The organism is Variovorax sp. efr-133-TYG-130, from assembly GCF_030208835.1.
Lineage (GTDB): Bacteria > Pseudomonadota > Gammaproteobacteria > Burkholderiales > Burkholderiaceae_C > Variovorax.
Window position 1 is genome coordinate 112,718 of record NZ_JARVTD010000003.1, and the last position, 110,865, is coordinate 223,582.

Annotated in this window: 111 protein-coding genes, 1 tRNA gene and 1 pseudogene (2 of these 113 only partly in view); 76 read left to right on the top strand and 37 right to left on the bottom strand. The window is 67.7% G+C overall.

Annotated features, from left to right (window positions below; translation table 11 throughout):
• The 7 genes from QRN67_RS02625 to typA all read left to right on the top strand — a co-directional run.
• Window positions 1-711, top strand: partial view of a YbfB/YjiJ family MFS transporter gene (locus QRN67_RS02625; protein WP_285410281.1) — the 3' portion only. The gene continues 483 nt to the left of window position 1, outside the view; the window shows 711 of its 1,194 coding nt (coding positions 484-1,194); its start codon lies beyond the left edge, outside the window; the stop codon is at window positions 709-711.
• Window positions 712-899: 188 nt separating this feature from the next.
• Window positions 900-1,547 (top strand): ribosome maturation factor RimP, encoded by a 648-nt coding sequence (rimP, locus tag QRN67_RS02630; RefSeq protein WP_081270550.1) that lies wholly within the window; start codon window positions 900-902, stop codon window positions 1,545-1,547.
• Window positions 1,548-1,562: 15 nt separating this feature from the next.
• Window positions 1,563-3,056: a transcription termination factor NusA gene (nusA, locus tag QRN67_RS02635; RefSeq protein WP_081270551.1), complete on the top strand. Its 1,494-nt coding sequence runs from the start codon at window positions 1,563-1,565 to the stop codon at window positions 3,054-3,056.
• A 24-nt stretch (window positions 3,057-3,080) separates the two neighbouring features.
• Window positions 3,081-6,071, top strand: coding sequence for a translation initiation factor IF-2 (infB, locus tag QRN67_RS02640; protein ID WP_106934609.1), 2,991 nt, complete (start codon window positions 3,081-3,083; stop codon window positions 6,069-6,071).
• A 21-nt stretch (window positions 6,072-6,092) separates the two neighbouring features.
• Window positions 6,093-6,464 carry a 30S ribosome-binding factor RbfA gene (rbfA, locus tag QRN67_RS02645; protein WP_081270552.1) on the top strand — a complete coding sequence of 124 codons (372 nt, stop codon included), beginning with the start codon at window positions 6,093-6,095 and terminating at the stop codon, window positions 6,462-6,464.
• A 2-nt stretch (window positions 6,465-6,466) separates the two neighbouring features.
• Window positions 6,467-7,432, top strand: a complete 966-nt coding sequence (truB, locus tag QRN67_RS02650) for a tRNA pseudouridine(55) synthase TruB (RefSeq protein ID WP_285410286.1) — start codon at window positions 6,467-6,469, stop codon at window positions 7,430-7,432.
• Complete coding sequence (typA, locus tag QRN67_RS02655; RefSeq protein WP_081270554.1) at window positions 7,429-9,267, top strand: translational GTPase TypA; 1,839 nt, start codon at window positions 7,429-7,431, stop codon at window positions 9,265-9,267. Before truB ends, typA begins: the two co-directional genes overlap by 4 nt.
• Before the next feature lie 127 nt (window positions 9,268-9,394).
• Here typA and QRN67_RS02660 read toward each other — a convergent pair whose 3' ends face one another.
• The 6 genes from QRN67_RS02660 to smpB all read right to left on the bottom strand — a co-directional run bounded on the left by QRN67_RS02660 (window position 9,395) and on the right by smpB (window position 13,777).
• On the bottom strand, window positions 9,395-10,870 hold the full coding sequence (locus tag QRN67_RS02660) for a hypothetical protein (protein ID WP_285410288.1): 1,476 nt from the start codon (window positions 10,868-10,870) through the stop codon (window positions 9,395-9,397).
• Between the two features lie 102 nt (window positions 10,871-10,972).
• Window positions 10,973-11,359 (bottom strand): COG4315 family predicted lipoprotein, encoded by a 387-nt coding sequence (locus QRN67_RS02665; protein ID WP_081270556.1) that lies wholly within the window; start codon window positions 11,357-11,359, stop codon window positions 10,973-10,975.
• A gap of 87 nt (window positions 11,360-11,446) precedes the next feature.
• Window positions 11,447-12,277 carry an anti-sigma factor family protein gene (locus QRN67_RS02670; protein WP_285410289.1) on the bottom strand — a complete coding sequence of 277 codons (831 nt, stop codon included), beginning with the start codon at window positions 12,275-12,277 and terminating at the stop codon, window positions 11,447-11,449.
• 13 nt (window positions 12,278-12,290) lie between these two features.
• Window positions 12,291-12,806: an RNA polymerase sigma factor gene (locus QRN67_RS02675; RefSeq protein WP_285410290.1), complete on the bottom strand. Its 516-nt coding sequence runs from the start codon at window positions 12,804-12,806 to the stop codon at window positions 12,291-12,293.
• Between the two features lie 13 nt (window positions 12,807-12,819).
• Entirely contained in the window at window positions 12,820-13,200 is a 381-nt protein-coding gene (locus tag QRN67_RS02680) for a COG4315 family predicted lipoprotein (protein ID WP_081270559.1), read from the bottom strand.
• Window positions 13,201-13,300: 100 nt separating this feature from the next.
• A complete protein-coding gene (gene smpB / locus QRN67_RS02685) occupies window positions 13,301-13,777 on the bottom strand; it encodes an SsrA-binding protein SmpB (protein WP_081270560.1) in 477 nt (158 codons plus the stop codon).
• 63 nt (window positions 13,778-13,840) lie between these two features.
• Here smpB and QRN67_RS02690 point away from each other — a divergent pair, with 63 nt between their 5' ends.
• The gene (locus QRN67_RS02690; RefSeq protein ID WP_081270561.1) at window positions 13,841-14,287 is read left to right on the top strand and encodes a type II toxin-antitoxin system RatA family toxin; all 447 of its coding nucleotides are present in this window, start codon (window positions 13,841-13,843) and stop codon (window positions 14,285-14,287) included.
• Window positions 14,287-14,622, top strand: coding sequence for an RnfH family protein (locus QRN67_RS02695; RefSeq protein ID WP_285410292.1), 336 nt, complete (start codon window positions 14,287-14,289; stop codon window positions 14,620-14,622). Before QRN67_RS02690 ends, QRN67_RS02695 begins: the two co-directional genes overlap by 1 nt.
• 19 nt (window positions 14,623-14,641) lie before the next feature.
• On the opposite strand, the gene QRN67_RS02700 is transcribed toward QRN67_RS02695, so the two are convergent.
• The gene (locus QRN67_RS02700; RefSeq protein WP_106934602.1) at window positions 14,642-15,175 is read right to left on the bottom strand and encodes a DUF4124 domain-containing protein; all 534 of its coding nucleotides are present in this window, start codon (window positions 15,173-15,175) and stop codon (window positions 14,642-14,644) included.
• 128 nt (window positions 15,176-15,303) lie between these two features.
• Between QRN67_RS02700 and guaB the strand changes: the two genes are divergently transcribed.
• From guaB to guaA, 4 genes are all read left to right on the top strand, one after another.
• The gene (guaB, locus tag QRN67_RS02705; protein ID WP_081270564.1) at window positions 15,304-16,773 is read left to right on the top strand and encodes an IMP dehydrogenase; all 1,470 of its coding nucleotides are present in this window, start codon (window positions 15,304-15,306) and stop codon (window positions 16,771-16,773) included.
• Between the two features lie 77 nt (window positions 16,774-16,850).
• A complete protein-coding gene (locus QRN67_RS02710) occupies window positions 16,851-17,099 on the top strand; it encodes a type II toxin-antitoxin system Phd/YefM family antitoxin (RefSeq protein ID WP_081270565.1) in 249 nt (82 codons plus the stop codon).
• Window positions 17,096-17,530: a type II toxin-antitoxin system VapC family toxin gene (locus QRN67_RS02715; protein ID WP_172839940.1), complete on the top strand. Its 435-nt coding sequence runs from the start codon at window positions 17,096-17,098 to the stop codon at window positions 17,528-17,530. Before QRN67_RS02710 ends, QRN67_RS02715 begins: the two co-directional genes overlap by 4 nt.
• 10 nt (window positions 17,531-17,540) lie before the next feature.
• Window positions 17,541-19,160, top strand: a complete 1,620-nt coding sequence (guaA, locus tag QRN67_RS02720) for a glutamine-hydrolyzing GMP synthase (RefSeq protein WP_081270567.1) — start codon at window positions 17,541-17,543, stop codon at window positions 19,158-19,160.
• Between the two features lie 39 nt (window positions 19,161-19,199).
• On the opposite strand, the gene QRN67_RS02725 is transcribed toward guaA, so the two are convergent.
• The 6 genes from QRN67_RS02725 to QRN67_RS02750 form a co-directional block, all read right to left on the bottom strand.
• Window positions 19,200-19,502 carry an SDR family oxidoreductase gene (locus tag QRN67_RS02725; RefSeq protein ID WP_285410297.1) on the bottom strand — a complete coding sequence of 101 codons (303 nt, stop codon included), beginning with the start codon at window positions 19,500-19,502 and terminating at the stop codon, window positions 19,200-19,202.
• 282 nt (window positions 19,503-19,784) lie between these two features.
• The gene (locus QRN67_RS02730; RefSeq protein ID WP_285410299.1) at window positions 19,785-20,786 is read right to left on the bottom strand and encodes an NADP-dependent oxidoreductase; all 1,002 of its coding nucleotides are present in this window, start codon (window positions 20,784-20,786) and stop codon (window positions 19,785-19,787) included.
• Window positions 20,787-20,813: 27 nt separating this feature from the next.
• The gene (locus tag QRN67_RS02735; protein ID WP_234382602.1) at window positions 20,814-21,644 is read right to left on the bottom strand and encodes an alpha/beta fold hydrolase; all 831 of its coding nucleotides are present in this window, start codon (window positions 21,642-21,644) and stop codon (window positions 20,814-20,816) included.
• A 50-nt stretch (window positions 21,645-21,694) separates the two neighbouring features.
• Window positions 21,695-22,681, bottom strand: coding sequence for an acrylyl-CoA reductase (NADPH) (gene acuI / locus QRN67_RS02740; protein WP_285410301.1), 987 nt, complete (start codon window positions 22,679-22,681; stop codon window positions 21,695-21,697).
• A gap of 35 nt (window positions 22,682-22,716) precedes the next feature.
• Window positions 22,717-23,505: an SDR family NAD(P)-dependent oxidoreductase gene (locus tag QRN67_RS02745; RefSeq protein ID WP_285410303.1), complete on the bottom strand. Its 789-nt coding sequence runs from the start codon at window positions 23,503-23,505 to the stop codon at window positions 22,717-22,719.
• 60 nt (window positions 23,506-23,565) lie between these two features.
• Window positions 23,566-24,660, bottom strand: a complete 1,095-nt coding sequence (locus QRN67_RS02750) for an alkene reductase (RefSeq protein WP_285410304.1) — start codon at window positions 24,658-24,660, stop codon at window positions 23,566-23,568.
• Window positions 24,661-24,835: 175 nt separating this feature from the next.
• Here QRN67_RS02750 and QRN67_RS02755 point away from each other — a divergent pair, with 175 nt between their 5' ends.
• Window positions 24,836-25,420, top strand: a complete 585-nt coding sequence (locus tag QRN67_RS02755) for a TetR/AcrR family transcriptional regulator (protein WP_081270616.1) — start codon at window positions 24,836-24,838, stop codon at window positions 25,418-25,420.
• Between the two features lie 197 nt (window positions 25,421-25,617).
• On the opposite strand, the pseudogene QRN67_RS33195 reads toward QRN67_RS02755, so the two are convergent.
• Window positions 25,618-25,765: pseudogene (locus tag QRN67_RS33195) on the bottom strand (winged helix-turn-helix transcriptional regulator); the annotation flags it as partial.
• A gap of 150 nt (window positions 25,766-25,915) precedes the next feature.
• Between QRN67_RS33195 and QRN67_RS02760 the strand changes: the two are divergent.
• Complete coding sequence (locus QRN67_RS02760; protein WP_285410306.1) at window positions 25,916-26,548, top strand: class I SAM-dependent methyltransferase; 633 nt, start codon at window positions 25,916-25,918, stop codon at window positions 26,546-26,548.
• A 63-nt stretch (window positions 26,549-26,611) separates the two neighbouring features.
• Here the strand turns inward: QRN67_RS02760 and QRN67_RS02765 are convergent, their stop codons facing one another.
• Window positions 26,612-27,241: an outer membrane beta-barrel protein gene (locus tag QRN67_RS02765; protein WP_285410308.1), complete on the bottom strand. Its 630-nt coding sequence runs from the start codon at window positions 27,239-27,241 to the stop codon at window positions 26,612-26,614.
• Between the two features lie 160 nt (window positions 27,242-27,401).
• Between QRN67_RS02765 and QRN67_RS02770 the strand changes: the two genes are divergently transcribed.
• Complete coding sequence (locus QRN67_RS02770) at window positions 27,402-28,043, top strand: 2'-5' RNA ligase family protein (protein WP_285410310.1); 642 nt, start codon at window positions 27,402-27,404, stop codon at window positions 28,041-28,043.
• Window positions 28,044-28,175: 132 nt separating this feature from the next.
• On the opposite strand, the gene QRN67_RS02775 is transcribed toward QRN67_RS02770, so the two are convergent.
• The gene (locus tag QRN67_RS02775; RefSeq protein WP_285410311.1) at window positions 28,176-29,090 is read right to left on the bottom strand and encodes a LysR family transcriptional regulator; all 915 of its coding nucleotides are present in this window, start codon (window positions 29,088-29,090) and stop codon (window positions 28,176-28,178) included.
• A 127-nt stretch (window positions 29,091-29,217) separates the two neighbouring features.
• Between QRN67_RS02775 and QRN67_RS02780 the strand changes: the two genes are divergently transcribed.
• The 7 genes from QRN67_RS02780 (at window position 29,218) to QRN67_RS02810 (ending at window position 34,256) form a co-directional block, all read left to right on the top strand.
• Window positions 29,218-30,207 carry a 2Fe-2S iron-sulfur cluster-binding protein gene (locus tag QRN67_RS02780; RefSeq protein WP_285410313.1) on the top strand — a complete coding sequence of 330 codons (990 nt, stop codon included), beginning with the start codon at window positions 29,218-29,220 and terminating at the stop codon, window positions 30,205-30,207.
• A 21-nt stretch (window positions 30,208-30,228) separates the two neighbouring features.
• Complete coding sequence (locus QRN67_RS02785; RefSeq protein ID WP_285410315.1) at window positions 30,229-31,485, top strand: aromatic ring-hydroxylating dioxygenase subunit alpha; 1,257 nt, start codon at window positions 30,229-30,231, stop codon at window positions 31,483-31,485.
• Window positions 31,482-31,964 (top strand): aromatic-ring-hydroxylating dioxygenase subunit beta, encoded by a 483-nt coding sequence (locus QRN67_RS02790; RefSeq protein WP_081270577.1) that lies wholly within the window; start codon window positions 31,482-31,484, stop codon window positions 31,962-31,964. Before QRN67_RS02785 ends, QRN67_RS02790 begins: the two co-directional genes overlap by 4 nt.
• A gap of 14 nt (window positions 31,965-31,978) precedes the next feature.
• Window positions 31,979-32,347, top strand: coding sequence for a chorismate mutase (locus tag QRN67_RS02795; RefSeq protein ID WP_285410318.1), 369 nt, complete (start codon window positions 31,979-31,981; stop codon window positions 32,345-32,347).
• Complete coding sequence (locus QRN67_RS02800) at window positions 32,344-33,312, top strand: Bug family tripartite tricarboxylate transporter substrate binding protein (RefSeq protein ID WP_285410320.1); 969 nt, start codon at window positions 32,344-32,346, stop codon at window positions 33,310-33,312. The genes QRN67_RS02795 and QRN67_RS02800 overlap by 4 nt, the downstream gene beginning before the upstream one ends.
• Window positions 33,313-33,338: 26 nt before the next feature.
• Entirely contained in the window at window positions 33,339-33,659 is a 321-nt protein-coding gene (locus QRN67_RS02805) for a non-heme iron oxygenase ferredoxin subunit (protein ID WP_285410322.1), read from the top strand.
• 105 nt (window positions 33,660-33,764) lie between these two features.
• The gene (locus QRN67_RS02810; protein ID WP_285410324.1) at window positions 33,765-34,256 is read left to right on the top strand and encodes a RidA family protein; all 492 of its coding nucleotides are present in this window, start codon (window positions 33,765-33,767) and stop codon (window positions 34,254-34,256) included.
• On the opposite strand, the gene QRN67_RS02815 is transcribed toward QRN67_RS02810, so the two are convergent.
• Complete coding sequence (locus tag QRN67_RS02815; RefSeq protein ID WP_285410326.1) at window positions 34,257-35,324, bottom strand: DUF72 domain-containing protein; 1,068 nt, start codon at window positions 35,322-35,324, stop codon at window positions 34,257-34,259.
• Between the two features lie 62 nt (window positions 35,325-35,386).
• Between QRN67_RS02815 and QRN67_RS02820 the strand changes: the two genes are divergently transcribed.
• The 8 genes from QRN67_RS02820 (at window position 35,387) to QRN67_RS02855 (ending at window position 41,855) form a co-directional block, all read left to right on the top strand.
• Window positions 35,387-36,892 (top strand): sensor histidine kinase, encoded by a 1,506-nt coding sequence (locus QRN67_RS02820; protein ID WP_285410328.1) that lies wholly within the window; start codon window positions 35,387-35,389, stop codon window positions 36,890-36,892.
• A complete protein-coding gene (locus QRN67_RS02825) occupies window positions 36,889-37,530 on the top strand; it encodes a response regulator transcription factor (protein ID WP_285410329.1) in 642 nt (213 codons plus the stop codon). The genes QRN67_RS02820 and QRN67_RS02825 overlap by 4 nt, the downstream gene beginning before the upstream one ends.
• Before the next feature lie 115 nt (window positions 37,531-37,645).
• Entirely contained in the window at window positions 37,646-38,146 is a 501-nt protein-coding gene (locus QRN67_RS02830; RefSeq protein WP_285410331.1) for a GlcG/HbpS family heme-binding protein, read from the top strand.
• 2 nt (window positions 38,147-38,148) lie between these two features.
• Window positions 38,149-38,847, top strand: a complete 699-nt coding sequence (locus QRN67_RS02835) for an ankyrin repeat domain-containing protein (RefSeq protein WP_285411139.1) — start codon at window positions 38,149-38,151, stop codon at window positions 38,845-38,847.
• A gap of 43 nt (window positions 38,848-38,890) precedes the next feature.
• Window positions 38,891-39,535 (top strand): FMN-binding negative transcriptional regulator, encoded by a 645-nt coding sequence (locus tag QRN67_RS02840; protein WP_285410332.1) that lies wholly within the window; start codon window positions 38,891-38,893, stop codon window positions 39,533-39,535.
• Window position 39,536: 1 nt separating this feature from the next.
• Window positions 39,537-39,773, top strand: a complete 237-nt coding sequence (locus QRN67_RS02845) for a hypothetical protein (RefSeq protein ID WP_081270585.1) — start codon at window positions 39,537-39,539, stop codon at window positions 39,771-39,773.
• Window positions 39,763-40,887 (top strand): tRNA adenosine(34) deaminase TadA, encoded by a 1,125-nt coding sequence (tadA, locus tag QRN67_RS02850; protein WP_285410334.1) that lies wholly within the window; start codon window positions 39,763-39,765, stop codon window positions 40,885-40,887. The genes QRN67_RS02845 and tadA overlap by 11 nt, the downstream gene beginning before the upstream one ends.
• Window positions 40,884-41,855 carry an LD-carboxypeptidase gene (locus tag QRN67_RS02855; RefSeq protein WP_081270587.1) on the top strand — a complete coding sequence of 324 codons (972 nt, stop codon included), beginning with the start codon at window positions 40,884-40,886 and terminating at the stop codon, window positions 41,853-41,855. Before tadA ends, QRN67_RS02855 begins: the two co-directional genes overlap by 4 nt.
• 31 nt (window positions 41,856-41,886) lie before the next feature.
• On the opposite strand, the gene QRN67_RS02860 is transcribed toward QRN67_RS02855, so the two are convergent.
• Entirely contained in the window at window positions 41,887-42,222 is a 336-nt protein-coding gene (locus tag QRN67_RS02860; protein WP_285410336.1) for a hypothetical protein, read from the bottom strand.
• Window positions 42,223-42,559: 337 nt separating this feature from the next.
• Between QRN67_RS02860 and QRN67_RS02865 the strand changes: the two genes are divergently transcribed.
• The 5 genes from QRN67_RS02865 (at window position 42,560) to QRN67_RS02885 (ending at window position 47,826) form a co-directional block, all read left to right on the top strand.
• Window positions 42,560-43,510: an adenylate/guanylate cyclase domain-containing protein gene (locus QRN67_RS02865; RefSeq protein ID WP_081270589.1), complete on the top strand. Its 951-nt coding sequence runs from the start codon at window positions 42,560-42,562 to the stop codon at window positions 43,508-43,510.
• A 109-nt stretch (window positions 43,511-43,619) separates the two neighbouring features.
• Entirely contained in the window at window positions 43,620-43,976 is a 357-nt protein-coding gene (locus QRN67_RS02870) for a hypothetical protein (RefSeq protein WP_081270590.1), read from the top strand.
• Between the two features lie 199 nt (window positions 43,977-44,175).
• Window positions 44,176-45,999 (top strand): DUF1800 domain-containing protein, encoded by a 1,824-nt coding sequence (locus QRN67_RS02875; protein ID WP_285410338.1) that lies wholly within the window; start codon window positions 44,176-44,178, stop codon window positions 45,997-45,999.
• A gap of 22 nt (window positions 46,000-46,021) precedes the next feature.
• A complete protein-coding gene (locus tag QRN67_RS02880; protein WP_285410339.1) occupies window positions 46,022-47,473 on the top strand; it encodes a DUF1501 domain-containing protein in 1,452 nt (483 codons plus the stop codon).
• The gene (locus tag QRN67_RS02885; protein ID WP_285410341.1) at window positions 47,470-47,826 is read left to right on the top strand and encodes a hypothetical protein; all 357 of its coding nucleotides are present in this window, start codon (window positions 47,470-47,472) and stop codon (window positions 47,824-47,826) included. The genes QRN67_RS02880 and QRN67_RS02885 overlap by 4 nt, the downstream gene beginning before the upstream one ends.
• Window positions 47,827-47,833: 7 nt before the next feature.
• Here the strand turns inward: QRN67_RS02885 and QRN67_RS02890 are convergent, their stop codons facing one another.
• The 6 genes from QRN67_RS02890 to chrA form a co-directional block, all read right to left on the bottom strand.
• Window positions 47,834-48,196, bottom strand: coding sequence for a response regulator (locus tag QRN67_RS02890; protein WP_081270594.1), 363 nt, complete (start codon window positions 48,194-48,196; stop codon window positions 47,834-47,836).
• Window positions 48,197-48,269: 73 nt separating this feature from the next.
• On the bottom strand, window positions 48,270-49,493 hold the full coding sequence (locus QRN67_RS02895; RefSeq protein ID WP_285410342.1) for a hybrid sensor histidine kinase/response regulator: 1,224 nt from the start codon (window positions 49,491-49,493) through the stop codon (window positions 48,270-48,272).
• Window positions 49,483-50,085 carry a chemotaxis protein CheB gene (locus QRN67_RS02900; RefSeq protein WP_285410344.1) on the bottom strand — a complete coding sequence of 201 codons (603 nt, stop codon included), beginning with the start codon at window positions 50,083-50,085 and terminating at the stop codon, window positions 49,483-49,485. The genes QRN67_RS02895 and QRN67_RS02900 overlap by 11 nt, the downstream gene beginning before the upstream one ends.
• A complete protein-coding gene (locus QRN67_RS02905) occupies window positions 50,082-50,963 on the bottom strand; it encodes a CheR family methyltransferase (protein WP_409195452.1) in 882 nt (293 codons plus the stop codon). Before QRN67_RS02905 ends, QRN67_RS02900 begins: the two co-directional genes overlap by 4 nt.
• Window positions 50,960-54,472 (bottom strand): response regulator, encoded by a 3,513-nt coding sequence (locus tag QRN67_RS02910; RefSeq protein ID WP_285410346.1) that lies wholly within the window; start codon window positions 54,470-54,472, stop codon window positions 50,960-50,962. The genes QRN67_RS02905 and QRN67_RS02910 overlap by 4 nt, the downstream gene beginning before the upstream one ends.
• A gap of 126 nt (window positions 54,473-54,598) precedes the next feature.
• A complete protein-coding gene (chrA, locus tag QRN67_RS02915) occupies window positions 54,599-55,966 on the bottom strand; it encodes a chromate efflux transporter (protein WP_285410347.1) in 1,368 nt (455 codons plus the stop codon).
• 157 nt (window positions 55,967-56,123) lie between these two features.
• Here chrA and QRN67_RS02920 point away from each other — a divergent pair, with 157 nt between their 5' ends.
• The 12 genes from QRN67_RS02920 to bioD all read left to right on the top strand — a co-directional run bounded on the left by QRN67_RS02920 (window position 56,124) and on the right by bioD (window position 68,658).
• Window positions 56,124-58,421: an ATP-dependent DNA helicase gene (locus QRN67_RS02920; protein ID WP_285410348.1), complete on the top strand. Its 2,298-nt coding sequence runs from the start codon at window positions 56,124-56,126 to the stop codon at window positions 58,419-58,421.
• 152 nt (window positions 58,422-58,573) lie between these two features.
• Window positions 58,574-59,854 (top strand): family 16 glycosylhydrolase, encoded by a 1,281-nt coding sequence (locus tag QRN67_RS02925; RefSeq protein WP_285410350.1) that lies wholly within the window; start codon window positions 58,574-58,576, stop codon window positions 59,852-59,854.
• Window positions 59,855-59,864: 10 nt separating this feature from the next.
• Window positions 59,865-60,488, top strand: a complete 624-nt coding sequence (locus tag QRN67_RS02930; protein ID WP_285410351.1) for an alpha-ketoglutarate-dependent dioxygenase AlkB — start codon at window positions 59,865-59,867, stop codon at window positions 60,486-60,488.
• 134 nt (window positions 60,489-60,622) lie between these two features.
• Window positions 60,623-61,642, top strand: a complete 1,020-nt coding sequence (locus QRN67_RS02935) for an acyl-CoA dehydrogenase family protein (protein WP_285410353.1) — start codon at window positions 60,623-60,625, stop codon at window positions 61,640-61,642.
• Window positions 61,630-62,391, top strand: a complete 762-nt coding sequence (locus QRN67_RS02940) for a PIG-L deacetylase family protein (RefSeq protein WP_285410355.1) — start codon at window positions 61,630-61,632, stop codon at window positions 62,389-62,391. Before QRN67_RS02935 ends, QRN67_RS02940 begins: the two co-directional genes overlap by 13 nt.
• A complete protein-coding gene (locus QRN67_RS02945) occupies window positions 62,388-62,993 on the top strand; it encodes a class I SAM-dependent methyltransferase (protein ID WP_285410356.1) in 606 nt (201 codons plus the stop codon). Before QRN67_RS02940 ends, QRN67_RS02945 begins: the two co-directional genes overlap by 4 nt.
• Complete coding sequence (locus tag QRN67_RS02950; RefSeq protein ID WP_285410358.1) at window positions 62,990-63,691, top strand: glycosyltransferase family 2 protein; 702 nt, start codon at window positions 62,990-62,992, stop codon at window positions 63,689-63,691. The genes QRN67_RS02945 and QRN67_RS02950 overlap by 4 nt, the downstream gene beginning before the upstream one ends.
• Before the next feature lie 126 nt (window positions 63,692-63,817).
• Window positions 63,818-64,129, top strand: a complete 312-nt coding sequence (locus QRN67_RS02955; RefSeq protein WP_285410359.1) for a plasmid stabilization protein — start codon at window positions 63,818-63,820, stop codon at window positions 64,127-64,129.
• Window positions 64,130-64,147: 18 nt separating this feature from the next.
• On the top strand, window positions 64,148-65,011 hold the full coding sequence (locus QRN67_RS02960; protein WP_285410361.1) for an NmrA family NAD(P)-binding protein: 864 nt from the start codon (window positions 64,148-64,150) through the stop codon (window positions 65,009-65,011).
• Window positions 65,012-65,307: 296 nt separating this feature from the next.
• Window positions 65,308-66,693 (top strand): adenosylmethionine--8-amino-7-oxononanoate transaminase, encoded by a 1,386-nt coding sequence (bioA, locus tag QRN67_RS02965; protein WP_285410363.1) that lies wholly within the window; start codon window positions 65,308-65,310, stop codon window positions 66,691-66,693.
• Entirely contained in the window at window positions 66,677-67,912 is a 1,236-nt protein-coding gene (bioF, locus tag QRN67_RS02970; RefSeq protein WP_285410365.1) for an 8-amino-7-oxononanoate synthase, read from the top strand. Before bioA ends, bioF begins: the two co-directional genes overlap by 17 nt.
• A complete protein-coding gene (gene bioD / locus QRN67_RS02975) occupies window positions 67,909-68,658 on the top strand; it encodes a dethiobiotin synthase (protein WP_285410366.1) in 750 nt (249 codons plus the stop codon). Before bioF ends, bioD begins: the two co-directional genes overlap by 4 nt.
• Here the strand turns inward: bioD and QRN67_RS02980 are convergent.
• Complete coding sequence (locus tag QRN67_RS02980) at window positions 68,641-69,693, bottom strand: aldo/keto reductase (RefSeq protein WP_285410368.1); 1,053 nt, start codon at window positions 69,691-69,693, stop codon at window positions 68,641-68,643. The two genes, bioD and QRN67_RS02980, sit on opposite strands and share 18 nt — an antisense overlap.
• Window positions 69,694-69,922: 229 nt before the next feature.
• On the opposite strand from QRN67_RS02980, the gene QRN67_RS02985 reads away from it, so the two are divergent.
• The 3 genes from QRN67_RS02985 to QRN67_RS02995 all read left to right on the top strand — a co-directional run bounded on the left by QRN67_RS02985 (window position 69,923) and on the right by QRN67_RS02995 (window position 73,244).
• On the top strand, window positions 69,923-70,924 hold the full coding sequence (locus tag QRN67_RS02985; protein ID WP_285410369.1) for an AraC family transcriptional regulator: 1,002 nt from the start codon (window positions 69,923-69,925) through the stop codon (window positions 70,922-70,924).
• 21 nt (window positions 70,925-70,945) lie between these two features.
• Window positions 70,946-71,887 carry a cation diffusion facilitator family transporter gene (locus QRN67_RS02990; RefSeq protein ID WP_285410371.1) on the top strand — a complete coding sequence of 314 codons (942 nt, stop codon included), beginning with the start codon at window positions 70,946-70,948 and terminating at the stop codon, window positions 71,885-71,887.
• A 121-nt stretch (window positions 71,888-72,008) separates the two neighbouring features.
• On the top strand, window positions 72,009-73,244 hold the full coding sequence (locus QRN67_RS02995) for a class I SAM-dependent methyltransferase (protein ID WP_106934560.1): 1,236 nt from the start codon (window positions 72,009-72,011) through the stop codon (window positions 73,242-73,244).
• Here QRN67_RS02995 and QRN67_RS03000 read toward each other — a convergent pair.
• Window positions 73,208-73,621: a RidA family protein gene (locus tag QRN67_RS03000; protein WP_081271596.1), complete on the bottom strand. Its 414-nt coding sequence runs from the start codon at window positions 73,619-73,621 to the stop codon at window positions 73,208-73,210. The genes QRN67_RS02995 and QRN67_RS03000 overlap by 37 nt on opposite strands.
• Window positions 73,622-73,756: 135 nt before the next feature.
• On the opposite strand from QRN67_RS03000, the gene QRN67_RS03005 reads away from it, so the two are divergent.
• Window positions 73,757-74,680 carry a LysR family transcriptional regulator gene (locus QRN67_RS03005; RefSeq protein ID WP_285410374.1) on the top strand — a complete coding sequence of 308 codons (924 nt, stop codon included), beginning with the start codon at window positions 73,757-73,759 and terminating at the stop codon, window positions 74,678-74,680.
• Between the two features lie 50 nt (window positions 74,681-74,730).
• Window positions 74,731-76,218, top strand: coding sequence for an MDR family MFS transporter (locus tag QRN67_RS03010; RefSeq protein WP_106934557.1), 1,488 nt, complete (start codon window positions 74,731-74,733; stop codon window positions 76,216-76,218).
• 18 nt (window positions 76,219-76,236) lie between these two features.
• Here QRN67_RS03010 and QRN67_RS03015 read toward each other — a convergent pair whose 3' ends face one another.
• Window positions 76,237-76,671, bottom strand: coding sequence for a GNAT family N-acetyltransferase (locus QRN67_RS03015; RefSeq protein WP_285410376.1), 435 nt, complete (start codon window positions 76,669-76,671; stop codon window positions 76,237-76,239).
• A gap of 147 nt (window positions 76,672-76,818) precedes the next feature.
• Between QRN67_RS03015 and QRN67_RS03020 the strand changes: the two genes are divergently transcribed.
• The 7 genes from QRN67_RS03020 (at window position 76,819) to QRN67_RS03050 (ending at window position 81,902) form a co-directional block, all read left to right on the top strand.
• Entirely contained in the window at window positions 76,819-78,438 is a 1,620-nt protein-coding gene (locus tag QRN67_RS03020; RefSeq protein ID WP_285410378.1) for an FAD-dependent oxidoreductase, read from the top strand.
• Window positions 78,435-78,764, top strand: coding sequence for a 4Fe-4S dicluster domain-containing protein (locus QRN67_RS03025; protein WP_081271592.1), 330 nt, complete (start codon window positions 78,435-78,437; stop codon window positions 78,762-78,764). Before QRN67_RS03020 ends, QRN67_RS03025 begins: the two co-directional genes overlap by 4 nt.
• A 33-nt stretch (window positions 78,765-78,797) precedes the next feature.
• Complete coding sequence (locus QRN67_RS03030; RefSeq protein ID WP_285410381.1) at window positions 78,798-79,769, top strand: ABC transporter substrate-binding protein; 972 nt, start codon at window positions 78,798-78,800, stop codon at window positions 79,767-79,769.
• A gap of 119 nt (window positions 79,770-79,888) precedes the next feature.
• Complete coding sequence (gene mgrA / locus QRN67_RS03035) at window positions 79,889-80,929, top strand: L-glyceraldehyde 3-phosphate reductase (protein WP_106934553.1); 1,041 nt, start codon at window positions 79,889-79,891, stop codon at window positions 80,927-80,929.
• A 112-nt stretch (window positions 80,930-81,041) separates the two neighbouring features.
• Window positions 81,042-81,239: a hypothetical protein gene (locus tag QRN67_RS03040; protein WP_081271589.1), complete on the top strand. Its 198-nt coding sequence runs from the start codon at window positions 81,042-81,044 to the stop codon at window positions 81,237-81,239.
• 109 nt (window positions 81,240-81,348) lie between these two features.
• Window positions 81,349-81,501, top strand: a complete 153-nt coding sequence (locus QRN67_RS03045; RefSeq protein ID WP_285410382.1) for a hypothetical protein — start codon at window positions 81,349-81,351, stop codon at window positions 81,499-81,501.
• Window positions 81,502-81,641: 140 nt separating this feature from the next.
• The gene (locus QRN67_RS03050) at window positions 81,642-81,902 is read left to right on the top strand and encodes a DUF1488 family protein (RefSeq protein ID WP_285410384.1); all 261 of its coding nucleotides are present in this window, start codon (window positions 81,642-81,644) and stop codon (window positions 81,900-81,902) included.
• Between the two features lie 32 nt (window positions 81,903-81,934).
• Here QRN67_RS03050 and lhpI read toward each other — a convergent pair whose 3' ends face one another.
• From lhpI to QRN67_RS03065, 3 genes are read right to left on the bottom strand one after another with little or no spacing between them, the layout of a single operon-like run.
• Window positions 81,935-82,879, bottom strand: coding sequence for a bifunctional Delta(1)-pyrroline-2-carboxylate/Delta(1)-piperideine-2-carboxylate reductase (gene lhpI, locus QRN67_RS03055; protein WP_285410385.1), 945 nt, complete (start codon window positions 82,877-82,879; stop codon window positions 81,935-81,937).
• 40 nt (window positions 82,880-82,919) lie between these two features.
• A complete protein-coding gene (locus QRN67_RS03060; RefSeq protein ID WP_285410386.1) occupies window positions 82,920-86,387 on the bottom strand; it encodes a molybdopterin-dependent oxidoreductase in 3,468 nt (1,155 codons plus the stop codon).
• 16 nt (window positions 86,388-86,403) lie between these two features.
• Window positions 86,404-87,882, bottom strand: coding sequence for a short-chain fatty acid transporter (locus QRN67_RS03065; RefSeq protein ID WP_285410388.1), 1,479 nt, complete (start codon window positions 87,880-87,882; stop codon window positions 86,404-86,406).
• Between the two features lie 136 nt (window positions 87,883-88,018).
• On the opposite strand from QRN67_RS03065, the gene QRN67_RS03070 reads away from it, so the two are divergent.
• The gene (locus QRN67_RS03070) at window positions 88,019-88,960 is read left to right on the top strand and encodes a LysR family transcriptional regulator (protein ID WP_285410390.1); all 942 of its coding nucleotides are present in this window, start codon (window positions 88,019-88,021) and stop codon (window positions 88,958-88,960) included.
• A gap of 21 nt (window positions 88,961-88,981) precedes the next feature.
• On the opposite strand, the gene QRN67_RS03075 is transcribed toward QRN67_RS03070, so the two are convergent.
• Together QRN67_RS03075 and QRN67_RS03080 are read right to left on the bottom strand one after the other, a co-directional pair.
• A complete protein-coding gene (locus QRN67_RS03075) occupies window positions 88,982-89,695 on the bottom strand; it encodes a Crp/Fnr family transcriptional regulator (protein WP_285410392.1) in 714 nt (237 codons plus the stop codon).
• Between the two features lie 128 nt (window positions 89,696-89,823).
• Entirely contained in the window at window positions 89,824-90,564 is a 741-nt protein-coding gene (locus tag QRN67_RS03080) for a Crp/Fnr family transcriptional regulator (protein WP_285410393.1), read from the bottom strand.
• Window positions 90,565-90,821: 257 nt separating this feature from the next.
• Between QRN67_RS03080 and QRN67_RS03085 the strand changes: the two genes are divergently transcribed.
• The 12 genes from QRN67_RS03085 (at window position 90,822) to QRN67_RS03140 (ending at window position 102,764) form a co-directional block, all read left to right on the top strand.
• Window positions 90,822-91,025, top strand: a complete 204-nt coding sequence (locus QRN67_RS03085) for a hypothetical protein (RefSeq protein ID WP_285410394.1) — start codon at window positions 90,822-90,824, stop codon at window positions 91,023-91,025.
• A gap of 31 nt (window positions 91,026-91,056) precedes the next feature.
• On the top strand, window positions 91,057-92,181 hold the full coding sequence (locus QRN67_RS03090; RefSeq protein WP_285410395.1) for a sensor histidine kinase: 1,125 nt from the start codon (window positions 91,057-91,059) through the stop codon (window positions 92,179-92,181).
• 136 nt (window positions 92,182-92,317) lie between these two features.
• On the top strand, window positions 92,318-93,322 hold the full coding sequence (locus QRN67_RS03095) for an LLM class flavin-dependent oxidoreductase (RefSeq protein ID WP_285410396.1): 1,005 nt from the start codon (window positions 92,318-92,320) through the stop codon (window positions 93,320-93,322).
• Window positions 93,323-93,357: 35 nt separating this feature from the next.
• Window positions 93,358-94,695: an LLM class flavin-dependent oxidoreductase gene (locus tag QRN67_RS03100; RefSeq protein WP_503010862.1), complete on the top strand. Its 1,338-nt coding sequence runs from the start codon at window positions 93,358-93,360 to the stop codon at window positions 94,693-94,695.
• Window positions 94,695-95,243 carry a GNAT family N-acetyltransferase gene (locus QRN67_RS03105; RefSeq protein WP_285410398.1) on the top strand — a complete coding sequence of 183 codons (549 nt, stop codon included), beginning with the start codon at window positions 94,695-94,697 and terminating at the stop codon, window positions 95,241-95,243. The genes QRN67_RS03100 and QRN67_RS03105 overlap by 1 nt, the downstream gene beginning before the upstream one ends.
• A complete protein-coding gene (locus QRN67_RS03110) occupies window positions 95,240-97,060 on the top strand; it encodes an amino acid ABC transporter permease/ATP-binding protein (RefSeq protein ID WP_285410400.1) in 1,821 nt (606 codons plus the stop codon). The genes QRN67_RS03105 and QRN67_RS03110 overlap by 4 nt, the downstream gene beginning before the upstream one ends.
• Window positions 97,061-97,107: 47 nt before the next feature.
• The gene (locus QRN67_RS03115) at window positions 97,108-98,028 is read left to right on the top strand and encodes an ABC transporter substrate-binding protein (RefSeq protein ID WP_285410402.1); all 921 of its coding nucleotides are present in this window, start codon (window positions 97,108-97,110) and stop codon (window positions 98,026-98,028) included.
• Entirely contained in the window at window positions 98,028-98,972 is a 945-nt protein-coding gene (locus tag QRN67_RS03120) for an ABC transporter substrate-binding protein (RefSeq protein WP_503010863.1), read from the top strand. Before QRN67_RS03115 ends, QRN67_RS03120 begins: the two co-directional genes overlap by 1 nt.
• The gene (locus QRN67_RS03125) at window positions 98,969-99,976 is read left to right on the top strand and encodes an LLM class flavin-dependent oxidoreductase (RefSeq protein WP_285410404.1); all 1,008 of its coding nucleotides are present in this window, start codon (window positions 98,969-98,971) and stop codon (window positions 99,974-99,976) included. Before QRN67_RS03120 ends, QRN67_RS03125 begins: the two co-directional genes overlap by 4 nt.
• Before the next feature lie 168 nt (window positions 99,977-100,144).
• Window positions 100,145-100,220 (top strand) — tRNA-Ala (locus QRN67_RS03130).
• 47 nt (window positions 100,221-100,267) lie between these two features.
• Window positions 100,268-101,611 carry an SDR family NAD(P)-dependent oxidoreductase gene (locus QRN67_RS03135; protein ID WP_285410405.1) on the top strand — a complete coding sequence of 448 codons (1,344 nt, stop codon included), beginning with the start codon at window positions 100,268-100,270 and terminating at the stop codon, window positions 101,609-101,611.
• Window positions 101,601-102,764 carry a leucine-rich repeat domain-containing protein gene (locus QRN67_RS03140; RefSeq protein WP_285410406.1) on the top strand — a complete coding sequence of 388 codons (1,164 nt, stop codon included), beginning with the start codon at window positions 101,601-101,603 and terminating at the stop codon, window positions 102,762-102,764. Before QRN67_RS03135 ends, QRN67_RS03140 begins: the two co-directional genes overlap by 11 nt.
• On the opposite strand, the gene QRN67_RS03145 is transcribed toward QRN67_RS03140, so the two are convergent.
• From QRN67_RS03145 to QRN67_RS03165, 5 genes are all read right to left on the bottom strand, one after another.
• Window positions 102,755-104,407 carry an ankyrin repeat domain-containing protein gene (locus tag QRN67_RS03145; protein WP_285410408.1) on the bottom strand — a complete coding sequence of 551 codons (1,653 nt, stop codon included), beginning with the start codon at window positions 104,405-104,407 and terminating at the stop codon, window positions 102,755-102,757. The genes QRN67_RS03140 and QRN67_RS03145 overlap by 10 nt on opposite strands.
• A gap of 153 nt (window positions 104,408-104,560) precedes the next feature.
• Window positions 104,561-105,082, bottom strand: a complete 522-nt coding sequence (locus QRN67_RS03150; RefSeq protein WP_285410409.1) for a response regulator transcription factor — start codon at window positions 105,080-105,082, stop codon at window positions 104,561-104,563.
• Between the two features lie 231 nt (window positions 105,083-105,313).
• Window positions 105,314-107,239, bottom strand: a complete 1,926-nt coding sequence (locus QRN67_RS03155) for an esterase/lipase family protein (protein ID WP_285411142.1) — start codon at window positions 107,237-107,239, stop codon at window positions 105,314-105,316.
• Window positions 107,239-108,264: an Lnb N-terminal periplasmic domain-containing protein gene (locus tag QRN67_RS03160; protein ID WP_285410411.1), complete on the bottom strand. Its 1,026-nt coding sequence runs from the start codon at window positions 108,262-108,264 to the stop codon at window positions 107,239-107,241. Before QRN67_RS03160 ends, QRN67_RS03155 begins: the two co-directional genes overlap by 1 nt.
• Before the next feature lie 13 nt (window positions 108,265-108,277).
• A complete protein-coding gene (locus tag QRN67_RS03165) occupies window positions 108,278-109,039 on the bottom strand; it encodes a FadR/GntR family transcriptional regulator (protein WP_081271579.1) in 762 nt (253 codons plus the stop codon).
• A gap of 188 nt (window positions 109,040-109,227) precedes the next feature.
• Between QRN67_RS03165 and QRN67_RS03170 the strand changes: the two genes are divergently transcribed.
• The 3 genes in view from QRN67_RS03170 to QRN67_RS03180 are tightly spaced (at most 3 nt apart) and all read left to right on the top strand, a layout consistent with a single transcriptional unit that may run on beyond the window.
• The gene (locus QRN67_RS03170; protein WP_285410413.1) at window positions 109,228-109,740 is read left to right on the top strand and encodes a RidA family protein; all 513 of its coding nucleotides are present in this window, start codon (window positions 109,228-109,230) and stop codon (window positions 109,738-109,740) included.
• Window positions 109,741-109,743: 3 nt separating this feature from the next.
• A complete protein-coding gene (locus tag QRN67_RS03175) occupies window positions 109,744-110,409 on the top strand; it encodes an amino acid ABC transporter permease (RefSeq protein WP_285410415.1) in 666 nt (221 codons plus the stop codon).
• Window position 110,410: 1 nt separating this feature from the next.
• On the top strand, window positions 110,411-110,865 hold the 5' portion of the coding sequence (locus QRN67_RS03180) for an amino acid ABC transporter permease (protein ID WP_285410416.1). It continues 202 nt past the right edge of the window; the window shows 455 of its 657 coding nt (coding positions 1-455); its start codon is at window positions 110,411-110,413; the stop codon falls past the right edge of the window.

The window sequence follows — 110,865 nt, forward strand, 5'->3', positions numbered from 1 at the left end:
TGGGGCTCCGAGGCCGGGTGGATCGGGCTGGGCCTTCTGGCTTTCGCGCTGATTGCGGTGATCTGGCGGGTTTTCGACGACGGGCAGCTGGCGTTGTCCAAAGGCGCCGCGTCGGTTGCTGATTCGGGCGCGACAGCGACGCGTACCGATCGCAGCGACGCGATCTGGCTGGTGTCGCTCTACGGGCTGGCGGGCTTCGGCTACATCATCACGGCCACTTTCCTGCCGGTGATCGCGCGCCAGGCGCTGCCCGGTTCGTCGTGGCCGGACTATTTCTGGCCGCTGTTCGGGCTGGCCGTCATTCCAGGGGCACTGATCGGTGCCCGCGCGCCGACGCATTGGGACAACCGGCTGCTGCTGGCGGTGGCTTACGCATTGCAGGCGCTCGGCGTGGTGCTGTCGGTCGTCTGGCCAACGATCGTCGGGTTCGCCTTCGGCAGCTTGCTGCTGGGCATGCCATTCACCGCCATAACCCTTTTTGCGGTGCGGGAAGCACGGCGGTTGCGCGGAAACGCGGCGGCAGGGCTGATCGGCTATGCCACGGCGTCTTATGGGGTGGGGCAGATCGTCGGGCCGCTCTTTGCGGCGCCGCTCGCGCAGCGCACCGGGTCTTTCGAGCTGCCATTGCTGGTCGCGGCGGCTGCCCTGGCGCTCGGATCGGTCTTATTTGCGGTGGTCTGGTCCAAATCTCGGCGTCTGGTGGCAGTTTGAGTGGTCGAGGCCCTTCATTTATCACGTGAATAGCATATAATTCGAGGCTCACGACCAAACGGGCGGGTACCAACCGCCCGTTTTTTTTGGTCTATGCATTCTCGAGCTTTTGGCTTTATTCATGCAGGTGGCACCCACGGCGGGCGGGTGACACGGAAACCGATTCTTAAAAAGGCTTTTTCGAACACGTGGCATTGCAGCAAATAGTGGAACAAACCGTAGCCGGTCTGGGCTACGACCTGGTAGAGATCGAGCGCTCCGCCGGGGGATTGCTGCGCGTGACGATTGATTTGCCCTGGACGGCCCCCACCTCCGAAGCTGTGGCTGCCGGCGTGCCCGAGCCCTTCGTGACGGTGGAAGACTGCGAGAAGGTGACCCGCCAGCTGCAGTTCGCGCTGGAGGTCGATGGTGTCGACTACAAGCGGCTCGAGGTGTCCTCGCCGGGTATCGACCGTCCGCTGCGCAATGAGCAGGATTTCGAACGTTTCGTGGGCGAGGTGATCGACATCACGCTCAAGGCGCCCATGGGCGCCGCCGCGGCGGGCCAGGTGTCGGCCAACCGCAAGAAGTTTCGCGGCACGCTGGAGCGTGCTGCAGTGGCAGAGGGCGCTGACGCAGCCCCGGGCTGGCAAATCGTCTGGAGCGAGGCGCCGGAACCCAAGCCGGGTCAAAAAGTGAGCAAGAAGCGCGCGCCTGCACCGTTGCATGCGCTGGGCTTCGTGCTGGACGAGCTGCGCGAGGCGCGGCTCGCGCCCATTGTGGATTTCAAGGGCCGCAAGGCCAAAACCCAACCGGGTTTTTCGGATATTGACGACGGAACGCAAGTTCCGGAATGACAGAGGAGTGGTGGCATGAATCGCGAAATGTTGATGTTGGTGGATGCGATCTCGCGCGAGAAGAACGTCGAGCGTGACGTCGTCTTCGGCGCGGTCGAGTCCGCGCTGGCGCAAGCCACCAAGAAGCTCCATCAGGGCGACGTGGACATCCGCGTCTCGGTCGACCGCGACAGCGGCGACTATGAAACCTTCCGCCGCTGGCACGTCGTCCCGGACGAAGCCGGCCTGCAACTGCCCGACCAGGAAATCCTGCTTTTCGAAGCCAAGGAAGAAATGTCGGACATCGAGGTCGGCGAGTACATCGAGGAAGCGGTCGAGTCGGTGCCGATCGGCCGTATCGGCGCCATGGCCGCCAAGCAGGTCATCCTGCAGAAGATCCGCGATGCCGAACGCGAGATGCTGCTCAACGATTTCATGTCGCGCGGCGACAAGATCTTCGTGGGCACCGTCAAGCGCCTGGACAAGGGCGACATCATCGTCGAGGCCGGCCGTGTCGAAGGCCGCCTGCGCCGCAGCGAGATGATCGCCAAGGAAAACCTGCGCAATGGCGACCGCGTGCGCGCCATGATCATGGAAGTCGACCTGACGCTGCGCGGCGCGCCGATCATCCTGTCGCGCTCCGCTCCCGAGTTCATGGTCGAGCTGTTCCGCCAGGAAGTGCCCGAGATCGAACAGGGCCTGCTCGAAATCAAGAGCTGCGCCCGCGACCCCGGTTCGCGCGCCAAGATCGCCGTGCTCTCGCACGACAAGCGTGTCGACCCGATCGGCACCTGCGTCGGCGTGCGCGGCACCCGCGTGAACGCCGTGACCAACGAGCTCGCCGGCGAGCGTGTCGACATCGTGCTGTGGAGCGAAGACCCGGCCCAGTTCGTGATCGGTGCGCTGGCTCCGGCCAACGTGTCGTCGATCGTGGTGGACGAAGAAAAGCACGCCATGGACGTGGTGGTCGACGAGGAAAACCTCGCCATCGCCATCGGCCGCGGCGGCCAGAACGTGCGCCTGGCTTCCGACCTCACCGGCTGGAAGATCAACATCATGGACGCCAACGAGTCGGCCCAGAAGCAGGCGACCGAGACCGATGCCAGCCGCAAGCTCTTCATGGAAAAGCTCGACGTCGACGAGGAAATCGCCGACATCCTCATTTCCGAAGGCTTCAACAGCCTCGAGGAAGTCGCGTACGTGCCGATTTCCGAAATGCTGGAGATTGAGGCATTCGACGAAGACACCATCAACGAGCTGCGCGCGCGTGCCAAGGATGCGCTGCTGACCATGGAAATCGCCAAGGAAGAGGGCGTCGAGGCCCAGTCGCAGGTGTCACAGAACCTGCACGACCTCGAAGGGCTCGACCCCGAGCTGATTCCCAAGCTGATCGCAGCGGGTGTGAACACCCGTGACGATCTTGCCGACCTCGCGGTCGATGAACTCACCGAGATCACCGGCCAAAGCGCCGATGACGCCAAAGCCCTCATCTTGAAAGCCCGCGAACATTGGTTCGCCGGCCAAGAGTGACGGTCATGGAGGCACGAAACCAATATGTCCAGTACCACTGTCGCCGAGTTCGCGAACGAGCTCAAGAAGACTCCCGAAACCCTGCTTGACCAGCTCAAGAGCGCAGGCGTGCCCAAAGCGGCCGTCACCGATGCGCTCACCGAGGCTGACAAGCAGCGCCTGCTTGGCCACCTCAAGGCCAGCCACGGCACTGTCGAGCCCGAGCGCAAGAAGATCACGCTGACCAAGAAGTCGACCAGCGAGATCAAGCAGGCCGACGCCACCGGCCGCGCCCGCACCATCCAGGTCGAGGTGCGCAAGAAGCGCACCTTCATCCAGCGCGACGACGGCCATCCGGCTTCGCCCGAGGCTGCGCCACAGGCGGCTGAAGCGCCCGCCGCGGCACCCGCCGCTCCCCGCGTCGACGAGGCTGAACTGGCCCGCCGCGAGGAAGAGGCGCGCCGCCAGGCCGAACTGATCCGCCGCCAGGAAGAAGAACTGGCCGAGAAGCGCCGCCTGCGCGAAGAAGCCGAAGCCCGCGAACGCGAACAGGCCGAGAAGGCCGAGCGCGCCGAGAAGGCCGAGCAGGAAGCTGCGCGCGCCGCCGCCGAGAAGAAGGCCGCCGCCGAGGCAGCCGCTCTCGCCGCCGCCGCCAAGAGCACCCCCGCCAAGCCGGCTGCGCCCGCACCTGCTCCCGCAGTAACGGCAGCGGCCGCCGCGGCAGCCGCCGCCGAGCAGCAGGCTGCCGACACCAAGCTCGCCGCGCAGAACGCCGCCGCGCAAGCCAAGGAAGACGCGAAGGCCAAGGCCGCCGCCGAATCGAAGGCCCGTGCCGACGAAGAAGCCGCTCGCGCCAAGGACCTCGACGAGCGCCGCCGCAAGGCCCTGGCCGAAGCCGAAGCCATTCGCGCCATGATGAACGCACCGGCCCGCGTGCTGGTGCCGCACAAGGCGCCCGAGAAGCCGCAGCCCGAAAAGGCCGCGGTCAAGGGCACGCTGCACAAGCCGGCTACGCCTGCGGCCCGCCCCGGCGCGCCTGCGGCGCCCGGCGCCGCGGCCGCACCCGGCGCAGCAGCCGGTGCCGGCAAGGAAGTCAAGTCCGCCAAGCTCTCCTCGAGCTGGGCCGGCGATCCTGCCAAGAAGAAGGAAATCAAGACCCGCGGCGACGCCAGCGGCGGTGTCGGTCGCGGCAACTGGCGCGGAGGCCCGCGTGGTCGCCGTGGCAACGACCGCGGCGGTCACGACGAGCAGCATGCACCGGCCGCACCGGTCGAGGCGCGCATTCTCGAAGTGCACGTGCCCGAAACCATCACCGTGGCGGAACTCGCCCACAAGATGGCCGTGAAGGCGCAGGAAGTCATCAAGCAGCTGATGAAGCTCGGCCAGATGGCGACCATCAACCAGTCGCTCGACCAGGACACCGCAATGATCCTGGTGGAGGAAATGGGCCACAACGCGGTGGTTGCCGCGCTGGACGATCCCGAAGCCTTCACCGACGAGGACGTGTCGGCGCAAACGGCGGAAGCCCTGCCGCGCGCACCGGTCGTGACCGTCATGGGCCACGTCGACCACGGCAAGACCTCGCTGCTGGACTACATCCGCCGCGCCAAGGTCGCCGCGGGCGAAGCCGGCGGCATCACGCAGCACATCGGCGCGTACCACGTGCAGACCGAACGCGGCATGGTGTCGTTCCTCGACACCCCGGGTCACGAGGCCTTCACGGCCATGCGTGCCCGCGGTGCGCAGGCCACCGACATCGTGATCCTGGTGGTGGCTGCCGACGACGGCGTCATGCCGCAGACCAAGGAAGCCATCAAGCACGCGAAGGCGGCGGGTGTGCCGATCGTGGTCGCGATCAACAAGATCGACAAGCCCGATGCCAACCTGGACCGCGTCAAGCAGGAACTGGTGGCAGAGGAGGTCGTGCCCGAAGAATACGGCGGCGACGTTCCGTTCGTCGGCGTGTCGGCCAAGACCGGCCAGGGCATCGACGACCTGCTCGAGCAGGTGCTGCTGCAGGCCGAAGTGCTGGAACTCAAGGCGCCGGTGGATGCCGCCGCCAAGGGCCTCGTCATCGAAGCCCAGCTCGACAAGGGCCGCGGCCCGGTCGCCACCGTGCTGGTTCAGTCCGGCACGCTCAAGACCGGCGACGTGGTGCTGGCCGGCTCTACCTATGGCCGCGTGCGCGCCATGCTGGACGAAGACGGCAAGTCGACCAAGGCCGCCGGCCCGTCGATCCCGGTCGAAATCCAGGGTCTGACCGAAGTGCCGCAGGCGGGCGACGAGTTCATGGTGATGAGCGACGAGCGCCGTGCGCGCGAAATCGCGACCTACCGTGCCGGCAAGTTCCGCAACACCAAGCTGGCGAAGGCGCAAGCCGCGAACCTGCAGAACATGTTCACCGACCTGTCGGCCGGCGAAGTGCAGACGCTGCGCATCATCATCAAGGCTGACGTGCAGGGCTCGCAGGAAGCATTGGCCCAGTCGCTGCTCAAGCTGGCGACCGACGAGGTCAAGGTGCAGATCGTGTATGCCGGCGTGGGTGGTATCAGCGAAAGCGACATCAACCTGGCCATCGCCTCGAAGGCGGTCGTCATCGGCTTCAACGTGCGCGCCGATGCCGGTGCGCGCAAGCTGGCCGAGGGCAATGGCATCCAGCTGAACTACTACAGCATCATTTACGACGCCGTGGACGAGATCAAGGTCGCGATGTCGGGCATGCTGGCACCTGAGCGCCGCGAGGAAATCATCGGCTCGGCCGAGATCCGCACGGTGTTCGTGGCCTCGAAGATCGGTACCGTCGCAGGTTCGTACATCACCTCGGGCTCGGTCAACCGCAGTGCGCATTTCCGCCTGCTGCGCGACAACGTGGTGGTCTACACCGGCGAAATCGACTCGCTCAAGCGTCTCAAGGACGATGTGCGCGAAGTCCGCGAAGGTTTTGAGTGCGGTATCAAGCTCAAGAACTACAACGACATCAAAGAGGGCGATCAGCTCGAATTCTTCGAGATCAAGGAAATCGCCCGGACGCTGTAAGCGTTCGACGCGAGAGAGTCCATGCCGAAAAGAAAAGCCGCCGCCCCCAACCGCGCGTTCAAGGTCGCCGACCAGATCCAGCGTGATCTGACGGAGCTGATCGCGCGCGAGTTGAAGGACCCGCGCGTGGGCATGGTCACGATCCAGGCGGTCGAGGTGACGCCCGACTATGCGCATGCGAAGGTCTTCTTCAGCATGCTCACGGGCGACGTGACCGAGACCACCGAAGCGCTGAACCAGGCCGCGGGCTTCCTGCGCAACGGCCTGTTCAAGCGCCTGCATATCCACACCGTGCCCACGCTGCACTTCCTGTTCGACCGCACCACCGAGCGTGCGGCCGACATGAACGCGCTCATCGCGCAGGCCGTCGCTTCGCGCTCGAAAGACGACTAGCCATGAACGCGCCACGCACACGGGTGCAGCGGCGCCCTGTGCATGGGGTGTTGTTGCTCGACAAGCCGCTGGGACTCTCCAGCAACCAGGCCTTGCAGAAGGCCAAGTGGTTGCTGCGCGCGGAAAAAGCGGGCCACACCGGCACGCTCGATCCGCTCGCGACGGGCGTCCTGCCGCTGTGCTTTGGCGCGGCCACCAAATTCAGCCAGCTCCACCTGGACGCTGACAAGACCTACGAGGCCACGGCCCGCCTGGGCGTGAAAACCGCGACCGGCGACGCCGAGGGCGAAGTCATCGCCGAGCGGCCCGTGCACGTCACGCCGGAAGACCTGGCGCGCGTCGAGGCGCAGTTCACCGGCCCGATCCGGCAGGTGCCGCCGATGCACAGCGCGCTCAAGAAAGACGGCAAGGCGCTGTACGAATACGCCCGCGAGGGCGTCGAAGTGGAGCGGGCGCCGCGCGACGTGGTGATCCACGAGCTCGACATCGGCGTGGCCGGCGCGGTGGGCGACAACCTCATCCGCATCCGTGCCACCGTCAGCAAGGGCACCTACATCCGCACCCTCGGCGAGGACATCGGCGAGGCACTGGGTTGCGGCGCGCACCTGACTTCGCTGCGCCGCGTCGCCACCGGCGATTTCGTCGAGGCGCAGTGCGTCACGCTCGAGGCGCTGGAGGCCATGGACGAAGACGAGCGGCTGGCGCGGCTCCTGCCCGCCGAGGCGCTGGTGGACGGCCACAGCCGCGTCACGCTTGGCGCGGAAGATGCTGCACGCTTTCTTTCGGGCCTGCGCCGCCGTGGCAGCTGGGCCGATGCGGGCGAGGTGGCCGTTTTCGGCGCCGAGCCTGCCGCCTTTCTCGGAACCGCCCATGTCACCGGCGGCGAACTGATTCCGGGGCGCTTGCTGAACCCCATCGAAATCCAGCAAATTCTTTTGAACGCACAACAGACCGAAGCGACACCATGAGTACCAAGCAAATTCGCAATATCGCCATCATTGCCCACGTGGACCATGGCAAGACCACCATGGTCGACCAGCTGCTGCGCCAGTCGGGCACCTTCGCCGAGCACGAGAAGGTGGTCGACACGGTGATGGACAACAACGCGATCGAAAAAGAACGCGGCATCACCATCCTGGCCAAGAACTGCGCCGTGACCTGGCAGGGCACGCACATCAACATCGTCGACACCCCGGGCCACGCGGACTTCGGCGGCGAGGTGGAACGCGCGCTGTCGATGGTCGACGGCGTGGTGCTGCTGATCGACGCCCAGGAAGGCCCGATGCCGCAGACGCGCTTCGTGACCAAGAAGGCGCTGGCCCTCGGGCTGAAGCCCATCCTGGTGGTGAACAAGGTCGACAAGCCCGGCGCCAACCCCGACAAGGTGGTCAACGCCGCCTTCGACCTGTTCGACAAGCTCGGCGCGACCGACGAGCAGCTCGACTTCCCGGTGGTGTACGCCTCGGGCATCAACGGCTGGTCGTCGCTCGAAGAAGGCGCGCCCGGCGAGCAGTGGGGCCCCGACATGTCGGCCCTGTTCGACACCATCCTGAAGCACGTGCCGTCGCAAAAGGGTGACCCCGCCGCGCCGCTGCAGCTGCAGATTTCGGCTCTCGACTTCTCGACCTTCGTCGGCCGCATCGGCGTGGGCCGCATCAGCCAAGGCACGATCAAGCCCATGACGGACGTCGTGGTCATGGAAGGCCCGGACGGAAAGTCCATCAAGGGCCGCGTCAACCAGGTGCTGACGTTCCAGGGCCTGGACCGCGTGCAGGCCACGGAAGCCGGCCCCGGCGAAATCGTGCTGATCAACGGCATTGCCGACATCGGCATCGGCGTGACCATCACCGACCCGGCCAACCCGGCACCGCTGCCGATGCTGAAGGTCGACGAGCCCACGCTGACGATGAACTTCTGCGTGAACACCAGCCCGCTGGCCGGCCGCGAAGGCAAGTACGTCACCAGCCGCCAGATCTGGGACCGCCTGCAGAAGGAACTGCAGCACAACGTGGCCCTGCGCGTGAACGAGACCGACGAGGAAGGCGTGTTCGAGGTCATGGGCCGCGGCGAACTCCACCTGACCATCCTGCTGGAGAACATGCGCCGCGAAGGCTATGAAATGGCCGTGTCGAAGCCGCGCGTGGTGTTCCGCACCATCGACGGCGAGAAGCACGAGCCGATCGAGCTGGTCACGGCCGACATCGAGGAACAGCACCAGGGCGGCGTGATGCAGGCACTGGGCGAGCGCAAGGGCGAGCTCGTCAACATGGAACCGGACGGCCGTGGCCGCGTGCGCCTGGAATACCGCATTCCGGCGCGTGGCCTGATCGGCTTCACCAACGAATTCCTGAACCTGACGCGCGGCTCGGGCCTCATCAGCAACATCTTCGACAGCTACGAGCCGCACAAGGGCGACATCGGCGGCCGCAAGAACGGCGTGCTGATCTCGATGGACGACGGTGAAATCTTCACCTACGCGCTGGGCAAGCTGGACGACCGCGGCCGCATGTTCGTGCGTGCCAACGACCCGGTGTACGAAGGCATGATCGTCGGCATCCACAGCCGCGACAACGACCTGGTGGTGAACGCCACGCGTACCAAGCAGTTGACCAACTTCCGCGTGAGCGGCAAGGAAGACGCGATCAAGATCACGCCCCCGATCGAACTCACGCTCGAATACGGCGTGGAATTCATCGAGGACGACGAACTGGTCGAAATCACGCCCAAGAGCGTTCGCCTGCGCAAGCGCTTCCTGAAGGAACACGAGCGCAAGCGCGCCGGCCGCGACACGTCGCAGGGCTGATCGACCGCGTGCGCCTTGCCGTGTGCCCTGGCGCACGGCAAGGCATGCTCCCAAAGTCACCATCCGGTGCGGCTTCTTTCGTGAAGCTGCCACCGCTGGTGATTTTTGCCGTCCGGGGCCTTGCTTCTCAGGGCGATGGCTTCATGGGCGGGGCCGGGAACGCGGGCATGGCGACATCGGTGGCGCCGATCTTGCGCATGCGGGCCTCGACCACCTTGCGCATGAACGCCTGCGTGAAATCGTCGCCCACGCGCCAGGCGCCGTTGTCCTGCACGAAGGTGAATTCGCCGGTCAGCGGCAGCGACGCGCCGCCGCTGCCGGCGAGGGCGCCCAGCAGGCTGTCGTTGTATTCGACGACCAGCGGGCAGGCCTGCCGGCCCGCGTCGCCGTCGAGCGCCCGGCACGGCCCCGTGGGCTCGATGTCGGCGATTTCGCGCGTGCGGTCCGGGTCGAGGTCCGACAGCCCCGAGGCGGCGCGCTCCTGTGCACGCATGCGTGCCAGCGCGCGAGACTGTGAACGCGCGGACAGCGACTCGGCGCCTTCGCGGAAAGCCTTTTCCATCGCATCGCGGCCGATGGGTTCGGCGTTGAAAAGCGGCTTGCCGCTGGCGTCCAGGTGGCCGAAACGTGCCTCGACGATGTCCGAATCCGCGCCGCGCACCACCATGTCGTCGCTCTTGGGCGATGTCGCGCCAATGGTGAAGGCCATCGTGTCCTTGTCGTCGCCCCGGGTCAGGGTCGCGATGCAACCGCGCACGCGCTGGTCCTTGCGGTAGCCGACTTCGCGGATGCCGCCGAGCAAGGGCGTGCGGATGTCGGCGCGCTTCTCGGCGTCGAAGGTGCGCATGCGCACGTCCAGGGTCACGCGGAACAGCATGTTGTTCAGCGTCTTGCGCGTGGAACTGGCGTCGCAGGCGGGCACGCTGTCGGGTGCGAACAGATACCAGCCCAGGCCGCCGCCGATCACGAGCACCGTGAGGATGAACTTCCAGGCGCCGATGCGGCCTTGGCGCTGCGAGCGCGATTTCCATTCCGCGATGGTCCGGTCTTCGGCTTCGATCAATGCCTGGGCCTCGGCGACGATGCGGGCGCGTTCGGCCGCCATTGCAAAAGCAGGCTCGGCGGCAACCTGCGCGCGGGTGGCGTCGAAGTGCTCCCGCTCGAGCGGGCCGTCCGTCACCAGCCAGGCGAGCGTGGCGCCCGGCGCGGCGGGAACGGTGCCCGCGACCGGCGTTTCCTGCAGTGCGATGTCGCGCGTTTGCGCGTCGATCAGGCCGTCGCGGTAGAGCGCCTGCACTGCCTCGTGCGTGATTCCGCGCTCGGCGCATTCCATGAGGTCGTCCGCGTCGAAGGCGGTGTCGGCCGCGTCTTCTGCGTTCGGGTCCGGTGGCGTTGCGGCCTCGATCCGGTCGAGTGCCGCGTCCTGTTCTTCTTCGGTGACGAGGCCTTTCACGCGCATCCACGCGAGCGCGTGGGCCGGGCTCGGAAGCGGGGGAAGGGTAGAGGTCTCGGGGTGGGCGAGCACTGCGTCGTGCTGCGAGTCGGTGATGAGGCCCCGGCTCAGCAGGGCGTGGAACGCGTCGGGATTGGCGTCAGGAATCATGCGGGGATTCTGCCGCGGGTGCCCGGTGCCTTCGCGTCGGCCGAAGCGCACAAAAAAAAGCCGGCGGGTGCCGGCGTTGTCTTGCGTCAGGTCCCGATGGAATCAGGGACGGGCGACTTTCCATGCGCCGTTGAGGGCGCCGTCGCCGGTCTTGTCGCCGGGCTTGGCGTCCTTCGCCCAGTAGTACAGCGGCCAGCCCTTGTAGGCCCATTGGCGCTTGCCGTCTTCGCGAATGATGATGGTGTAGCCGCCCATGGGCTTTGCGGTTTCGGCCACGCCGAGCGCGGGCCAGTTGGTGGCGCATTGGGCGTTGCAGGCGGAGGTGCCGGCGCCGGCCGTGTCCTTGGCGAAGGTGTACAGCGTCATGCCGTTCGGGCCGACCAGGATGCCGTCGGCGGTGCGGGTGGGCGTGTCGGGGGCGGCCGGGGACATGCTGCCGCAGCCGGCAAGCAGTGCCGCTGCGAGGATCGAGGCGCTGAGCAATTTCATGCAGTTTCTCCTTCAGTTGATGAATCGCGAAAACAAGGCCGGGTGACTGGCCGGGGTGGTTGCGCGAGCCGGCAGTTTATGCGCTGATCAAGACAGATCGCGGTAGGCCAGCGTCGCGAGTTTGAGCAAAAGGTCATGCGGCAGCTTGCCGGCAATGGCGTAGCCGAAGCCCTGGTCGACCCAGTAGAAGCTGGGTACGGGGCCTTCGGAGGCGAAGCGGAAGGCTGTCTCGCGGGCAGCGATGGCACCGGCGGCATTCGCGTCGAGGGTGCCGATGTAGAGCGTCACGCGCTCGCCGGCAGCGTCTTCGAACATGAACTGGGCGCGCGCGCCGGTCTCCCCGGGCAGCAGGCGGCCGCCGACCAGGGTGTAGCCCTGGGCCGAGAAGTCGGGCACCTTCAGCGGCCGGTCGAGGCGTTTCGACAGCCATTGCACCAGGTGCTGCTGCTCGGCGGCGGTCACTTCGACCGGGTGTCTTTTCTCTGGCGTGTAGACGGCATGCGCGATCGATGCGTCATGCACGAACTCTTTCAGCGCCGGTGCGCGAGCCAGTTGCTGCTGCAGTTGCGCACCGCCGCGCTGCGCGGACCATTGCGCATTGCCCAGCCAGCCGGCGGCAAAGGCGAGCAGCACGCCGGCCGCGATGCCGCCCAGGCGCATCCATGCGCCGCGTTGGGCGTGGCGGGGCTGGTTGCGGTTGAGCGCGCTCATCAGCGCTTCCGGGACGGGCGTGTCGAGCAGCTCGCCGTGCAGCCGGCGCAGGGCGTCGCGCTGCGTGTGCCAGGACGCGATCCTGGCGGCCACTGCGGGGTCGCGGGCGATGGCGTCTTCGACCGCGCCATGACGGTCCGGGGCCAGCTGGCCGTCGACCCAGGCGTGCAGCTCGTCGTCGGTGGGGGGCGGTACGGGGCGGTTCATGATGCGGCGGGTTTCATTTGAGGCGGCGCAGGCCGGGGCGGACCGGCGCCGAGGTGCCGTCCATCAACTCCTGGAGCCGCACGCGGGCGCGCGACAGGCGGGACATCACGGTGCCGGCGGGGATGCCCAGCACCTTGGCCACTTCGGCATACGACAGGTCTTCCAGCGTCACGAGCAGCAGCACCGCACGCTGTTCCTCGGGCAGCTGCATCAGGCAGCGCTGCAGGTCGAGGCTGGTGTCATTGCCGCGTCCGTGGTCGACGCCGCCGTGCAGTTCGTGCGGCAGGTCGTCGAGGGGCACCACGGCGTGCGGCGGCGGCGCGCGCCGCACCTGGCTCGCGAAGATGTTGTGCATGACGGTGAAGAGCCACGCGCGCAGGTCGCTGCCTACCACCCACAGCCGCCACTTGCCGCAGGCACGCTCCAGTGTGTCCTGCACCAGGTCGTCGGCCGCCCACGCATTGCCGGTCAGCGCCCGGGCGTAGCGGCGCAGGCTCGGGATGTGCTCGACCAGCAGGCGGGCGTCCATGGGGATCAGTGCGTCAGGGCTTGGCGGTCTTCCAGCTGCCGTTGACGCCGTCGCCGGTCTTGTCGCCCGGCTTGGTGTCCTTGGCCCAGTAGTACAGCGGCCAGCCCTTGGCGGCCCATTGCTTCTTGCCGTCGTCGCGCGTCACGATGGTGAAGTCGCCCGCGGGCTTGTCGCTGTCGGCGGCCATGAACGGCGGCCAGTTGGTGGCGCAGGCGCCGTTGCACACCGACTTGCCGGCGCCGGCCGTGTCCTTGTCGAAGGTGTACAGCGTCATGCCGTTGGGGCCGACCAGCGCGCCGTCGGCGGGCTTGGGCTGGGCGAGGGCCGGCAGGGCGAGCACGCCGCTCAGCAGGATGGCGGCAAGGCCGGCGGAAGAGGCACGAAAGGGCGACATGAAAGAGCTCCTGGGGTGGTTGGCTTGCCACCGGCGATCCGATGACAACCGCACAAACGCCCGCAGCCCGTCTTTTATTCCATTGCGTGCAAAAAAAGTTTCAGCGGTTGCGGCTCTTCATGGCGCGCTCCACTTCGCGCTTGCCTTCGCGGTCCTTGATGGTGTCGCGCTTGTCGTGCTCGGCCTTGCCCTTGGCCAGCGCGATTTCGCATTTCACCTTGCCGGCCTTCCAGTGCAGGTTGAGCGGCACCAGCGTGTAGCCCTTTTGCTCGACCTTGCCGATCAGGCGGCGGATCTCGTCCTTCTTCAGCAGCAGCTTCTTGGTGCGGACCGAATCGGGGTTGACGTGGGTCGACGCGCTCTTGAGCGGGTTGATCTGGCAGCCGACGACGAACAGCTCGCCGTTGCGGATCACGACGTAGCCGTCGGTGAGCTGCACCTTGCCTTCGCGCAGCGATTTGACTTCCCAGCCTTCGAGGACCATGCCGGCCTCGAAGCGCTCTTCGAAGAAATAGTTGTACGCGGCCTTCTTGTTGTCGGCGATTCGGGAAGAGGTATCTTGTTTCTTTGTGGCCATGACTCGGGAATGTTGGGGCTGCATGGCTTCAATACAATCCATCGCGCACGCTGTGCCGATTCTATGAAAACAGTCAACAAGTCCGTCCTCATCTGGTACAGCGCCGAAGAGATGTATGCGCTCGTCACCGATGTGGCCAAGTATCCGCAATTTCTTCCCTGGTGCGACAAATCGCGAGTCATCGAGCAGGACGAGGCCGGCATGACCGCCGAAGTCGGCCTTGCCTTTGCCGGACTGCACCAGAGTTTCACCACCCGCAACACGCATGTGCCGGGGCGCGAAGTCCAGCTCAAGCTGGTCGACGGGCCTTTCTCCAACCTCGACGGCAAGTGGAAATTCGTGCCCGTGGGCGAAGAGGGCGAGCGCGCCTGCCGTGTCGAGCTGCACCTGAGCTACGGCTTCAGCAACTTCGCCCTGCAGGCGCTGGTGGGGCCGGTGTTCGACACCATCGCATCGAGCCTGGTGGAGGCCTTCGTCAAGCGCGCCGAGCAGGTCTACGGCAGCCCCTGATGATCGAGGTCACGCTGAGCTGTTCACCCGCTGCGCGCGAGGTGTTCGAGCAGGTGCTGCAGCTCGCGCCTGGTGCCACGCTGGCCGAAGCGGTGAAGGCGAGCGGCCTTTCCGCGCGCTTTCCCGAACTGGACTGGCGCCACGCAATGACGCCGGGCATCTGGGGCAGGGTGGTCGAGTGGGAGCAGCCCCTGAAGGAAGGCGACCGCATCGAGCTGTGCCGGCCCCTGGCGGTCGACCCCAAGGTGGCGCGGCGGGAGCGTTTCCAGCGCCAGGGCGCGAAGGGCACAGGCCTTTTTGCGAACCGCCGCAAGGGCGGCAAGGCCGGCTACTGAAGCCGGCAGTGCCGGCGCCTTACTTGCAGTCGGCGTCGATCACCGATTGCACGCGCTTCTGCTCGGCAGCGCGTGCGGTGTCATCCATGATTTCTCGCTCGCCCTGCGCGTTGACCCGCGCAATGCGCATGCCGCTGTCGACCGTGGCCTTGGCCTGACGGGCGCGGGTGCAGTTCTCGGCCTTGGCCTGGGCCACCTTGGCGGCTTCCGCGGCCTGCTTGGTCTTTGCGTCGGCCTCGGCCTTCCTGGTCTTTTCCTCGAGCTCCTTGTCGACGCCGGTCGGCTTGGGGGCGGCCGCGGCCTTTGCGGGAGCGGCTGCAGCGGCGTCGGCCGCGCCTTCGGCCGGCGCGGCGTCTACGTTCGGGTTCGCCGTGGAGCGGGCCCCCGGCGCCGGGCCGACGCGGCGCAGGATGTTCTTCTCTGGCACGTCCGGCGGCGGGGCCTGGTCGCTGAAGACCTTCTTGCCGTTCTTGTCGATCCATTGCCACTGCGCGCTCGCAGACAGCGGCATCGCAACGACACATCCCAATAGCAGCCAGTGCACGAATTTCATCCCCGAAGTTTAGCCTTGCCTTACTTTTTGCAACATCCTCATTGGGTGGTTTTGCAACGTTCGTTAATGGCCTGCGCCAGCAAACCCCTCGGGGCCCTCGTTACAATCCGTCTTTTGGAGCTTCACCCATGCGCCTTCTCGGCAAAGCGCTCACCTTCGACGACGTGTTGTTGGTGCCAGCGTTCTCCCAGGTCCTGCCCAAGGACACCTCCCTCGCCACCAAACTCTCCCGCAACATCACGCTGAACCTGCCGCTCGTCTCGGCGGCCATGGACACCGTGACGGAAGCCCGCCTTGCGATCGCCATCGCGCAGGAGGGCGGCATGGGGATCGTGCACAAGAACCTCACGGCGCAGCAGCAGGCCGCGGAAGTGGCCCGCGTGAAGCGATACGAATCGGGCGTGCTGCGCGACCCGGTCGTGATCACCCCGACGCACTCGGTGCGCCAGGTGATGGCGCTGTCCGAGCAGCTCGGCATCTCGGGCTTCCCGGTGGTCGACGCCGGCAAGGTGGTCGGCATCGTCACGGGACGCGACCTGCGCTTCGAGAACCGCTACGACGTGCCCGTCAGCGAAATCATGACGCGGCGCGAGAAGCTCATCACCGTGCCCGACGGCACCACGCTGGCCGAAGCCAAGGCATTGCTCAACAAGTACAAGCTCGAGCGCCTGCTGGTCATCAACGGCGACTGGGAGCTCAAGGGCCTGATCACCGTCAAGGACATCACCAAGCAGACCAGCTTCCCCAACGCCGCGCGCGACGCCAACGGCCGCCTGCGCGTGGGCGCTGCGGTCGGCGTGGGCGACGGCACCGAGGAGCGCGTCGAGGCGCTGGTGAAGGCCGGCGTCGACGCCATCGTGGTCGACACCGCCCACGGCCACAGCGCCGGCGTGATCGAGCGCGTGCGCTGGGTCAAGAAGAACTACCCGCAGGTCGACGTCATCGGCGGCAACATCGCCACCGGCGACGCCGCGCGCGCGCTGGCCGACGTCGGCGCCGACGCGGTCAAGGTCGGCATCGGCCCCGGCTCCATCTGCACCACCCGCATCGTGGCCGGCGTGGGCGTGCCGCAGATCATGGCGGTCGACAGCGTGGCCACCGCGCTGCAGGGCACTGGCATTCCGCTGATTTCCGACGGCGGCGTGCGTTATTCGGGCGACATCGCCAAGGCTATCGCGGCCGGCGCCAGCACCGTGATGATGGGCAGCATGTTCGCCGGCACCGAAGAGGCACCGGGCGAAATCGTGCTGTACCAGGGCCGCAGCTACAAGAGCTACCGCGGCATGGGCTCCATCGGCGCGATGCAGCAGGGCAGTGCCGACCGGTACTTCCAGGAATCGACCACCGGCAACCCCAACACCGACAAGCTGGTGCCCGAAGGCATCGAAGGCCGCGTGCCCTACAAGGGCTCGATCGTTTCCATCGTCTACCAGATGGCCGGCGGCGTGCGCGCCAGCATGGGCTACTGCGGCTGCGCGACCATCGAGGACATGCAGAACAAGGCCGAGTTCGTCGAGATCACCACGGCCGGCATTCGTGAGAGCCACGTCCACGACGTGCAGATCACCAAGGAAGCGCCGAACTACCGCGCTGAATAAGCCCAATCTGGCCAGACCTTGAAAGTCAGGCCAGATTGGATTTAGAATTTGGGCCAGATTAAAATTTTCTGGCCCAAATGCAATCCATCGGTATCGCCGAAGCCAAGAACAACTTCTCGGCCCTGATCGACTCGGTCGAAAAGGGCGAGGAGGTTCGCATCACCCGCCACGGCAAGGAAGTCGTGCGCATGTTGCCGGTGCGCCGCAAGCCGGTCATCACCGACGAGCAGATCCAGCGCGAGCTCGGCCAGATCGACGCGCTGCACGCCACCATCCAGCCCGGCGCCTCGCCGAGCGCCTTGCGCGCCGAAGGGCGCCAGCCATGACAGCCTTCGTCATGGACGCCTCGGTCACCGCAGCCTGGCTGCTGCCCGACCACGCCACCGAACACACCCGCAAGCTCTACGCCGCCATCCGCCGCGACGAGGTCGAGCCGCAGGCGCCCAACGTGTGGCAATGGGAGTGCGCCAACATCCTGGCCAACGGCGTGCGAAGCGGCCGCATTCCGTCGTCCGCGGTCGAAGGGCTGTGGAGCGTGCTCGACGCCATCCGCCACCGCGTCGAGCTGCACGAGCTGGCGCCGGCGCAGCACAAGGCCGTGCTCGCCGTGGCCATCGACGCGGGCGTGTCCCAGTACGACGCGGGCTATCTCTGGCTCGCAAAATCGCTCAATCTTCCGCTCGCCACCTTCGACGAGCGCCTCATCCAGGCCGCGCCGCAAGCGGGCGTCCGGCTGTTCGACATTTCAACGCTCTGAGTCCTTCGCCATGCAACACGACAAGATCCTCATCCTCGATTTCGGCTCGCAAGTCACCCAGCTGATCGCACGCCGCGTGCGCGAAGCCCACGTGCTGAGCGAAGTGCATCCCTGCGACGTCACCGACGAATGGGTGCGCGAATACGCCGCCGACGGCCACCTCAAGGGCGTGATCCTTTCGGGCAGCCACGCCAGCGTGTACGAGGAAACCACCGACAAGGCGCCGCAAGCCGTGTTCGACCTCGGCGTGCCGGTGCTCGGGATCTGCTACGGCATGCAGACCATGGCGCACCAGCTCGGCGGCAAGGTCGAGGGCGGCCACAAGCGCGAATTCGGCTTCGCAGCCGTGCGCGCCCACGGCCACACCGCGCTGCTGAAGGACATCGCCGACTTCACCACGCCCGAAGGCCACGGCATGCTCAACGTGTGGATGAGCCACGGCGACAAGGTCACCGAACTGCCGCCGGGCTTCAAGCTCATGGCCAGCACCGACAGCTGCCCCATCGCCGGCATGGCCGACGAGGCGCGCCGCTACTATGCGCTGCAGTTCCACCCCGAAGTGACGCACACCGTGCAGGGCAAGGCGATCATCGAGCGCTTCGTGCTCGGCATCTGCGACGCCAAGCCAGACTGGGTCATGCGCGACCACATCGCGGAAGCCGTGCAGAAAATCCGCGAGCAGGTGGGCGACGAAGAAGTCATCCTCGGCCTGTCTGGCGGTGTCGATTCGAGCGTGGCCGCCGCGCTCATCCACCGCGCCATCGGCGACCAGCTGACCTGCGTGTTCGTCGACCACGGCCTGCTGCGCCTGAACGAAGGCGACATGGTCATGGAAATGTTCGAAGGCAAGCTGCACGCGAAGGTGATCCGCGTGGACGCCAGCGAGCTGTTCCTCGGCAAGCTCGCCGGCGTGAGCGACCCCGAAGCCAAGCGCAAGATCATCGGCGGCGAATTCGTCACCGTGTTCAAGCAGGAAGCCGCGAAACTGAAGGCTGGCGACGGGGGCCACAAGGGCGCGACCTTCCTGGCGCAAGGCACCATCTACCCCGACGTCATCGAGTCGGGCGGCGCCAAGAGCAAGAAGGCCGTCACCATCAAGAGCCACCACAACGTGGGCGGCCTGCCCGAGCAACTCGGCCTGAAGCTGCTGGAGCCGCTGCGCGACCTGTTCAAGGACGAAGTGCGCGAGCTGGGCGTGGCGCTCGGCCTGCCGCCGGAGATGGTGTATCGCCATCCGTTCCCCGGCCCCGGCCTGGGCGTGCGCATCCTCGGCGAAGTGAAGAAGGAATACGCCGACCTGCTGCGCCGCGCCGACGCGATCTTCATCGAGGAACTGCGCAACTTCACCGACGCCGAAACCGGCAAGACCTGGTACGACCTCACGAGCCAGGCCTTCACCGTGTTCCTGCCGGTGAAGAGCGTGGGCGTGATGGGCGACGGCCGCACCTACGACTACGTGGTCGCGCTGCGTGCGGTGCAGACCAGCGACTTCATGACGGCGGACTGGGCGGAGCTGCCGTATGCGCTGCTCAAGAAGGTGTCGGGGCGCATCATCAATGAAGTGCGCGGGATCAACCGGGTGACTTACGACGTTTCGAGCAAGCCGCCGGCGACGATCGAGTGGGAGTGAGGGCGCCCCTGCAGTTGTCTGCAATGGTTGCCCGCGGTCTCAAGTCCCTTGTCGCGCCGGCAGTGCCAACCGCGGCTTGCCGAGCACTTGAGTCGCCACACGCGACGCGAATCGCCGCGTCAAGAAACGCACGCCGAAGCACGACAGCTTGTTGAACAGCCCGGGCACCACCGTGCGCTCGCCGCGCAGCATCGCGCGGATCACGGCGTGCGCCACGAACTCCGCGCTTTTCGTCGACGCGTTCGCGATCCACGAGCAGTCGCCCCCGCCGGACGCAGCGTGGAACGCGGTTTCGGTGCCGCCAGGGCAGATGCAGGTCACCGGCGCGACCAGCGAGGTCATGTTGAGTTGGATGAGTTCCGCGTCGCGCGCCCAGTCGACCTCGTCGAACCGGCGGAAATAGCCGAACCCGGCGTTGTCGATCAGGATCTCGATCGGGCCGCCGGCGAGCCCGGCGTCCCACAGCGCGCCCGCGGCATCGGGCTTGCCGAGCCGAGCGCCGCGAGCTCACGCGCGATGGCCGCGCCAATGCCGTTGGATGCGCCGGTTACCAGCGCGCTTGCCGATGTTGAAGGTTGTGTGGGTACTCCTGTCGTTCTCCGTGTCCTGCCGCATGCGCGTCAGCTACAGCATTTGCACCACGACCTTGCCCTTGGCGCGCCCACTGTCGACATAGGCCAAAGCTTTGTGGGTGTCCTGAAATGGGAATACCTTGTCGACGACCGGGCGGATGGCGCCTGACTCGATGAGGGCCGTGATCTCGCGCAACTGCGCCCCATCGGCCCGCATGAAGACGAAGGTGTATTGGCCCCCGTTCTTCTTTGCCTTGTTCCTGATGCTGAAACTCAGCAGGCGCAGCGCCAGTCGGAGCGGCCAGGCCAGTCCTCGCGCGGCGGCGAACGCCGGGGTCGGCGGCCCGGAGATGGAGATGAGGTGCCCGCCCGGCTTGAGAACCTGGAGGGACTTGTTCAGCTCGCTGTTTCCGAGGCTGTTCAGCACCACGTCGTAGTCGCGAAGCACCGCGGCGAAGTCCTGCTGTTTGTAGTCGATGACGACGTCCGCTCCCAAGTCCTTCACCCAGGCGATGTTGGCCGTACTGGTGGTCGTGGCCACGAACGCCCCGAGATGCTTGGCCAGCTGGATGGCGATGGTGCCGACGCCGCCGGAGCCGGCATGGATCAGAACCTTCTGCCCCCTTTTCAGCTTGGCGGTTTCGACCAGCACCTGCCAGGCCGTCAGGGCCGCCAGAGGAACGGATGCGGCCTCGACCATGCTGAGATTCGCGGGCTTCAGTGCCAGCGATGACGCCTTGACGGCAATGAACTCGGCGAAGGTGCCGATGCGATCGTCGTCGGGGCGTGCATAGATCTCATCGCCGGGCTTGAAGTTGCGAACGCGAGCGCCGACCCGCACGACCGTTCCGGCCATGTCGTTGCCCAGGATCAGGGGGAGGCGGTAGGGAAGAATCAACTTGAATTCACCGCTCTTGGTCTTCGAGTCCAAGGGATTGATGCTCGCCGCGTGGATCCGGATCAGGACGTCATCGTCCCGGACCTCTGGGTCGGGCATGTCGGCAATGCGGCCGACTTCTTTCTTTCCGTACCGGTCGATGATGAAAGCTTTCATGGGGGCTTTTTCAGGGTTTTTTATTGTTCAGTCATTGAGGAAGGCCAGCGCCCTGGGCACGAACTCGCCGTGGTACTGGAAGATCCCGCCATGCCCGGCGTCCTTGTAGATGACCAGTTGCGAGCCGGGAATGCGACGCGCGATGTCATGGCTGTTCACGGTGGGCACCATGATGTCGTTGTCGCCATTGGCGATCAGCACAGGGATGCGGATGCCGCCCAGATCCTGCGGCGCCTGCCGGCCCCAGGCCTTGATGGCCTTCAGCTGCCGCAGGAAAGCTCGTGGCGTCGGCTCCTTGTCCCGATCCGCCTTGCGCTCCTTCAGTCGCGCCAGGAAGGCTTTCGCGGCTCGACGGCCATTGGCCGTGGAGGTGAAGAACAGATAGGTCTTTGGATCGCGCAGCGTCAACAGGCCTTTGACGATCAGCGGCCAAGAAACCGCTCCGACCCGTTCGATGCCTTTGCCGCCCGCCGGCCCCGTGCCGGTCAGGATGAGCCGGCGCACCAACCCAGGGGCTTTCAGCGCGATGTCCTGCGCCACGAATCCTCCGAGGGAGAAGCCGAGCAGGTCGACCTTCTCGAAACCCAGTGCGTGGATCAGCGAGATCGCGTCCCGGGCCATCGCATCGATGGTCACGGGTGCTGTTCCGCCTGAAGCGCCGATCCCCCGGTAGTCGATGGCGATGATGCGATGTCTGCGGGCAAGTCCATCGACGATACGCGGGTCGAAATTGTCGAGGACCGCGCCCCAGTGATTGAGCAGAACCAGCGGCACGCCGCTGCGCGGCCCCAAGTCACGGTACGCGAATGCAGTCCCGTCGACGTCGATCGATTGGTTGGGGGTGTCGATGTAGGGCATGTGCGATCCTGGGTGCTTGTCGGTAGGGGGCATCGTCATCGCGTTGGCGGTCAGGCGTTCACATCGACGATGGTGCGCCCCTGAACCTTCCCTGCGAGGACTTGGCTGGCGACCTCAGGCACCTCCGCCAGGCCAATCACCTTGGTGGTCCGTGCAAGCTTGTCCAGGTCCAGGTCGCTGGCCAGACGCGACCACGCCTGCAGCCGCACAGGCTGCGGCGCATTGACCGAGTCGATACCGGCGAGGGTGACGTTGCGCAGGATGAACGGCAGCACGGATGCCGGCAGGTCCGCGCCCTGTGCGAGGCCGAAGGCCGCGACCACGCCGCGATACCGGGTCTGTGCCAGGACGTTCGCCAGCGTATGGCTGCCGACCGAATCGATGGCTCCGGCCCATCGCTCCTTGGCGATCGGTGCGCCCGCTTCGGACAGGGTGTGACGGTCGATGACGTCCGCCGCGCCCAGCGCACGCAGATAGGCGGCTTCGTCGAGGCGGCCGGTCGAGGCGATCACGCGGTAGCCCAGGCCCGACAGCAGTGCGATGGCCACGGAGCCGGCGCCGCCATTGGCGCCGGTCACCAGGATGTCGCCAAGCTCGGGTGTCAGGCCGCCATGCTCCAGTGCGAGTACGGACAACATGGCGGTGAACCCGGCGGTGCCAATGGCCATGGCATCACGGGTCGAAAAGACTTCCGGGACCTTGACCAGCCAATCACCGCTCACCCGCGCCTTTTGCGCGAAGCCACCATGGTGCGTCTGGCTCAGTCCCCAGCCCGTCGCCAGCACGCGGTCGCCAGCGACGAGGCCGGGATAGGCCGACGACTCGACGACACCGGCAAAGTCGATGCCAGGAATCAGCGGAAACTGGCGAATGACCGGTGACCGGCCACTGAGCGCCATCGCGTCCTTGTAGTTCACCGTCGAGTATTCGACCGCAACGGTGACGTCGCCCGGCATCAGCTCCTCGTCCTTGAAGTCGACCAGGCCGGTTGAAATGGTGTCGCCGGTCTTGCTGGCGAGCAGTGCCTTGAATGTCATGTGCCGTCCGTTGCGTTCTGGAGTCTTTTGCCGCTTCAGGCGGCGGTTCGATAGCGCTCAGCCACGTGTGCCTGCCGGATGTCCCCGATCAGGGCCTGGCGTGCCGTGTTCAGCACCTCCCAGCGCGCGGCATCGTGCAGCGGCGGGATGGTCACGAGTTCGCGGCGGTCGAATCCCACCAGCGCGGCATCTACCAGTTCTTCCACTCCCATCAGATCGGGCATCGAACTGCTGTCGATGCCCGCGCGTTCCCAGATCTCAGTACGGGTTCCGGCAGGCAACACCGCCTGCACGTAGACACCCCTGGGCGTGAGCTCCAGGCTCAGCCCCTGGGACAGGAACAGCACGAAGGCCTTGGTCGCACCGTAGACGGACATGCCGAACTCGGGCGCCAGGCCGACCACCGAGCCGATGTTGACGATCGCGCCTTTGCCAGCCTGCGCCAGGCGCGGGGCGATGGCGCTCGCCAGCCTGACGAGTGCGGTGGTGTTGAGGCTGACCAGGCGGGCCACATCGTCTGTCGACTGGTCGATGAACTGACCGGACAGCGCGGCCCCGGCGTTGTTGATCAGGGTGTCGATCCTGGCGTCCTCGCGCAGGCGCGCCTCGACTGCGGCCAGATCGCCAGGTCGGGTCAGGTCGGCCGCAAGGATCTCGACGGCAGTGCCGGTTTCGTCGCGCAGGCGTGCAGCGAGCGTTTCCAGCCGCGCCTGGTCGCGCGCCACCAGCACAAGGTCGTAGCCGCGGCGTGCGAAGCGGTCGGCATAAATGGCGCCAATGCCGGTCGAGGCGCCCGTGATGAGAACAGTGGTACGAGTGGTCATGTGTTTTTCCTCTTGATAGAAGGGTGAGCCCATGCCGCGGTGTGCGGCATGGGGCAATCGCTACTGGGCGCTGGAACCGGCGAGCGCCGGGTAGTCGATGTAGCCCGCCGCGCCACCCCCATAGAGCGTGGCCGGGTTCAGGGCGGCGAGGGGGGCGCCGGCCTTCAGTCTTTCGACCAGGTCGGGGTTGCTGATGAAGGGGCGTCCAAAGGCGAACAGGTCGGCCTCGCCGCCGATCAGTCGGGCGTTGGCCAGTTCGAGGTCATACCCGTTGTTGGCCAGGTAAGTGTTTTTGAAGCGGCTGCGCAACGCATCGAAGTCGAACGGTGCGACATCGCGCGGACCGCCGGTGGCGCCTTCCACCACGTGCAGATAAACGATGCCCAGTGCGCTGAGCTGTTCGGTGATGTATTCGTACTGCGGTTGCGGATCGCTGCAGGAAATGCCGTTGGCCGGCGAGACGGGAGACAGACGCACGGCAGTGCGGTCCGCACCGATTTCCTTGGCCACTGCGGCGGTGACTTCCAGCAAGAGGCGGGCACGGTTCTCGATGGAGCCGCCGTACGCGTCCGTGCGTGCGTTGGCGCCGTCCTTGATGAACTGTTCGAGCAGATAGCCGTTGGCACCGTGGATCTCGACGCCATCGAAGCCCGCGGCGATCGCGTTGGCCGCAGCCTTGCGGAAATCTTCGACGATGCCCGGAAGCTCATCCAAGGTCAGAGCACGTGGCTCGGAGACGTCGTGAAAACCATTGTTGACAAAGGTCTTGGTCGCGGCGCGGATGGCCGAAGGTGCAACCGGTAGAGCGCCACCGGGCTGCAGATCGACGTGCGAGATGCGTCCGACGTGCCACAACTGGACGAAGATCCGCCCGCCCTTGGCATGAACGGCATCGGTCACCTTGCGCCAGCCGTCGATCTGCGGCTGTGTGTAGAGGCCCGGGGTGTCCTGGTAGCCCTGAGCCTGTGCCGAGATCTGCGTGGCTTCCGTAATCAACAGGCCGGCCGAGGCGCGCTGGCTGTAGTAGGTGGCGGCATGCTCGCTGGGTACCAGGCCCGCACCGGCACGATTGCGCGTCAGCGGCGCCATCACGATGCGGTTGGAAAGTTTGAGTGAGCCAAGGGTGTAGGACTCGAAAAGCGTGTTGTCAGTCATGTTGGGTTGCTGTGTCGTCGTTGATCAGGTGGGTGCCGCTCATATTCGGAAGCCTTCCAAGGCAATTCGGCTTAATGATGTCGATCATCATCTTTGTTGTCAAGGGTTTTGATGATAGTCAACATCAATGTATATTCAAAACTTCACCAATGGCACATCTAGAGGGATCCTGGACATGAAGGTCACCAAAGCGCAGGCGCAGGCGAACCGGGCGCACATCGTCGAAACGGCCTCCACCCTGTTTCGCGAGCGTGGCTACGACGGGGTAGGGATCGCGGACTTGATGGCGGTCGCAGGCTTCACCCACGGCGGGTTCTACAAGCACTTCGGCTCCAAGGCAGACCTGCTGGCGGAGGCGGCGACCTGTGGTTTTGCGCAGTCGGCTGCCAAAGCCGAAGGGGCCGATGCGACAGCGGTCGTCAAGCAATACCTGTCCCGAGAGCATCGTGACGCTCGTGGTGAAGGTTGCACGATGGCCGCGCTATGCGGAGACGCTGCGCGTCAGCCGGCGTCGATCAAGACGACTTTCGAGGCCGGCGTTGAAGGCCTGCTGGCGACCCTGGCCAACCCGCTCGGTGCGCCGGAGGACGGCAAACGGGCAGGAGCCCAGCGCGCCAGGCGCATCGAAGTGTTCGCGCAGGCGATTGGCGCGTTGATGCTGTCGCGGGCGTGTCCTGACGACTCGCCTCTCGCCGATGAAATTCTGGATGTCTGTCGTGTGGCAGCCCTGTCGAGGCTATCGGCTCCCCTTGATGCGTAGTTGACGCACTCCATGTGCGGACGCGACCACGACGTGCCTGATTTTTGACCTTTCTGCACCCGTTTCGGGAGGACGCCATTGTCGGTTGCGCATTCGCGCACCGACGGATTCATGCGACGTGACGCGTTCGCTGCCGCACAGACGGCCAGTTCGGTTAACCGTATCTTCCGGTCAAGAGTCGTTTGGCTTGGAGGCTGTCAGGACAAGGTAACTCGCTCGGCGAAGATGCTTGCCGGTTCTGCCGCGTTCCCGGTTCCCCCAAGTGCACAGCGCCACGACCGCGTCGGCCAGACTGCGACCGAGTGGGGTCAGCGCGTAGTCGACACGCGGCGGCACTCCCTTGTAGGCCTACGACGCGATGACTCCGCTGCGGCGCATGGCCGATCGGTCCGAGCAGCGCTGCTGGTCCGGGCCAAGTTCTACTGATCGGGCCGGCGTACCGCTCGCCATTCGCCGCACGCCGCGCACTCTTCAACCACCCTAACGGAGCTCCCTATGTACGACCAATCCAAGCTATCTGAGTTGATCCGGTTTGCACGCGTAGATGCGGGTTCCACCGTCATTGACGTTTATCCAGGCGACGGCGGCTGGACCCGCCTCTTTCCCGACATCGTGGGACCCGAAGGGCGGGTCTACAGCTTCGTGCCGGCCGAGGTCGCCCACTTCAGCAACGATCCGGTCGGCCGCATGCGAGCGCTTGCGAAGGAGCCGGGCCGGGAGAACGTCGAAGTCGTCTCCGCGGAGCTCGTGGCGCTGCCGGAGGCCACGCAAGCAGCGGATGTCGTGTGGCTGCACCTGTTCTATCACGACCTCCACACGTCCCTGGCCCAGGCCCGGGGGGCGACGGCGGCCCTTTTCAATCAAGCTGTATTCGAACGACTGAAGCCCGGCGGGTTCTACGTCGTTGTAGACCACGCCGCCGCCGGCGGTACAGGCACGAACGACGCTCAGTCGCTGCATCGCATCGAGCCCGTATCCGTTCGCAACGAGGTGGAGGCGGCCGGCTTCGTCCTGGACGAGGAAAGCACCTTGCTCGAGGAAAAGAAAGACACGCACTCGATCAAGGTGTTCGATCCCTCGATCAAGAGCGAGACCGATCGCTTCGCCTACAGGTTCGTGAAGCCCTGACAGGTTCCGCGCCGACTACCGCGACTGGCGTGAGCGCGCCAGTCGCGGTCGCTACGCCAGCGCCTAGAAGCTCGCCTTCAACCCCACCGACAGCATGCCCCCCTTTGCCTGCTTCGACAGCTTGCCGAAGTAGTCGTAGTCGGCGGTGATCGCGAGGTTCTGCGTCATGCGGTATTCGGCGCCGAAGCCCGCCATGAGGCCGGTCGAGCTGCCCGAGAAGCGCTGGCCGCCGGGTTGCCACCAGTTGCCGGTATTGTTGTTGTCGCCGCCGGAGATGCGGCCGCGCGAAACACCGAGGCGGCCGTTGAGCGCGAAGGCATCGCCCAGCGGCAGGCGTGCCGTGGCGGCCGCGTAGAAGGCCTGGCCGGTGCCGCTCTGCAGGCTGGAGTAGCCCAGGCCCGCCGCCGTCCACTGGCTCACGCGGCCGAGGCGCGCGTAGCCGACTTCCACGCCGAAGTTTTCCGTCAGGCGATAGCCGCCGTACAGCTTGTAGGCCGTGCCGGCCTTGCTGGCTTTCTGGCCGCCCCACGGGGTGGGCACGGTGTTGGAAGAAGAGAGGCTGTAGCTCGAACGGCCGACGGAGCCGCCCACGTAGAGACCGGTGTCCTGTGCCGGGCCGGCGGCGCAGGCGCCCATGGATGCGGTGCCGAGCAGAAGTGCGGCGAGGGCGGTGCAGGCTTGCGTTTTCGTCAAGATGAAATTCCTGGTTGGAGTCGTTGGGATCATTGAGACCGTTGGTGGCTTGAAGCCATGCCATCAGCGCTCGGCGATTCTGGAATTCCAGCCTGAAGACGAGCTTGGCGCCTGCTGAAGAGCACCTGAAGGAGCTTGGTCGATGGGCGATGATCGAGGCATGTCTCAACAGCTTCTTCTTCCCGGCATCGATCCTCCGCCGCGGCCCTTGCCGCGCCCCCGCAGCAAGGCGCAACGCGCCGAGCCGATGCCGCATTCGCTCTTCTTCGCATTGCTTCCCGACGCGCAGGACACCACGACGATTGCAGCGCTCGGCGAGCGCATGAATTTCCAGCACGCGCTGAAGGGCACGGTGGTCGAGGCGCACCGCCTGCATGTCACGCTGTTCGACTTGGGCGACTACGCAGCGGTGCCGCGCGACAAGGTCGAGCAGGCCTTGGCCGCCGCAGCGACGCTGCCTGCGCCCGCATTCGATGTCGTCTTCGACGAAGCCATGAGCTATGCGAAGAGCCAGGCACTCGTGCTGTATGGCGACGACGCGGGCGTCGAGGCGCTCATGGCCTTCAGGCAGCGGCTGGGCGAAGCACTGGCCGACGCGGGCTTCAAGCCCAAGCGCGCCTTCACGCCGCACATGACGCTGGTGTACGCGAGGCGCAAGCTCGAGAAGCACGCGATCGAGCAACCGGTGCGCTGGCGCGCCGGCAAGCTCGCGCTGATCGACAGCCATGTGGGGCAGGGCGTGCACGAGGTGCTCGGCCGGTGGCCCGCCGCGGAGCTCGAATCGGAAGCGACGGAGGCCTGAGATGGAAGCGCCGCTGCTGGTCTGCCTTGCGTGGCGGGCGTGCTGCGCAATGTCGACCAGCTCGCGAGGCACGGCATGCCCGATCGCATCGAGCCTCCGAAGGCCGACCGATAGCCAGCATCGGCCAACCGGTCAGCCGCCGTCCGCAAAGTTGTCGAACAGCAAGCCGCGCATCCACTGGTTGCCCGGATCGCGGTGCGCCTTCGCGTGCCAGAACAGGTTGATCGCTATCTGCGGCAGCGCCACCGGGTGAGGGCGCCACACCAGCCCGAAGGGCTCCGCGATGCTCTGTGCGAGCCGCTCGGGCACCGTCGCGATCATGTGGCTCGAGCGCAGGATGTGGCCGATGGCCACGAAGTGCGGCACGCGCAGCTTGATGCGCCGCTGGATGCCCTGCGCCGCCATCACGTCGTCGGCCTTGCCGTGGCCGGTGCCGGCGGCCAGGACCTGCACGTGGTCGGCCGCGCTGAAGTCCTTCAATGACACGCTGCGTTTCTTTGCGAGCGGATGCGCTTGCGAGAACAGGCACACGTACTGCTGCAGGAACAGCCGGCGCTGGAACACGCCGGCCTTGAGCTGCGGCAGCAGGCCGATGGCGATGTCGACGTGGCCGGCCTCCAGCTCGTCGCGCAGGTTGGTCGCGGTGTTGTTGCGCAGCGTGCTCACGGTCACGCCGGGCGCGGCCACCGAGAGCGCTTCCATCAGCTTCGGGGTGAAGTAGATCTCGCCGATGTCGGTCATGGCGAGCGTGAAGTTGCGCGTGCTGGTGGCGGGGTCGAACACCACCTGCTGGTTGAGCGCCGTGTGCAGCGCGCCCATGGCGTAGGCCACCGGCTCCGCCAGCTGCAGCGCGAAGGGCGTGGGCTCCATGCCGCGCGCGGTGCGCAGGAACAGCTCGTCGCCCAGCAGCTTGCGCAGGCGCGCCAGCGCATTGCTGATGGCCGGCTGCGAGAGGCCCAGCGATTCGGCCACGGCCGACACGCGCTTCTCGGCCAGCATGCGGTCGAACACCAGCAGCAGGTTGAGGTCGATGTCCTTGAGTTGCACGGCGGACCTTTATTCAGCGCAGTGATGAGGAGGATTCACCGAATTCTATTGGTCAATCGGAAGCCCCCGCGCATCATCGCCTCCCAGAGACAGGCCGGCACCCACGCCGGCGCAAGAGAGCCCCACGATGGACCTGCACATACATCCCCTTGCCCGCACCCTCGAGGTCCGCCCCGGCGCGAACCTGCTCGAAGTGCTGCGCGAGCATCACGTGCCGGTGTCCTACAGCTGCATGTCGGGGCGCTGCGGCACCTGCCGTTGCAAGGTGGTGTCGGGCCAGGTGCTCGACGGCGGGCAGGACGCCATCCGCCCGGACGGCCAGGGCGAGCGCTATGTGCTGGCCTGCCAGAGCACCCTCACCGAAAGCTGCGCGATCGAGATCCCCGAGCCGGACGAGGTGGTCGTGCATCCTGCGCGCATCCTGAAGGCCACGGTGACAGGCATCGAAGCGCTGACCCACGACATTCGCCGGCTGCGCCTCAAGCCCAACAAGCCGCTGGAGTTTTCTCCCGGCCAGTACGCGCAGCTGCAGTTCGCCCCCGACCTCGCGCGGCCGTATTCGATGGCCGGGCTGAGCCGCGACGCGGAGCTCGAGTTCCATGTGCGCCGCGTGCCCGGCGGGCGCGTCACGGCGCACATCTTCGAGCAATTGCGCATCGGCGATCCGGTGCGCGTGAGCGGGCCGCTCGGCACGGCCTACCTGCGCACCAAACACCGCGGACCGATGCTCTGCGCGGCGGGCGGCACCGGGCTGGCGCCGATTCTTTCAATCGTGCGCGGCGCCATCGCGGCCGGGCTCACGCAGCCGATCCACCTGTACCTCGGCGTGCGTTCCGATGCCGACGTTTACGGCCTGCAGGAACTGCGGGAGCTGCAGGCGCAGCACCCGGGCCTGGACGTGCACGTGGTGGTCGTCACCGGACCGGCGAACGGAAAGCAGCGCGTGGGCCTCATCACCGACGCGATCCGCGCCGACTGGCCCGGCAGCCTCGACGGCTGGCGCGCCTACCTCTGCGGCTCGCCGCCGATGGTCGAGGCGGTGACGCAGCTGGTGCGCGGCCGTGGCCTCGCACCCGAGCAGACGCATGCCGACGCCTTCTACCTGCAAGGCACCTGAACACAACGAAGGAGACCCACGATGACCACGCAAGCCGTGTTCCCCGTCGAACTGAAATGGGAGAGCGAGCAGACCGCCCGCATTCCCTTCATGGCCTACACCGACGAGGCCTTGCACAAGAAGGAGCTGCAGCGCTTCTTCTACGAGAAACACTGGTGCTATGTCGGCCTGGAGGCCGAGATTCCGAACCCGGGCGACTTCAAGCGCACCGCCATCGGCGAGCGCTCGGTCATCATGTCGCGCGACGAGGCGGGCGAGATCCATGTGTTCGAGAACGTCTGCGCGCACCGCGGCATGCAGTTCTGCCGGGAGCGCCACGGCAACAAGAAAGAGTTCGTCTGCCCCTACCACCAGTGGAACTACACGCTCAAGGGCGACCTGCAAGGCGTGCCGTTCCGGCGCGGCGTGAAGCAGGACGGCAAGGTCAACGGCGGCATGCCCGCCGACTTCAAGACCGAGGAGAACGGCCTCACCAAGCTCAAGGTGGCTTCGCGCGGCGGCGTGGTGTTCGCTTCGTTCGACCATGCGATCGAATCGTTCGAGGACTTTCTCGGGCCCGACATCCTCCACTACTTCGACCGGCTGTTCGATGGCCGCAAGCTCAAGATCCTCGGCTACAGCCGCCAGCGCATTCCAGGCAACTGGAAGCTGATGCAGGAGAACATCAAGGACCCGTACCACCCGGGCCTGCTGCACACCTGGTTCGTGACCTTCGGCCTCTGGCGCGCCGACAACAAGTCGGAGCTGAAGATGGACGCGCGCGGCCGCCATGCCGCCATGATTTCCACGCGCGGCAGCGCCGGCAAGGCCGCGCAGGTGACGCAGGTGTCCAGCTTCAAGGAGAGCATGCAGCTCAAGGACCCGCGCTTCCTCGACATCGTGCCCGAGCCCTGGTGGGGCGGCCCGACGGCGGTGATGATGACGCTGTTCCCGAGCCTGATCCTGCAGCAGCAGGTCAACAGCGTGTCCACGCGCCACATCCAGCCCGTGGGGCACGACGCCTTCGACTTCGTCTGGACGCATTTCGGCTTCGAGGACGACACCGACGAAATGACCCAGCGCCGCCTGCGCCAGGCCAACCTGTTCGGGCCCGCGGGCTTCGTCTCGGCGGACGACGGCGAGGTCATCGAGTTCTCGCAGGAAGGCTTCGAGCAGAAGCCGTTCCACCGCACGCTTGCCGAGCTTGGCGGCCGGGAGGTCGAGAACACCGACCACATGGTGACGGAGACGCTGATTCGCGGCATGTACCGCTACTGGCGCGAGGTGATGGAGGCATGATGAAGCTCGACGCCGACACCTACCTGGAACTCTCGCGGCTCTACGCCGCCTACGCGCACGCCGTCGATTCCGGCCAATGGGGCCTGTGGCCCGGCTTCTTCACCGAGCAGTGCAGCTACCGCTTGCAGCCGCGCGAGAACCACGAACGCGGCCTGCCGCTGGCCACGCTTTCGTTCGAGAGCCGCGGCATGCTCGAAGACCGGGTCTACGGCATCCAGGAGACGCTGTTCCACGACCCGTACTACCAGCGCCACGTGGTCGGCCTGCCGCTGGTGCACGCGGTCGATGCCGACGGCACGATCCACAGCGAGGCCAACTACGCGGTGTTCCGCACCAAGCTCGACCAGCCCTCCACCGTGTTCAACGTGGGCCGCTACATCGACACCGTGGTGCCCACGCCCGAGGGCCTGAAGTTCGCGTCGCGCCTGTGCGTGTTCGACAGCGAGATGATCCCGAACTCCATCATCTATCCGATCTGAAACCCGAGTCAGTCATGCAGCAAAAAGAACCAGAGACACACGGCGCGCCGCTGCGCCGCTTCACCGACCCCGCCTACGTGCCGCTGTGCGCCGACCTCGCCGAGGTGCGCGAGAACATCGACCGGCTCGACCGCCAGATCGTCGCGCTGCTTGCCGAGCGCGGCCGCTACGTGAAGGACGCCGCGCGCTTCAAGCGCGACGCCTTCCAGGTCTCGGCGCCGCAGCGCCAGCAGGAGGTGATCGACAAGGTGAAGGCGCTGGCCGAAGAGAAGGGCGCCTATCCGGAGGTGGTCGAGGCCGCCTACCGCGCGCTCATCGCGGGCTTCATCGCGCGAGAGCAGCAGGACCACCTGGGCATGGTGCCGGTGGAGGCCAGGGCATGAAGCAAGCCCGGCTCGGCATCGCCTTCACGGCACTGGCAATGGCTGCGGCCGCCCACGCACAGGGCTGGCCGCAGCGGCCGATTCGCATCGTGGTGCCGTTCGCGGCCGGCTCGTCGCCCGACATCCTCGCGCGCATCGTCAACGACAAGCTGGCCGCGCGCATCGGCCAGCCGCTGATCGTCGACAACAAGCCCGGCGCGGGCGGCAACACCGGCACCGACCAGGCCTCCAAGGCGCAGCCCGACGGCTACACCTTCCTGCTGTCGGTGAACGCGCCGCTGGTCTACAACACCGTCCTCTACAAGAACCTGCCGTACGACCCGTTCAAGGACCTGGTGCCGGTGTCTCTCGCGGCCACCACGCCCAACGTGTGCGCGGTGTCGAATTCGATGAACGTCGATTCGGTCAAGGGCTGGCTCGACGCGATGAAGCGCAACCCGGGCAAGTTCAATTTCGCGTCGACCGGCAACGGCTCGATCTCGCACCTGGGCGTGGAACTCGTCAAGCTCAAGACGAATTCGTTCGCGGTGCACATTCCATACGCTTCGTCGGGCCAGGCGGTCACGGCCATCATCCAGGGCGACGCGCAGTTCGCCTGCCTGCCGCCGGTCTCGGTGATGCCGCAGGCCAAGGCCGGGCGGCTGAAGGCGCTGGCCGTTACCTCGGCCGAGCGCTCGGCGCTGCTGGCGGAACTGCCGACGCTTCGCGAGTCGGGCCTGCCCGACATCCAGGCGGTGCCGTGGTTTGCCTACATGGCACCCAAGGGCACGCCGAACGACGTGGTGCAGCGCATGAGCCGCGAGATAGCCGCGGTGCTGAAGGAGCCAGAGACGCTCAAGCGCCTGCAGACCGCGTACTTCGACCCCGTGGGCAGCACGCCCGAGGCGCTGAACAAGTTCATGACGGAGGAGCTGCGCCGCTGGAAACCCGTGATCGAGCGCGCCGGCCTGAAGCCCGACAACTGACCACTCCACCGAGCAAGGACACAAAAATGAGCACGATGACCTGGGTCGACGCCGCGGCGGTCGACGACGTTCCCTCCGACGACGTGGTGGGCATCGAGGTGCAGGGGCGCGACATCGCGCTGTACGGCACCGAAGATGGCATCCACGCCACCGACAACATCTGCACCCACGGCCATGCGCGGCTGTGCGACGGCTTTCTCGAAGGCCATGAGATCGAATGCCCGCTGCACCAGGGCCGCTTCGACGTGCGCACCGGCAAGGCGATGTGCGCGCCGCTGACCGAAGACCTGCGCAGCTATCCGGTGAAGATCGAGGGCGGCCGCGTCTTTCTCTCGTTCGACCAGTGAAGGCAGCCGCTTCGGGCCATCTGTTGCGGCTCGAAGCGGATCGATCTGTATCTGTTTTCCCGCAGGACGGCTGGCGACAATGAGGCTCTTTTTCATGGAACCGATATGACAGCGCAGAGCCGAGACCAGATCGCCGACCAGATTGCAGCCGAACTGGGCCACAGCTTCGACGGCGACATCATTGCCGGCGGCCACTACGTGCCGATCGTGCGCGACGGGCGCACGGTCTACCTCAGCGGGCAGGTTCCGCGTGTGGGCACCACGGTGGTGGTCACGGGCCGCGTCGGCGATGCGGTCACGCTCGACAAGGCCCGCGAGGGCGCCCAGATCTGCGCGCTGCGCAGCCTCGCGCTGCTGCGCCGTTCGCTCGGCTCGCTCGACGCGGTGGAGAAGGTGCTGCGCGTCGGCGTGTTCGTGCAGTGCACCGCCGACTTCACGCAGCAGAGCGAAGTGGCCGATGCCGCGTCCGACCTGCTGCACCGCGTGTTCGGTGACGCGGGCGTGCATGTGCGCACGGCGGTCGGTGTCTATGCGCTGCCGAAGAACGCGACCGTCGAGGTCGAGATGACCGTGGCGGCCAAGCACGACATCCGCTGACTAGCCGGCCTTCAGCGCGGCAAGGTCGCGCGCGAGCTGCGCGATCGTGAGAGGGGCGCAGCCCTCGGCGTTGTTGCTCACGGTGACGAAGGCGTTCTGCCCCGCGCGGGTGGTGCCCGCGATCACCTTGGCCAGCGCGGCGCGCGTCTCGGGGTCGGGGTCGACGATCCTGTCGAACGGGCCATAGAGTTTTTCCGCGTCTTCGTAGCCGAAGCGGCCGTGGCGGCGGTGCAGGTTCCAGCGGCACACCAGCGGCCCGGGCCACAGCGCGCGCAGCATCGGCAGTTGCTCTTCGATGGGCGGCATCTTCGCGTGCAGGCCCATGCAGAAGGTGGCGCCCACGCTGCGCAGCATGTCGGCGAAGGCGGGGGTCAGCAGCTGCGGGTCGCGCACCTCGACGGCGATCACCGCGTCGGGCGCGGTCTGCTTCAGGTCGGGCAGCGCGCCGAGCATGTCGGCAATGCGAGCCAGCAGCGCCGGCTGGTCGGCCAGCAGGTGGCCGGGGATCGGGCTCAGCTGGAACACCAGCACGCCGATGCGATGGCCCAGCCCTTCGAGCGCGGGCAGCACGAACTCCTGCCGCGCGATCTCGCTGCTGAGGAACACCGGGTTGGCCTGCATGCCGCGGCCGCTTTCGTCGCGCACGGTGGCGTCGGTCACCAGGCTGGGCGCCTTCACCATGAAGCGGAAGTCGTCAGGCACCATGGCCGCGTAGCGCGCGTACTGGCTGGCGGTGAGGGCGCGATAGAAGTTGCGGTCCAGGCTCACGGTGCGGAACAGCGGATGCTGCGCGAGCGCGGAAAGTCCGTTCTTCGACAGCACCGACTCGGCGTATTCGCCGTTCCACACGAGGCCGGCCCAGCCGGGGTAGCTCCACGACGACGTTCCGAGCCGCAGGTTGGGCGGCAGCGCCGCGGCGAGTTCGACGAGCGCCGGGTCCGTCGGCGCGGGCTCGACCGTGCCGGTGCGCGGCTTTTTTCCGGCGGCCGGTTCGGGAGGCGGCGGGGCCACCTGCACCTCCTGTGCGGGCGGCAGATCGGGGAAAAGGGAGTCCTGTACTTCAGCCATGTCTGGGGCGGCATTCTCGGCCAACACGGGGGCGGCCCGCGGCGCCGGGCACAATCCGCGCCATGAAACAGTGGTTGCGTGCGCAAGGTGGATGGTGGCTGGCATGGGTGGTGCTCACCGTGGCCGGCGCCGTCTGGATCGCGCGCGCAGAACTGGCGCAGATGCACCAGGACTTCGAGACCGACGTGCGCATCGCGCACCGGCTCATGAGCCAGCAGATGGTGCAGTACGACGCCGTGCTGGCCACACTGGCGCTGCTGGAGCCCAGCACCGGCGCCGACCATCCAGAGCAGCGCCTGCCGTCGGTGTATTCGTCGATCCTGCGGGTGCAGCGCCGCGAGCGCGACGAGCCCTGGCCGGACGCCGGTCCGGCGGCGAGCGCCACACCCGCCGCGCTGGCCGCCGCCGAGGCCCGCTCGCGCAGCCAGCATCGCGCCGACCTCGCGTCGCTGGACCTGGCGCACGGCCGCTATGTGCTGGTGATCGGCGCCACGCCGTTCAGCTACGCGCTCGACATCGACCTGGCCGGCTCGGTGCCCTGGCGCGACTGGCCCATGAACCCGCAGGTCAGCCCGGTGCGGCTGAGCCTGCAGCGTGACGGCCAGCAACTGGTGCTGCAGCCCGGCCGGCCCACCGCGGGCGGCTGGCGCTTCGGCCTGACCAAGCCGCTGGCGTCGCCGAGCCAGCCCTTCGACCTCGTGGCCGAGCGGCAGGTGGGCTGGGGCGAGCTCCCGTGGCGCGGCATCGGCGCCTGGGCCGTCGCGACGGCGCTGCTGCTGGCCGGACTGTGGATGGCGCAGCGCCAGCGCATCGCGCGGCGCCGGGCCGAAGAGCTGCTGCGGCTCGGGCAGGTCGCGCGGCTCAACGCGCTGGGCGAGCTGTCGGCCGGGCTGGCGCATGAACTCAACCAGCCGCTGACGGCGGTGCTGGCCAACGCGCAGGCCGCGCGCCGCCTGCTGGACGACGAGCCGCCGGACCTGGCCACCGCGCGCGACGCGATGGGCCAGGCGGTCGAGCAGGCGCGCCGCGCGGCGGGCGTCGTCGGGCGCCTGCGGCGGGTGATCGAGCTGCCCGAGGCTGCGGGAGACGCCCGGCCGCTGGTGCTGCAGGAGGTGGTGCGCAGTGCCATGCACCTGCTCGCGCCGGAGTTCGGCCGGCGCGGCATCGTCGCGCAGTTCGACCCCACGGCGCAGGCGCCGGTGCGGGTGCAGGCCGAAGCCGTGGCGCTGGAGCAGATCGTGCACAACCTGCTAATGAACGCATTGCAGGCGCTCGAGCTGGTGCCCGCCGGTGACCGGCGCCTGGCCATCGCGGTGGGGCGCAACGGCGCGGAGGGCGTGCTGACCGTCACCGACAACGGGCGCGGGATCGCGCCCGATGCCTTGCCGCGCCTTTTCGAGCCCTTCTTCAGCACGCGCGAAGGCGGGCTGGGCCTCGGCCTGAGCCTGAGCGAAACGCTGGCCAGCGGCATGGGCGGCAGCCTGAGCGCGGCCAATGCGTCGCCGCGCGGCGCGCGCTTCACGCTGTTGCTGCCGCTGGTCGCGCCGCCTGCGGAGCGCGCGCCATGAACGCGCCGGCAATCCACCAGCCGCAGTCGCCGCTGATCCACCTGATCGACGACGACGAGGCGGTGCGCGACGGCCTGTCGCTGCTGATCGGCACGGTCGGCCTGCGCGTGCAGGGCTGGGCCGACCCGGCGGCTTTCATCGACGGCTTCGACCGCGCGAGCGTCGGCGCCATCGTGCTCGACGTGCGCATGCCGGGCATCAGCGGGCTCACGGTGCTCGACCGACTGATGGCGCAGGGCGTGGACCAGCCCGTCATCATGCTGACCGGCCACGGCACGGTCGAGATGTGCCGGCGTGCCTTCAAGGCCGGCGCGGCCGAGTTCCTCGAGAAGCCGGTGGACGACGAGCAATTGCTCGAGGCACTGCAGCAGGCGGTGCGCCAGCATGTGCGTTCGCGCGAGCGCTCGCAGGCCGACAACGCCGCGCGTGAACGGGTGGCGCAACTGTCGGAGCGCGAGCGCGAGGTGCTGGCCTTCATCGTGCAGGGGCTCACCAACAAGGAGATCGCGCGCACGCTCGCGCTGTCGCCGCGCACGGTCGAGACGCATCGCGCCAACCTGTTCGCCAAGCTCGACTGCGATTCGCTCGCGCAATTGATCCGCCGCTACGCGCTGCTGGTCGACGGCGGCGCTCCGTAGTTCTACGGAGCACCGCGCGTAGCCGTACGAATGGCCGCGCAGGCCGGTGTTTTCTACAGTGGCGCAGCCGTCGGCAAGGGCCGGCGCAAACACCATCCACTGGAGAAAACGAACAATGCAATCCATCCTTCGCCTCGGCAGCCTCGCCGTCCTGCTCGCTGCTTCGGTCGCCCAGGCCCAGACACCGGCACCGGCCGTTCGCACCGAAAAGAACATGTCGCTCGCGCTGGCCAACCAGCTCGCGGCCGAAGCCGTGGCCGCCTGCGCCGCCAACGGCTACAACGTCGCCGCCACCGTGGTCGACCGCGCTGGCACCGTGCGTGCGGTGCAGCGAGCCGACAACGCCGGCCCTCACACGCTGGCATCGAGCGAGCGCAAGGCCTGGACTTCGGCCTCGGCCAAGAGCCCGACGCAGGCCATGATGGAAGGTTCGCAGAAGAACCCCGGCGGCGCCAACCTGGTGTACCTGCCGGGCATCCTGCTGCTGGGCGGCGGCGTGCCGGTGAAGTCGGGCAACGAAGTGATCGGCGCCGTGGGCGTGGGCGGCGCGCCTGGCGGCCACCTCGACGAGCAATGCGCCAACGCGGCCATCGAGAAGGTCAAGGGCCTGCTCTGATGATGGCGGCGCGGGGTATTTGGTCGGGCGTGCTGGCGGTCGCGCTCGGGTTGTGCGTGCCGTTGGGCGCGCTCGCCCAGGTGCCGCCGCTGGCGGCCGAGGTGCTGGCGTACGACGGGCTGCACCAGGCCGCCTGGCAGGGCGACCTGCCGAAGCTCAAGGCGCTGATCGCCTCGGGCGCGAATCCCGATGCCCGCGACACACGCGGGCGCACGCCGCTGCAGGTCGCCACGCATGCGCGGCAGCGCGAGGCGATCAAGCTGCTGGCCAAGGCGGGCGCGAACCTCGATCTGCTCGAGGACGACCGCTACGACGCAGTCACCATCGCCGCGGTGGCCGACGACAGCGCCACGCTTTCGCTGCTGCTGTCGCTCGGCGCCAAGGCCGGACAGGTCACGAGCCGCTACGACGGCACGGCGCTGATCGCCGCCGCGCACCTGGGGCATGACGAAGTCGTGCGCCGGCTGATCGCGGCCGGGGCTCCTCTGGACCATGTCAACAACCTGCACTGGACGGCGGTGATCGAATCGATCGTGCTCGGCGACGGCGGTCCGCGCCACCAGCGCACGCTGGCCGCGCTGATCGACGGGGGCGCCAACCTGGCGCTTGCCGACCGGCAGGGCAACACGCCGCTGCAGCTTGCAAAGGCGCGGGGCTACACCGCGATGGTCAAGCTGCTGGAGAGCGCACGCACGAGATAGGCGGCTCGGGGACAATCGGGCCTCGCCACGAGGAACCCGCCCCATGTACATGCCTCCGCAGTTCAATGCCAAGGACCCGGCCATCGCGCTGGACTTGATGCGCTCGCATCCGTTCGCGAGCCTGATCTCCAACGACGACGACGGCCTGCCGTTCGTCACGCACCTGCCGCTGGTAGCCGAGCCGCGAGGGGCCGGCGAACTGGTGCTGCTGGGCCATTGCGCCAAGCCCAACCCGCACTGGCGCTATCTGCAGGCACGGCCCAAGGCCGTCGCCACCTTCCTCGGGCCGCATGCGTACCTTTCGCCGTCGGTGTATCCCGACCTGGCGCGCGTGCCCACCTGGAACTACCTGAGCGTGCACTGCACGGTCGAGGCCACGCTCATCGAAGACGCGGCCGCCAAGGACGCGCTGCTCAAGAAGCTCATCGGCGACCATGAGCCGGCGTATGCGCAGCAGTGGCGCGACCTGGGCGAGGAGTTCCAGCTCAAGATGCTCGCCGGCATCGTCGGTTTCGAGCTGCGCGTGACGTCGCTTCAATGCAAGGTCAAGCTCAACCAGCATCGCCGTGAATCGCACGCCGCCATGCACGCGATGTACAGCGCCGGCACGCCGGACGAACAAGCCCTGGCCACCTGGATGGACCGCCTGGGCCTGGCTTCGGAGGCGCCCGTGGCGGAGGGACGCTGACATGCGCGGACTCGGGTTGATCGGCCTGTTGCTGGCGCTGCTGGTCGTCGGGCTGGTCGCGAAGAAGCAGATGGCCAGCAGCGTCGTTCCCGTGGTGCCTTCGGTGCCCGGTGTTGCCGCGGCCCCGGCCGGCGAGCCGGCGGGCAATGTGCGCGAGCAGTCGCAGCGCGTGCAGCAGCAGGTCAAGGACGCTCTCGAAGCGGCGAGCAAGCCGCGCCCAATGCCGGATGACAACTGAATCGACCTCGCTTCCACCGCCGACGGACGACGCGCACTGGATGGCGCTCGCCCTGGCCCAGGCACGCCTGGCAGCCGAAGCGGGCGAGGTGCCCGTCGGCGCGGTGCTGGTGCGCAACGGCCAGCTGATCGCGACGGGCCGCAACACACCGGTCGCGCAGCACGACCCGAGCGCGCATGCGGAGATCAACGCGCTGCGCGCCGGCGCCGCTGCGCTCGGCAACTACCGGCTCGATGGCTGCGAGCTGTTCGTCACGCTCGAGCCTTGCGCGATGTGCGCGGGCGCGATGCTGCATTCGCGGCTGGCGCGCGTGGTGTTCGGTGCGACCGACCCCAAGACCGGCGCGGCCGGCTCCGTGGTCGACCTGTTCGCGCAGCCGCGCCTGAACCATCGCACGCAGGTGAGCGGCGGAGTGCTTGCCGACGAATGCGCCGCCGTGCTCCAGGCTTTCTTCCAGCAGCGTCGCAGTGCGGCGCGCGAGCAGGCAGAGCCCTTGCGCGACGACGCACTGCGCACGCCGGCGGACCGCTTCGCAGCGCTGCCCGACTACGCCTTTGCGCCGCATTACGTCCAGGACCTGCCTGCCCAGCGTGGCTGGCGCATGCATTGGATCGATGAGCGCGGCGAGGGTGGCGAAGGCGAGGTCGCATGCTGCCTCTGCCTGCACGGCCCCGGCGAGTGGGGCTACTTTTTCCGGCACCTCGTCGGCCAGCCCGGGTTGCGCACCCTGGTGCCCGACCTCATCGGCTTCGGCAAGAGCGACAAGCCCAAGCGCGAGGCGGCGCACCAGCTCGAATGGCACCGCGACGTGCTGCTCGAGTGGCTGGCGCGGGTGCAGACCGTTTCGGCACCGGTGCTGGTGCACAGTGCGGCGGCGAGCGAACTTGCTGCGCTGCTGCACGCGGCGGCGCCCGGGCGCTTTGCCGCCTTGCTCGTCGCGCCCGAGGGCCATGAGCGCATCAAGGACGCCTGGCGCGCGCCTTTTCCCGACCGGGGCTACGAGGCCGCGCTGCGCGCGTTGGGCCCGGTCGCAGCTTCCTCCGGGCCGACTGTCGCGCAGGCTCGCACCTTCGTGCAGCAGGTGCGAAACGCAATGGGATACTCGAACTCGTGACCAAACACATCTACATCTATTCCCCCTCCAGCGCGATCCGCGACAAGGCGGCTTTCCGGCGCGGCGTGAAGCGCCTCAAGGCGCTGGGCCACGAAGTCGAAATCGACGAGGCGGCGCTCTCTGTGCACCAGCGTTTTGCCGGCGACGACGTCACGCGGCTCGCCGCGATCTCGCGCGCGGCGGCCAGCGGTGCCGACGTGGCGCTCATCTCGCGCGGCGGCTACGGCCTGACCCGCATCCTCGATTCGCTGCCGTACAAGGCCCTGGCAAAGGCTGTCGAGAAGGGCACCGAGTTCGTGGGCTGCAGCGACTTCACCGCGCTGCAGAACGCGTTGTTCGCAAAGACCGGCGCCACCACCTGGTCGGGCCCGGCGGTAGGCGAAGACTTCGGTGCCGAAGGCGGCCCCGACGACATCATGGAAGCCTGCTTCGACGACCTCGTGAGCGGGCAGGGCGAAGGCACCGGCTGGCGCATGCCGGCGCGCGATGTGGACTTGAAGTTCAAGCCCGTGCAAGACGCGGTGCTGTGGGGCGGCAACCTCTGCGTGCTGGCCAGCCTGCTCGGCACGCCGTACTTCCCGGTGGTGGAAAAGGGCGTGTTGTTCATCGAGGACACCAACGAGCATCCGTACCGTGTGGAACGCATGCTCGACCAGTTGAAGATGGCCGGCGTGCTGGCGCGCCAGCGTGCCGTCGTGTTCGGTCAATTCACCGGCACGCGCAAGGTGCCGGGCTACGACCGCGGCTTCGGCATGAACACGGTGATCGACCGGCTGCGCGCGTCGCTGAAGGTTCCGGTGCTCTCGGGCCTGCCGTTCGGGCATGTGCCCACGAAGGTGCTGCTGCCCGTGGGGGCCAAGGTGTCGATGGCGGCGGAAGGGCGCGATGTCTTTCTGGTCTGGGGCCATCGGCACCCGTCCGGCAATGAAGGCCATCACGGGCACGACCACCATCATCACGCCCACTGAAGCGGCCGGCCGGGGAGGCCGTCGCGCGGCTTCAGCCGTTGTCGGTGAAGCGCTGGTGCGTGCGGGGAGCCATCGAGCCGGGCAGGCCGCCCTTGAACATGCTGTTGATGGCTTTCATCTGGCGGCGTGCGGCGGTTTCGCCGTCGATGGCGCTCAGCGCGATCATCACGTCCTGGCGCAGATACCAGAGGGCTTCGACATCGACGGCGAAGCGAACGCGCTGGCTGACTCGCTGTATGGAGTGACCGCCGTGGCCCTGGAGAATCGACAGCATCGCGGTACGGATGCGCCCCAATTGGTTCTCCGCCACCTGGCGGGACCCGAGGCCGGGTACGTTCAGCAGACGAAGAATGCGGCGGAAAAGCATGGGACGAAAAGCGTATTGCCGAAAGCCAGAACGGTCGCTACCTTAAGCCTCAGTTCTCGGTTGCACAAGATCCGGAACAGTGTTTCTTGTCTTGAAACAACACGCTTTGCCTACGATTTCAAACAGCAATTAAATTTTGTTTTCTAAAGTAGTACATCTGGTTGTGATCAATTTGTGAATCCGTCGTCCTGTTACCCGCGTATACAACTCCGTCGACATCGAAGTTGTGCAGATCGTTTCCTTGACCAGGCGCGTGCCAGGGAAAACTGCTTGCGGAGGAACATGAGGGGCGCCGACCATCATTAACCAGAGATCGCAATTCGAGAACCACAACAATATGGGTGTCAATTCCACAGTCGTATTCGCGGACTTGACGGGGAGCACCAGGGTCTTCGAGGCCATGGGCAATGCAAGAGCCACCGAAACCGTGACGCGACTTACCCAATGGATCGGCAATGTCTGCCAGGCCCATGGCGGGCGGGTCGTCAAGTCGCTGGGAGACGGCGTGTTTGCCATCTTCTCCAGTGGCTCGGCCGCCACGAACGCGGTCATCGAATTGCAGCGCTATCACCAGAAGCGCCTGCTGGTCTGGCCCGCGCCGTTGCGCATGGCCCTGCAGATCGGCGTGGCCAGCGGCGATGTGGTCGAGGTCGAGGGCGATTGCTATGGCGACGCCGTCAACCTGGCGTCGCGGCTCAGCGACCTTGCCGGCCCCGGCCAGATCTGGGTGACCGATGCCGTGATCTCGCAGCTGCGCGATGGCGGCGTGCAGCACCGCGACCTCGGGCTCATCAACATTCGCGGGCGCAGCGAGATGTCGGTGGTGCACCGCATCGACTGGCAGGAGGAAGTGACGTCTTTCCTGACCGTGCCCGCAGCGCTGGCGCCCGCGCGCATGCCCGATTCATCGTTCGGCCAGATCGAACTGGCCTGGCTCGACGTGCGCTCCATGTTCAGCCTGGAGCAGTTGCCGATCCATCTCGGCCGCGTGGACGACGCGCAGTTCGTGGTGAACGACCCACGCGTGTCGCGGCTGCATGCGCGCATCGAGGTGCGGCAGGGCAGTTGCGTGCTGATCGACGTCAGCACCTACGGCACCTGGGTGCGTTTTCATGGCAACGGCGGCCCCAGCACCGAAATCGCCCTGCGGCGCGAGGAATGCCTGTTGCACGGCAGCGGGGAAATCGGCCTTGGCGCGCCGCTGAGCGACTTCAGCGCCCCGACCATTTCCTTCAACACGACTGGCGGCGACGTGATGCTGACGCGCCGGGAAATCGCGCGTCGGTGACGTTTGGCAACCATCTGTCGGCGCGCCGGGTGCACCGCGCGCGTGCAAGATGCGTTGCGTATGGACCCGGGCGCTGTCCGCCCCGGTCCTTTCTGGCTCTGGAGCCGCAATGAACACCAAAAATCATTCTTCCGTTTTCAAATGGGCCGCCTTCGGCGCCATCGCGGCCGCCGCGCTGCTCGCCGTGGGGTCCGCCAGTGCGCGCACGAGCTGGTCGGTACAGATCGGAACCCCGGGCTATGTGGAGACCTATCCGGCGGCGCCTGCCTACTACCCGCCGGCACCGGTCTATTCGTATCCGGCCCCCATCTACTACGCACCGCCGCCGCCGGTCTATTACCGTCCTCCGCCGCCCGTGTACTACCGTCCGGCCCCGGTCTACGTGCCGCCGGCGGGCCGGGTCTACTACGGCCCGGGCTATCCGTACCGTCCGCCGAACGGCGAATACTACGAAGAACGCGACTGACGGCTTTCCTTACTCCCGAACCCATGGCATGCCTTCTGGCATGCCATTTTTGTTTCTGCAGGTGACGAAAAAGTCACAAAAAGTCACATTCTTGGGTTTTGCTCCCTTGCGCCCGCACGGCCGTACCCCGGAATTCCGCAAGGCATGCCGCTTGCCTTGAGCGCTCCAACGGCACGGAAATGCCGAAGGAGCGAGGACCATGGCGGAACAGATCGAGGTGGCTCGGGTCGAGGCACCCATGCCCCAGGAGGCGGCGGCAAGAGGAACCGAAGAAGAACGGCCAGGCGGCGCCGGACGCCCCCTGAAAGCGCTGGCCGGCTTTTCCATTTCGGCGGCGCTGGCTGCGTGCGGCGGAGGAGGGGGCGGCGGTGGTGGCGGAAGCAGCCTCCCGTTCGTCGGTATCGGCGACGGGGCGCCAGGTGCCGCTCCTGACGCGGCGGCGGACACCGGCCCCTATCACTACCCCCAGGCCAAGACCGACGAAGAAGCGGCGCGCTTCCTTCTGCAGGCGCAGTTCTCGGCCTCCGACGCGGAAATTGCCGATGTGCGCGCCAAGGGCTATCTTCCCTGGCTCAGCGAGCGCTTCGGCGCGGCGCGTGCGCCAACCGCCTGGGACTGGACCAATGGCAGGCCCTACGGCAGCGTCGACATCGAACCGATGATCTGGCGCGAGCTGATGGTCTCCCCGGACCCGGTTCGCAAGCGCATGGCACTGGCGCTCAGCGAGATCTTCGTGGTCTCGGCCAACGAGATCGGCTCCAGCTGGCCCGTCCACATGATGGCCCAGTACTGGGACGTGCTGGTCGCAGGCGTCACCGGCAACTTCCGCCAGCTGCTGGAAGACGTCACGCTGAACCCCGCGATGGGCTTCTACCTGAACACGCGCGACAACCGCAAGGAAGACGCGTCCGGCCGCCAGCCCGACGAGAACTACGCGCGCGAGGTCATGCAGCTCATGACCATCGGCCTGTACCAGCTCAACGGCGACGGCACGCTCAAGACCGGCGCCGACGGCCAGCCGATCGAGACCTACGTGCAGGACGACGTGTCGAACCTCGCGCGCGTCTTCACCGGCTACGACCTCGACATCAAGCCCGCCGAGCGCAACAGCTTCACCACGCCGGGCGGCGGCGTCATCGAGGCCAATGCCTGGACCACGCGTCCGATGGCCTTCACATCCGCGAAGCACTCGATGCTGGAGGCCCGCTTCCTCGGCGCCACGGTTCCCGCCGGCACGCCCGGCCCGGCGGCGCTGAAGACCGCGCTCGACACGCTCTTCAACCACCCGAACGTCGCCCCCTTCATCGGCAGGCAGTTGATCCAGCGGCTGGTGACGAGCAACCCCAGCCCGGCCTACGTCAAGCGCGTGGCCGACACGTTCGCGAATAACGGCGCTGGCGTGCGCGGCGACATGAAGAGCGTGTTTGCCGCCGTGCTGCTGGACGACGAGGCGCGTGAACCCGCGGGCCTGGCCAACCCCAACTTCGGCCGCCTGCGCGAGCCCATGCTGCGGCTCGTGCAATGGGGCCGCACTTTCGGCATCGGCTCGTCCAAGGACAGCTGGAAGATCGACAACACCTCCGATCCGAGCCGGTCCCTGGGCCAGAGCCCGCTGCGTTCGCCCTCGGTTTTCAACTTCTTCCGGCCGGGCTACGTGCCGCCGGCAACGGCCATCGCCAGCAACAAGATGGTCGCGCCAGAGTTCCAGCTGGTCAACGAGACCAGCGTTGGCGGCTACCTCAACTTCATGCAGGACAAGCTGCTCAACGGCTTCGACGGCAAGGACGTGACGGCCAGCTACGCGGCCGAGAAGGCGCTGAGCGCCGACCCCGCCGCGCTGGTGCGCCGGCTCAACCTGCTGCTCGCAGGCAACCAGCTGTCGGCCGGCACGGTGGCGCTCATCACCGATGCGCTCTCCAAGGCACCGCTCGTGAACCCCGGCACCGACGCCGCGCGGCTCAACCTCATCTGCGCCGGCGTACTGCTGGTGATGGGCTCGCCCGAATACCTCGTCCAGAAATGAAGCACACGGGAGCGATCCGCACATGTACCTGATCAATCCAGCCGAGCACACGCGCCGCGCCTTCCTGCGCCGCGCGGGCCACCTCGCGATGGCCGGCACCGCGATGCCGTTCGCGATCAATCTCGCGGCGATGGGCGAGGCCGCCGCCCAGGGCGCGCCCGGCGATGACTACAAGGCACTGGTCTGCATCTTCCTGTTCGGCGGCAACGATTACGCCAACACCCTCGTCGCCTATGACGACGCCAGCTATGCCAGGTACAGCAGCATTCGTGGCGCCATCGCACTGCCTTCGGACGCTGCGCTCGCGCTCACCGAGCTCAAGCCGACGACCTCGCTTGCCGGTGGCCGCAAGTACGCGCTGAACCCGAAGATGAGCGGCCTGGCCACGCTGTTCGACCAGGGCCGGATGGCGGTGCAGCTCAACGTCGGACCGCTCATCAAGCCGCTCACGCGCGCGCAGTTCAACAGCGGCAACCGCAAGGACTTCCCGATCCCGCCCAAGCTGTTCTCGCACAACGACCAGCAGTCGGTGTGGCAGTCGTCGTCCCCCGAAGGCTCCACCATCGGATGGGGCGGCAACATCGGCGACCTCGCGCTTTCGCAGAACGCGACGGGGTCGCTGTTCACCTGCATCTCGGTGTCGGGCAACACCGTGTTCCTGTCGGGCGACGAGGCGCAGCAATACCAGGTCGGCACGGGCGGTGCGGTGCGCATCGCCAGCGTGAGCAGTGCCAGCGGCAGCGTCTACGGGTCCACGGCGGTCAAGGCGGCCATGCAGCAGATCGCGCAGCAGGCGCGCGGCCATACGCTGGAGAACGAATACAACAAGGTCACGAAACGCGCCACCGACGCCGAAGGCAAGATCACCGGCGCCATCCAGATGAACGACCTGGCCGGCTTTCCGAATACCAACCTGGCGGACCAGCTCAAGATGGTCGCGCGCCTGATACGCGGGCGCACGGCCCTGGGCGTGAAGCGCCAGGTGTTCTTCGTGTCGATGGGCGGCTTCGACCTGCACGACGACATCGACACCAAGCAGGGCCCGCTGATGGAGCGGCTTTCCGGCGCCATGGCCGCGTTCCAGGCGCAGATGGATGCATGGAGCCTGTCGGAGAACGTGACGGCCTTCACCGCCTCGGACTTCGGCCGCACGCTGTCGAGCAACGGCAACGGTTCCGACCACGGCTGGGGCAGCCACCATTTCGTGATGGGCGGCGCCGTGAAAGGCAAGGCCCTGTACGGCACGCCGCCGCCGGTGAGCGTGGGCAACAGCTCCGCCGACGAAGACCAGTGGCACGTCGGCCAGGGCCGTTTGCTGCCGACCACCTCGGTGGACCAGTACGCCGCCACGCTGGCGCGCTGGTTCGGCGTGCCGGATGCGGACCTGAACGCCATCCTGCCCAACCTCAGGAACTTCGGCCTGACGGCGCCGAGCGGCATCGCCTATCCGCGCGACATCGGGTTCATGAAATGACCGGACTCATCGGAATGGAAGGCGGGGCCACCATCAGCTTCGCGCCGGAGCTGCCCAGCCCGCCGCAACCGCCGCGCGTGCGCACCATCGATTCGACGTCGATGCCTCTGTACCCCTTCACCAGCGTCGATGCCGCCATTGCGGCGGTGGAAGCGCTCGACGGCGAACTCGAGAAGTTCGAACTCGCGGTGGCCGACAGCCTGCAGGACTACCTCGGCGTGCAGATGGCGCAGATCACCGACAGCGCGCTGGCCCGCGGCTGGGAGCCGGTCAGCTTCTTGCAGAAGGAGGGCTTCCGCCTGTATCGCTACGAGGCCATGCGCAGCTACACGAGGCGCGGCAAGCGGCGCTGAACGGTGCTCAGCCGGGCGGCTGTGCCAGGATCCGGTCCAGCTTGTCGATGTCGATAGGCTTTTGCAGGTGGTGGTCGAACAGGCCCTTGGCCGACTGGCCGCCGCTGTCGTTGGCCGAGAAACCCGAGATCGCCACCAGCAGCTTCGGCGCGCCGGCGGCCGCATTGGCACGCAACTGGCGCGCCACCTCGGTGCCGGGGAAGTCGGGCAGCGTGAGGTCGATCAGCGCGGCATCGAAGCTCTCGGCGGCGGCCGCGTCGAGCGCCTGTCGGGCTGTGTAGGTGCAGCGCGCCGTGTGGTCCTGCAATGTCAGCAGTTCCTGCAACAGGTCGGCCGCGGCTTCGTTGTCGTCGACGATCAGCACATTCACAGCTTTGTTTCTTTCCGGGTTTTCAAGGTCATCAGTATCGCGGGCGCCCGCGCGCGTGGGGGTAGGAGCATGCCTACGTCGCTTGCGGGGCGGCGCTGGCGGCCTCGGGGATCTGCAGCGGCAGTTCGACCACGAAGGTCGAGCCTTCGCCGGGCGCGCTCTCCACGCCGATGCGCCCGGCATGCAGGCACACGATCTTGCGCGTGATGTACAGCCCCAGGCCCAGCCCCGCCGCATGCCGGCGGCTGTCGTCGGTGCGTTCGAACTGCTCGAAGATGCGGGCGTGGTCCTCCGGCGCGATGCCGATGCCCTGGTCGCGCACCGCCACGCGGGCGCTGTCGCCTTCGAGACTCACGGTCATCTCCACCGGCTTGCCGCCGCCGTAGCGCAGCGCGTTGGTCAGCAGGTTGGTCAGCACCTGTTCGATGCGGAATTCGTCCCACACGCCGCGCAGTTCGGGCGGTGCGTGCAGCGTGATGACCGAGCCGGCGGCCTCGGCCTGCTGGCGCAGGTTCTCGACCACCGCGCGGGAGAGCGCGCTCAGGTCCACCGGCTTGGTCTGGATGGAAAGGGCGTCGCGCCGCATGCGCGTCACGTCGAGCATGTCGTCGATCAGCCGCACCATGTTGCGGATCTGCCGCTGGTCGCGCTCGATCATCGCCGGCAGCCTGTCGGGCGCGAAGTTGGCGAGGTTGCCCTTCGACAGATGCAGCTGGCGCAGCTGGGCCTCGAGGTAGAGCGTGTTCAGCGGCGTGCGCAGCTCGTGCGACACCATCGACATGAAGTCGTCGCGCATGCGCACCGCGCGCTCCAGCTCGCGCTGGGTGTGCTGCAACTGCTGCACCAGCTCTTCCTGCTTGTGGTGGGCGGCCGCGAGCTGGTCCATCTCGTGGCGCAGCGCCTTGCGGTGGCGGTGCAGGTCGACGAACACGTTGACCTTGCTGACCACCGCGTGCGGGTCCAGCGGCTTGTGCAGGAAGTCGACCGCGCCGCTTTCGTAGCCCTGGAAGGCGTAGTTCAGCTCGCGCCCCGCGGCGCTCACGAAGATGATGGGAATGTGCCGCGTGCGCTCGGTCCCGCGCATCAGCTCGGCCAGCTCGAAGCCGTTCATGCCGGGCATCTGCACGTCGACGATGGCCAGAGCGAATTCGTGTTCCAGCAGCAGCGCCAGCGCCGCTTCGGCCGAGGCCGCGCGGTACACCACGCGCCCCGGCGCACGGATTAGCGCCTCCAGCGCCAGCAGGTTCTCCGGCAGGTCATCGACGATCAGCAGCTTGCTCTCGATGTCAATGTTCATGGGCCGACTCCAGTTGCAGAAGCAGGGCTCGCAATTCGCGCAATGGGAGCACGTAGTCGGGGGCGTGGCGCGCGATGGCGGCTTGGGGCATGGTCGGGATCTGAGCTTCTGTCGGGTCCTGTACGGCGGTCAGCCCGCCGGCCAGATGGATGCGGTGCAGCCCCTCGGCACCGTCGTAGTTGGCGCCGGTCAGCAGGAAGCCGGCGAGGGCGGGGCCGTAGGCATCGGCCGCGGATGTCATGAGCACGTCGATGGACGGCCGCGAGAACAGCACGGGCGGCTCGCAGCTCAGCGAAAAGGAGCGCTCGCGCTCGATCGACAGGTGATAGCCCGGCGGCGCGAAGTACAGGCTGCCCGCCGCGAGCGGCATCTTGTCGGCCGCCTCGCGCACCGGCATGGGCAGCCGCTGCGCGAAGATCTCCGCCAGATGGCTTTCGTGTTCCTCGGGCAGGTGCAGCACCACCGTCATCGGGAGGTGCCAGCTGGCGGGCAGGCCCTGCAGCAGGGTGTTGAGCGCGTCGATGCCGCCCGCGGAGGCGCCCAGCACCACGGCCTCCACGCGCTTGTTGGTCGAGCGAAGCCGCCTTTTCATGAGGCCTTGCGGTAGATGCGCTCGGCGCGCGCGTGTGTTTCGAAACGCTCCGAATAGCCCGAGAAGTCGATGCTTTCCTTCGAGCCCAGTCCCAGGAAGCCGCGGTGCGACAGCGACTCGTGGAACAGCCCCAGCGCCCGGTCCTGCAACTCACGGTTGAAATAGATGAGCACGTTGCGGCACGACACCAGCTGCGTTTCCGCGAACACGCTGTCGGTCGCCAGGCTGTGGTCGGCGAAGATCACGTCGGCGCACAGCGAGGGGTCGAAGCGCGCGGCCTCGTAGGCGGCGGTGTAGTAGTCGGAGAACGCGCTGCGCCCGCCCGCGCGCTGGTAGTTGGTGGTGTAGCCGCGGATCGCCTCCAGCGGAAAAATGCCCTGGCGCGCCTTCTCCAGCGAGGCCGGGTTGATGTCGGTGGCGTAGATCTGCGTGCGCTCGAGCAGGCCTTCCTCGCGCAGCAGGATGGCGAGCGAGAACACTTCCTCGCCGGTGCTGCAGCCCGCCACCCAGACCTTGACCGAGGGGTAGGTGTGCAGGATCGGCACCACGTGCTGGCGCAGCGCCAGGAAGTACGCCGGGTCGCGGAACATCTCGCTCACAGGGATGGTCAGGAACTGCAGCAGCCGGCCGAACAGCACCGGGTCGCGCAGCACGCGGTCCTGCAGCGCCGAGATGCTCGGCAGCCCGAGCTGCTCCAGCGCATGCAGCACGCGGCGCTTCTGCGAGGCCATGGTGTAGTTGCGGAAGTCGTAGCTGTACTTGAGGTAGATGGCCTCCATCAGCAGGCGCAGCTCGATCTCGGTGTCGCTCAGGGGCGGCAGCGGCGGCGCGACCGCCGTGAGCGGCGTCGCGGGAGAACCGGGGCGTGAAGTGGTCACAGGCGCTCCATTTTCGGCATCCATACCCGCAGCAGCGAGAACAACCGTTCCAGGTCCACGGGCTTGGCGAGGTAGTCGTTGGCGCCCGCGGCCAGGCACTGCTCGCGGTCGTCCTTCATGGCCTTGGCGGTGATGGCGATGACCGGCATCTTCTCGAAGCGCGGGTCGGCGCGCATGCGGCGCGTGGCTTCCAGGCCGTCCATCTCCGGCATCATCACGTCCATCAGCACCAGGTCGATCTCGCTCACCTGGTCGAGTTTTTCCAGCGCCTCGCGGCCGTTGCGGCCGATTTCCACGGCCGCGCCGCGCTGCTCGAGCGCGCTCGTCAGCGCGAAGATGTTGCGCACGTCGTCGTCCACCAGCAGGATGGTGCGGCCCTCGAAGATGCGGTCGCGTCCGCGCGCCGTCTTGAGCATGCCCTGGCGCTCGCTCGACAGTTCGGCTTCGACCTTGTGCAGGAACAGCGTCACCTCGTCGAGCAGGCGCTCGGGAGAGCGCGCGCCCTTGATGATGATCGAGCGCGAGTAGCGCTGCAGCTCGGTTTCCTCGTCGCGCGTGAGGTTGCGCCCGGTGTACACGATGACCGGCGGGAACGACACGATCTCCTCCGCCGCCATGGCCTTGAGCAGCTCGCTGCCCTGCATGTCGGGCAGCCGCAGGTCGGTGATCATGCAGTCGAAGACGCGGGTGCGCAGCAGTTCCAGCGCTTCTTCACCCGAGCCCACGGCCACGATCTCGATGTCGTCGTCCTCGATCAGGCGCATCACGCTCTCGCGCTGCAGCTCGTCGTCTTCCACCAGCAGCACCACCTTGACCTTCTGGGTGAGCTTGTCTTCCAGCCGTCCGAAGACGCGCATCAGCTCGTCGCGCGTGGTCGGCTTCAGCGCGTAGCCGATGGCGCCCATCTGCAGCGCCGCGCCCTGCGCGTTGTCGGCGGCCGAGACCACGTGGATCGGGATGTGGCGGGTGTGCGGCGAGTCCTTCAGGCGTTGCAGCAGGTCCAGGCCGGTGCTGTCGGGCAGGCGCATGTCCAGCAGGATGGCGTCGGGCACGAATTGCGTGGCCAGCTCGAAGCCGTCGGCCGCGCCGTGCGCCACCAGGCAGCGGTAGCCGAGTTCGTGCGCCAGGTCGTAGAGGATGTGCGCGAACTGCGGCTCGTCCTCGATCACCAGCACGCGGCGCACCTGGTCGCGCGGCAGCGAGCGGTCGTCCGCGAACTGCGGCGCGGGTACCGGGGAGGGCGGATGGGGCGGGAGCGGCACGGCAGGCGCGGCCGGTGCCAGGCCGACAGGGGCGTGCGCCGGCTTGGGCGTGTAGACGGCCGAAGGAGCTGCCGATGCATTGCCCTGTGCACTACCCGGTGCCTGGGGCGCCCTGGCCGGAAGCTGCAGCACGAAGGTGCTGCCCTGGCCCGGCTGGCTCTGCACTGCCAGCGTGCCGCCCAGCAGATGGGTGAGGTCGCGCGAGATCGACAGGCCCAGCCCCGTGCCGCCGTAGCGCCGGCTGGTGGTGCCGTCGGCCTGGCGGAAGGCCTCGAAGATCAGCTCGTGCTGCTGCGGGTCGATGCCGATGCCCGAGTCGGTAACCGCAAAGCTGGCGCCACCGTCCGCTGCGGCAGACACCACCAGCGCCACCTCGCCACGGTCGGTGAATTTGAGCGCGTTCGACAGCAGGTTCTTCAAGATCTGCTCCACGCGCTGGCGGTCGGTCACCAGCGAGGCTGGCGCGTCGGGCTTGATCTCGAGGCGGAAGCTCAGGTTCTTCTGCTTCGCCAGCGGGCGGAAGGTGGTTTCCAGGCTCTCGGCAAGCCGGCGCAGGGACACGTCTTCCGGCACCACTTCGAGCTTGCCGGCCTCCACCTTCGAGATGTCGAGGATGTCGTTGATCAGCACCAGCAGGTCGTTGCCCGACGAATAGATCGACTCCGCGAACTTCACCTGCTCCTGCGTCAGGTTGCCCTGCGGGTTGTCGCCCAGCAGCTTGGCCAGGATGAGCGCGCTGTTCAGCGGCGTGCGCAGCTCGTGCGACATGTTCGCCAGGAATTCCGACTTGTAGCGGCTCGCGCGCTGCAGTTCGTCGGCGCGGTCCTCCAGGTCGCGCTGCACGCGGCGCAGCGCGGTGTTGCGCTGGTCCAGCGCCTCGGTGCGCTCCGACAGCTGGCTGTTGGTCTGTTCCAGCTCGGCCTGCTGGTTCTCCAGCATGGCCTGGGAGGCACGCAGCGCACGCGACTGCTCCTCGAGTTCTTCGTTGGCGGTGCGCAGCTCTTCCTGCTGCACCTGCAGTTCCTCGTTGAGCTGCTGGGTCTCTGCCAGCACGTCCTGCAGCTGCTCGCGGTATCGCGCCGCCGCCAGCGAGGTGCCGATGTCGTCGGCCACCACGTCCAGCAGCTGGCTGCCGCGCTCGTCCAGCGGGGCCGGCAGGCCCAGTTCGACCACGCCGTTGACCATGCCGTCGCTGCCCACCGGCAGCAGCAGTACGGCCTTGGGCGTCATCTCGCCCAGGCCCGAATTGACCTTCAGGTAGTCGGCATCCACGGGCTCGATCACCATGCGGCGGCGCTCCGCCGCGGCCTGGCCCACCAGGCTCTCGGTCGGCGAGAAAACCTGCGGCGTGGCCTCGGCCGCGCTGGAGAAGCCGTAGCTCGCGGCCCGACGCAGCGGCCCATGCCGCTCGCGCACATACATGGCGCCGACCGACGTGCCCAGGTGGCGAGAGAAGAAAGCCAGGACCTTGCGGCCCATGTCCGGCGCGCTGAGCTCGCCCACCAGTTCGCCCACCAGTTCGGTCTGCGCGCCGCGCAGCCAGGCCTCATGCGACAGGCGTTCGGCGTGCGCCGACTGCTCCTTCAGCACCACGTCGTAGCTGTCGGAAAGCCGCACCAGCTGCCGTCGGCCGAAGTAGGCCACCAGCCCGGTCAGCGTCAGCGTGAACAGCAGGAACAGGCAGATCACCCACCACGCGGTGCGGTTGGCGTCGTTGTTGCGCTGGAAGCGCAGCGCCTGTTCGGTGTCGATGAAGGCGGTGAACTCGGCGCGCATGTCGTCGGTCAGCCGCTTTCCGCGGCCCAGCCGCACCTGGGCCTGGGCGTCCTCTCCGGCGCGGCGCGCGGCGATCAGGCTGCGTGCGAATTCGGTCCAGGTGGCCTGGATGGACGCGATGCGGTCGATGCGCTCGACCTGCTGGCGGTTGTCCGACACCAATTCGCGCAATGCGGCCGTGTCGGACTTCATGCGGGGCAGGGCACTCTGGTAGGGCTCGAGGAACGTCTCGTCACCGGTGATCAGGAAGCCGCGCATGCCGGTCTCCATGTCGATGCTCTGGCGCTGCAGCTCGCTGGCGGCACGGGTCACGCGGTCGGTGTGCTCGACCCAGCCGATGGTGTTGAGCAGGAACAGGATCAGCGCGACGAACACCACGGCGCCGAAGATGCCGCCGATCAGGGGAAGCTTGAGATTGCGGCTCAGCAGACGGTCGAAGTCTTCGGGGTCTATCGCGGAGGGAGTGTTCATCGGTCGCATTTGTAAGCAAAACTTGTCAAGTTTTGCCGAAAAACGACGCTGGTACTGTCGGAGAAGACCTCGTCAGGGCCATCCCATGCGATTTCATGGGGGAGCGAAGCCGTCGATTCGCCCCAGCTAGACCGGGACCAGCAACGACAGCAGCAGCCCCAGCACCGCGCAGCCACCCAGCAGCGGCAGCACCCCGACCTTGAAGCGGAATAAGGCAACGGCCGCCGCCACGGCTATTGCCGCCGACATGGCGTCGAAGTGCCCGCCGAAGCCCTGCGGCCACAGCACGTGATAGGCGAAGAAGAGTGCCAGGTTCAGGATCACGCCCACCACCGCCGCGGTGATGGCGGACAGCGGCGCGGTAAACCCCAGCTTGCCGTGCGTTGCCTCGATGGCCGGGCCGCCGGCCAGGATGAAGACGAATGAGGGCAGGAAGGTGAAGAAGGTCACCACCGTGGCGGCCAGCGCTCCCGCGAGGAAGAGCGAATCAGGCCCGAGCACCCGGTGCAGCCAACCCCCGACGAAGCCGACGAAAGCCACGACCATGATCAGCGGGCCCGGCGTGCTCTCGCCCAGGGCCAGTCCGTCGATCATCTGCGCCCCCGACAGCCAGTGATGCTGCTCGACGGCGCCCTGGTAGACATAGGGCAGCACGGCATAGGCGCCGCCGAAGGTCAGCAACGCAGCCTTGGTGAAGAACCAGCCCATCTGCGTGAGGGTCGCGTGCAGCCCCTGGGTGGCGACAAGAACCCCCATGGCCGCGAGCCACAGGCCCAGGCCGGCGCCCAGCACCTTGAACAGCCGCGGGCGCGAGAAGCGCGCGTGCGGCGGGGTGGGTGTGTCGTCGTCGATCAGCGCGGCACCGTAGCTCTGCTGGGCCGCGCCGTGCCCGCCGCCCAGCGCGAAGACACCGGGCGCCCGTTTTGCACCGAAGTAGCCGATCAGCCCGGCCGCCAGCACGATGGCCGGAAACGGCGTGCCGAACGCGAAGATCGCCACGAAGGCCGCGGCGGCGATGCCCCACATCCACCTGTTTTTCAATGCCCGGCTGCCGATGCGATGTGCCGCATGCAGCACCAGCGCGGTGATCGCCGGCTTGATGCCGTAGAAGACGCCGGCCACCGCGGGCACGTTGCCGAAGCGGAGGTAGATCCACGACAGCGCGATCAGGATGAACAGCGAAGGCAGCACGAACAGAGCGCCGGCGACGATGCCGCCGCGGGTCCTGTGCATCAGCCAGCCGATGTAGGTGGCCAGTTGCTGTGCCTCGGGGCCGGGGAGCAGCATGCAGAAGTTCAGCGCGTGCAGGAAGCGCTTCTCGCTGATCCAGCGGCGGCGCTCGACCAGCTCGGTGTGCATGATCGCGATCTGCCCGGCGGGGCCGCCGAAGCTGATGAAGCCGAGCTTGAGCCAGAAGCGCAAGGCTTCGGCAAAAGTAACGGGCTGCGGGGGCGCGGAAGGCGCCAGGGTTGCGTCGGGCAGGGCAGTGTCCACGGAATGCTCCGTCGAGGGTCTCCAGCGCTTGGACGGGACACCGTCTTGCTTTGCAGGCCGGGAGGCTGTTTTCCCGGTGCGGCATCGTAGCAGCCCCAGGAGTGGTCCTTGCTTGCGGCAGGCGATAACATCTGTATATCCATCCAGTTGTTTCGCAATGGACTCCGAATCCCCCCTTCCGGTCGCGCATACCGTCTCCGTCAAGGCCCTGTGCGCCTTCGGCGCGAAGGCGGGCGACCTCGACCTTCGCTTCGTGCCCGCGCCCAGCGCGCTCGAAGGCATGGCCGGCCACGCGCTGGTGCAGCATCGGCGCGGCGGCGACTATGAATGCGAGGTCGGGCTCGAAGCCACCTGCGGCGGCGTGCATGTGCGCGGCCGCGCCGACGGCTATGAATTCCACAAGGCAAGGGTGGAAGAGATCAAGACCTTCCGAGGCGACTTCGACGCCATCCGCGGCAACCATCGCGCGCTGCACTGGGCGCAGGCCCGCACCTACGGCTGGATGCTCTGCGAGCGGGACGGCCACGACGAGATGACCGTCGCGCTGGTCTATTTCGACATCGCTACAGGCGACGAGACCGTGCTGGAGGAGCACCACACCCGCGAGGCACTGCGCGAGCATTTCGAGCTGCTGTGCGGCCGCTATGCCGCCTGGGCCGAAAGCGAAGCCGCGCACCGCGCCGCGCTGGACGGCACGCTGGCCGCGCTTGCGTTTCCGTACGGCAGCTTCCGCGCGGGCCAGCGCGAACTGGCGGAGGCCGTCTATCGCGCCGGCGCCGGCGGGCGCTGCCTCATGGCGCAGGCGCCCACCGGCATCGGCAAGACGCTGGCCACCATCTTCCCGCTGCTGAAAGCGCGTGCCGCCCGCAGGATCGACAAGCTGTTCTTCCTCACGGCCAAGACTTCGGGCCGGCCGGTGGCGCTCGATGCGCTGCGGGTGCTCGACAAGGGGCGCGGCCAGGGCCGGCTGCGCGTGCTCGAACTCGCGGCGCGCGAAAAAGTCTGCGAATACCCCGACCGCGCCTGCCACGGCGACGCATGCCCGCTCGCCAAGGGCTTCTACGACAGGCTGCCCGCCGCGCGCGAGCAGGCCGCGCAGGTTGCGTGGCTCGACCGCCAGGCGCTGCGTGACATCGGCCTCGCGCACGAGGTCTGTCCTTATTTCCTCGCGCAGGAAATGGCGCACTGGGCCGACGCCATCGTCGGCGACTACAACTACTACTTCGACAGCAGCGCCTTTCTCTACGCCACCATGCGCGAGGCCGACTGGCGCGCCGCCGTGCTGGTGGACGAGGCCCACAACCTGCTCGAACGCGCACGCGGCATGTACACCGCCGAGCTCGACGGCGGCGCGCTGGAGGAAGCCCACCGGGTGGCCCCGGCCGTGTTGCGCGGCCCGCTGGCCCGCGTGTTCCGCGAGTGGGACACCGTGCAGCAGTCGCAGCAGGCCGGCTACGAAACCGGCGACGAGATCCCCGAGCGCTTTCTTCGCACCCTGCAGGCGGCCAACACCGCCATGGCCGAGCACTTCGCGGCCACGCCCGACGCCTCGCAGGGGCCGCTGCAGCGCTTCTTCTTCGACGCGCTGCATTTCGCGCGGCTGGCCGAGGCCTTCGGCGATCACTCCGTGTTCGAGCGCACGCTGGGCGCCACGCAGCAGGCGCGCAGGCTGGCAATCCGCAACCTGGTGCCGGCGCCGTTCCTGCAGGGGCGCTTCGTGGAGGCGGCGTCGGTCACCTGTTTCTCGGGCACGCTGTCGCCCTTCGAGTTCTACCGCGACGCCCTCGGCCTGCCCGAAGACACCGCGCTGCTCGACGTGGCCTCGCCGTTCCACAGCGCGCAACTGCGCGTCGAGGTGGCCATGGACGTGTCGACGCGCTTTCGCGACCGCGCGGGCTCGCTGCGCAATGTGGCGGACATCATCGGCGCGCAGTTCGAGCGCCTGCCGGGCAACTACCTCGCGTTCTTCAGCAGCTTCGACTACCTGGAGAAAGCCTGCGCCGCCTTCTCGATGCGGCACCCCGGGGTGCCGGTGTGGACGCAGACCCGCGGCATGCGCGAGGCCGAGCGCCACGGCTTCATCGCGCGCTTCGAGGAAGGCGGGCAGGGCATCGGCTTCGCGGTGCTGGGCGGCGCGTTCGGCGAGGGCATCGACCTGCCGGGCAGCCGGCTCATCGGCGCGTTCGTGGCCAGCCTGGGGCTGCCGCAATACAACGAGCTCAACGAGATCACCCGCGAGCGCATGCAGGCGCGCTTCGGCAAGGGCTACGAGTACACCTACCTCTACCCGGGCCTGCAGAAGGTGGTGCAGGCCGCCGGCCGCGTGATCCGCACCGAGGAAGACCGGGGCGTGCTGCATCTGCTGGACGACCGCTTCGCGCGCGCCGAAATCCGCGAACTGCTGCCGCGCTGGTGGCACGTGCGAATGGCCGGGGATGCAGATGGCGCGCAATGAATTAAGCCGCTGTTGATATTCAGGCTTTCCCATTGAAATGGAATTAACTGCGAATTAAAACTGACGAGACATTCTTGCAATGTGCTTCCTGTCGATGCCTTATTCGATGCTTAAACTCGATATGGGAATTTTCAACAGCAGGATTGTCTTTAATGAAATCAATTGAATTGATTAGCAAATCGTTAGTTGCCGAAAGCTCGCGCAGAAATTTTTTGCAAATGGGTGCGCAGACCGCAACGGTGTTCCTGGGAGGCTCTGCTCTGGCTGGTTGCGGGGGCGGCGGCTCGAGCAGCGGGCCGACGGCGGGCGTGGGAAATCTGCTCCCTGCTGCCACCCATCCGTCCGGCAACGAGTCGTCACCGCCCGCAACTGTCTCATCCGTTGAAAACCAGCCGGCATCTCACGGCGTCGCCACGACGGCCGAGGATTTCTCGCCCACGGCGACGAGCCCGACCGTTCAATCGTTCTCTCCGTCTGCCGAGGTCGCCGGCAAGGTGATTGTCATCACCGGTTCCAGGTTCGATTCAACCGCCTCCGTGAGCTTCGGAGCCGTATCGGCGACGCAATTCCGCGTGGACTCGGCAACGCAAATCTCCGTCACCGTGCCCGCGTCGGCCACGAGCGGCCCCGTCATCGTTCGAACCACGGGGGGAGCGGTGCGGTCCAGCGCGCACTTCGCGGTATTGACCGCGCCCACCCCGGCAACCGGCTATCGGCTCGCCTGGCATGACGAGTTCGACGGCACCAGCGTGGACGGCCAAAAGTGGCGGATGGTCAATGAAAAGCGGGACGACGCGCAGCAGACGCCCAGCGCCATCGATGTAGCCGACGGCATCGTGACGATCTCGACCTATACGGACGCAGGCACGCACTACACGGGCTGGCTGGATACGAACAAGGACCCGGGCTGCAAATTCACCTTCGGATATATCGAGGCGCGCGTTCGATTCGTGAACGCTCCGGGGCAGTGGTCCGCGTTCTGGCTCATGTCCAACAGCAACAGGGCGTACACGCCGGAAAATCCGGCCGCAGGCGTTGAAATCGACATCATCGAGCACCGTGCGGTCGGGGCAAACAACGTGGGTGATTTCAGCAACCGGCATTCGAGCGCGGTGCATTGGAATGGCTACAAGGAGGGAGAGAAGAAGAGCGCCGGCAGCGGCGTGAATCCGCTCCCGGTGGGAGAGTCCTTTTCCGAATGGCATACGGCAGGGGTGCTCTGGACTTCGGATAAATATCAGTTCTTCCTTGACGGAAAGCAGTTCTGGGAGACCTCCGAAGGGATTTCGCAAAGCCCCGAATACATCCTGCTGACCACCGAGATCAAGGACCTGGCCTGGGCGGGCAATATTCCCCCGGAAGGCTATGGCCGGCGAGGCGCAAGCTCCAATCCGGTCATGCAGGTCGACTGGGTCCGCCTCTGGCAACCATGACTGAAGGCACATGACAAGGAAGACGCGCACTGCCAGACGCCTCGAGCACGCCGCCCAGCCCGACCTGTTCGGCGAGGCGCCGGCGGCGGCCGTCGATGGCCTGCGCTACGAGCGCGCCTTCCTGTCGCTTGCCGAAGAGGCCGAACTGCTGGGCATCGTGCAGGGCCTGCCGCTCAAGGAGATGCGCTACATGGAATACACGGCGCGGCGTCGGGGCACCAGCTTCGGCGGCAGCTATGACTTCGACACCAATCGCCTCAAGCCCGGTCCGCCGCTGCCGGAAGCACTGCACCCGCTGCGCGCGAAGGTCGCCGCGTGGGCCGGCATCGCGCCCGAAGACCTCGGCCACATGCTGATCGCCGAGTACCGGCCCGGCACGCCGCTCGGATGGCACCGCGACGTGCCCGACTTCGAGGACATCATCGGCGTCTCGCTGCACAACGACGCGGTGATGCAGTTCAGGCCCTACGTGCCGGGCGCACCGGCCTCGGGGCCGGCCGCGCTCGAGTTCCTGATCGAGCCGCGCTCGGTCTACCTGCTGCGCGGGCCGGCGCGCTGGGCATGGCAACACGCCATTGCACCGACCGAGGCGCTGCGCTACTCCATCACCCTGCGAACACGTAGAACGCGCTGACCACGCGCAACCGGCGGGCGAAAGACAGGGCCTGCGCACAGACGGACGAAGAGGCCGAGCGGCAGCCAGGCTCCTACAGGCGCCGGTGCTGCGCGCCGACGGGTCGGCGCGCGAGGCTTTTCTAAGGTTGGGCGATGTTCGATTCAGACCCCGCCGATGCCCTTGCCTCCCTCACGCTCCGGCATGGCCGCGATCTGGCGCTGAAGCACCTGGTCGACGCGGGCCTCGACGTGCTGCCGCTGCCCGGCGGCGGCCAGACCCTCGCGCGCTGGCGCGTGCTGGCGGCGGTCGCGGCGCACGATCTCTCGCTCGTCAAGCTCTTCGAAGGCCACACCGACGCGCTCGCCATCCTGGCCGAGCTCGGCGGCGTGCCGGCCGTTCCGCCTGGCGCGCGCTGGGGCACGTGGTGCGCCGAGCCGCCCGATGCGCGCGTCGTTTTCGAAGCGGCTGAAGGCGGGCGCGATCTGCGGGTGAACGGCACCAAGGCCTGGTGCTCGGGCGCGGCCAGCGTCACGCATGCGGTGGTCAGCGGCTGGAATACGGAAGGCCAACCGTGCCTGGCCGCGGTCGCGATGGACCAGCCCGGCGTTCGCGTGACCGGCGAAGGCTGGCATGCCGTCGGCATGGCCGCGAGCGCCAGCGTGGACGTGCGCTTCGACGACGCGCGGGCCGTGCTGGTCGGCCAGCCCGGCGACTACACGCGGCGCCCGGGCTTCTGGCAGGGTGGGGCGGGCATCGCCGCCTGCTGGTTCGGCGGCGCGCTCGGCATCGCTCGGCGGGTTCGCGAATCCACCGGGCCGAAGGCCGACGCTCACCGGCTGGCCCATCTGGGCGCCATGGAGGTCGCGCTCGGCGGCGCCGCTGCATTGCTGCGCGAATCCGCCGAATGGATCGACCGCCATCCGCGAGACAACGCGCAGCGCGTCGCGATGCGGGTCCGGCTCGCTGTGGAGCGGGCTGCGGAAGAACTCATGCACCACGCCGGCCGGGCGGTGGGCGCCGGCCCGCTGTGCCGTGAACCGAAGTTCGCGCGCGCCATGGCCGATCTGCCGGTGTTCCTGCGCCAGAGCCATGCCGAGCGCGACCTCGCGGCGCTGGGCCAGTCGATCATCACCAGCAACACCGAAGAGGGAACGTCGCCATGGACGCTGTAGAAAGCCGCGCCATCCGCGGCGAAGGCACGACCGAAGCCGAATGGCGCAACTGGCCCGGCCTGGCGGGCCTGCCCACGGTTTCGCCGCACGATCTGGTTCCCGCGGGGTCGCGCGCGGTCGTGGTCGCGCCGCACCCTGATGACGAGGTGCTGGCCGTCGGTGGACTGCTCGCGCAGCTTGCCGACAGCGGCACGCCGGTGGAAGTGATCGCCGTGACCGACGGCACCGCCAGCCATCAGGGGTCCACCGAATGGCCGCCCGAGCGGCTCGCGCAGGCCCGCCCGCGCGAGAGCCTGAGGGCGCTGCATCGCCTGGGTCTGGCCGGCATCGAGCCCACCCGGCTGGGCATGCCCGATGGCGGCCTGAAGGAGCAGCGGGCGGTGCTCGCGGCGCGCCTGGTGTCGCTGCTGCGGCCACGCGACGTGGTCTTCACCACTTGGCGCAACGACGGCCACCCCGACCATGAAGCCACCGGGGAGGCCTGTGCCATGGCTGCGGCGAGCGCGGGCGCGCGGCTGGTCGAAGTGCCGGTCTGGGGCTGGCATTGGTCGCACCCCGGCGATGCGCGCATGCCGTGGCAGCACGCCTTTCGCCTGTTGCTCAGCGAGGAAGCCGTGCGCCGCAAGCGCGCGGCGGTACAGGCCTTCACCAGCCAGCTGCGCAGTGACGCGTCCACCGGTTCCGGCCCGGTGCTGCGCGAAACCACCGTGCAACGCGCCGCGCGGCCTTACGAGGTGGTGTTCCTGTGACCGATGGTCAGCGCCCCTATTTCGACGCGCTCTATGCGCACAGCGACGACCCGTATGCGCTGCGCGACCGCTGGTATGAAGCCCGCAAGCGCGCCGTGCTGCTGGCCGCGCTGCCGCGGCAGCACTACGCCAAGGCCTATGAACCCGGCTGCGGCGCCGGCGAACTCACGCATGCGCTCGCGGCACGCTGCGGGCAACTGCTGGCGAGCGATTTTTCCGACCGCGCGGTGCAGATCACGCAAGAGCGCACCCGCGAATTGACCAACGTGCGTGTCGAACAGCACGCGCTGCCCGGCGATTGGCCGCGGGACGCCGGCCCCTTCGACCTGATCGTGCTCAGCGAAGTCGGCTACTTCCTGCAGCGCGCGGACATGCAGCGCGTGGCCGAATGCTGCAAAGCCTCGCTGGCCGCGGACGGCACGCTGGTTGCCTGCGACTGGCGGCCCGGCTTCGAGCAGCGAAGCCTGCCGACTGACGAGGTGCACGGCATCCTCGGCGCGCTCGGCCTCGCGCGCCTCGTGCTTCACGAGGAAGACGATTTCGTGCTGCATGCATGGGCGCGCGACGGCCGCTCGGTGGCGCAGCGCGAGGGCATCCGGTGATCGGCGTCGTCATTCCCGCGCACAACGAATGCGAACGGCTGGGCGCCACGCTGGCCGCCGTCTGGGTCGCGGCGCGGCACGAATCGCTGTGCGGCGAGCCGGTCGGCGTGATCGTGGTGCTCGACAGCTGCACCGACGGCAGCGAGCGCATCGCCGAGCAGCATCGCGTGGCGCGGCTGGCGCTCGACGTGCGCAACGTCGGCATTGCGCGTGCCCGTGGTGCCGAGCTGTGCATCGAGGCCGGCGCGCGCTGGCTGGCCTTCACCGATGCCGACACCGTGGTCGCCCCGGACTGGCTTGCGATGCAACTGGCCGAAAACGCCGATGCGGTGTGCGGCTGCGTCAGCGTGGACGACTGGAGCGTGCTCGGCGCCGAGGGCGAGCGGGCGAGGGCGCATTTCGACAGCCGCTACACGCATGCCGACAACCACCGGCATGTGCACGGCGCCAACCTCGGCGTGGCGGCCGAGGCCTATTGCCGTGCCGGCGGCTTCGCGCCGCTGGCCTGCAGCGAAGACGTGGCGCTGGTCGAGGCGCTGGAGGCCAGCGGTGCGCGCATTGCCTGGAGTGCCGGCCCGCGCGTCACCACCAGCGCGCGAACCGATGCGCGTGCGCGCGGCGGCTTCGGCGACACGCTGCTGGCCATGGTGGCTTCGCTGGCAGCACCGGTGCCGCTGCTCGCCGGCACGCCGGCGTGAGTGGCCTGCTGACACGCCCTTGACACAAGACAGACAGCGCTTACGCGAGGCGCTTGCGTCTTCTTACCCGCAAGGCCGCTTGCATCTCCAGCATCGGAAGCTCCTCAACCTTGCAGGAGCAGCAACATGCCAAGAGGCGACAAGTCGTCCTATTCGGACAAGCAGAAGCGGCAGGCCGAGCACATCGAGGAAGGCTACGAACATCGCGGCGTCGGCAAGGCCGAAGCCGAGCGCCGCGCCTGGGCCACGGTGAACGCCGAGACCGGCGGCGGAAAGAAGTCGGGCTCGGGCCGCGGCAAGGCCGAGAACCATGCGCCGGCGCGCAAGGGCGGCCGGCTGGGTGGCGCTGCCGCGGCGCACCGCACGGCAGCCGAGCGTTCCGCCTCGGCCAGGAAAGCCGCCGCCACCCGCAAGCGAAACGCCGAGACGCGTGGCTGAGCGTCCGGGGCGCTGGCGATGCACATCATTCTTGGCGCGACGGGACACGTCGGCTCGGCGCTCGCGCAGGCCTTGCTCGGGCGCAACGAGCCCGTCACCGTGCTGACGCGCGATGCGAGCAAGACCGAAGCGTTGCGCCGCAAGGGCGCGCGCGTGGCGGAACTCGACGTGTTCGACACGCCCGCGCTGCACCGGGTGTTCCAGGGCGGCAAGAGGATCTTCGTGTTGAACCCGCCGGCGCCCCCGTCCACCGACACGGTCGCCGAGGAACGCCGCAGCTTGCGCGCCATCCTGGCCGCGCTGGAAGGCTGCAGGCCAGAGAAGATCGTTGCCGAATCGGTGTATGGCGCGCAGCCCGGCGAAGGCATCGGCGACCTCGGCGTGCTTTACGAGATGGAACAGGCGCTGCAGGCCGGGCCGGCGCCGTTCAGCGCGTTGCGCGCGGCCTACTACATGAGCAACTGGGACGCGTCGCTCAAGACCGCGCGCGAAGAGGGCAAGGTGCACACCATGTACCCGCCGGATTTCACGCTGCCGATGGTCGCGCCGCACGACCTGGGCGAGTTCGGTGCAAAGCTGATGCTGGGGCCGGCCGAGTCTTCGGGGCCGCACCATGTCGAAGGGCCGGCGCGCTACTCGTCGGCCGACGTGGCGGCGGCTTTCGCAGAGGCCCTGGGGCGGCCGGTGGAGGCAGTGCAGACGCCGCAGGCGCAATGGGTGCCGGCATTCGAGGCGCTGGGCTTTTCGAACGCAGCGGCCAGGTCTTATGCGGAGATGACGCGCATCACGCTCGAAAACAGGTTCGAGCCGCAGCGGCCGGAGCGCGGCGCGATCACGCTGGCTGGCTACATCACCGCGCTGGTCAGAAAAAGCCCAGGTTAGCGATGTTGGCAACGCGCCAATCGCGTGGCCGAAAGGCGCGGAAGCGGCTCTGGCGCTCGCGCGAATCGGACATTCCGCAGCGATCTCTGGCGGCAGCCTGACAACTTGCACCCGGCGCGCACGCAGGTGCGCCTGCACGATGCGTTCGTCTTGCGCGACGTTGCCTCGAACGCGCGTTCTACCCCTGCCAACATCGCCCAACACACCGTCTTGTCACGCCGTCAAAGCCCGTTTGCCCGCGGCGTGGCGCGTCTATACGATCCCGCGCCTCAGTCCCTCTCCAAAGGAATGCACGGGTGCCCTCGACGACCGATTTCTCTTCCGGCAATGCCGGCTGGCAGCAACGCAGCCGGCGCCATGTGTGGCACCCATGCACCCAGAGCATCCGGCTCGAAGCCGCGCCGCCGCTGCCCATCGCGCGCGGCCAGGGCGTCTGGCTGTTCGACCACGAAGGCAGGCGCTACATGGATGCGACCAGCTCGTGGTGGGTCAACCTGTTCGGCCATGCGCACCCGGCCATCAACGCCGCGCTGAAGGCACAGCTCGACACGCTGCCGCACGTGATGCTCGCGGGCTGCACGCATGCGCCGGCGGTGGAACTGGCCGAGCGCCTGTCGGCGCTCACGGGCCATGCGCTGGGCCATTGCTTCTATGCGTCCGACGGCGCTTCGGCGGTGGAGATCGCGCTGAAGATTAGCTTCCATGCCTGGCGCAATGCCGGTCGTGACGGGAAGCGGCGCTTCGTGGCGCTGCGCCAGGGCTACCACGGCGAGACCCTGGGCGCGCTGCACGTGACCGACGTGCCGGTGTTCCGCGACGCCTACGCGCCGTTGCTCGCGAACGCGCACCTCGTCGCTTCGCCGGATGCGCGCAGCGCGTTACCGGGCGAAAGCCCCGCCGACGTGGCGAGCCGCGCAGCCGCCGAACTCGAAGCGCTGCTGGCCGCGCACCACGACAGCATCGCCGCCGTCATCCTCGAGCCGCTGGTGCAATGCGCCGCCGGCATGGCGATGCACGACCCCGAATACCTGCGCCGCGTGCGCGCGCTGTGCAACCGTCATGAGGTGCACCTGATCGCCGATGAGATAGCGGTCGGCTGCGGCCGCACCGGAAGCTTCTTCGCCTGCGAGCAGGCCGGCATCTGGCCGGACTTCCTGTGCTTGTCGAAGGGCATCAGCGGCGGCTACCTGCCGCTCGCGCTGGTGATGACGCGCGACGACATCTACGCGGGCTTCATCGACGACGACGCGGCGCGCAGCTTTCTGCATTCGCACTCGTACACCGGCAACGCGCTGGCCTGCCGCGCGGCGCTGGCCACGCTCGACCTGTTCGACAGCGAAGACGTGTTGCGGCGCAACCGCGCCCGTGCCGCGCGCCTGCTGCAAAGGCTGCAGGATGGGCTCGAAGGCTTGCCGGTCGATCACCTGCGCCAGCAGGGCCTGATCACCGCGTTCGACGTGCGCGAGCCGGGCGCGCGCTTCGCCGAACGGTTCCACATGGCCGCGCGCGGCCACGGGCTGTTGATGCGCCCGATCGGCAACACCGTTTACCTGATGCCGCCGTATGCCATCGACGACGGCGAGGTCGACCTGCTGGTCGACGGCACGCTGGCCACGCTGAAGGCGGTAGCGGCCACCGGTGAACAGGAAGAAGAAGGAGCCCGCGATGCCGCGCTTGCTTGACCGCCTTCAGGGCGAGATCGATGCGCTCGACGCGCAATCGCTGCGCCGCCGCCGCCAGATCGCCGAGACCGCCTGCGCGCCCCGGCAGACGCTCACGCTGCACGGTGCCTCCGCGCCGCGCACCATGCTCGGCTTCAGCAGCAACGACTACCTGGGCCTTGCCGCGCATCCCGCGCTGGCGGCCGCCTGGGCCGAAGGCGCCGCGCTGTACGGCACGGGCAGCGGCGGTTCGCACCTGATCCTGGGCCACTCGCGCGCGCATGCGCAACTCGAAGAGCGGCTCGCGGACTGGATGGCACCGTTCATCCCCGAGGCGCGCAGCCTGTTCTTCTGCACCGGCTACATGGCCAACCTCGCGGTGCTGTCGGCGCTGGGCGGTGCGGAGGCGGTGATCTTCTCGGAGGCGCTCAACCACGCCTCGCTGATCGACGGCGCGCGGATGGCCAAGGCCCGCGTCGAGCGCTATCCGCATCGCGACGTTGCCGCGCTCGACGCGCAGCTCGGCGCCTGCGATGCGCCGGTCAAGCTCATCGTGAGCGACGCGGTGTTCAGCATGGACGGATGCATCGCGCCGGTGGCCGAACTGCTGGCGCTGGCCGAGCGGCACGACGCCTGGCTGGTGCTCGACGATGCGCACGGCTTCGGCGTGCTGGGCGCCACCGGGCGCGGCGTGCTCGAAGCCATGGGCTTGCGCTCCGAGCGGCTGGTGCTGGTGGGCACGCTGGGCAAGGCGGCAGGCGTGGCGGGCGCCTTCGTGGCGGCGCATCGCACCGTCGTCGATTACCTGGTGCAGCGCGCGCGGCCCTACATCTTCACCACGGCCGCGCCGCCGGCCGTCGCGCATGCCTTGCTCGCCAGCCTTTCATTGATCGAAGGCGAGGAGGGCGACGAGCGGCGCGGCCGGCTGCAGGCCCGCATCGCGCAGCTGCGGCAGGGGCTGGCCGGGGTGCTGCCCCGCGACGGCGGCGCGTGGCTGCCGCCGTCGCCCACGGCAATACAGCCGCTGATCGTCGGGGACAACGCACGCGCGATGCGCACGATGGCGCTGCTCGATGCGCAGGGCCTGCACGTCGGCGCGATCCGCCCGCCCACCGTGCCCGAGGGCACCGCGCGGCTGCGCATCGCGCTGTCGGCCAGCCACACGGAGGCCGACGTGGCTCGGCTGATCGACGCAATGGGGCAGGCGCTCGCGCAGCAGCCTTGCAAGGAGGCCGCATGACGCCGCGCCGCTGGTTCGTCACGGGCACCGACACCGGCATCGGCAAGACGCTGCTCAGCAGCGCGATGCTGAGCCTGCTGGCCGGCTCGGGCCTGCGCGCTGTCGGCATGAAGCCGGTGGCCGCGGGCCTGGAGCAGATCGGCGACGGGCAATGGCACAACGAGGACGTCACGCGCCTGCACGAGGCCGGCAACGTCGACGCGCCGCTGGCGTTGCGCTGCCCGTACCTGCTGCGCGCGCCCATGTCGCCGCACCTCGCGGCCAAGGACGAGGGCGTGCGCATCGCGCTGCAGCCGCTGCTGTCGGCCTTCGCGCAACTGTCGGCGCGCGCCGATGCGGTGGTGGTCGAGGGCGTGGGCGGCTTCTGCGTGCCCTTCGGCGACGACCTGGACAGCGCCGACCTCGCCGTGGCGCTGGGCTTGCCGGTGATCCTGGTGGTCGGGCTGCGGCTGGGCTGCCTCAACCATGCGCTGCTGACCGCCGAGGCGATCCGCGCGCGCGGGCTGGTGCTCGCGGGCTGGGTGGCCAGCCTGGTCGATCCGCTGATGCTCGCGCCGCAGGCCAACCTGCAGACGCTGCGGGCCCGGCTCGGCGCGCCTTTGCTGGGCATCGTGCCGCACCTGGCGCAGGCCGATGCCGCACAGGCGGCCCGCCACATCGACCTGCGTGCCCTGCGCGCGACGGCGGCTCACGCCGCGCGCCTCGCCGCCGTGCAAGTGCCGGAAGCCTCAGCCGCGCCGGCCTGATTCCGCCAGCCGCTTGGCCCGCGCGCCGCCCTGGCGCTCGAGCATCCAGCCGGGGTACTCGGCGGGCAGCGCGCTCACCTTGTCCAGCGTGGCCAGTTCGTCGGGTGTCAGCTTGATGGCGGTGGCGGCGATGTTGTCGTCCAGCTGCTCGACGCGCTTGGCGCCGATGATCACGCTGGTCACCACCTGCTGGTGCAGCAGCCATGCCAGCGCGATCTGCGCCACCGACACCTTGCGGCCCTCTGCCAGCTCGCGCATCGCGTCGATGCAGTCGTAGGCGCGGTCGATGTTCACCGGCGGAAAGTCGAAGGTGGCGCGGCGGCTGCCTTGCTCGGCCTCGATGTCGCGGCCGAACTTGCCGCTCAGCAGGCCGCCCGCCAGCGGGCTCCAGACCATCAGGCCGACGTTCTCGCTGCGCAGCATGGGCGCCAGTTCGCGTTCCAGGTCGCGCCCGGCGATGGTGTAGTACGCCTGCAGCGACTCGAAGCGCGCCAGCCGGTCGCGCTCGGCGATGCCCAGCGCCTTGGCGATCTGCCAGGCGGCCCAGTTCGACACGCCCACGTAGCGCACATGGCCGTGGCGCACGAGGGTGTCGAGCGCATGAACCGTCTCCTCGATGGGCGTGAGCGGGTCGAAGCCGTGGATCTGGTACAGGTCGATATGGTCCAGCTGCAGCCGCTTCAGGCTGGCCTTGACGCCGTCCATGATGTGAAAACGCGAGGCGCCGGCCGAGTTGACGCCCTTGCTGCCTGTCTCGCCCAGCACCTTGGTCGCCAGCACGAAGCTGTCGCGCGGCAGCTTGAGGTTTTTCAGGGCCTGGCCGGTGATCTGCTCCGACAGCCCTTCGGAGTACACGTCCGCCGTGTCGATGAAATTGATGCCGGCGTCCAGCGCGCGGCCGATGAGCCCTTCGGCCTCGGACTGCTGCAGGTTGCCGATCTGGCCCCAGATGCCGGAGGAGCCGCCGAAGGTCATGGTGCCCAGGCACAGTTCCGACACCAGGAGGCCGGTGCGGCCGAATTTGCGGTATTGCATGGCGTGATTCCTTTGCGTTGAAGGCGCTCCGGTACCGGTCGGCCCGGGGCGACAGCAAAAAGTATCCGGCCGCGGACCCCGGCGAGGCGAGCGCGTTCCTGCAAAGTATTTGCCTGATTCTCCAGACCTCTTTTGCCGTGCGTGCGAATTTCCGGGCGGGGCGCTAAGCTGCAAACCGCTCATTCCTCCACGGCCGCCGCGCGGCCCCCATCGCGACAAGGCCCTGAACATGTCCGACGAAACACCCCAAATCAACGCCGTGGTCGGCCAGCCGGCCCAGCCGATGCCGCTCGAACCCGAGATCGACGAAGCCCGCAAGGAACTGGTGGCGCTGCTCAAGCACGTCATGGGCGGGCAGGACGGCACCGTCGTCACCGCCGTGCCCGGCCTGCATGTGTTCTGCATCAGCAAGCCCGAAGGCCCCAAGCACGCCTTCGCGTCCCCGGCGCTGGGGCTGATAGCGCAGGGCTCCAAGCGAATCATCGTGGGCGACGACATCTATGTGTACGACCCCATGCACTACCTGGTGACCTCGGTCGACCTGCCGGTGTGCGGCCAGGTGCGCGTGGCCAGCCACAACGAACCCTACCTGGGGTTGCGGCTGGAACTGGCGCTGGACGACATCGGCGAGCTGATTCGCGACGAGAAGCTGCCCGCCAAGGCCAACGCGCCGGCATCGCGGGGCATGTACGTCAACCGCATCGCCATGCCCGTGCTGGAGCCGGTGCTGCGCCTGCTCCGGCTGCTGGACACGCCGGAGGACGTGCCGATCATGGCGCCGCTCATCAAGCGCGAGATCATGTATCGCCTGCTGGTGAACGGCGAAGGCGCGCGGCTGCGGCAGATCGCGCTGCAGGACAGCCACACCCAGCGCATCGCCAAGGCCATCAGCGCGCTGCGCGTGAACTACGCGCAGTCGTTGCGAGTGGAGGACATGGCGCGCGCGGTGCACATGAGCGTGTCGTCGTTCCACCATCACTTCAAGGCCGTCACCGCCATGAGCCCGCTGCAGTACCAGAAGCAGCTGCGGCTGCAGGAGGCGCGCCGGCAGATGCTGATCGCCGGCGCTGACGTGGCCTCGGCCGCGCACGCCGTGGGCTACGAAAGCCCGTCGCAGTTCGCGCGCGAGTACGGCCGCATGTTCGGCGCGCCGCCGCTGCGCGACAAGCGCCGCTGGCTCGGCGAAGCGGGCAACGACGCGCTCGCCGCGGCCTCCATGGAAGCGGCATGACGCGCACGGCCGGTTCGCTTCATGGCTGAGTCGAAGGTCGCGATCTACGGCGCCATCGGCGCGAACGTTGCGATCGCCATCACCAAGTTCGTGGTGGCGGGCATCACCGGCAGCTCGGCCATGCTGTCCGAAGGCATCCACTCGGCCGTCGACACTTTCAACGGCGTGCTGCTGCTGGTGGGGCTGCGGCTGAGCAAGCGGCCTGCCACGCAGGAGCATCCCTTCGGGCACGGCAAGGAGCTGTACTTCTGGAGCCTGATCGTCGCGGTGCTGATCTTCGGGCTGGGCGGCGGCGTGTCGTTCTTCGAAGGCATACAGCACATCCGCCACCCCGAGCCGATGCGCGACCCGACCTGGAACTACGTGGTGCTCGCGGCCGCGGCGCTGTTCGAGGGCACGAGCTTCTTCATCGCGCTGAAGGAGTTTCGCGCGCAGGCACGCGGGCAGCCCTTCTGGCAGGCGCTGGACCGCAGCAAGGACCCGACCACCTACACCGTGCTGGCCGAAGACTCCGCCGCGCTGGCGGGGCTGGCGGTGGCGGCGCTGGGCATCTACTTCAGCCACTCACTCGGCATGCCCGAGCTCGACGGCGTGGCCTCGGTGGTCATCGGCGTGCTGCTGGCGGGCGTGGCGGTGTTCCTCATCCGCCAGGCGCGCGGGCTGCTGATCGGGGAGGGAATCCGGCCGGAGACGGCGCGCGCCATCCGCGCCATCGCCATGGAGCAGCCGGGCGTGGAAGACGTGGGCCACGTGCTGTCGATGTACATCGGCGCCGACGAGGTGCTGGTGGTCGTCGACGTCAACTTCAGGGACGACACCCAGACCGGCGCCGCCGCCGATGCCGTCGCGGCCATCGAGCGGCAGGTGCGCGCGCGGTTCCCGATGATCAAGCGCATCTTCATCGAGGCGAGCGACGCGCCGGCGCCCGACAAGGCAACGCAAGGAAAGGCGGGCGCCTTCTAGCACTTGCCGCAATTTCTTGCGTCGTCACGACCATGCAGGATTCACGAGATTTCGCTATTGTTCTGGCCGCTGCAGCAGCCCGCTCATTCGAACGGGGGAACCCAACAACACGGAGAAATGCATGCTTTGGGAAAAGAAGCTGGCGCAGTGGAGCGCCGGTGTCCGCGCACGCGCCAACCTGCCGGCGCGGCTCACCTTGTGGGACGGACAGTCCTTCGACTTCGGCAACTTCAGCGGGCCCGCGGTCACGCTGCACGTCAAGTCGCCCGCCGCGCTGTCGCTGATGCTGCAGCCCACGCTCGACAACCTCGGCGAGGCCTACGTCAAGAGCAAGATCGACATCGAGGGCAAGCTCAGCGACGTCATCGACATCGCCTACGGGCTCGCCAGGACCTCCATCGACAAGCCCGGCGGCGCGCTGCAGAACATGGCGCGCTACTTCACGCACACCAAGTCGTCGGACAGGAAGTCGATCCAGTACCACTACGACGTGTCGAACGCCTTCTACCAGCTGTGGCTCGACCCGAACATGGTGTATTCATGCGCCTACTTCGAGAACGGCGACGAAGACCTCGCGACCGCGCAGCTCAAGAAGATCGACCACATCCTCACCAAGATCCAGCTCAAGCCGGGCCAGACCCTGCTGGACATCGGCTGCGGCTGGGGCGCGCTGGTGATCCGCGCGGCGCAGAAGTTCGGCGCGCGCTGCGTGGGCGTGACGCTGTCGCAGAACCAGTTCGACCTGGCCAATGAGCGCGTGAAGGCCGCGGGCCTGGAAGACCGCATCGAGATCCGCCTGCAGGACTACCGCGACGTGACCGGCCAGTTCGACCGCATCACCAGCGTCGGCATGTTCGAGCACGTGGGCCGCAAGAACCTGCCCGATTACTTCAAGCGCGTGCAGCAGCTGCTGGCCGACGACGGCGTGGTCATGAACCACGGCATCACCTCGTCGGACCCGGAGGGCGGTGGCGTGTCTTATGGCGGCGGCGACTTCATCGACCGCTACGTGTTCCCGAACGGCGAGCTGCCGCACATCAGCCTCGCGCTGCAGGCCATGCAACAGGGCGGGCTCGAGGCCTTCGACGTCGAGAACCTGCGCCGCCATTACGCGCAGACGCTGCGCTGCTGGAGCGACGCCTACGAGGCCAACGCAGCCAAAGCCCGCGAACTGGTCGACGAAGAAAAATTCCGCATCTGGCGCGTCTACCTTGCGGGCTGCGCCTATGCCTTCGAGAACGACGACGTGGCGATCTACCAGATCGTCGGGCGCAAGGCGGGCAGGGCGGCGAAGACGCTGCCCTGGTCGCGGCGCTACATCTACGACAACACCTCGGCACTGAGCGCCGGGAGCTGAGCGATCACCTTGATCTCGAACTGGAAGCCGTAGAGCCAGGTCACGCCGATGCCCGTCAGCGTGGGGTGGGGCGCTTCGCCCCAGTATTGGGGCACCAGTTTCCAGATTTTCTCGAAGTTCTTTTCGGGGTCGACGATGAAGACGGTCACGTCGACCACGTCGTCGAAGGTGCAGCCCGCGGCCGCCAACACAGCGTTCAGGTTGCCGAAGGCGCGGTGCACCTGCGCCTCCAACTCCGGCTCGGGCGAGCCGTCCTCGCGGCTGCCCACCTGCCCGGAGACGAACAGGAAGCCGTTGGCGCGCACCGCCGGCGAATAGCGGTTCTTTTCATAGAGCGCCTGGCGCCCGGGCGGGAAAACGACGTCGCGTTGGGCCATGGGTTGCTTTCTTCCTGCTGTGAGTGATGACGATGGAGGGACTTTAGGCAGCCCCGCCGTTCCGATAAACGGGCAAGGCCAACAATCACTGTTTGGTAAACCCAAACAATCCCGGAGCCGACAGGAGCAGCGCACATGGACCGTTTCGATGCGATGCAGGCGTTCGCCCGCGTGGTGGAAGCAGGCAGCTTCACCAGGGCGGCCGACACGCTGCACATGAGCAAGACCACCGTGACGCAACTGGTGCAGCAGCTCGAAGCGCGGCTGCGCGTGAAGCTGCTCAACCGCACGACGCGCAAGGTCAACGTCACGGCCGACGGCGCGGCCTACTACGAGCGCGTGGTGCGCCTGCTGGCCGACATGGACGATGCCGAGACCAGCCTGTCGGACGCCTCGGCATCGCCAAGGGGCCGGCTGCGGGTGGACGTGCCCAGCCCGCTGGCACGCATGATCCTGGTGCCGGCGCTGCCGGCCTTTCATGCGCGCTACCCCGACATCCAGCTCGACATGGGCGTGAGCGACCGCATGGTGGACCTGATCAGCGAGAACGTGGACTGCGTGGTGCGCGGCGGTGAACTCGCCGACCGGTCGCTGATGGCGCGCCGCGTGGGCGACCTGCGGCTCGGGGTGTATGCAGCGCCGGCCTACCTGGAACGTGCCGGCATGCCGGCGCATCCGCGCGAGCTGGAAGACACGCATCACCGCATCGTGGGCTTCCTGTGGTCGCGCGACGGCAAGACTTTTCCGTATGCGATGCATCGCGAAGAAGGCGACGAGCGCATCGAGGTGCAGGGCCGCTACGTGCTCTCGGTCGACGACGGCAATGCCTACCTCGCGGCGGGCCTGGCCGGGCTGGGCGTGCTCTGGCTGCCGGACTACATGGCCAAGGGGCACCTGGCCAGCGGCGAACTCGTGCCGCTCTTCCAGGACTGGCGGCTCGACCCGATGCCGCTGTACCTGGCGTTTCCGCCCAACCGGCATGTCAGTGCCAAGCTGCGCGTCTTCATCGACTGGGTGGCCGAGCTGATGGCGCGGCACGCGCCTGTGATGCGGCCCTGAGAGCTTGAGCAGCGGACAGGGGCTCGTGCCGTCTATAGCATCCACCGCTCATGACATCTCCATCAAGAACAACAAGACGCCCCCTGGTCATCGCGTCGATCATGGCTTCCATGGCCATGGTGGCCATCGAAGCGACCATCGTTTCCACCGTGATGCCGCAGATCGCCTCGGAGCTGGGCGGCCTGCACCTGTACAGCTGGGTGTTCGCATCCTTCCTGCTGGCGCAGACCGCGATGACGGTGGTGTTCGGCAAGCTCTCCGACCTGTACGGGCGCAAGCCCATCATGTTCGTGGGCATCGCGGTGTTCGTCATCGGCTCGGTGCTGGCGGGCTTCGCGTGGTCGATGCCCGCCATGATCTGCTTCCGGCTGATCCAGGGCATCGGCGCCGGCGCCATCCAGCCCGTGTCGCTCACCATCGTGGGCGACCTGTACCCGGCGCGCGAGCGCGGCAAGGTGCAGGGCTACCTGGCCAGCGTGTGGGCGGTGTCGGCGGTGGTGGGGCCGATGATCGGCGCGCTCATCGTGCAGAAGCTGTCGTGGGCCTGGATCTTCTGGGTCAACGTGCCCATCGGGCTGGCCGCCGCCGCGGGTTTCTGGCTCTACCTGCACGAGGCGCCGACCGTGCGGCGCTCGTCCATCGACATCGTGGGCGCGGTGCTGTTCACCATCGGCATCGCGGCGCTGATGATCGCGCTGACCGACTTCGGCATCGGCGACACCGGCAGCGCCGTGCTGTGGACGGCGGTGTTCGCCGTCACGCTGGTGCTGTTCGTCATGCAGGAGCGCCGCGCCGCCGACCCGATGGTGTCGCTCAAGCTGTGGGGCGCCCGCATCATCGCCACCGTGAACGGCGCGGCCATGCTGGGCGGCATGGTGCTGATCGGCATCACCACCTTCCTGCCGATGTATGTGCAGGTGGTGCTGCAGCGCTCGTCGGTCACCGCAGGGCTCACGCTCACCATGGTGATGCTGGGCTGGCCCATCGGCGCGACGCTGACCTCGCGCACCTTCCACCGCATCGGCCTGTGGCGCATGGTGCTGATCGGCGGGGCGCTCATTCCGGTGGGCACGGCGGCGTTCGCGCTGCTGTCGGCCAACAGCACGCCGCTGCTGGCGGCGGTCGGCTCCTTCATCATGGGGCTGGGCATGGGCGTGATGAGCCTGGCTTCGCTCATCCTCATCCAGGAAGCGGTGGACGTGGCGCAGCGCGGCGTGGCCACGGCGTCGAACGTGTTCTCGCGCAACCTCGGCAGCGCGCTGGGCGCGACCTTCTTCGGGGCGGTCTTCAACTTCGGCCTCACGCGCGGCGATGGCGCCATGGCCTTCACCGACGACCAGCTGCGCCTGCTCCTGCAGGGCTCGCACGGCACGGCCGCAACGGACGCGGGCATCCGCCTGGCGCTGGGCGGCTCGCTGCACCTGACCTTCGTGACGATGCTGGTCGTGAGCCTGGGCGTGGTCGCGCTGGCATTGCTGCTGCCCAAGGAAGGGCTGGAGAGCCACGCGATCGGGGCCGGCAAGCCCGCGCCGAAGTAGCTCCTGGGCCGGGGCGGCTCAGGCGGGCGCGGCCACCAGCCGCTTGCGCATGAGCTGCAGGTAGTAGCCCGGCGCGTAGTCGTCGATGCGGGCGTAGTCCTCGTAGCCGTGCTTCAGGTAGAAGCCGCGCGCCTGCCACTCGAAGGTGCCCAGCTTCGCGTTCTTCGCGCCCAGCGCTATGCCCTGGCGCTCGGCGTCCGCCAGCAGCCGGCTGCCCAGCCCGGTGCCGCGCATGTCTTCTTCGACGAACAGCACGTCGATGTCGAGCCAGTACAGAAACACATACGCGCGCAGGCCGCCGACCAGCCGGCCGGACTCGTCCCGCGCATTGGTGCGCACGTACTGCTGCTCGGGGTACTCGCCGACGAAGCCGTAGTTGAAATGGCGCAGCTTGCGGCCAAGTTCACCGGAGCGGAGCTCTTCGTCGGTGGGTGTCGAAAACGTGATGTTCATGGCGGCCGGGTCCCGATGGGTGTTGCGGAGGCGGAGGCGGCATTCTGCCCATCCCCGGCTGCCGCATAACGATGCGCGCTTTCCTTCTTTGTCTCCCGCGCCCCTCGTTGATACGGTCACGCCTTTGCATTTGCGGGGCGAGAGACCATGGGCGCGAGAGATTTCGAGAGGCAGGCTCTGTCGGGCGCCGACGGGGCCATCCAGCATCATGCCGACGTGCTGGTGATCGGTGGCGGCCCGGCCGGTGCCTGGGCCGCGGTGAGCGCGGCGGCGCAGGGCGCGCGCGTGCTGCTGGCCGACAAGGGCTTCTGCGGCACCTCTGGCGCCACCGCGCCTTCGGGCACCGGGCTCTGGCATGTGTCGCCGGACGGCAAGGCGCGCGAGGAGGCCAAGGCCAGCCGCTATGCCATGGGCGGGCAGCTGGCCGAGCATGCGTGGATGGACCGCGTGCTCGCGCAGACCTGGGACAACGTCGAACGCCTCAAGGACTGGGGCTATCCGTTCCCGGCCGACGACCAGGGCACGCTGCGCTGCACCTCGCTGCAGGGGCCCGAATACATGCGGCTGATGCGCAAGCGGGTGAAGGAATCGGGCGCGCGCATTCTCGACCACAGCCCGGCCCTGGAACTGCTGGTGGACGAGCACGGCACCGTCTGCGGTGCCACCGGCGTGAACCGCCAGACCGGCGACACCTGGGTGGCGCGCACCGGGGCGGTGGTCATCGCCACCGGCGGCTGTGCATTCCTGAGCCGTGCGCTGGGCTGCAACGTGCTCACCGGCGACGGCCAGTTGATGGCCGCCGAGGCCGGCGCCGCGCTGTCGGGCATGGAGTTCTCCAACGCCTACGGGTTGGGGCCGGCGTTTTCGTCGGTCACGAAATCGCTCTTCTACAACTGGGCGACCTTCTACACGGCCGACGGCGTGGCCATCGAGGGCGCGGGTTCGTCGAAGGGGCGCGGCGTGATCGCGCAGACGCTGCAGTCGCAGCCGGTGTTCGCCTGCCTCGACCGCGCCGACGCGCAGATCCGCGCCTGGATGCGCACCGCGCAGCCCAACTTCTTCGTGTCGTTCGACCGGCAAGGCATCGACCCGTTCAGCCAGCACTTTCCCGTGACGCTCCGGCTCGAAGGCACGGTGCGCGGCACGGGCGGGCTGCACCTGGTCGACGACTCCTGCGCGACCTCGGTGCCCGGCCTGTATGCGGCCGGCGACGCGGCCACGCGCGAGCTGATCTGCGGCGGCTTCACCGGCGGCGGCAGCCACAACGCGGCCTGGGCGCTGTCGTCCGGCTTCTGGGCCGGCGCGGGCGCGGCGGTTTTCGGTCGCGATGCACGCGCCGGGCTGGCGCAGCGCACCGCGTTGCGCGCTGGCGGCGTCGCGCTGGCCACGCGCGGCGCCTCGCAGTTCGACAGCGCGGAGGTGGTACGCGCGGTGCAGGCCGAAGTCTTTCCCTACGAGCGCAACTGGTTCCGCGAAGGCGACGCATTGCGCGACTCGCTCGGCCGGCTCGATGCCCTCTGGGCGCGGCTGCGCACCAGCGCGCCCGCCGCCACCGCCACCGAGGCGGTGCGCGCACGCGAGGCCGCGGCCATGCTGGCCACCTCGCGCTGGATGTACCGCAGCGCGCTGCAGCGCACCGAAACGCGCGGCATGCACCGGCGCCGCGAACATGGCGTGATCGACCCCGCGCAGCGCCACCGCCTGCTCAGCGGCGGGCTCGACGAGGTATGGGTCCAGCGCCAGGCCGTGCAGGAGGTTTCCGCATGATCGAAGTCGTGAGTGCCGAGCGCTGCACCGCCTGCAACATCTGCGTGAATGCCTGCCCGACCAACGTGTTCGAGGCCGTGCCCGGCGCGCCGCCGCGCATCGCGCGCCAGGACGACTGCCAGACCTGCTTCATGTGCGAGCTCTACTGCCCGGAAGACGCGCTGTACGTCGCGCCGATTGCCGACCGGGGCGCCACCGCCGAAGAGCGCGGCGCCGCGGCCGAGTCCCTCATGGGCAGCTACCGCAGCGCCATCGGATGGGGCAGGGGACGCGAGTCGACCGCCTCCGCCGACGCGAGCTTCGAACTGCTGCGCCGCGCGCACTGAGCCACCTTTTTCTTTCCTTCTTGCGAGTTTTCGATGACCGACCAGTCAGGCCGCCGCAGGTTGCTGCGCGGCGCCATTGCCGCGGCGGGCGCCAGCGCCTTGCCACTTTTCTCCATTGCCCAGGGCAGCGGCCAGGTGCTTCGCCTGGGCTACATCGGCCCGGGCAAGAAGCCCGCGAATGCCACCGGCTGGGCATTGCGCCAGGGCCATCTGCAGCGCGAACTCGCGGCACTGGGCTTCACCGACGTGACCACGCGCAACTTTCCGAACGGGCCCGATCTCAACGAGGCCTTCATCGCGGGCGCGCTCGATGTGGGCATCTACGGCGACACGCCCGCCATCGTGGCGCGATCGCGCGGGCTGGAGAGTCAGCTCATCGGCTTCGACGCAGTCGGCATGAACGTGTGGCTGCTCACGCCGCGCAACGGCGTGCGCAGCGTGAAGGAACTCGATGGCAAGTCCATCGGCGTGGCGCGCGGCTCCTACATGCACCGCTATGTGCTGGGCCTGCTCAAGGAACACGGGCTGCAGAAGTCCGTCAAGGTGATCCACATGTTCCCGCGCGACGGCGAGGCGGCGCTCGACCAGGGCTCCATCGCGGCATTCGCGGCGCAGATCGACGTGGGGCCGCTGCTGGCCTCGCGCGGCTATCCGGTGATCGACGAGGCCGAGCAGCACCCGACCCTGCGCGGCACGTCGGTGATCGTGGCCTCCAGCAAGCTCCTTGCCGCCGCGCCGGGCGTGCCCGCCGCATGGACCCGCGCACGCCGCACCGCGCTGCAGGAGATCCGGCGCGACAGCGCGGCCTATTACGCCTTTCATGCCGAGGTCAGCGGCTTCCCGCTGGACGTCGTCAGAGTCTCGCATCCGCTGTCGCAGTTTTCCGAGGCCGCGTACCCGGCCGAAGGACTGGCGCTGCTCGACGAGGTCAAGAAATTCCTGCTGGCCGAGAACCTCGTGAGCCGCGACTTCGCGCTCGCGCAGTGGCGCGCGCCCGAGGCCTGAGCCGGCAGATCGGGCAAAACGCCTACCGGCACGAAGGCGCGCGCCGCAGTATGGTTGCGTGGTGCGCCTCCTTGAGGGCGCGCCCGTCTTCATCGTTCATCCATCGCGTGGAAATCCCAATGACCTACCTCGCCGCTCCCCATCGCTACGACGCGCTTCCCTACCGCCGCGTCGGCCGCAGCGGGCTCGTGCTGCCCGCCATCTCGCTCGGTCTCTGGCACAACTTCGGAGACACCACCTCCATCGCCACGCAGCGCCAGCTGCTGCGCACCGCCTTCGACCTGGGCATCAACCACTTCGACCTGGCCAACAACTACGGCCCGCCCTACGGCAGCGCGGAGACCAACTTCGGCCGCATCCTGCGCGAAGATTTCAAGCACTACCGCGACGAACTCATCATCTCCAGCAAGGCCGGCTGGGACATGTGGCCCGGCCCCTACGGCAAGGGCGGCGGGTCGCGCAAATACGTTCTCGCCAGCCTCGACCAGAGCCTGCAGCGCCTCGGCCTGGACTACGTCGACATCTTCTATTCGCATCGCTTCGACCCCGACACCCCGCTGGAGGAAACCGCCTCCGCGCTGGCCCAGGCCGTGCAGCAGGGCAAGGCGCTGTACATCGGCATTTCTTCGTACTCCGCGGGCAAGACGCGCGAGATCGCGGCACTGCTGCGCGAATGGAAGGTGCCGCTGCTGATCCATCAGCCGGCCTACAACCTGTTCAACCGCTGGATAGAGAAAGACCTGCTGAACGCCACCGACGAACTGGGCGCGGGCGTCATCGCATTCACGCCGCTGGCGCAGGGCCTGCTGACCGACAAGTACCTCAACGGCATTCCGGACGATGCGCGCATCAACCGCCCGGGCGGCGGCTCGCTCAAGCAGGAGCACCTGTCGCAGGCCAACGTCGAGCGTGCGCGCGCGCTCAACGAGATCGCCAGGCGCCGCGGCCAGAGCCTGGCCCAGCTCGCATTGACATGGACCCTGCGCGACCCGCGCGTGAGCTCGGCGCTGATCGGCGCGAGCCGGCCCGAGCAGATCGTCGACAACGTGGCGGCGCTCGCGCACGCACCGCTGAGCGCCGATGAACTGGCCGAGATCGACAAGTACGCGGTGGAGGGCGGTGTGAACCTCTGGGAAAAGCCGTCGACGGATTTCGCCTGAGGCGGGGTCGTCTCGAATCGAGGACCGCATCAGGAAACTTGGAATCCGTCTTTGGCAAAAGCCGGTGCGCTTTGCAGAATCGAACCCAGGCTCTCATTCGATTCCTTGCCCCATGCAATTGCGCACCCACCATGTTTCCCCGGCCGCCCAGGCGCGGCGTGTTCTCGACCTGACGGCCAAGGCCTGGCGCATTCCCGCGAGCTCGCCGCACGCCCTGGCGCGGCGCGCTCCGCACGGCTATTTGCCCGTGCGCGCCATGCGCCGGCTGCAGGCGGCCGCGGTGCTGGCGCTGTTGCCGCACTCCTGGTGAGTTCTTCGCGCCTGCCTACCGCAAGGGCCGGCAAGCGCCTACAGGCATGGACCCCTCGCGGCGCTGAATGCATGGGCAGTCAACATCGTCTGCGCCACAGGAAACCGCCATGTCCAACCAAAAAGACCAAGACAAGAAGCCCGCCCAGCAGCCGCAAAAACAGCAGGATCAAACCCAGCCGGGCAAGCAACAGCAGCAAGGGCAGCCGCAGCACAAGCCCGAACAGCACAAGACCAATCCGAACCAGCACGGCAAGGCCTGAGCGCCGCCGGCCTGGCCGAAACCGGCACTTCGGAGCGCTACCGCACAGACCGGAGGCCGCGTACCTGCCACAGTACGCCACGCCTCGGCTTGCTCCGGCAGCCCTTGCGCCATGACTGCCCGCAAGAAAGGCCCCCCAAGATGTCCGACACTCCCTACTTCCATGATGCCTCCGGCACCGTCCGCTTCTGGGTGGGGGTGGAAGGCGGCAACCACGTCAGCGCGAGCATCGGCAGGGAGGCGCTGCGCTACCACTTCCGCACCGCGGAGGGCGTCGATTCGCTTGAGACCTTCGGACGGCATGTGCCGGAGATAGAAGCGGCAGTGCGCCGGCGGCTGGCCCAGGGCGCGATGGAGCCCGTGATGCTGCGCGAGCACGACATGCGCGTCGCTGAAGGCTGAACAGGCCCTGGAGCGATGCGACGCCGGGTGCCTCAGTTCGAATCGGAAGCTTTGTAGATCAGCACTGCAGCAGCCAAGTCTTCCAGCGCGGTACCGACAGCCTTGAAGACCGTCCGCCCGTCGCCCTCGGCTCGCCCCTGAATCCTGCCCGCGGCAAGATCGGCCAGCTCCCCCGCCACATCCGCGGCGGCGAACACGCCGCGCGACATGGGCCCGAGCAGTTCGCCGCTCTTCTGCAACGCTTCCTGCGTATCTACAAAAACTCGTGCACCCGCAAAGCAGGCATCGTCGGCTTCACGCATTTGCGGCGTGAAGCTGCCGATCAGGTCGAGGTGGCTGCGCGGCCGCAGCCACGCGCCCTGCACCAGCGGCTGCGTGGCGAGCGTGGCACAGCTCACGACGTCGGCTTCGTTCACCGCCTTGGCCAGGTCAGGCGCGACGGTCGCCTCGATATGCTGCGCGCGCAGCCGCGCTGCGAGCGCCTTCGCCGCAGATTCGTCGCGGTCCCACACCACGACGCGTTCGATAGGGCGCACGACCCGGTATGCGTCGGGAATGAGACTGCCGACACGCCCGCAGCCCACGACCAGCAGGCTGCGCGCATCGGCGGGTGCAAGATAGGACGCGGCCAGTGCAGATGCCGCGGCGGTGCGCCGTGAAGTGATCTCGTTGCCGTCGATCTGCGCCAGCGGCTGGCCCGTGCTTGCGTCGTACAGCACATAGGTCGAGAACAGTCCGGGCAGGCCGCGCTGTGCGTTGCCCGGGAAGATGGTCACGGTCTTGATGCCCAGGTAGCGGTCGTGCTGCCACGCCGGCATGACCAGCACCGTGCGGGGCGGGCCTTCCGCATCGGCCTGGAGCGAATGCGTGTGCCGCAAAGGCACCTCGCAGCCGGCAACGAACATTTCCCGAAGTGCGGGGATCAGGCGGTCGAAGGGCAGGGCACGGCGGGTGCTTTCCGTATCGATGATTTTCATGAGGTTGCGGATGGAATCGAGTGGATGTAAGTGCCTGCAGTCATGCATCGAGCACCACGTCTTCGAGGGGGACGGCCTGGCAGGTCAGGCACGTGGACGGGTCTTCAGGCTCGCTGCCGTGCAGGTGGCGGACCTTGCCTGCCAACAGGCGCACGGCGCAGCTCTCGCACTGGCCCACGCGGCAGCCGCTGGCCATCCGCAGGCCGAGCGATTCGCCAAAGTTCAACAGCGTGCCCTGCCTGGGCGTCCATGTCGCGGGGGCATGGCCCGAGCGCGCGAAACTGACGGTGAAGCACTGGTCGCCATCGGTGGGCGGCACGGCTGGCGAGCGGAAAACGTCGCTGAAGATGTCGAAGCGCGGAACGCCCCGCGCCACCAGTCCGGCGGTCACGGCGTCCATCATGGCGGGCGGTCCGCACATGTAGAAGCGGGCGCGCTGTGCGATCAGCGCGTCGTCCACCACGCTCGCGTCGATGAAGCGGTCCGACTGGTAGTCGATGCCCATACGCTCCTGCGGCTGTGCCGCGTTGTAGTGGTCGACGACCCGCAACTGCGGCAGCCGTGCGCGGTGCTGCGCAATGCGCTCGCGAAAGGCGTGCGTCGTGCCGTTCTGGTTGGCGTAGTAGAGCCAGATGACAGGCCCCTGAGCGCCATCGGGCAACGATTCGAGCAGGCTGATGAAGGGCGTGATGCCGATGCCGCCCGCAAAGAAGACCAGCGGTTGCGGCGAGCGGCGCGGCAGCACGAAGCCGCCTGACGGCGCACGCAGCGCAAGGGTGTCGCCGACCTTCAGCGCGCGATGCAGGTGGCTCGACACGCGCCCCTCGAACGGCGTGCCCTCGGCCGAGTGGCCGCGCTGGTGGCGCACGGCCACGCTGTAGCTGCGCCGGCCCGGCACCTCGGCCGCTCCCGTGAGCGAGTAGGCCCGCGTGACTTGCGTGCCATCGTCCAGATGCAGCTGCATCTCCACGTGCTGGCCGGGGCGGTAGTCGGGCAACTCGCCGCCGTCGGCCGGTTCGAAGTGGATGCCGAGCACGCCCTCTGCCTCGGGCCGCAGCTCGCTGATGCGGAAGGGACGGTAGCCGGCCCACTTGCGCTGCCGCGTTCCGGTAGCCGGGTCGCGTTCGATGTCGCAGAGAAAGGAGCGATGCGGCACTGAACCGCTCACCGGGTCGCAGCTGTCGGCGGATATGAGCGCGTTGAAGTTGCTGCCCAGCGCACCCTCGACCGGCAGGCTGTCGCGGTCGAGCTCGGGGCAGCCCTGCCACCAGCCGAATTCGGCCACGATGACGTCGTCCGCCATCTGGGGCGTGACGCGTGCGACGAAGCGCGCCTCGCCCACGCGCGTGCGGATGCGCACCCAGTCGCCTTCCACGATGCCCTTTGCCGCCGCCAGCGCGGGACTCAGTTCGGCCACCGGATCGGGCGCGCGCTTGCGCAGCGAAGGCAGGCTGCGGTGCTGGCTGTGGCAATAGAAGCCGTTCTTGGCCGAACTCAGCACATAGGGGAAGCGGCCCTGGCGCGTGGCATTCGCGTCGCGCGGCGTGTCGGCCGGTTCGACGAAGGTGGCGACCGGCGGCTGGCCGTGGCGCAGCAGGGTTTCGGAATAGAGCTCGACGCGGCGCGTCGGGGTGTCGAAGCCGCGCACGCCGGTGGGCGTGGCGCGGGCGAACTTCTGCTCGCTTGCGTCGATGGCGCAGGCAATGCCTTCGGGCCGCGCGCGCAACTGGTCGACCGTGAGGCCCAGCGGTTCGAGCATGTGGTTCCAGCCGGCGTCGAGGCTGCCGCCGAAGAAGCCGTCACCCATGCCGAGGCGGGTGGCCAGTTCGAAGACCACATCGTTGTCCGAGCGCGATTCGCCGCGCGGCGCAACCATGCGCTGGCGCAACTGCACCCAGCCGGCCGCGCGGTCGTCGATCTCGAAGCCGATGCGCAGGCCTTCGCGCTCCCATGGCGTGTTGACCGGCAGCAGGATGTCGGCGTAGCGGGCGGCGGGTGTCTCGAACAAGTCGCAGTGCACGTGGAATTCGAGCTGCGAAAGCGCCCGGTGCGCGAGCGCGGTGTCGGCCTGCGACACGGGCAGGTTGGTGCCGAAGGCCATCATCGCGCGCACCTTGTAAGGCTCGCCTTCGAGAATCGCGCGGTAGGTGCCGCGCGCCGTCACCCAGCCTTGAGAGGGAGGGCCGATCGGACGCTTCGCCAGGCCCAGCGCCTTGGCGCGCTGCGCGTCGGGCAGCAGCGAAAGCGAGTTGACGGCGTTGACGCGCGGACCGACACGAACGCGGTTCGCGCCGATGCGGTCGAAGCTGCCGCACAGCGCATACAGCGTGGCGACCGCGCGTTCGGCCTGTGTGGCGTTGGTATGCTGGCCGATGCCGGTCCAGGCGTGATAGGCCACGCGGCGGCAGGTGCCGAAAAGTTCGGCGACCGCACGCAATGAAGCTTCGGCAACGCCGGTGATGCGTTCGACATCCTGCGGGGAATAGGCGGCGCAGCCCTGGGCCAGCAGCTCGAAAGCCGGAGCGCACGACAGGCGCTGTGCGCCCATGTCGATCTGGACCGCGCCGCGCAGGCGGAAGTGGGCTGCGTCCTGGGCTTGCGCCGCCTGTGCGGTGTCGTAGGGCACCGCGCAGTCCAGCGCGTCGTTCCACGCCACGAAGCGGTCGCCCTCGGCATCGGGCCACAGGTCACGCTCGCGCAGGAAGTGCCCGTTGTCGCCGCGCACCAGCAACGGGCCATTGGTCCACGCGCGCACGAAGTCTTCGTCGAAGCGCGCGTCCGCGATCAGCAGGTGGATCAGCCCCAGCGCCAGCGCCGCATCGGTGCCGGGCCGCACGGGCAGCCAGCTGTCGGCCTGACGCGCGAGCGCCGTGGGGCGCGGATCGATCACCACCATCTTCGCCCCGTTCGCGCGGCCCCGGCCGATGGCATTGGCTTGTGCCAGCCATGTGTTGGCGGGGTTGTGGCCCCACAGCACGATCAGTTCGGCCTGCGCGTAGTCGGCCGCGGGCATGCCGCAGCCGAAGGTGAAGGCGTGCGCGAAGTCCTTGTGCCAGTTGCAGACTTCGGTCGCATAGCAGATGTTGGGGCTGCCGAAGAGGCGTACGAAGCGCTCGATCCAGTCGATGCTGTCCGTCAGCGGCGTGCCGCTGGGCGTGGTCACGGCGAACACCACAGACTCGGCGCCGCTCTCGGCCTTGATGGCGCCCAGGCGCTGCGCGGTCTCGGCCAGCGCCTCGTCCCAGCCGATGCGCAACCAGCCCGGGTCCGCTTCGGTCTTGGGCCTGGTGCGGCGCATCGGGTAGCGCAGGCGGTGCGGGCTGTGCACCAGCTCGGGCGCGGCCTTGCCCTTCATGCACATCGCCTGGCCGGTAGGGTGCGAGGGGTCGGGCCGTACCGATACCAGCATGTCGCCGCGCACCTCGTTGAGGGTGCCGCAGCGGGAGCGGCAGAGCGTGCAGTAGCCCTGCCGGGTTTGCGTTGCCGGTGTTGTCGTCGTCACTTGCATCCAGAACCCGACTGGATCAGGGAATCACCGGCGCGACGTAGCTCAGCGTGCGGCCGAAGAACCAGAGCATGAAGAGCACCAACGGTGCGTGAACCAGCAGCTGCAGGAAAGTGAAGCCCACGATGTCGCGTGCCTTCAGCGAGAGCACGCCCAGCAGCGGCAGCATCCAGAACGGGTTGATCAGGTTGGGCAGCGCCTCGGCCGCGTTGTAGACCTGCACGGCCCAGCCCAGGTGCACCTTCAGGTCGTTGGCCGCCTGCATGACGTAAGGCGCCTCGATGATCCACTTGCCGCCTCCCGAGGGAATGAAGAAGCCCAGCAGGGCGGAATACGCGCCCATCACCACCGCGAAGCTGTCGACGTTGGAGATGCTCACGAACAGGTGCGCGATGCGGTCCGACAGCGTGATGCCTCCGGCGCCCTTGGCGGCGGTCAGCATGGCCGCGATGGCACCGTACAGCGGAAACTGGATGATCACGCCCGCCGTCGACGGCACCGAACGCGACACCGCGTCGAGAAAGCTGCGCGGGCGCCAGTGCAGCAGCAGCCCGATCATGAGGAACAGCAGGTTGTAGGTGTTGAGGCCCGAGATCGCGATCAGCGGGCTCTTGGCCATGAACTCCTGCGCCAGCCAGCCGAAGCCCAGCGCGCACAGCAGCAGCGTGAGCAACGGGCTGCGTTCGAACCACTCGCCGGGGCGGCGCGTGGCGGAATCGGTGACGGCCGGCCTGGCTTCCGTGAGGTCCACGCCCAGGTCCTGCGCCGTGACCGCGTTCTTCGCGTCGGGCGCCGACCACAGCGCGATGGCCACCGACACGACCATCAGCACCAGCGCCATGATGATCGACTGCCACAGGAAGATGGTCTGGCTGAACGGGATCACGCCGGTGATGTCAAGAATGCTCTTGGGCAGACTGCTGGCGTTGGCCTGCAACTGCGCCGCCGACGAACTGAGACCCAACGCCCAGGTCGCACCCATGCCCAGGTAGGCGGCCGCGCCGCCTGCACGGTAGTCCATGCGCAGGTCGAGGCGGCCGGCCAGCGCACGCACGTAGAGCGCGCTGAAGATCAGCGAAATGCCCCAATTGAAGAGCGACAGGATCATGCTGATCGCCGCCACGTACGCGATGGCCTGGCGCCCCGACACGGGCAGCGCGGCCAGTTTGCGGATGAGCCGTGCGGCCGGCGGCGAGGTCGCCACCACATAGCCGCCGATGGCCACCAGCGCCATCTGCATCGTGAAGACAATGAGGCTCCAGAAGCCGTCGCCGAAGGACTTGGCCACCGCCTGGGGGCTGGACCCGTTCAGCAGAGCGGCGCCCGCGACCACCACCACGGCGATGGCCGCGAACACGAAGGCATCGGGGAACCAGCGCTCGGCCCAGGCCGTGAAGCGCAGGCCCAGGCGGCTCAACAGCCCCGCATCGGACGGGGCGTCTTGGGGTACGGGAGTGCGGGCGCCGGGGCCGGCGGATGTCTGCGATGTCGATGGCATGGGTTTTTCGTCCTACTGCTGATGGAACGGGCGGCGTCCTCGTCACACGCCTGACATGGCGTGGTGCCCGGATGTTAGGAACTACCATCGACAATTCATAATATCTATTTTCAATAGAGCGATATAGGACGTATCTATGTCCATCACCATCAAGCAGCTGCAGCACTTCGTGGCTGCCGCGCACACGGGCCAGGTGTCCCGGGCGGCCCAGCGCTGCTATGTGAGCCAGCCCTCGTTGACCACTTCGCTCAAGAACCTGGAGTCCACGCTGAAGGTGCAGCTCTTCACGCGGCACGCGGACGGGCTGCGGCTCACGGTGCAGGGCGAGGGCTTTCTTCGGCATGCGGAGCACATGCTGCACACGCTCGACGCGGCGGTGGAGGAAACGCGCAACTCGGTGTCCTCGGTCGAGGGGCGGGTGCAGATCGCCATTACAGACACGGTGTCCGAATACATGCTGCCGAAGATCATCGGTGCGATGCGAAGGCAACTGCCGCTGGTCGAGTTCGAGCCCGTGGAGCGCAACCGGCTCGAGATCGAGGACGGCCTGCGCAGCGGCGAGTTCGACCTGGCCGTGGTGCTGGTGTCGAACCTCTCTCGCGCATCGGACATCCGGCGCGAGAACCTGCTGAAGTCGCAGCGCCGCCTGTGGACGTCGTTCGACCATCCGCTGGTGGCGCAGAAGTCGGTGCCGCTGCGTGAGATCGCCCAGTTGCCCTTCGTGCTGCTGGACATGGACGAGCACGTGGACACCGTGGGCCGCTACTGGGGCGAGATGAAGCTCGAGCCCAAGGTCGTGTTCCGCACCAAGTCGATCGAGGCCGTGCGCAGCCTCGTCGCGCAGAACGTGGGCGTGACCATCCTGTCCGACCTGGTGTTTCGCCCCTGGTCTCACGACGGCGGGCGAATCCGCAGGACGGTGGTGTCGAGCGCGGTGCCCTCGATGGACCTGGGCCTGGCCTACCGGCGCGGAGCCGTTCTTTCCGAGGCCACCTCGGCCTGCGCAAGCACCTTGCGGCTGCTGGCCAAGACCCTGACGAGGGAGTCGCAGCCGCGCATGGACGATGAGCCGCAGTGAACGGACCGACGGGGCCTTCGGCTATCCCCCGGCAATCAGGTCCGAATAGCTGCGCCGGTTGGCGCGGTAGCAGTCGCAGGCCGCGTTCTCCAGCCCCTGGCGGTCGGTGATGGTGATGACGCCGCGGCGGTAGTCGATGAGGCTGCGCGTGTGCAGTGCCGTCGCAGCGTTGGTGATGCCGACGCGCCGCACGCCCAGCATGCGCCCCAGCACCTCGTGCGTGAGCGCCAGGTGCGCCGAATGCGCGCAGTCCTGCGTGGTGAGCAGCCAGCGCGCCAGGCGCTCCTCGATCTGGTGGAACTGATGGCACAGCCCCGAGCGGCCGAATTCGGCCAGCAGCACGCACACGTATCGGTGGAGCACGCGCCTGAGCGGCGTGCTGTCCGCCAGTTCCTGTTCGAACGATTTCGCCGAGAGCCGCCATGCGAGGCCGTCCCCCTGCACCAGGGTGCGCAGCGGTGCGCGCTGCGCGTTCAGCGACAGCTCGTAGCCCAGCACGCCCTCGTTGCCCACCATGCCGGTCTGCAGGCCGTCGTGCCCGTCGGCGGTGGACACCAGCGACACGAAGGCGGTGGTGGGGAAGTGAACGTGCCGGATGGCGTCACCCGGTTCATACAGCACTTGCGTGGCCACCAGCTGCACCTGGTCGCAGCGCGCGAGCAGGCGCGCGCGGTCCGCAGGCGGCAAGGCCTGGAGCAGCCGGTTGAGCACGGGGGTCGACGGATCAGATGTCAAGTAGCTGCCTGTCGATGAGAGGAAAGAGCCAGGAGCGCACGCGCTGCGAGGAAAGCGGCGGCCGACGCATTCTTGCCTGCCGGTGCGCCGCTCTCTGTGCGCCGCCGCACCCACGCGCGTGCCCAGGCTCAGATGGCCGGCGGCTGGGGCAGCAGCCGCTCGGTCTCGCGCTTGACCACTTCGTAGCACTCGCACACCTGCCGCTCCAGCCCGCTGCGGTCGAGCACCGTGATGTGGCCGCGCGCGTACTTGATCAGGTTCAGGCGCTGCAGCTTGCCCGCGGCCTCCGTCACGCCTTCGCGGCGCACGCCGAGCATGTTGGCGATGAGCTCCTGCGTCATCACCAGCTCGTTGCCGGGCAGGCGGTCCAGGCTGAGCAGCAACCACCGGCACAGCTGCTGTTCCAGCGAGTGGTGCCGGTTGCATACGGCCGTCTGCGACATCTGCGTGATGAGCGACTGGGTGTAGCGCAGCAGCAGGTGCAGCAGCGGGCCGCCCTTGTCGGTCAGCTCCTTGATGTGGCTCGCGCCCAGGCGAAAGGCACGGCCGGCGCTCTGCACCACCGCGCGGTTGGGCGTGCTGCCCCCGCCCATCAGCAGCGACACGCCCACCATGCCCTCGAAGCCCACCACGGCGATTTCCGCGGACTGCCCGTTCTCCAGCACATACAGCAGCGAGACGATGCAGTCGATCGGAAAGAACACGTGCTGCTGGACTGCGCCCGACTCGTAGAGCACCTCGCCCAGGCTCAGTTGCACCAGCTCGAGGAAAGGCTTCATCCGGGCCACCACGTCAGGCGGGATGACTTCCAGCAGGCCATTTTGCGCGGTGGCGGCAGGCGGAGAGGACGAACGCGGGAGCAATGCCATGACTGGAGTGGCCTTCCAAAGTTCACATGATTCCGCGGTGCAGTCCCGTGTGTCTGTGCGGTGGCGTACAGAACACCGATTATTCATTTTTGGAGGCCGTTCGGTGCGCTGGCGAACGGTGCAAGTGCTTCTTTCTGGTTAGCGTGAATGCCCGCCACTGCTGTCCAGGAGGACTTCGACATGCAAACCACGACCCCCCGGAAGTTCCGGGCCGCCTCGACCGGAAGGCACTGAGCCTGGCCATGGTCAAGAGATTCATGCACACCGCCACGGTGACGCTCAGGCTGCCTTTGGACATCGCCTCGGACGACGAGATGGCGGCGCTGCGCTGCGCCGGTATTCCGTTGGATGCTCTGGGCAATGCGGAGTCCGGCTATCTGTTCGTGCGGCTGGGCAACAGGCGCTGCAACATCTTCCGGTGGTTTGCTGCCGCGTTGGACGCCCAGGCTCCTCAGGCCTGAGGCCGGTCGCAATTCGCCAGGAGCACCGTATATGCATCGTTTTCTTTTCGGCAACCGCGACGAACTGGTCGCCAGGTGCAAACTGAAGGTTGCCCAACGCCACCAGCGTGCGGCAACGGAGCAGCAATTGGCCCACGGTGTGCCGATGTTCCTGGACCAGCTCACGCGAACACTGGGGGCGGAGAGCGATGACAACGAGGCTGCCAGCATCGCCATATCGGGTCCCTCAGGCGGTGACTCGCGCGCGCTGTCCGAAATAGGGTTGAGCGCCACCGCGCACGGCAAGGCGCTGCTGGACCTCGGCTACACGGTCGACCAGGTGGTTCACGACTACGGCGATCTTTGCCAGGCGATCACCGACCTGGCATTCGAGCGCAACGCGCCTTTTGCCGTGGCCGAGTTTCGTACGCTGAACCGCTGCCTGGACAACGCCATTGCGGATGCCGTCACCGAGTTCAGCTTTCAGCGCGATGCTCAACTGGCTGTACAGCGAACGGCGTTCGATAAGCAGCGGCTGGGCTTTCTGGTTCACGAACTGCGCAACGCGCTCGGCACCGCCACGCTCGCCGTTCGGGCGCTCGAGCTGGGCAACATGCCGATCGGCGGCGCTACCGGTGCGGTCCTGAAGCGCAGCCTTTCCACGCTCGGCCTGTTGATCGGCAGGGCCACCGCGGAAGTGCGGGCCGAGGGCTCCGACCAGCGTCAGCTTTTCCCTGTGGCGGCGTTCGTCGCAGACGTCGAGGTCGCGGCGCGGCTCGACGCCAGCACCGAAGGCGCAGTCCTCGAAGTACGCGCCGTGGACCCGTTGCTCGGGGTTCTGGCCAACCGCGAACTGCTGCACGCGGCCCTGGCCAACCTGCTGCAGAACGCCTTCAAGTTCACGCGACACAACTCGCTGGTCACGCTGAATGCATACGCCTTCGGCGACCACGTGCACATCGACGTGGAAGACCATTGCGGAGGCCTGCCGCCCGGCGGCGTCGCAAAGATGTTCGTGCCTTTCAAGCCCAACGACGACAGCAGGGCCGGCCTGGGCCTCGGGCTGTCGATCTCCCGGCAGAGCATCGAAGCCGACCAGGGCACATTGACGGTGCGCGACGTGCCAGGATCGGGATGCGTCTTCACCATCAGTCTGCCCCGGCACCCGCTTCACTAGCCTTGCCGTGACTGCCATCGGTGGCCGGCTACCGAGCATCCAGCAGATATCGATATAGAAATTCAGCGCAAACGGTGCGCGCCATGCCCGGGAGAATTCGCAGCAATTCTTTCAAGGGCGTCTCCCGCCGCACACCGTGTCCTACTCGCTGTCCCTGCTCGACAAGAGCCCGATCCCTGAAGGCGCGGACGCCGCCCAGGCGTTCCAGCACACCATCGCGCTGGCGCAGAGCGCGGAGCGGCTGGGCTACCGCCGCTACTGGCTCGCCGAGCATCACGGCAACAGGAACTATGCAGGCTCGGCGCCAGAGGTGCTGGCGTCGCACCTGCTCGCCAAGACCTCGCGCATCCGCATCGGCACGGGCGGCGTCATGCTTCAGCACTACAGCCCGTTCAAGGTGGCAGAAACCTTCCGCGTGCTGGCCTCGCTGGCGCCCGGCCGCGTGGACCTGGGTATCGGCAAGGCGCCTGGCGGCCTGCCGCTCACGAGCAAGGCGCTGCAGTGGCTGCACGACCCGGTCCGCAGGCGCGAAGACTTTGCCGTGCGGCTCAGCGAGCTCGAGGCCTTCCTGCACGACGGCGTGGCCAACGGCCATGCGCTGGCCGGCGCTGTGGCTACGCCCAACCCGCCGCAACTGCCGCAGCGCGTGCTGCTCGGCGGCAGCCCCGAGAGCGCGGTGCTCGCGGCGCAGCTCGGCTGGGAATTCGTCTATGCGGGGCACTTCAACGGCGACCCGGTGAACCTTGCGCAGTCGGTCGAGGCCTATCGCGAGCGCGCCGGCCGTGCGCCGCTGCTCGCGCTCTTCGCCTTTGTGGCCGAGACGCACGAGGAGGCCGCCCGACTGGTGGGCGCGCTGCGCAGCTTTCGCGTGCACCTGCCCACGGGCCAGACCGTCAACCTGCCCAGCCTCGAGGCCGCAGCGGAGTTCGCGCGGCAGGCCGGCGTGAGCGACTACCGCACCGAGGAGCGCCGCCCGCATGTGATTGCCGGCACCGGCGAAGAGGTGCGCGATGCGCTCGATGCATTGAGCGAGCGCTTCGGCATCGAGGAGTTCGTCATCGACATTCCCGTCGCCGATTTCGCGGCCCGCCACGCCTCGGTCGAGCTGCTGGCCAGGGCGCGCGAGACGGTGCCGGCCTGAGCCTTTTCCTCCATCAAACAACAAGAGCGATCGTCATGAGCAACATCAAGTTCGGCGTCATGCTGCAAGGGGCCGGCAGCCACATGAACTCCTGGAAGCATCCGGGCGGGCCGGCCGATGCCAGCGTCAACCTCGGCTTCTTCGTGCGCACCGCGCAGAAGGCGGAGGCGGCGGGCATCGCCTTCGCCTTCGTGGCGGACGGGCTCTACATCAACGAGAAATCGATCCCGCATTTCCTGAACCGCTTCGAGCCGATCTCGATTCTTTCGGCGCTCGCGGCCGTGACCTCGAAGATCGGTCTCGCGGGCACCGTCTCCAGTTCTTACAGCGACCCGTTCACCGTGGCGCGCCAGTTCGCTTCGCTCGACCTCATCAGCGGCGGCCGCGCGGGCTGGAACGTGGTGACCACGCCGCTGGAAGGCAGCGCCAGGAACTACAGCCGCGCGCACCCGGAGCACGCGCAGCGCTACGAGATCGCGGACGAATACCTGGCCGTGACGCAGGGTCTGTGGGACAGCTGGGACGACGACGCCTTCGTGCGCAACCGCGAGACCGGCCAGTTCTTCGAGCGCGAGAAGCTGCACACGCTGGACCACAAGGGCCGCTTCTTCGAAGTGGCGGGGCCGCTGAACATCCAGCGCTCGGCGCAGGGGCAGCCGGTGATCTTCCAGGCCGGTTCGTCGGACGCGGGCGTCGGCCTCGCGGGCAAATACGCAGACGCCGTGTTCACCCACTCGCCCTCGCTTGACGAAACGCGCAACTTCCTGCGGCAGGTAAAGGCCAGCGCGGTGGCGCAAGGCCGGCAGGCCGACGACGTGAAGATCTACCCCGGCATCGGCCCGGTGGTCGCGGCCACCGAGGAAGAAGCCGAGGCCAAGTACCGGCTGATCCGCGAGCTGCTGACCATCGACGAAGCGCTGGCCTACCTGGGCCGCTTCTTCGACCACCACGACTTCAGCCAGTACGCGCTGGACGCGCCGTTCCCCGAACTCGGCGAGATCGGGCGCAACAGCTTCCGCTCGACCACCGACCGCATCAAGGCCAACGCGAAAGCCAAGGGCCTGACCCTGCGCGAAGTGGCGCTGGAAGTGGCAACGCCGCGCACGCAGTTCGTGGGCAGCGGCGAGCGCATTGCCGACGAGATCATCCGCTGGGTGGACGAGGGCGCGGCCGACGGCTTCATCCTCGGCTTTCCGGTGTTGGGGCAGGGGCTGGACGACTTCATCGAGTTCGTGATCCCGGCGCTGGAGGCGCGCGGGCGCTACCAGCGCGAACTGCCGGGCCAGACGCTGCGCGACCACCTGGGACTTCCGCGCAAGGCGAGCCGCTACGAGGCGCAGCAAGGCACGCCGGCAGTACGGAAGGCTGCCTGATGAGCGAACAGTTTCTCTACACCACGCCGCTCGACCCGCGCGCAAAGCCGCTGATCGAAGGCCTGGCCTTCGAGTACGACAGCCGCTACGGCGACGTACTGCGCGAGCCGGGTGCCCCGCGCGAGATGGACCGCTATCCGCCAGAACTGTTTGCACCATCGCATGGTGGCAACTTCGTGCTGCTGCTGCGCGACGGCGTTGCCATCGGCGGCGGCGCATTCATGCGTCACGACGAGCGCACCGCCGAGCTGAAGCGCGTGTGGACCGACAGCGCGTTGCGCCGCCAGGGCCTGGCGAGCAAGGTGCTCGCGGAGCTGGAGGCGCAGGTGCTGCGGCAGGGCTACGAGCGCATCTATCTGACGACCGGCTTTCGCCAGCCCGAGGCCGTGGGCCTGTACCTGGGCCACGGCTACACCGCATTGTTCGAACCGCCGGACGATCCGGAGACGCCGCGCAAGCTGCCGTTCGAGAAGCATCTCGACGTGGGCGCCTCACGGGTTCTTGCCAACACGCGCGTCACGGCAACAGCAGAGGCGGCGCGGCGATGAACACGACCGTTCTAGACACCGCATCGGCCCACGCGCCGCAACCGCAGCGCGTCGCACCCGTAGCCCCGACGCCGGCACCGGCCAACGGCGACTACTCGCATTTCCGCGTCGTGCCGGCCCGCTACCCGGCGCGCACCGCCGGCACCGTCTTCGCGCTGCTGGTCATCGGCATCGTGCTGCATTCGACACTCACCAACCCGCGCTGGGGCTGGGGCGTTTTCGCCGAGTGGTTCTTCGCCGAACCGGTGCTGCAAGGGCTCGGCCGCACGCTGATGCTCACGGCGCTGGGCGCGCTCTTAGGTTTCTTCTTCGGTACCGCGCTGGCGCTGGCGCGGGTGTCCCGCTCGCCGCTGCTGTCGCGGCTGTCGTGGGTGTTCACCTGGATCTTCCGCTCGGTGCCGGTGATCGTGCTGCTGCTGATCATCAACAACCTGGGCTACCTGTACGAGACGGTGACGCTGGGCATACCGGGCACCGACGTCACCTTCTTCTCGTATCCGACCACGCAGCTCATCAGCCCCTTCGTGGCGGCGCTGCTCGGCCTCACGCTGAACCAGGCGGCTTTCGCGTCGGAGATCGTTCGGGGCGGCATCCTGTCCGTGGAGCAGGGGCAACTGGAGGCGGCGGCGGCGCTGGGGCTGTCGCGCCGGCGGCAGTCGTTCCGCATCGTGTTGCCGCAGGCGATGCGCACCATCCTGCCGACGGCTTTCAACGACATCATCGGGCTGGCCAAGGGCACGTCGAACCTCTACATCCTGGCGCTGCCCGAGCTGTTCTACACGATCCAGATCATCTACCGGCGCAACCTGGAAGTGATTCCGCTGCTGATGGTGGCGACGGTGTGGTACCTCATCATCCTCACGGTGCTGTCGGTGGCGCAGCACTATATCGAGCGGCATTTCGCGCGCGGCGCGCTGCGAAATCCGCCGGCTTCCCGGCTGGGCGGAGTGCTGCGCGGGCTGCGGCGCACGAAGGCACCGCAGGCGGCTCCCGGGGTCGAAGCGCCTCCAGCAAAGGCCGCGGAGCAGGTGCCGCGCTGGACCGACCCGCTCACGCGGGGCGGCGAGGTGACGATCCATGGCGTTTCCAAGAGCTTCGGCGCGCTCAAGGTGCTCGACGACGTGACGCTCACCGTGGGCAAGGGCAGCGTGACAGTGATCCTCGGGCAATCGGGCTCGGGCAAGTCGACGCTGTTGCGCGCCATCAACCACCTGGAGCGCGTGGACGACGGCTTCATCGCCATCGACGGCGAGCTCATCGGCTACCGCCGCGACGCCGACACGCTCTATGAGCTGCACGAGAAAGAGATTCTCAAGCGCCGTGTCGACGTGGGCATGGTGTTCCAGAGCTTCAACCTGTTCCCGCATCTCACGGTGCTGGAGAACATCGTCGAGGCTCCGGTGTCGGTGCGCGGCCTCTCGCGGGCCGAGGCCGAGGCACTGGCCTCCGAGTTGCTGGTGCGCGTCGGGTTGGGCGACAAGACGCACGCCTATCCGCGCCAGCTGTCCGGCGGCCAGCAGCAGCGCGTGGCCATCGCGCGGGCGCTGGCGCTCAAGCCCAAGGTGCTGCTGTTCGACGAGCCCACCTCGGCGCTCGACCCCGAGCTGGTGGGCGAGGTGCTGGCCGTCATCAAGGAGCTGGCGCTCTCGGGCACCACGCTGGTCATCGTGACGCACGAGATCGGCTTTGCCCGCGAGGTGGCCGACAACATCGTCTTCATGGAGCGCGGCCGCATCCTGGAAACCGGCACGCCCGACAAGGTGTTCAACGCGCCGGAGCATCCGCGCACGGCCGAGTTCCTGGCCAAGGTTCTCTGATTCCTTTCTTTTCTTTCTTTGTTTCCTTTCTCACTGCATCGCACTTCATGACCCACCGACGAAACATCCTGTCCGCTCTGCTCGCTGCGCTGCTGGTGCCGCTGGCCGTCTCCGCGCAACCGGCGCCCGACCTGAGCCCGGAGCAGGCAGGCCGGCCGCGCGCGCAAAAGATCGAGCAGGTCGTCGCGCTGGCCAGGGACTTCAAGTTCCTGAAGGAGGGCGTGCTCGTCGTCGGCACGACCACGGGCCGCCTGCCGTTCGCGGCCTATGCGACCGACACCAAGACCCCGGTGGGTAACGCGCCCGACATCGCGCAGCTGGTGGCCGACAGCCTCGGGCGCAAGCTGGAGCTGGTGTCCACCGCCTGGGCCGACTGGCCGCTGGGACTGCAGTCGGGCAAGTTCGATGTGGTGGTGTCGAACGTGACCGTGACCGAGGAGCGCAAGGAGAAGTTCGACTTCTCGACCTACCGCAACGACCAGATCGGCGTGTACGTGAAGTCCGACAGCAAGCTGGGCGCCATCAAGGAGCCGAAGGACATCGCGGGGCTGAAGGTGATCGTGGCCGCCAGCACCAACCAGGAGCAGATCCTGTTGCGCTGGAACAAGCAGAACCTGGCGGCCGGGCTGAAGCCGGTCGACATCCAGTACTACGACGACGATGTGGTGCAGCGCCTGGCGCTGCAATCCGGCCGGGCGGATGCCTACGTTGGGCCGAACGCCATTGCGGCCTACGAGGCGCGCGACGGCAAGACGCGGCTGGCTGGCGTGTTCTCCGGCGGCTGGCCGCTGAACGCCGAAATCGCCGTCACCTCGCGCAAGGGCTCCGGCATTGCCGAGGCGATCACCGTGGCGCTCAACGCGCAGATCAAGAACGGCAACTACGCCAAGGCGCTCACGCGCTGGAGCCTGGAATCCGAGGCCATTCAGGCCTCGCGCACCAACCCGCCCGGACTGCCGAAGAACTGATGACTATGAATTTCAAGAACATCGCCCGCGGTCTCGTTGCGGTAGGCGCATTCGCGCTGGCAACTGGCATGGCCTACGCCGCCGAAAAGTTCGACTTCAGCGCGGAGCAGAGCGCCCGTCCGCGTGCCGCCAGGGACGCCGAGGCCATTCGCGCCATTCCACCGAACTACAAGTTCGTGAAGGAGGGCGTGCTGACCGTTGCCATTGCGCCGTTCGCGCCGCCCATCTCGACCTACGCGAGCGACGCAAAGACCGTGGTCGGCTTCGACCCCGACTTCGCCTTGCTCATCGCCGACGCGCTGGGCCTGAAGCTCGACCTGCAGCCCATCGCCTGGGCCGACTGGCCTCTGGGCCTGAGTTCGGGCAAGTACGACGCGGTGATCTCCAACGTGGGCGTGACAGAGCAGCGCAAGGAGAAGTTCGACTTCTCCACCTACCGGCTGGGCCTGCACGGGTTCTACGTGAAGGCCGACAGCCCGATCAAGTCGATCAGGGAACCGAAGGACATCGCGGGCCTGAAGATCACGACCGGCGCGGGCACCAACCAGGAACGCATCCTGCTGGAGTGGAACAAGCGCAACCTCGCGGCCGGCCTGAAAGCCGCCGAGCTGCAGTACTACGACGACGATGTATCGCGCACGCTGGCGGTGGTCACCAGGCGGGTCGACGCCAATTTCAACCCGAACGCGCCGCAGGCCTACGAGGCCGCGAAGAACGGGCAGATCCGGCTGGTCGGCACGGTGAACGCGGGCTGGCCGCTGAAGTCCGACGTGGCCATTGCCACGCGCAAGGGCAGCGGCCTGGCCGTGGCGCTGACCACGGCCGCCAACGGGCTGATCCGCAACGGCTTGTACGAGAAGGCGCTCGCGCGCTGGAGCCTCGCGGAAGAGGCCCTGCCCAAGTCCGAGACCAACCCGCCCGGCCTGCCGAAGTTCGCACCGTGAGCATCCGGCACCTTGGCTTCCTGACGCCCGGCAACTTTGCCGAGGGCGATGCATACGCCGGCTTCGAGGCCGCGCTGAAGCTGTTCGAGTTCGGCGAGAAGCTGGGCTTCGACGGTGCCTGGGTACGGCAGCGGCACCTGGAGCGCGGCGTGTCTTCGGCCGCGACTTTCCTGGCCGCGGCGACGCAGCGCACCCGCCGCATCGAGCTGGGCGCGGCGGTGATCCAGATGGGCTACGAAAACCCGTTCCGGCTCGCGGAAGACCTGGCCACGGTCGACGTGCTTTCGCGCGGCCGGCTGCAGGTGGGCCTGAGCGCGGGTGCGCCTCTGCATGGCGCGTTGCTGGGCAACCGCTTCTACGACGCGGCGCCGAACATCGTCGACTTCACGCACAAGCGGGTCGGGCGGCTCAAGGCCAACCTGGAAGATGCATGGCTGGGCGACGAGGAGACCTTCGTCGAATCGGCAGGCGGTCGCGTGCGCCCGCGGGTGCAGCCACATGCGCCGGGCCTGGTCGACCGGCTCTGGTACGGCGGCGGCTCCCTGCGCTCGGTGGAGTGGGCGGGGCGCAACGGCTTCAACCTGCTGCTGGGCAATGTGCTCTCGGGCGAGACCACTAGCGACTTCCTGAATGCCCAGCTGGGCCTGGTCGAGCGCTACCGCCAGAGCGAGACGGACACCCGCCGGGGCCGCATCGCGCTGGGCCGCGTGATCGTTCCCCTGGACGGCGCCGATGCCGCCACGCGCAAGCGCTACCGCGCGTTCGCGGCCGGCCGCGTGGAGCGCACGCTGGAACCGCAGGGCGAGCGCCGCACGCTGTTCGCTACCGACCTCGTGGGTACCGCCGACGAGATCCTGGAGCGCCTGCGCAAAGACCCGGTGCTGCCGCACGTGCACGAATTGCGGGTGGAGCTGCCCTACAACTTTTCGGGCGACGAGTACGAACAGATATTGAGCGACCTGTCGCGGCGCATCGCGCCCGAACTCGGCTGGCGCTCGTTTTGAAGGAAGGGAAGAGGGAGAGGAAGAGTGGAAATGAGTTCGAGGTGAGTCGGAGCCGGGCTGTGCTTCCTGCAACCCGGTGGGCGACTTTTGGGCGGGCTCGCGAGGCCCGCTTTTTTTTTGCTGCACGCGGCCGAGAGCACCGCGGATTCGTTCTTAGAATCGCTGCCGGAGAGCGGTGGTGTAGCGGAAGCACATCCTCCTTGCAGGAGGGGAGCGCTGGTTCAAATCCAGCTCGTTTTCCCCACGCGGATTCGGCGTGGATACGGTCGATGCGCATCCGGGGAGTGATTTTTGATCGATGGTCTGCCAGACGTGGGCTTCACGGACGAAGAGCTGGCGATTGCCTTGCGGGTGTTGCAAGCAGTCTCGGACGATCCCTCCAGCATGGACGACCATCCGCGCTTCAAGACACTGGTTGCCAAGATCCAGAGACAGTCCAAGCGCGTCAAGCGACAGGCGCTTCAGGCGACGGCCGCCGCGCAATTGCAGGATGCACGCCTGCGGACCGGCCTAGTGCGCGCACAGGAGGGAGCGACCGCACTGCCGGATTCTTCCGCTTCTTCCAACGCGAGCGGAGCGCTGTTGCGGCTGCAGCGCTGCTATGTCTGCAAGCAGCCCTACGGCGAACTGCATCACTTCTATCACTTGCTGTGCCCCGGCTGCTCGGAGAAGAACTGGGCCAAGCGAGCCCAACGTGCAGATCTGCGAGGGCGCGTTGCGTTGGTGACGGGCGGGCGGGTGAAGATCGGTTTTCAGACCGCATTGCGCCTGCTCCGCGATGGCGCCGACGTCGTCGTCACCACCCGCTTCCCGAAGGATGCACTTCAGCGATTCCTCGCGATGCCCGATGCCGACGCGTGGCGCAGCCGGCTTGCGCTGGAGGCCCTGGACCTGCGCAACATCCCGTCGGTGGAAGCTTTTGCCGACGAGCTGTGCCGGCGTTTGCCGCACCTCGACATCCTCGTCAACAACGCGGCCCAGACCATCAAGCGTCCTCGCGAGTTCTATGCGGCGCTCATGGCTGCCGAGCCGACGCCATGGCTGCTGGAGGCCAAGGGCAACTACCAGGGGCAGCTGCCGGGCTATGGCGAGTACTTCGCGCCGCAGGAGCTGGACAGCTACGGTCAGGCGCTCGACAAGCGGCCGGAAAATTCCTGGTCTCAGCGGCTGCACGAAGTGTCCACGCTGGAACTGCTGGAAGTGCAGCTCGTGAACGCCGTGAGCCCTTTCCTGCTGACAAGCCGGCTCAGGCCGGCGTTCCTGCGTTCTCCATATCCCCGCCGTTTCGTGGTGCAGGCCTCGGCGATGGAGGGGCAGTTCAACCGCATCGACAAGACGGAGTTTCATCCGCACACCAACATGGCCAAGGCTGGGCTGAACATGCTGGTGCGCACCAGCGCCCAGGAGTGGGCCCGCGACGGCATCTACATGAACGCCGTCGATACCGGCTGGGTGACGGACGAGAAGCCTTACCCGCGGGCCATGCACGCGCGCGAGGCGCGGCATTTCTATACGCCGCTGGATGTTGTCGACGGCATGGCCCGACTGTTCGACCCTATCGCTCGCGGTATCAACGAGCCGGACACTCCGCTGCTCGGGCATTTCCTCAAGGACTACGAACCCTATGCCTGGTGATCTGCGGATGGACGAGAGCCCGGTGCATTGCCCAGTTCATCGCGTTGCGATCACGCCATGCGAGGTGCGGGAGCTGACGCCCCTGCTCGATCACCTGAGTGCCGACAGTGCCGTGCAGGGCAGCCGGCGCTTTCCGCGCGGAACCATGCTGGACGACGGCCGGCTGGATCTGTGCAAGCAGAGCCTGGGCACGGACAACTGCCTGCAGCTGGTCGCGGCGCTTCGGCACAACACCCGGGTGCGCAGCCTCATGCTGGGTACTGACGCCATTGGCGATGCAGGTGCGGGGGCGGTCGCCAGGTTGGCGGCCGCAAATGCGCACCTCGAGGTGCTTTACCTGGGCTGCAACAACATCGGCCCCGAGGGCGCGGGCGAGCTGGCGGTTGCGGTGGCGCAGGCACCGCAGGTCACAGGCCTCTGGCTCAAGCGCAACCCGCTGGGGGCGGAAGGGGCGCAGAGCATCGCGCGCATGCTGCGTGGCAACCGAAATCTTCGATTGCTCGATCTGGTCAACACCGATCTTCGTGGCGCGGGCGTGCGCGCGGTGGTCGACGCACTGTGCGCGGGCGGCAGCGGCCTGCGAAGCCTCTACTTGAGTGGCAACGGGCTTGGGCCTGCGGTGGCAGCGGACCTTGCGCGGCTGTTGCGCGAGGCGCCGCAGATCGAAGAACTGTACGCAAGCGCGAATCACCTTGGCGACGCGGGCGCGATCGAACTGGCGCAAGCCCTGCGTGAGAACAGCACTTTGCAAACGCTCGAACTCGCGAGCAACGGTATCGGGAGCCATGGGGCCAGGGCACTCTTCGAGGCGGCCCGGGGTTCGAGCCTGCTTTCCCTCAATCTTGGCCATGCGGCTTCGGCCAAAGCACTCGGCGCACCCGCCAACCAGATGGGCGATGAGGGCGCAGCTTGCGCGGCCAGGCTGATCGGGGCTTCGCCCGTATTGCGCAAGCTGGATCTCATGCGCAACGGCATCACCGAGTGTGGCCAATCGGTGTTGATGGAAGCTGCGTTGCACAGCCGGTGGCTTGGCCGCCTGATCGTGGAAGGCAGCCAGCCGGAAGCACTGGTGCAGCACCTGGCACTGAACAGGGCTGCCCACGGGGACGACGTGCCGACGGATCGAGCCCTGATCAAGAGCGTCTATCGCTGACCAGATGCGCCCAGCAGGTAGTCCGTGACCTCTTTCGAGAACCGGTAGCGCTGCGCACCGATCAGCACGCCGTCGGTGCCCGCAGGGTCCGGCCTTGCCGCGGGCAGGCCGTGCGCGACCAGCGCTTCGGCGCAGCCGACCCAGTCGCCGCCTTCCACCGGCTCATTGACCGACGCCCATGACAGCGTGCCGCAGGCGTTGTCGTCGAAGCCGTGCCGTTCTTCCCAGCTGGCGCCGTGTTCGAGCAGGAAGCGGGCGAGGGCTGCGTTGCCGCGAAACACGGCGTGGTTGAGCGCCGAGCCGTCCCAGTCGCCAGCGCGTACAGCGACCGGCCAGCCGAGTTCGACCATGAGCTTCACCGCATCGTCGCAGCCTCCCTGGGCCGTGAGCTCGGGCAGCAGCCGCAGCTGGGGTTCCGACAGCATTTCCATGAGCTTGGGGTTGCTGTCCAGCATCTGCCGCGCGGCCGCTCCGTCGGCCCGTGCGCAGGCCGCGACGAAGGCTTCGGTTTCGGGCAGCGCCGATCCGCCGTCGGCCTGCTGCAGCAGCCGCGCAACCTCCGTCAGCCCGAAGCGCAGGGCGACGGTGCGGGCGCTGGTGCCGTCCGGCGTGGTGACTGAAGGATTTGCGCCCGCGGCCAGCAAGGCCGCGATGTGCGCGGGAGAGCGCCGGCGCCGGATGGCCCACAGCAGCGGCGTGCCCCAGTCGGACGTGGGCGAACTCCCAGCGGGTTCGTTGGCGTCGCCGCCGTGCGCGAGCAGCAGGCGCAGCGATTCGAGCGCATCGAGGTCGAGCACGCGATACAGCGCGTTCGTGCCGGTGACGCGCGCCCCGGCCTTCAGCAGAAGCTCGACGCAGGCCGCGTTCTCCAGCGAGTGGTAGAGCGATTCGTTGTCGTTCGGATCGGCGCCGGCCTGCAGCAGCAGCCGGGTGAGTTCGGCATCGCGGTTCTGGCCGGCGGCGCCGTAGAGCGCGGAAAGGCGCTCGTTCTCGTCCGGTGCCTCGAGCGATGCCGGCGGCCAGCGGTTGCCGACCGACTGGTTGGCATCGGCGCCGGCTTCAAGGAGGTGCCGGGCGCAGGCCAGCAGGCCGTCGCGATAAGCCGGCAGTGTCAGCAGGCTGGAATGCGCGACCGCGACGAGCGGCGGCAGCTTGAGCGGCCCGCCCGGCCGATGAATCCAGTCCGGGTCTTGCGCCGTCGCGCGGCGCACAACGGCTTCATCGCCGATAGCGCAAGCGAGGTAGGGGTCGTCGCCCAGGAGAGTTGGGCTTTCTTCCAGCAGGCGAACGGCGACTGAGGGCCTCGCGCGGTCCGCGCCGCCGGCGATGTCGCCCGCATACACGCAGCGCAGCCAATGCAGCACCGTCTTCGCGGGATCGTCCGCCTGTGCCCTGCGCGCGAGCACGAAGCCCTGCAGGTCGGCCCAGGAGGCAAAGCCGTATTCGCGCGCAATGCACGACTGCGCGTCATGCAGCCGCAGGCCGAGCGAGGCGATCGCGGCATCGCTCTTGCCGGCAGCGGCCGGCAGTGCGTCGCGGAATCGGGTGGCGGCGCCGGGGTCGTCGGCCCGGTACAGAGCAAGCAGCTCCTTGGCTTGCTTCTTCAGGTGGCCCAGGTCGGGCCGTGCGGGAATGCGCTTCATGAAAACCTCCGTGCATCAGGCGCCGAGGACCCGCAATTCCGGCTGCACAAAAGGCTGATGAATGAATCAGCAACACATGGAGGCAAGTGGGTTCAACCCTTCCCGCGGGCCCGGGCGCGGCTTGCAACCGCGGCCCGCATCTTAGCGCGGCGTTCAGGCCCGCAGGCCGACCGGGCCTGCGTCGTTCATCGCCATCGCCGACGGATCGCCGCTGTTCGAGCGCCAGATCAGCAGGCCGTGCTTCATCGCCTCGCGGATCGCCTGCGTGCGCGACTTCACGCCGAGCTTGCGATACATGCTCTTGAGCTGCGCCTCGATGGTGTTGATGGAACGATGCGTGGCTTCGGCGATCTCGCGGTTGCTCCAGCCGCGCGAGATGAGCCACAGCACCTTGAGCTCGCGCGAGGACAGCAGCGCGTTGGCTTCCGCGGGTTGAAAGTGCTGCATGGCCTCGACGTCGGCATCCACGGTCGCCGGTGGTGCCTGCGAGGGGAACGCGATGGGCCTGAGGATCTCGTGCGCCAGCCGCGCCGCCGCCGATGCATCGCCCTGTTCGATGGAACGCAGCAAGGACGCGAGTTCCGGCTCGCTGGCTTTCGTGAACAGATGGCACAACGCACTCGCGACCGCCGCTGCGCTGGCGGTGCGCGCATCGGCTTCGTCGGGCTCGGTCACCAGATGGAGTTCCGGTGGCGGCGGCCTGTGTGCGACAACGGTTTCGAAGGAAGGAGAGGGCGGCATCTTGAAGCAAAAGCGCTTCGATGCAGGCAGTGACCCGGGAGCCGGTTCACGCACCAATCAAAGCGAAACCGATCGTATGAATTAAGGCCGCCGCGCGCAGCCTGTTTCGGGGCGCGGATGTGTTCTTCATCACATCCGCGCGCAATCGGCGAACGGCACGCGATTTCAGCGTCCGGGTGCGGGCTCCGTGCGCAATTGCTCCTTGAGGATCCGCCGGATCTCCAGGATGGCCAGCGGGTTCTCCTGCACGCTGTGCTGCGACGAGATCACCAGCTCCGACGCCGCGCCTTCGAGATGCGCGCTCTCGTACGGCACGATCCCGTCGCTCGACGCGGCGAGCGGCACGCCCGCCGTGTCGTTGCCGATGATCGAGTGATAGCGCACGCGCGGGTTCATCGGCAGGCCCGACGACAGCCGCACGAAGGGATCGCGGTCGCTGAGGTTGTCGATGCTGTTCGGAATGCGCAGCGGCCCCTGGTCCTGCTTGCCCGGTGCGATGCGGATCAGCTCGCGCGAGATGTCGCTCAGCTGCCCCAGCATGGTGACCGGCAGCGTGATGAGGTTGGCCACCCAGCGCGAGATGCGGTTGTTGGCAAAGTCGGTGCCGCGGTGCGGCGACGCGATGAAGATGGCGTCGCTGACCTGCGGCAAGGGCTCGAAGCGCAGGTACGGCGCGAGCCGCTGCTCGATGCGCTGCTGCTGCGCGCCCTGCATCGGGTAGCTCGCGAGCAGGGCCTCCCACAGCTTGTCTTCCGACGATGACACCATCAGCCGCGACAGCACGCCGCCCATGCTGTGGCCGATCAGCGTGATGTCGTTGGACGCGCGGGCCTTGCCCGTGGGGTCGAAGTGCGCAATGGTCTGCTCCACGGCTTCGCGGATGGCGAGGTTGTTGAGAGGCAGCGGCGCGTTGGTCGGGTAGTACACCTGCCAGACCTGGTAGCTGCGGCGCAGCGTCTCGTCGCCGAGTACCTCGTTGGCCACGTTGATCCATGCCTCGGGGCTGCTGGCCAGGCCGTGCAGCATGATGATCGTGCGGCGGTTCGGGTCGTAGGGCTGCATCAGGTAGATGCGCGGCCTCGTGAGTCCGTCGGCGCTGCCGAAGAGGCTGCGCAGCGCCTGCAGCGCGAAGTCGGAGCGCGCGAGCCACAGGCCGTAGCCGGAGGTGAAGTTGGCGGCCAGCGGGATGTCCTGCCCGCCGAGTTGCACCGTCGATGTCCGGTAGGGGTCGAACACCACAATGCGCAGATTGCGCGTGGCCAGCACCTGCCGCAGGTCGGCGCCGTCGAACTTGAGCAGCGCGGTGAGCGCGGGGAAGGGCGTCTCGCGGTAGGGCGGCGCGTTGGCGCCGTAAGCGGGCTCGTCGGTCACGGCGACAAGCTCGGCGCCGAAGCCGTCGCGCCGGTAGATGTTGCGCAGGCCGGAGAAGGTGAGCGAAGCTGCGGGAATCAGCTCTTGCGGCAACGCGGCCCCGGGCGGCAGCTGCAGCGCCGACACATCGCTGTCGATGTGCCAGTCGCCCACCTGAGGAACAGTGGGCGGCCGGGTGTCGTCGCGGCCGCGCCGGCCGTTCTTCTGGTAGCTGCTGTACAGCCCGGTGATGGCCTGCTGCACCGCATAGTTGTAGTAGTCGCGCACCTGCGTCTGCCGGTCCTCGAAGGCCCGGTCGCGCGGGTTGCGGGCGGTGAAGAACAGGTAGGCATAGGCATGGCGGGCGGTTTCGAGCCATGCGTCGATGGCCTTGTCGGCCGACGGCCCATCGGTCGTGCCGCCCTTGTCCGACGACAGCGCCACCTGCAGCCAGACCTCCGACAAGGCCGAAAGCCGCTGCTCGTCGGTGATGCCCGACGAATCGGCCAGGGCCTGGCGGCAGGCCTGGCCGTCGCGGCGGCACAGGTCGGCGTCGGAGCCGATCACGCGCAGCACTTCCTGCGCGGAGGTGCTGAGCTTGCCCGTGGTGAGGATGTCGCCGCGCCGCTGTGCGAGGTATTCGGCCGGCGAGATGGAGCCGACCTTCACGCCCGCGCAGCCGGCCGCCAGCATCGTTGCGCACAGCAGGGCCGCGAGCAGATGAAAGCGCGCGCGCATCATCATGGCGCCGCTTTCGGCGCTGCGCCCGGCAAGCCTTGCCGGATGGCTTGCGAGAAATCGGCGCCGGGCGTCTTGTCGGTGCCGATGGCGCGGTCGGTGATGCGCCCGGCGGCGCGCAGCGCCTGCATGTCGTAGCCCGGCGTGAGGCCGCCCACGTCGTACAGGTAGTCGGGCAGGTAGCCCGATGCGAGCAGGCGGTAGTCCATGGGCAGGCCGGGCACGATGCGCCTGGCCAGCGCGTAGACGATGGTGGTGCAGTTGGCAGTGAGCGTGTTGTAGAAGCTGGGCGCGCGCACCAGCGCGTCGGCCTCGCCCAGGTACGCGAGGAACAGCGAGCGCATCTCGGGCTGCGGCAGGCGCACGCGGTACATGTGGACGTCTTCGCCGCGCACGTTGGTGCGCACGCGCAGGATGTCGTGCTCGTCGGCCGCCACCAGGCTGGTCTCGAACTGCTTGAAGAAGCCGCCGACCGACGAGAAGCTCTCGCCGCGCTCCTTGCGGATCTCTATGGAGAAGGTGAGGAACCGGCCGTCGTCGAAGCCGAACGACACCAGCGTGTGCGCGATGGCCGGGCCGGTCCAGTAGGAGAGCGACACATCGACCGTGCGCAGGCGGTCGAGGTCGTAGCGGCGCGTTTCCCAGCGCTGCGTGTAGTCGGTGTCGCTGCGCCATTCGAAGTTGCGCACGTTCTCCATGGTGACGATGCTGCCGTCCACGCGCGCGTGCAGCTGGCGCGACACGTCGTCGGCCCACACACGGTCCTGCGAGGGCAGGATGGTGCCCCACCATGCGAGCAGCATCGCGAAGCCCACGGCGTAGGAGAGCAGGGCGCGCCCGGCCCTGCCGCGCCACAGCAGCGCGATGGCGACAAGGGCGAAGCCGGCCCACAGCACGCCGGCGCCGGCCTTCGCGAATACCGGCCCCGGCAGCTGGTACCAGAGCGCAAGGCAGGCCCACAGCGCCGTCAGCACCACGGCCAGCGACAGCAGCAGGCGGCCGGAGAAACGCAGGATCGCGCGGATCATCGGCACGCGGCGCCTAGCCGTAGACGCTGAGCGACGCGAGGATGCGCGTGAAGTACGCGTCGGCCAGCGCGGTCGCGCCCTTGGCGTCGCGTGCCTCGAGCGCGTCGACGATGGCGGTGAGCTCGCGCAGCGTCTGCTCGCGCACGATGGCACCCACCGGACCGTTGAGGTTGGAGCGCCCGTCGTACTGCACCGCGCGTCGGTCGGCCACCACCGCGTCGAACACCTGCATCAGGAAGCGGTTGCGCGTGGCGCGGAAGATTGCCTGGTGCACGCCGTAGATGCCTTCCTTGAAGGCGATCCACTGGTCGGCGTCGCGCACCACGGCCAGGTGGTGGCGCATGAGCGCGAAGTCATCGGCGTCGGCGCGCTGGGCCGACAGCGCCATCATGGCCGGCTCGAACAGCAGCCGGCCTTCGAGGATCTCGGTGTAGGTCGGCACGTCGCGGTGGTGGGCCGCCACGGGCAGGTCGGACTCGCTGAGCAGCTGCATCAGCGATTCCGCCAGGAAGGTGCCGCTTCCCACCTTGCGCTCCAGCAGGCCCTGCGCGCTCATCATGGCCAGCGCATGTCGCACCGTGCTGCGCGAGGTCTTGAACTGCTCCGACAGGTCGCGCTCGTTGGGCAGCTTGTCGCCGGGCTTGAGCACGCCGTCGCGGATCGACTGGAGGATGGCGCGGTAGACCTTCGAGGCGGTGGCCTTGTCCTGCGCGGCGATCCGGCCCGACAGGTCGGTGACCTCGATCAGGGGTTGCGAGACAGGCTTTGCATCCATGGTTTCAGAGTTCGCCAAAATGGTTGACCAATCACAATTAAGAATCTTAGAATGAATTCATTACGCAGTCATACAAGGCTGCGTTGTCTGGTTCCGGATTGGTTGACCAATCCGTCCGAAGCTGTTGATTTTCGTCGAAAGGTTGACCCTGCGCTGCCCCCGTGCGGCGCTGCGGTGAAGTGTTCTCAATGACCCTGGATTCCAACACGGCGCAGACGGCCACGGCCCGCGGCCCCAGTCCCCGCCCCGAAGAGCGGCTCGCCGCGCTCGGCCTGGTGCTGCCGCCGCCACCGGCACCCGTCGCCAACTTCGTGGCCTGGCGCCGCACCGGCCCCTTGCTGTATCTCTCGGGCCAGGGTCCGCTGGAGGCGAACGGGCATCTGCACGTGGGCCGTGTCGGCGAGGAAGTGAGCATCGAGGCTGCCTACGCCCATGCGCGGCTCACCGGGCTGAACCTCCTGGCGGTGGCCAAGGCCGCGCTGGGCGACCTCGGGCGCGTGCGCAGCGTGGTGAAGCTGCTGGCTTTCGTGAATGCCTCGCCGGGCTTCGCGCATCATCCGAAGGTCATCAACGGCTGCTCCGACCTGTTCGTCGATGTGTTCGGCGACGAAGTGGGGCGCGGCGCGCGCTCGGCCATCGGCGCGGGTTCGCTGCCGGGCCACCAGACCGTCGAGGTCGAGGCCATCCTGGAAGTGGACTGAGCCATGGCCTACCAGTTCCAGTTCGACGCGCTCGCCCCCTACACCGGGCAACTGGTGGAAGGGCTGCTGCACACGCTGGGCTATGCCGCGTCGAGCATCGTGCTGGGCATGGCGATCGGCGTGGCGGGCTCGCTGGCGCTGGTGTACGGCGGCAAGCCGCTGCGCGGCATGACGCGGGTGTATGTGGAGTTCTTCCGCAACACGCCGGCGCTGGTGCAGCTCTTTCTCATCTACTTCGGCCTGCCCAACCTGGGCATACGGCTGGAGGCGCCCGTGGCGGGCGTGATTTCGCTGGCGCTGTACTGCGGCGCCTACATGGTCGAGGTGTTCCGCTCGGGGCTGATGTCGGTGCCGCGCGGCCTGTCGGAAGCCGGCGCCGCGCTCGGGCTGCGGCCGCGGCAGGTGCTGGTGCACGTGCTCTTCGTGCCGGCGCTGCGCAACGTGTTTCCCTCGCTCGCGAGCCAGATGGTGCTCACGCTCATCGGCACCAGCCTCATCTCGCAGATCGGGGTGGAAGACATCTTCCACGCCGGCAGCTTCATCGACTCGCGCACCTTCCGCAGCTTCGAGGTCTACCTCGTGATCTGCGCGATGTATTTCGTGGCGGTGCAGGCGCTGCGCGTGATCCTCGGCTTCGTGCAGCGCCGCCTGTTCGGCAAGGAGGGCTGAGATGCGCGGACTTTCCATTGCCGACCTCTGGCTCATCCTGGGCGCGATCCGCTGGACCGCCGCGCTGGCCGTCACCGCGTTCGCCGTCGGCGCGGTGATTGCGCTCGGCGTGGCCGTGGCGCGCACTTCGCGGATGCCGTGGCTGCGCGTGCTGGCGCGCATCTACACGGAGCTTGTGCAGGGTACGCCGCTGCTGGGCGTGCTGTTCCTGCTGTACTTCGGCGTGCCGATGCTGCTGGGCATCGAGATCAACGCCTTCATGGCAGCTGCGGCCGCGTTCTCGCTGTCGGCCGGTGCGTTCCTCGGCGACATCTGGCGCGGCGCCATCGAATCGGTGCCCAAGGGCCAGTGGGAGGCCGCCTCCTGCGTGGGCCTGCGCCGCTGGCAGGTCATGCGGCACGTGGTGTGGCCGCAGGCCTTTCGCGTGGCGCTGGGGCCCACGGTGAGCTACCTGGT

Excerpts from the sequence above, each read along its gene's own strand:
- nusA (WP_081270551.1), top strand. The coding sequence starts at position 1,563 with ATGAATCGCGAAATGTTGATGTTGGTGGATGCGATCTCGCGCGAGAAG.
- infB (WP_106934609.1), top strand. The coding sequence starts at position 3,081 with ATGTCCAGTACCACTGTCGCCGAGTTCGCGAACGAGCTCAAGAAGACT.
- rbfA (WP_081270552.1), top strand. The coding sequence starts at position 6,093 with ATGCCGAAAAGAAAAGCCGCCGCCCCCAACCGCGCGTTCAAGGTCGCC.
- truB (WP_285410286.1), top strand. The coding sequence starts at position 6,467 with ATGAACGCGCCACGCACACGGGTGCAGCGGCGCCCTGTGCATGGGGTG.
- typA (WP_081270554.1), top strand. The coding sequence starts at position 7,429 with ATGAGTACCAAGCAAATTCGCAATATCGCCATCATTGCCCACGTGGAC.
- QRN67_RS02660 (WP_285410288.1), bottom strand. The coding sequence starts at position 10,870 with ATGATTCCTGACGCCAATCCCGACGCGTTCCACGCCCTGCTGAGCCGG.
- QRN67_RS02665 (WP_081270556.1), bottom strand. The coding sequence starts at position 11,359 with ATGAAATTGCTCAGCGCCTCGATCCTCGCAGCGGCACTGCTTGCCGGC.
- QRN67_RS02670 (WP_285410289.1), bottom strand. The coding sequence starts at position 12,277 with ATGAACCGCCCCGTACCGCCCCCCACCGACGACGAGCTGCACGCCTGG.
- QRN67_RS02675 (WP_285410290.1), bottom strand. The coding sequence starts at position 12,806 with ATGGACGCCCGCCTGCTGGTCGAGCACATCCCGAGCCTGCGCCGCTAC.
- QRN67_RS02680 (WP_081270559.1), bottom strand. The coding sequence starts at position 13,200 with ATGTCGCCCTTTCGTGCCTCTTCCGCCGGCCTTGCCGCCATCCTGCTG.
- smpB (WP_081270560.1), bottom strand. The coding sequence starts at position 13,777 with ATGGCCACAAAGAAACAAGATACCTCTTCCCGAATCGCCGACAACAAG.
- QRN67_RS02690 (WP_081270561.1), top strand. The coding sequence starts at position 13,841 with ATGAAAACAGTCAACAAGTCCGTCCTCATCTGGTACAGCGCCGAAGAG.
- QRN67_RS02695 (WP_285410292.1), top strand. The coding sequence starts at position 14,287 with ATGATCGAGGTCACGCTGAGCTGTTCACCCGCTGCGCGCGAGGTGTTC.
- QRN67_RS02700 (WP_106934602.1), bottom strand. The coding sequence starts at position 15,175 with ATGAAATTCGTGCACTGGCTGCTATTGGGATGTGTCGTTGCGATGCCG.
- guaB (WP_081270564.1), top strand. The coding sequence starts at position 15,304 with ATGCGCCTTCTCGGCAAAGCGCTCACCTTCGACGACGTGTTGTTGGTG.
- QRN67_RS02710 (WP_081270565.1), top strand. The coding sequence starts at position 16,851 with ATGCAATCCATCGGTATCGCCGAAGCCAAGAACAACTTCTCGGCCCTG.
- QRN67_RS02715 (WP_172839940.1), top strand. The coding sequence starts at position 17,096 with ATGACAGCCTTCGTCATGGACGCCTCGGTCACCGCAGCCTGGCTGCTG.
- guaA (WP_081270567.1), top strand. The coding sequence starts at position 17,541 with ATGCAACACGACAAGATCCTCATCCTCGATTTCGGCTCGCAAGTCACC.
- QRN67_RS02725 (WP_285410297.1), bottom strand. The coding sequence starts at position 19,502 with ATGACCTCGCTGGTCGCGCCGGTGACCTGCATCTGCCCTGGCGGCACC.
- QRN67_RS02730 (WP_285410299.1), bottom strand. The coding sequence starts at position 20,786 with ATGAAAGCTTTCATCATCGACCGGTACGGAAAGAAAGAAGTCGGCCGC.
- QRN67_RS02735 (WP_234382602.1), bottom strand. The coding sequence starts at position 21,644 with ATGCCCTACATCGACACCCCCAACCAATCGATCGACGTCGACGGGACT.
- acuI (WP_285410301.1), bottom strand. The coding sequence starts at position 22,681 with ATGACATTCAAGGCACTGCTCGCCAGCAAGACCGGCGACACCATTTCA.
- QRN67_RS02745 (WP_285410303.1), bottom strand. The coding sequence starts at position 23,505 with ATGACCACTCGTACCACTGTTCTCATCACGGGCGCCTCGACCGGCATT.
- QRN67_RS02750 (WP_285410304.1), bottom strand. The coding sequence starts at position 24,660 with ATGACTGACAACACGCTTTTCGAGTCCTACACCCTTGGCTCACTCAAA.
- QRN67_RS02755 (WP_081270616.1), top strand. The coding sequence starts at position 24,836 with ATGAAGGTCACCAAAGCGCAGGCGCAGGCGAACCGGGCGCACATCGTC.
- QRN67_RS02760 (WP_285410306.1), top strand. The coding sequence starts at position 25,916 with ATGTACGACCAATCCAAGCTATCTGAGTTGATCCGGTTTGCACGCGTA.
- QRN67_RS02770 (WP_285410310.1), top strand. The coding sequence starts at position 27,402 with ATGTCTCAACAGCTTCTTCTTCCCGGCATCGATCCTCCGCCGCGGCCC.
- QRN67_RS02780 (WP_285410313.1), top strand. The coding sequence starts at position 29,218 with ATGGACCTGCACATACATCCCCTTGCCCGCACCCTCGAGGTCCGCCCC.
- QRN67_RS02785 (WP_285410315.1), top strand. The coding sequence starts at position 30,229 with ATGACCACGCAAGCCGTGTTCCCCGTCGAACTGAAATGGGAGAGCGAG.
- QRN67_RS02790 (WP_081270577.1), top strand. The coding sequence starts at position 31,482 with ATGATGAAGCTCGACGCCGACACCTACCTGGAACTCTCGCGGCTCTAC.
- QRN67_RS02795 (WP_285410318.1), top strand. The coding sequence starts at position 31,979 with ATGCAGCAAAAAGAACCAGAGACACACGGCGCGCCGCTGCGCCGCTTC.
- QRN67_RS02800 (WP_285410320.1), top strand. The coding sequence starts at position 32,344 with ATGAAGCAAGCCCGGCTCGGCATCGCCTTCACGGCACTGGCAATGGCT.
- QRN67_RS02805 (WP_285410322.1), top strand. The coding sequence starts at position 33,339 with ATGAGCACGATGACCTGGGTCGACGCCGCGGCGGTCGACGACGTTCCC.
- QRN67_RS02810 (WP_285410324.1), top strand. The coding sequence starts at position 33,765 with ATGACAGCGCAGAGCCGAGACCAGATCGCCGACCAGATTGCAGCCGAA.
- QRN67_RS02815 (WP_285410326.1), bottom strand. The coding sequence starts at position 35,324 with ATGGCTGAAGTACAGGACTCCCTTTTCCCCGATCTGCCGCCCGCACAG.
- QRN67_RS02820 (WP_285410328.1), top strand. The coding sequence starts at position 35,387 with ATGAAACAGTGGTTGCGTGCGCAAGGTGGATGGTGGCTGGCATGGGTG.
- QRN67_RS02825 (WP_285410329.1), top strand. The coding sequence starts at position 36,889 with ATGAACGCGCCGGCAATCCACCAGCCGCAGTCGCCGCTGATCCACCTG.
- QRN67_RS02830 (WP_285410331.1), top strand. The coding sequence starts at position 37,646 with ATGCAATCCATCCTTCGCCTCGGCAGCCTCGCCGTCCTGCTCGCTGCT.
- QRN67_RS02835 (WP_285411139.1), top strand. The coding sequence starts at position 38,149 with ATGGCGGCGCGGGGTATTTGGTCGGGCGTGCTGGCGGTCGCGCTCGGG.
- QRN67_RS02840 (WP_285410332.1), top strand. The coding sequence starts at position 38,891 with ATGTACATGCCTCCGCAGTTCAATGCCAAGGACCCGGCCATCGCGCTG.
- QRN67_RS02845 (WP_081270585.1), top strand. The coding sequence starts at position 39,537 with ATGCGCGGACTCGGGTTGATCGGCCTGTTGCTGGCGCTGCTGGTCGTC.
- tadA (WP_285410334.1), top strand. The coding sequence starts at position 39,763 with ATGACAACTGAATCGACCTCGCTTCCACCGCCGACGGACGACGCGCAC.
- QRN67_RS02860 (WP_285410336.1), bottom strand. The coding sequence starts at position 42,222 with ATGCTTTTCCGCCGCATTCTTCGTCTGCTGAACGTACCCGGCCTCGGG.
- QRN67_RS02865 (WP_081270589.1), top strand. The coding sequence starts at position 42,560 with ATGGGTGTCAATTCCACAGTCGTATTCGCGGACTTGACGGGGAGCACC.
- QRN67_RS02870 (WP_081270590.1), top strand. The coding sequence starts at position 43,620 with ATGAACACCAAAAATCATTCTTCCGTTTTCAAATGGGCCGCCTTCGGC.
- QRN67_RS02875 (WP_285410338.1), top strand. The coding sequence starts at position 44,176 with ATGGCGGAACAGATCGAGGTGGCTCGGGTCGAGGCACCCATGCCCCAG.
- QRN67_RS02880 (WP_285410339.1), top strand. The coding sequence starts at position 46,022 with ATGTACCTGATCAATCCAGCCGAGCACACGCGCCGCGCCTTCCTGCGC.
- QRN67_RS02885 (WP_285410341.1), top strand. The coding sequence starts at position 47,470 with ATGACCGGACTCATCGGAATGGAAGGCGGGGCCACCATCAGCTTCGCG.
- QRN67_RS02895 (WP_285410342.1), bottom strand. The coding sequence starts at position 49,493 with ATGAACATTGACATCGAGAGCAAGCTGCTGATCGTCGATGACCTGCCG.
- QRN67_RS02900 (WP_285410344.1), bottom strand. The coding sequence starts at position 50,085 with ATGAAAAGGCGGCTTCGCTCGACCAACAAGCGCGTGGAGGCCGTGGTG.
- QRN67_RS02910 (WP_285410346.1), bottom strand. The coding sequence starts at position 54,472 with ATGAACACTCCCTCCGCGATAGACCCCGAAGACTTCGACCGTCTGCTG.
- QRN67_RS02920 (WP_285410348.1), top strand. The coding sequence starts at position 56,124 with ATGGACTCCGAATCCCCCCTTCCGGTCGCGCATACCGTCTCCGTCAAG.
- QRN67_RS02925 (WP_285410350.1), top strand. The coding sequence starts at position 58,574 with ATGAAATCAATTGAATTGATTAGCAAATCGTTAGTTGCCGAAAGCTCG.
- QRN67_RS02930 (WP_285410351.1), top strand. The coding sequence starts at position 59,865 with ATGACAAGGAAGACGCGCACTGCCAGACGCCTCGAGCACGCCGCCCAG.
- QRN67_RS02935 (WP_285410353.1), top strand. The coding sequence starts at position 60,623 with ATGTTCGATTCAGACCCCGCCGATGCCCTTGCCTCCCTCACGCTCCGG.
- QRN67_RS02940 (WP_285410355.1), top strand. The coding sequence starts at position 61,630 with ATGGACGCTGTAGAAAGCCGCGCCATCCGCGGCGAAGGCACGACCGAA.
- QRN67_RS02955 (WP_285410359.1), top strand. The coding sequence starts at position 63,818 with ATGCCAAGAGGCGACAAGTCGTCCTATTCGGACAAGCAGAAGCGGCAG.
- QRN67_RS02960 (WP_285410361.1), top strand. The coding sequence starts at position 64,148 with ATGCACATCATTCTTGGCGCGACGGGACACGTCGGCTCGGCGCTCGCG.
- bioF (WP_285410365.1), top strand. The coding sequence starts at position 66,677 with ATGCCGCGCTTGCTTGACCGCCTTCAGGGCGAGATCGATGCGCTCGAC.
- bioD (WP_285410366.1), top strand. The coding sequence starts at position 67,909 with ATGACGCCGCGCCGCTGGTTCGTCACGGGCACCGACACCGGCATCGGC.
- QRN67_RS02980 (WP_285410368.1), bottom strand. The coding sequence starts at position 69,693 with ATGCAATACCGCAAATTCGGCCGCACCGGCCTCCTGGTGTCGGAACTG.
- QRN67_RS02985 (WP_285410369.1), top strand. The coding sequence starts at position 69,923 with ATGTCCGACGAAACACCCCAAATCAACGCCGTGGTCGGCCAGCCGGCC.
- QRN67_RS02990 (WP_285410371.1), top strand. The coding sequence starts at position 70,946 with ATGGCTGAGTCGAAGGTCGCGATCTACGGCGCCATCGGCGCGAACGTT.
- QRN67_RS02995 (WP_106934560.1), top strand. The coding sequence starts at position 72,009 with ATGCTTTGGGAAAAGAAGCTGGCGCAGTGGAGCGCCGGTGTCCGCGCA.
- QRN67_RS03000 (WP_081271596.1), bottom strand. The coding sequence starts at position 73,621 with ATGGCCCAACGCGACGTCGTTTTCCCGCCCGGGCGCCAGGCGCTCTAT.
- QRN67_RS03005 (WP_285410374.1), top strand. The coding sequence starts at position 73,757 with ATGGACCGTTTCGATGCGATGCAGGCGTTCGCCCGCGTGGTGGAAGCA.
- QRN67_RS03010 (WP_106934557.1), top strand. The coding sequence starts at position 74,731 with ATGACATCTCCATCAAGAACAACAAGACGCCCCCTGGTCATCGCGTCG.
- QRN67_RS03015 (WP_285410376.1), bottom strand. The coding sequence starts at position 76,671 with ATGAACATCACGTTTTCGACACCCACCGACGAAGAGCTCCGCTCCGGT.
- QRN67_RS03020 (WP_285410378.1), top strand. The coding sequence starts at position 76,819 with ATGGGCGCGAGAGATTTCGAGAGGCAGGCTCTGTCGGGCGCCGACGGG.
- QRN67_RS03025 (WP_081271592.1), top strand. The coding sequence starts at position 78,435 with ATGATCGAAGTCGTGAGTGCCGAGCGCTGCACCGCCTGCAACATCTGC.
- QRN67_RS03030 (WP_285410381.1), top strand. The coding sequence starts at position 78,798 with ATGACCGACCAGTCAGGCCGCCGCAGGTTGCTGCGCGGCGCCATTGCC.
- mgrA (WP_106934553.1), top strand. The coding sequence starts at position 79,889 with ATGACCTACCTCGCCGCTCCCCATCGCTACGACGCGCTTCCCTACCGC.
- QRN67_RS03040 (WP_081271589.1), top strand. The coding sequence starts at position 81,042 with ATGCAATTGCGCACCCACCATGTTTCCCCGGCCGCCCAGGCGCGGCGT.
- QRN67_RS03045 (WP_285410382.1), top strand. The coding sequence starts at position 81,349 with ATGTCCAACCAAAAAGACCAAGACAAGAAGCCCGCCCAGCAGCCGCAA.
- QRN67_RS03050 (WP_285410384.1), top strand. The coding sequence starts at position 81,642 with ATGTCCGACACTCCCTACTTCCATGATGCCTCCGGCACCGTCCGCTTC.
- lhpI (WP_285410385.1), bottom strand. The coding sequence starts at position 82,879 with ATGAAAATCATCGATACGGAAAGCACCCGCCGTGCCCTGCCCTTCGAC.
- QRN67_RS03060 (WP_285410386.1), bottom strand. The coding sequence starts at position 86,387 with ATGCAAGTGACGACGACAACACCGGCAACGCAAACCCGGCAGGGCTAC.
- QRN67_RS03065 (WP_285410388.1), bottom strand. The coding sequence starts at position 87,882 with ATGCCATCGACATCGCAGACATCCGCCGGCCCCGGCGCCCGCACTCCC.
- QRN67_RS03070 (WP_285410390.1), top strand. The coding sequence starts at position 88,019 with ATGTCCATCACCATCAAGCAGCTGCAGCACTTCGTGGCTGCCGCGCAC.
- QRN67_RS03080 (WP_285410393.1), bottom strand. The coding sequence starts at position 90,564 with ATGGCATTGCTCCCGCGTTCGTCCTCTCCGCCTGCCGCCACCGCGCAA.
- QRN67_RS03085 (WP_285410394.1), top strand. The coding sequence starts at position 90,822 with ATGCACACCGCCACGGTGACGCTCAGGCTGCCTTTGGACATCGCCTCG.
- QRN67_RS03090 (WP_285410395.1), top strand. The coding sequence starts at position 91,057 with ATGCATCGTTTTCTTTTCGGCAACCGCGACGAACTGGTCGCCAGGTGC.
- QRN67_RS03100 (WP_503010862.1), top strand. The coding sequence starts at position 93,358 with ATGAGCAACATCAAGTTCGGCGTCATGCTGCAAGGGGCCGGCAGCCAC.
- QRN67_RS03105 (WP_285410398.1), top strand. The coding sequence starts at position 94,695 with ATGAGCGAACAGTTTCTCTACACCACGCCGCTCGACCCGCGCGCAAAG.
- QRN67_RS03110 (WP_285410400.1), top strand. The coding sequence starts at position 95,240 with ATGAACACGACCGTTCTAGACACCGCATCGGCCCACGCGCCGCAACCG.
- QRN67_RS03115 (WP_285410402.1), top strand. The coding sequence starts at position 97,108 with ATGACCCACCGACGAAACATCCTGTCCGCTCTGCTCGCTGCGCTGCTG.
- QRN67_RS03120 (WP_503010863.1), top strand. The coding sequence starts at position 98,028 with ATGACTATGAATTTCAAGAACATCGCCCGCGGTCTCGTTGCGGTAGGC.
- QRN67_RS03140 (WP_285410406.1), top strand. The coding sequence starts at position 101,601 with ATGCCTGGTGATCTGCGGATGGACGAGAGCCCGGTGCATTGCCCAGTT.
- QRN67_RS03145 (WP_285410408.1), bottom strand. The coding sequence starts at position 104,407 with ATGAAGCGCATTCCCGCACGGCCCGACCTGGGCCACCTGAAGAAGCAA.
- QRN67_RS03155 (WP_285411142.1), bottom strand. The coding sequence starts at position 107,239 with ATGATGCGCGCGCGCTTTCATCTGCTCGCGGCCCTGCTGTGCGCAACG.
- QRN67_RS03160 (WP_285410411.1), bottom strand. The coding sequence starts at position 108,264 with ATGATCCGCGCGATCCTGCGTTTCTCCGGCCGCCTGCTGCTGTCGCTG.
- QRN67_RS03165 (WP_081271579.1), bottom strand. The coding sequence starts at position 109,039 with ATGGATGCAAAGCCTGTCTCGCAACCCCTGATCGAGGTCACCGACCTG.
- QRN67_RS03170 (WP_285410413.1), top strand. The coding sequence starts at position 109,228 with ATGACCCTGGATTCCAACACGGCGCAGACGGCCACGGCCCGCGGCCCC.
- QRN67_RS03175 (WP_285410415.1), top strand. The coding sequence starts at position 109,744 with ATGGCCTACCAGTTCCAGTTCGACGCGCTCGCCCCCTACACCGGGCAA.